Source organism: Mycetocola reblochoni REB411 (assembly GCF_900163835.1).
In the GTDB taxonomy this organism is placed as follows: Bacteria; Actinomycetota; Actinomycetes; order Actinomycetales; family Microbacteriaceae; genus Mycetocola_B; species Mycetocola_B reblochoni.
Genome location: NZ_FUKR01000006.1, coordinates 57,126 through 149,798 on the forward strand (window position 1 = coordinate 57,126; position 92,673 = coordinate 149,798).

Genomic DNA, 92,673 nt, shown 5'->3' on the forward strand with positions numbered 1-92,673 from the left:
GTCCCGATGATCGGCTGCACGTCGTCGGAGCGTGAGCGGTGGAACGAGTCGAGCAGCAGGTCGACGGCGACGTCCCTCGAGGGGTAGCCGAGCGCGGTCTTCACCAGGAAGCGGTCGAGCTGGGCCTCGGGCAGCGGGTACGTCCCCGACTGCTCGATGGGGTTCTGCGTGGCGATCACCATGAACGGCTGCGGGACCGCGTGGGTCGTGCCGTCCACCGTCACCCTGCCCTCCTCCATGACCTCGAGCAGGGCCGACTGGGTCTTCGGGCTGGCCCTGTTGATCTCGTCGGCGAGCACGATCCCGGCGAACACCGGCCCGGGGTGGAACTCGAACCCCCCGGACGCCTGTGCGTACACCGTCACGCCCGTCACGTCGCTCGGCAGCAGGTCGGGGGTGAACTGGATCCGTGCGTGCCGCGAGTCGACGGTCCGCGCGAGCGCCTTCGCCAGCACCGTCTTGCCGGTTCCGGGGCTGTCCTCGAGCAGCACGTGGCCGCCGGCGACCATCGCCGCGACGACGAGCCCGATGACGTCCCTCTTGCCGAGCACCGCGGTGCCGACGTTGTCGACGAGTCGCTCGAAGGAGTCGTGGAACCACTCGCACTGCTCGGGGGTGATGGCGCCGGGGTGCGCCCGTTCTGCATCGGTCATTCGATCCTCTCTCCCGTCCTCGCATCGAAGGCGGGACTCGTGCTGCCGTCGTCGAAGCGCAGCCGGATGCCGCACGACGCCCGCAGCCAGCCGTCGACGTCGGCGCTGATGCGGAACCCCGTCGCGCCGGAGACCGGGACGTCGGTGACGGGCCCGGGGTCGGTGATCGCGACCCACCTGTCGAAGCGGCAGCCCTCCACCCCGGCGACGAGTCGCCGTTCCTGCCAGTGCCTGACGGTGCCGACGAACTCCCAGCGCCCGCTGAAGTCGATGTTCTGGCCGCGGTAGGCGGCCCGGAGCGACTCGACGGTCGGTGTGCCGTCGTCGGCGTCGCGGGTCGTCACCGTGTTCGTCGCCGACCAGGGCCCGCAGGAGCCCGCGGCGCCGCAGGCCCTGACCTCCGCCTTCGCCGTCCCCGGCGTCGACGCCGTCAGGGTGAGGGACCGCGCATCGCCGGCGGCGCGCTCGGTGCGGCCGTCGTATCTGACCTCGTAGCGGTCGATCCGCCCGCCCGTGTCGTGCGGTTGGGACCACGAGGCCCTCAGCTCGGTGGGGACGACCCACCGGTCGCCGGTGACGGTGAGCTCGGCCCCGGAGACGGCGCCCGGCCGCCCGTATGCGGTGGCCGTGGCGGCCTCGGACTCGGCCGACGCCCCGACCGCGTTGACGGCGACGACCGTCACCGAGACGCGGTGGCCGTTCGTCACGTCGAAGCGGTGGCTCTGCCCCGCCCTCGCCAGGGTCGCGGTCTTCCCGTCGTCGGTGCGGAGACGATACTCGGTGATCGGGGAGCCGTTCGTGGCCGGGGCCGTCGCGATCGTCGCGGTGACCTCGCCGTCCGCGGCGGAGAGCTCCGGAGCGGCGGGGCGCGAGGGGACGTCGGTGACGACGAGCTCGACCCGTCCCGTGGCCTCGCGTTCGCGGTCGCCCGTGGCGTCGCCGATCCGGTAGAGGACGCTCACCGTCTGCGTGCGTGTCGCCCCCGCCGTGACCCTGACCTCCGAGCCGCGGACGCTCGCCGTGGCCTCGCCGGCCTCGACCCTGGCCTCCAGCAGCCGGAGGGGGCGGTCGGGGAAGGGGTTCTGATCGTTCGCCGTGACCGGGACGTCGACGACCTGTCCCGGCCGGACGTCGTCCACCCGGTCGGCGACGGCGACCGGCGGCTCCCTGGTCGAGGACACCACGCGCACCCTCGCCTCACCCTCCACGACGAAGTCGCCGTACCGCACGGAGAAGGTCACCGTCGTCGCCGTCCCCGCCGGGGTTCCGAACGGTGCGGAGGCGGTCAGTCGGGAGCCGGACAGCGACACCTCCACGCCCTCGCCGCCCCCGGAGAGCTCGCCGTAGCTGACGCGTGACAGCTCGTCAGGGTTCGGGTGGGTCGTGCTGTCCCTGAGGTCGACGGATACCGGCTCCTCACCGGCCTCGACGGTCAGCGTCGGCGGCGTGAAGCCGGGGGGCATGTCGGTCATGTCGGGGTCGCCGACGGTGATGGGCAGGATGAGCACCGACGTGCCACCCCTGCTGCCGTCGCTCACCGTCATCGTGATGGAGGCGGGTCCCCGGTAGCCCTGCGCGGGGGTGAACCGGAGCGTGCCCTCGTCGACGTAGCTGGACTCGCCGTCGGAGTGCACGCTGCTGACGCCGTCGGCGCCGGTCAGCCGCACGGCTTTTCCGGTCGGCGAGCGGACCAGGTCGTCGAGCCGCCACTGACGGGTCTGGCCCTGCTCGACGACCTGCTCGGGCAGCCCGGGGATCAGCTCGGGCGGGACCCCGTCGCTGTACGGTGGCACGATGACGAAGGCCGCGGCGCTGCGTTCGTCGTCCGCGCCGGGCTCGCCCGAGCTCAGCCGATAGGTGATCACCGTGCGACGGTCCCCCCTGCGCACGGACAGGGTGCCGTCCTCCGCGACCGTAGCGGCGTCGGCGTTCGCCCCCTCGACGCTGACCCTGAGCCCGTCGACCGGGCCGTTCGGGTTGGCCGCGCCCGCGCGGGGGTCGACGGTGACGACCCGTTCGCCGACGACGTCGCCGGCCTCGACGACCTGGTCCACCGCCGTCGGCGAGGAGATCGTCGCCGTCGGCGTCACCGCCACCCTGAGCACGGCCGTGTCACGCCCGCCGTGCCCGTTGTCGATCGTGTATCGGACGGAGACGGTCGTGTCCTCCTCCGGCGCGGTCACCACGATGCGCCGGCCCTCGACCACCGCGGCCGCGCCCGCGGTGACCTCGCCCAGCTCCTCGGCGAGGGAGACGGGGTAGCCGTTTGGGTCGGAGTCGTTGTCGAGCACGGGGACCGAGACCGTGGTCCCCGGGCGCGCCTCGACGGCGTCGTCGACGGCGACGGGGGGAAGAGTCCGCTCCGGACGGGGGACCACGCCGATGCGGATCGTCCCCGTGCCGATCTCGCCGTCGGGGTCGCGCAGCTTGTAGCTGAACTCGTCGGTGCCCGCGGCGTCGGGCGAGGCGCGGTAGACCAGCTCCGCGCTGCTCTGGCCGGTGACGGCGCCCAGCTCGGGGGAGCCAGCCACGCCGTCCAGGACCGTGGAGTCGCCGTCCGGGTCGACGCCGTACAGCGGAAGGGCGAGGGACACGCTCGCTCCGGCGAACACCCGTGCGGTGACGGTCCGCGGCGCCGGCGCCCTGTTCACCTCGCCGCCCAGCGGGAGCACGGTCACCCGCACCCTGGCGGTCGCCGTCTGGCCGTAGTCGTCGCCGACCGTGTAGACGAGCGAGTACTCGCCCTCCTCCTCCGGCGCCTGGATGCGAACCTCGTCCCCCGAGACGAACGCGACACCGCGGTTCGGCTCCTCCGCCAGCTCCTCGTCCAGGTGGAGGACCGCGTTGTCCGGGTGCACGTCGTTGTCGAGCACGGCGACGCTGCTGACGTCCCCCGCCCTGACCGTCACGGCGTCGTCCCTGGCCACCGGCGGCTGGTGGCTGCTCAGCGCGGGGACAGGGATGACGGTGACGGCCGCGGTGGCGCTGGCGTGACCGTCCGAGACGGTGTACTCGAACTGCACGCTGCGTTCGAGCGCCGCCGTCGAGCTCACCCGGATGATGGAGCCCTCGACGACCTCGATGGACAGTCCCAGCGCCTCGTCGGGCACCGCGAGGTCCTGGACCACGAGGACGGAGCCGTCGGGCGACTGGTCGTTCGCCAGCACGGGGATGCGCGTCGGCTCGCCCTGACGGAGGAAGCCGACGTCCCGCACGGCCACGGGCGCGCTCCGGTCCCCGGGCCGGTCGCCGACGTCGACCCTGATCATCCCGACGCTCGTCTCCGAGCCGGCGCCGAGCGTGTACTTGACGTAGTAGCTGCCGGTCGTCCCCGCGGTCGCCTGGACGGTCCCCGCATCCCTGTCGACGGTGATGGTGATGCCGCCGGTCGTGGCCGTCGCGTCCCTGAGCTCGAGCGGCTCGCCGGAGGGCGACACGTCGTTCTCCAGCGGGTCGACGACGATCGGCTGCCCGACGAAGCCCTCGCCGAAGTCGGGCGCGCCGACGGGTCCGAGCGTGCCCCGTTCCTCGACCGCGACGGTGAAGGAGCCCGTCGACTGCGCGGAGCCGTCCGACACCGTGACCTCGACGGAGCGCTCACCGGTCTGGGCGCCGTCGTGGGCGAGGGTGACCAGCCCGTCCGGGCTCGTGCGCACGTCGTCGCCGGCGGAGGAGCGCGCGCCGACCAGGACGAGGTCGTCGCCGTCGGGGTCGTCCCAGTCGGTGAGCGCGTTGTAGCTGATCGACTGGCCGGCTTCGACGCTCGTGCCCCCCGTCCTGCTCTGCACCGGTGCGGAGTTCTCCTCGTCGGGGACGACGCGCAGCGTGATCTCGGCCGTGGCCGAGCCGCCGGGTCTGCCGTCGTCCACGCGATAGCCGAGCACGACCTCCCCCGACCGCCGCGACGCGTCCGGCTCGAACTGCAGCGCCCTCCCGCCGTCGATGGGGGTGAGCCGCCCCCAGCCCGCGGGGAGCTCGTCGACCCGGCTGATCGTCAGCACGTCGCCGTCCGGGTCGGTGTCGTTCGCCAGCGGGTCGATGACGGTGCTCCGGCCCGGCCGCACCCCTGCGTCGTCGTCGCGCGCGGTGGGCGGCCTGTTCTGATCGGTCCGCTCGGCGATGGTGTCCTCGAACGACTGCGTGGCGGAGCTCTTGTCGCCGTCCGGTGCGGCGTCGTCCTCGGGAGGGGTGACCGTCTCCCAGTCCGAGACGAGGCGCATGTCGCTCTGGCCCCGCCAGACCTCGCCGGAGACGGCGTCGTTGAGCACGACCGTCGACCCGTTGACGCGGAACACCGGGGCGGTGTCGCGCTGGTCGCCGCCGAGCTCGGCTCGGTGCGGTGCAGACCCCGCACAGGAGTGCAGTACCCGCGCGGCCGCGCCCCAGGCCGCGTAGTCGCAATCGCCGACCGCCACGGGTCTGGCGATTCCCGCAGCACCGGCGTCGGGCGCGGTGATCTCCGCGGGGACGGTGGTGATCTCCCCACCGCCGAGGGGAACCCTCAGCAGCGCCTCGTCCGTCGCCAGCAGCAGGCGGTCTCCCGCCGTGCCCGGCTGCTGGACGGCCACGACGCCCCCGGGGAGCTCGCGCTCGGCGCCCCCGGGCACGATCATGCGGTGCGCATCCCTGTCGACGACGACGACGGTGTCGCCCGCTGCTGTCAGGACGGGGTCCCCGAGGGGGCCCAGCTCGCTCGTCTCCGGCTCCCCTCCCCCCGCGTCGAAGCGGAGGAGCTGCCCCGACTCCGGTGCGAGGGCGACGACCTCACCGTCCGGAAGTACGAGCGCCTGTGCGTCGTGCCCGAGCTCGGCGACGGGCTCCTCGTCCGCGGCGCTGAAGCTCAGCCCGCCGTCGAGGTCGGTGATCCAGAGCCGCCCATCGGCGGGGTCGACGATGCTCAGCCTGTCCCCGCGCAGCGCGATCTGGGCGTCGGGCGGCACGTCGGCCCGCGCCCCGAGGCTCGCGTAGGAGGTGTCGACCTGCTCGAGCGAGGAGAACCCACCGTCGTGCACGAGGACGTTCTCGCCGTCCTGGAGCACGTCGAGCGTCGCCGACCGGGTCGAGACGGCCGACTCCAGCTCGCCGATCTGCGCGTTCATCCTGCCGATGCGCAGCTCATCGCCGTTGGTGACCCAGACGTCCCGCGGTTCCAGTTCCGGTTCGGTCACCGGAACCCCCTGGTTCGCGATCGCCAGCGCGACCGGGACGCCGATCAGGAGGACGCTGAGCGCGGCAGAGACCGCCCGCGGACGTGCCGGCCGTGCCGACGACTGCGCTGATCCCACCGGTGCGCGTCCCCCTCATGCATGAGTCGGGGCCGTCCCCCGACGGCTCCCGACGCCACGGTAACACGAGAAAACCTCAGCATGGCTCGCGGTCGGGCCCGTCGCCGCCTCCCCGCGTCTCAGCCGCGTCGCCGACGGCGACGCCGTCGGCCGCCGACGGCAGCAGCGCGAGGTCCTCGACGCCCACGAGCCTCGTCGACACGGCGTACTCGACCAGACGGGCCCTCCGCCCGGTCGCGATCCGGCCCGCCCCTCCCCTCAGCCCTCGCACACCGAGCCGGTCGAGCTTCTCGCACACGTTGTCGAGCTTCCGGTTGAACGCCGTCTGGGTCCATCCGAGACGCGCGGCCGCGACCGCCGACGGCGGGATCTCGCCCCGGCCAGGGCTGGGCTGCGTGAGAACGCTCTCGGCGAGGGCCACGACGAGCAACCGCTGGCTCGAGGTCAGGTGCACGGGGCCGACCGTCGTCGTCCCGACCGCCTGCGGCGCGTGCGCGTTGGCGCTGAAGTAGTCGCTACCGCCGTGGACGCTGAACTCGTACGTCGTCGACCCGGCGCTGAACAGCACGTGCAGGACGGGGAAGACGAGGGGCAGCCGGGCACCCGGCGCGAGCCAGGCCTGCACCTGCCCCGAGGCGTCGGTCACCGTCGCCGAGAGCAGCGTGCCGATGTTGCTCAGCCACCACAGTCCGCCCTCCTCCCCGATGGCGAGGAACCGCCGGTGCAGGAACGGGTTCTCGTCGATGACGAGGTCGGCCTCCCTGCCGATGTAGAAGGTCTCCCCCTCGCGCGCCTCGTACCACTCGTCGAGGAACTCGATGCGCGGCCGCGTCGCCGCACGGGTGGTCCGCGCCTGGCTCACAGGCACATGGTCAACGGTTCCGCCGACAGGCGCCCGCTTCGATTGATCTGAATCTGTAGACACAGTTCTCCTTCCGGGTTCACATCGGTCAGCGTCAGCGAGGTCTCGTCGAGGAGTCGAGGCTCCGCCAGGCCCCCGCCGTCGTCGGTCCTCCTGACCAGGTACTTGTCCCCGCTGCGAGGGTCGGGGTTGCGCCAGCTGAAGCGGACCTCGGTGCCGTCCTCGCTGGGCGTGACGTCGCCCGACTGGGCGTCGGGGACGACGACGACCACGGTCGGCGCCTGCCGGGCCTCGACCTCCGGCAGCGCGGGCGGTGCGACGGCACCCCAGATCAGGGCGACGGCGCATCCGATGATGACGACGACGACCGCCGCGGACGTCAGCACGACGCGCCGCACGGGGTGGCTTTCGGGGCGGACACCCGCAGCACCCGGCGACGCCGCCGTCGTGTTGGCCCCGCGCCCCGCGGCGCTCCCCCCACCCCTGGCCCTCCGCGTCGTCGCCCCGTCGTCACCGTCGGGGCCGGCGGCACCGGACTCGTCGCCCACGCGCGGCGGCGAGGCACGGAAGACGGTCCGCTCCGGGCCGCGAGTACGCTGCGTCACGGGCGCGCCGTCCGCGTCGGGCGCCTCGTCCGGCCGGACCTCGTGCGGAGACCTCACCCGCGTGGGAGCCGCGTCCGCGCCCACGCGGTCGTCCGCCGCTGGCACGCGGTCGAGGAGGGCCTGCGGCACGTCGATGGGCGTCGGCGCATGGTCGAGCTCCAGCTCGATCCGTTGCAGGGCACGGGCGAACTCGACGGCACCGGCGAATCGGTCCTCCGGCCGACGGGCGAGCCCCCTGCTGAGGACGGCCACGAGCGTCAGGGGGATGTCGTCCCTCCCGATCGGCTCGACCATCCCCCGCTCGATGCGGGAGATCAGGTCGACGCTGCCGTTGGGCCCTCCCAGCCGCTCGAAGGGCGTGCGCGCGGCGAGCACGGTGTACATGGTCGCGGCGAGGGAGAACACGTCGCTGCGGACATCGGGGGCACTCGAGTCGTCGAACACCTCGGCCGGGGACCAGGGGATCGACATGCCGACCGCGTCGGCACCGCGCTCGCGCTCCTCGCCGAACGCCGAGGAGATGCCGAAGTCCGTCAGTGCCGGCCAGCCGTAGTCGGTGCTGAGCACGTTGGCCGGCTTGATGTCCCTGTGCAGGATGCCGGCCGCGTGTGCGGTGGCGACCGCGGAGGACAGTCGGACCCCGGTGCGCAGCGTCTCGGCCACGCCGAGCCCGCCGCGACGGTAGCGCTGCGCGAGTGTGGGGCCCGCGACGTACTCCATGACGATGTACGGCCGCCCGTCCGGTGCCACGTCGGCCGTGTAGATGGTGACGATGTACGGGTGGGCCGAGAGCTGCGCCATGACGTTCGCCTCGGCCACGAACGCCTCTCGCCCCGACTCGGACAGCTCGTCGGCGTTCAGCACCTTGACCGCCACCTCGCGGCGGGGCAGCTCCTGCCGGTAGAGGTACACGTCGCTGAAGCCGCCCGAACCGAGCAGCCGGATGAAGCTGAGCCCGGGGATCTCCGGCGGCGTGGGAACAGACCTCCGCGACATCACTCCGCCTCGACGCGCAGCTCGACGCCGCCGCCGAGGTCGATCCTGCACGGCGAGATGATGGGCGTCGCCTCGCCCGCACGGAGGCTCAGAGGGGGCTTGCCGTCGGCGAGGACCCGCGTGCCGTTGCTCGAGTGCAGGTCGGTGACGACGACCGTGCCCCCCTCGGCCGCGATCCGGACATGGCTGCGCGAGATGTCGTCACCGCCGACGACGACGAGCTGCGCCGGCGTTCCACCGGCATCCGCCGGGATGCTCGGCGCACGGCCGAGGATGATCGCGGAGTCGACGACCCGCCGCGCGCCGCCGGGCAGGACGAGCGCATACCGCGGCCGTTCGCGGACCAGTCGCCGCCGCGCCTCGCCCCTGGCCGCTCGCAGATGGGTGGCGAGCTGGGTCCGACCGTCGTGTTCGCCGATCCGGATGCGGTCGAGGGCGGCGGGCAACGCGGGCCGCAGCGATGCACGGACGGGCGGGTCCACGACGGGCGAGCCCGCGCCGGGATCCGCCGCGCCGGGATCCGCCGGGACGGGATCCGCTGGGACGGGGTCCGCCGGGACGGGGCCGATCGCGGAGGCGCGGGAGTCCTCTGCCGTGCCCTCCGCCGCCGGGGGGCTCACCGGTGCACCCGCGTGCGCCGTCGCCACGGCCTCCGCCGCGAGGGCGTCGATGGCGGAAACACGGGCGACACCGTCCGCAGGGGTGAGCGGTTCGACGCGCGTGCGAGCGAGATCCTCATCGATCCCCTCCGAGCTGCCGCCGGGCCCGCCATCGCGCGCCGGGCCGCGGCGCCTCCCGCCGTCGTCCGCCTGTCCCGCCGCGCCGGAACGGGCTCCCTGACCTCCGCCAGGACTCCCCCCGCCCGAGCCGCCGTCGCCGTCCCGGCCGACGCCATTGGCCCCTCCGCCGTCGTCATCGGTCCCGTCGCCGTTTCGACCGGTTCCCCCGCCGTCGCCATCGGTCTCTCCACCGACGGGAACGGCGAACGCCGAGGCCCAGGCGACACCATCGCCCAACGGCAGCAGCTCACCCGCACGCTCCGCCCCCACGGCGTCCTCCGCCGACGCCGCACCACCGATCACGTGGGTCCGCGGCTCGAGGCGCCGTTCCGCCCACCCGATGAGTGGACCCGCCTCGTCGAGTTCGGGCTCCCGCGCCTCTCGCAGGATCCAGATCGGCCCCGCCCCACGATGCAGCAGTCGGGCGCCGCGTTCGTCGCGGAGAACGATGACGAAGTCGAGCAGGGTGGCGATTCCGCCCGGCGCGAGTGCGTCGATCACCGAGGCGGGGTCTGTCGCCGCCGCGATACCCGCGGCCGTCGCCGCCGCCGTGGCCGGCCCGGCGCCGCGAACCGCGACGAGCCGCTCGGCGCCGACGACAAGCAACCACTCGCCGGGCGCAGCCGGCCGATACTCGCACACGGTCATAGATCCCTCGTTCTCGCCCGCTCCGCCCCCACGGGGCGTGAGTCTGCTGCCATAGTAGCCAGAAAGATGAGCAGTCATCACCTTCCCTGTCAGTAGGCGCCACCAGGCCAACGGTCATGCCGTCGCGCGAGGGCGAGGCACACGATGACGAGCAGCACGACGACGAACAAAAGAGGACGGCGAGCACGACCACCGACTCGGCGGCTGGCAGAAAGCGCGGCGGGCCCGCCGACGGATGGCGTGCCGCCCGGACGCACGATGACGGGGAGCCGCATGGGCTCCCCGTCATCCTCCGCCGCGCCGAGCCCCCACTCGTCCGCGACGTTGGGAACCGCCCCGAGCCCACCCCCATGGACACCGGGGCGGTCGTCTATCGATCGCCAGAGTCGAACCGCGGCCGCAGCGATTCAGCCGCCGCCGGGCACAACACGTCGCGGCCCGCCGTCGAACACCGCGGCTCGCTTTGTTCCCCGGGGAACGCATCGCCGATCATCGGCAGCTCGCGCAGTCTGATGCGCGAGCGGATTCCGATGGACTCGATCGGTGCGGACACGATGACTCTCCCGAGGGCTTGTTCTTGACGATGGCCCCACGCTAACGAGCGCGTCGCGTCCTGAGAATGGGCAGCGCTACCCATTCCTGACCGGCGCGATCCGGTCAGCTGCCGAACAGCGTCGCGACGATGTCTCCCGTGTAGTTGGTCGGCCCGAAGTTGACCCAGTCCGTTGCCAGCCACACGCCGTCCCTGACCACGTGGTTCTCGCCGCCCGCGCCCTGCTCCCAGCTCTCCGAGTGGGAGCACCGCGAACCGTCCCCGTCGTCCGAGCACTCGAAGCCGAGCGCGCCCAGCCGCGCCAGCACGGCGTCCTGTGTCTCGGGGCTCACGACGGTGACGTTCGTGTTCAGGCCGTACTCCCCCGCGCCTCCCCACGCGCAGTGCAGCGTCGGGTTGTCCTGGATGAGCTGCTGGAGCTCGGGGTCATCGGTGCCGAGCGAGCCGGACACGGAGGGGTCGTTGAGCGGCAGACCCGTCGAGGTCAAGAACTCGAGCATCGCCGGGGAGTAGAGCTGAGTGCAGTCCTCGGGGATCACCACGACCGGCCGGGCCGACCCGGCGTCGGCGGGCGCGGCCCTCGAGGCGGTCGCCGTCGGAGCCGCCGTCGCCGGAGCCGCCGAGGTCTGGCCCTGCTGCGCGAGCACGGTGCCGACGACCGCACCCGCGGCGAGGGCGACGACGGCGAGCAGCGCACCGACACCGATCAGTGCGCGTCGTGAACGCCGGGTCGGCGCGGAGCCGGAGGAACGGGGTGAGCTCATACCCATACGGTACCGGGACGGCCCGCGACATGCGGGACGCGACAGGGCCCCGCACCGTCGAAACGGTGCGGGGCCCTGTCGTGGACGGACGGACTAGCTGTAGTTGCCGGTGCCGAAGTCGTCGCTGGCGAAGGTGTCGAAGTCGACGAACGAGAGGTCGTTCTCATCGAAGGCACCGTCGGACGCGAAGATGCGGTTCGGGTACCGCTCCGCCTTCGCCTCCTCCGTCGCCTCGACACTCACGTTCCGGTACTGGGACAGGCCCGTACCGGCGGGGATGAGCTTTCCGATGATGACGTTCTCCTTCAGCCCGACCAGCGGATCGCGCTTGCCCTCCATGGCGGCCTGCGTCAGCACGCGGGTCGTCTCCTGGAAGGACGCGGCCGACAGCCACGACTCGGTCGCGAGCGAGGCCTTCGTGATGCCCATGACCTCCTGGCGGGCGCTCGCGGTGCGCTTGCCGTCGGTGAGCGCCTCGCGGTTGAGCAGGTTGTACCGCGAACGGTCGACCAGCTCGCCGGGCAGAAGATCGGTGTCTCCGTGGTCGACCACGGTCACCTTGCGGAGCATCTGACGGACGATGACCTCGATGTGCTTGTCGTGGATCGGCACACCCTGCGAGCGGTAGACGCCCTGCACACCACCGACGAGGTGCTTCTGGACCGCACGGACGCCCTGCACGCGCAGGACCTCCTTCGGGTCCACGGCACCGACGTGCAGCGGCTGGCCGAGCTCGACGTGCTGCCCGTCCTCGATGAGGAGGGTCGCACGCTTGAGCACGGGGTAGACGATCGCCTCGTCGCCGTTGTCGGGGGTCAGGATGACCTTGCGGCTCTTGTCCGTGTCCTCGATCGTGACGCGGCCGGCGGCCTCGACGATCGGGGTCGCGCCCTTGGGGGTGCGCGCCTCGAACAGCTCCTGGACGCGGGGAAGACCCTGCGTGATGTCATCCGCCGACGCCGATCCACCGGTGTGGAAGGTACGCATCGTCAGCTGCGTTCCGGGCTCACCGATCGACTGGGCCGCGATGATTCCCACGGCCTCACCGATGTCGACGAGCTGACCGGTCGCGAGCGAACGGCCGTAGCAGGCGGCGCAGACGCCGACGGCGGACTCGCAGGTCAGCACGGAGCGGACCTTGATCTCCTCGACGCCCGCGGCGACGAGCTCGTCGATGAGGACGTCTCCGACGTCCGCACCGGCCTCGGCGATGACCGTTCCGTTCGCGTCGACGGCCGGGGCCGCGAGCGAGCGGGCGAACACCGAGTTCTCGACGTTCGCGTCGCGGACCAGGACACCCTGGTCGTTGACGGCGGCGATCGGCATGGCCAGGCCCTTGGTCGTGCCGCAGTCGTCTTCACGGATGATGACATCCTGGGAGACGTCGACGAGTCGACGCGTCAGGTAGCCCGAGTCCGCCGTTCGCAGAGCCGTGTCGGCGAGACCCTTGCGCGCACCGTGGGTGGCGATGAAGTACTCGGCGACGGACAGTCCCTCACGGTACGAGGAGATGATCGGACGAGGGATGATGTCACCCTTCGTGTCGTTCACCAGACCGCGGATACCGGCGATGTTCCGGATCTGCAGCCAGTTACCACGTGCACCAGAGGACACCATGCGGTTGATGGTGTTGTCCGCGGGGAAGTTCGCCCGCATCGCCTCGGCCACCTTCTCGGTCGCCTCGGTCCAGATCTTGATCAGGTCCTGACGGCGCTCGCTGTCGGTGGTGAGACCGCGCTCGAACTGCGAGGTGATGTCCGCGGCGCGGGCCTCGTAGGTCGCGAGGATCTCGCGCTTGTTCGGCGGGGTGAGGACGTCGCTCAGTGCGACGGTCACACCGCTTCGGGTCGCCCAGTAGAACCCGGCGTCCTTGATGCGGTCGAGCGTCGCCGCGACCTCGACCTTGGGGTAGCGCTCCGCGAGGTCGTTGACGATCGCGGACAGCTGGCCCTTGTCGGCCACGGACTCGACGTAGGGGTAGCCCTCCGGCAGTGCCTCGTTGAACAGCGCACGACCGAGGGTGGTCTCGACGGTGACGACACCGCCCTCGTAGCCCTCGGGCTCCGAGCCCTTGGCGAAGGTGACGTCGCTCATGCGGATCTTGACGACCGCGTTGAGGTCGAGCGTTCCCTGGTCCTTCGCCAGGATCGCCTCGGCGACCGAGCTGAAGGCGCGCCCCTCACCCGTGGCACCGGCGGTGACCGTGGTGAGGTGGTGCAGGCCGATGATCATGTCCTGGCTGGGCAGGGTGACCGGACGGCCGTCCGAGGGCTTGAGGATGTTGTTCGACGCGAGCATCAGCACGCGGGCCTCGGCCTGCGCCTCGACCGACAGCGGAAGGTGCACGGCCATCTGGTCGCCGTCGAAGTCCGCGTTGAAGGCGGTGCAGACGAGCGGGTGCAGCTGGATGGCCTTGCCCTCGACGAGCTGGGGCTCGAACGCCTGGATGCCCAGACGGTGCAGGGTGGGCGCACGGTTCAGCAGAACGGGGCGCTCACGGATGATCTCCTCCAGCACGTCCCAGACCTCGGGACGGCTGCGCTCGACCATGCGCTTGGCCGCCTTGATGTTCTGCGCGTGGCTCAGGTCGATCAGGCGCTTGATCACGAACGGCTTGAAGAGCTCCAGCGCCATCTGCTTGGGCAGACCGCACTGGTGCAGCTTGAGCTGCGGGCCGACGATGATGACCGAACGGCCGGAGTAGTCGACGCGCTTGCCGAGCAGGTTCTGGCGGAAACGACCCTGCTTTCCCTTCAGCATGTCGCTGAGGGACTTCAGGGCACGGTTGCCGGTACCGGTGACGGGGCGACCGCGGCGGCCGTTGTCGAACAGGGCGTCGACGGCCTCCTGCAGCATCCGCTTCTCGTTGTTGACGATGATCTCGGGGGCACCGAGGTCGAGCAGACGACGCAGACGGTTGTTGCGGTTGATCACACGACGGTAGAGGTCGTTGAGGTCGCTGGTGGCGAAGCGGCCACCGTCGAGCTGGACCATCGGCCGCAGCTCCGGCGGGATCACCGGGACGACGTCGAGGACCATGGCGGCGGGGCTCGCACCGGTCGTCAGGAACGACTGGACGACCTTGAGGCGCTTGATGGCGCGGATCTTCTTCTGGCCCTTGCCCTCGGCGATCTGCAGGTGCAGCGCCTCGGCCTCGGCGTTCAGGTCGAAGTCGGCCAGGCGCTTCTGGATCGCCTCGGCACCCATGTAGGCGTCGAAGTAGCTGCCGTAGCGGTCCTGCAGCTCGTGGAAGACGGTGTCCTCCGGCTTGAGGTCGCCGACCTTGAGGTTGCGGAAGTCCTCCCAGACGCGCTCGAGCTGCGTGATCTGCTCGTCGTAGCCCTTGCGGAGCTGGGTCATCTCCTTCTCGGCCGCGTCCTTGGTGCGGCGCTTCTGGTCGCTCTTGGCGCCCTCGGCCTCGAGTGCGGCGAGGTCGTCCTCGAGCTTCTTCAGCCGGTCGGCGATGCGGGAGTCACGCTGGTCGCCGAGGGTCTTGAGCTCGAGCCGCAGCTCGTTCTCCAGACCGGGCAGGTCCTCGTGACGGCCCTCCTCGTCGACGTCGATGACCATGTACGCGGCGAAGTAGATGACCTTCTCGAGGTCCTTCGGCGCCATGTCCAGCAGGTAGCCGAGACGGCTGGGGACACCCTTGAAGTACCAGATGTGGGTGACGGGGGCGGCGAGCTCGATGTGGCCCATCCGCTCGCGACGGACGGAGGACTTGGTGACCTCCACGCCGCAGCGCTCGCAGACGATGCCCTTGAACCGGACCCGCTTGTACTTGCCGCAGGCACACTCCCAGTCGCGGGACGGGCCGAAGATCTGCTCACCGAAGAGGCCGTCCTTCTCCGGCTTCAGGGTGCGGTAGTTGATGGTCTCGGGCTTCTTAACCTCGCCGTACGACCAACGACGGATGTCGTCAGCGGTGGCGAGCCCGATCCGGATCTCGTCAAACGTAGTTGCGTCGATCAATGCTTCTCCTCAGGAAGAAAGTTCTGAATTCTTAGTCGTGGCCAGGATCAGATCTCGTCGACACTCGACGATTCGAACCTGGAGGAGATGTTGATTCCGAGTTCCTCCGCCGCGCGGAAGGCCTCGTCGTCGTTGTCGCGCAGGCTGACGGTCTGGCCGTCGGCCGCGAGGACCTCGACGTTCAGGCAGAGGGACTGCATCTCCTTCATCAGAACCTTGAAGGACTCGGGGATGCCCGGCTCCTGGATGTTCTCGCCCTTGACGATCGACTCGTACGCCTTGACGCGGCCGATGATGTCGTCGGACTTGATGGTGAGCATCTCCTGCAGCGTGTAGGCGGCACCGTAGGCGTAGAGGGCCCACACCTCCATCTCGCCGAAGCGCTGTCCACCGAACTGCGCCTTACCACCGAGCGGCTGCTGGGTGATCATCGAGTACGGACCGGTCGACCGCGCGTGGATCTTGTCGTCGACCAGGTGGTGCAGCTTCAGGATGTACATGTAGCCCACGGAGATCGGCGCGGGGAACGGCTCGCCGGAGCGGCCGTCGAACAGCGCGGTCTTGCCGCTGGCACCGATCAGTCGGTCGCCGTCGCGCGTCGGGGTCGTCGAGTCGAGCAGACCGGCGATCTCGTCCTCGCGGGCACCGTCGAACACCGGGGTCGCGACCTTGGTGTTGGGGGCGACGTCGCGAGCGTGCTCGGGGATGTCGACCGCCCACTCCGGGTTGCCCTCGATCTTCCAGCCCTGCTTGGCGATCCAGCCGAGGTGCAGCTCCAGAACCTGTCCGAAGTTCATGCGGCCGGGGATGCCGAGCGGGTTGAGGATGATGTCGACCGGCGTGCCGTCGGCGAGGAACGGCATGTCCTCGACCGGCAGGATGCGCGAGATGACGCCCTTGTTGCCGTGACGGCCGGCGAGCTTGTCGCCCTCGGTGATCTTGCGCTTCTGGGCGATGTAGACCACGACGCGACGGTTCACGCCGGAGCCGAGCTCGTCGTCGCCGTCCTCGGAGTTGAACTCCTTGACCGCGATGACGGTGCCCTGCTCGCCGTGGGGGACCTTCAGCGAGGTGTCGCGGACCTCGCGGCTCTTCTCGTTGAAGATCGCGCGGAGCAGGCGCTCCTCGGCGCTGAGCTCGGTCTCGCCCTTCGGCGTGACCTTGCCGACGAGGACGTCGCCGGGGCGGACCTCGGCGCCGATGCGGATGATGCCGCGCTCGTCCAGGTCCTTCAGCAGGTCGGGGCTGACGTTGGGGAGATCGCGGGTGATCTCCTCCTTGCCGAGCTTGGTGTCGCGGGCGTCGACCTCGTACTCCTCGATGTGGATCGAGGAGAGGGTGTCGTCCTTCACCAGGTTCTGGCTGAGGATCATGGCGTCCTCGTAGTTGTAGCCCTCCCAGGTCATGAACGCCACGAGGAGGTTCTTGCCGAGCGCGAGCTCGCCGTTCTCCGTCGCGGGGCCGTCGGCGATGACCTCGCCGGCCTCGATGCGCTCGCCCTCGTTGACGATGACGCGGCTGTTGTAGGAGTTGCCCTGGTTGGAGCGCTCGAACTTGCGCAGGTAGTAGTAGTCGAGACCGCCCTCGTCCGTCTGGACGGTGACGACGTCGGCGGAGACCTCCTCGACGACGCCCGACCGGGTCGCCGTGACCACGTCACCCGCGTCGAGGGCCGCGTAGCCCTCCATGCCGGTGCCGACAAGCGGCGAGTCGCTGCGGAGCAGCGGCACGGCCTGACGCTGCATGTTCGCGCCCATAAGCGCGCGGTTCGCGTCGTCGTGCTCGAGGAACGGGATGAGCGAGGTCGCCACCGACACCATCTGGCGCGGCGAGACGTCCATGTAGCCGATCTCCTCGGCGGGGACGAGGTCGACCTCGCCGTCCTCCTTGCGGGCGAGGACGCGCTCCTCGGCGAAGTGGCTGTCCGCGGTGAGCGGGGCGTTCGCCTGGGCGACGATGAAGTCTTCCTCCTCCATCGCGGTGAGGTAGTCGATCGTGTCGGTGACCTTGCCGTCGACGACGCGACGGTACGGGGTCTCGATGAAACCGAAGGCGTTGATGCGGGCGAAGGTCGCGAGCGAGCCGATGAGGCCGATGTTCGGGCCTTCAGGGGTCTCGATCGGGCACATGCGGCCGTAGTGGGACGGGTGCACGTCGCGCACCTCGACGCCCGCGCGCTCACGGCTCAGACCACCGGGGCCGAGGGCCGAGAGGCGACGCTTGTGCGTCAGGCCCGACAGCGGGTTGTTCTGGTCCATGAACTGCGACAGCTGGCTCGTCCCGAAGAACTCCTTGATCGCGGCGACGACGGGTCGCACGTTGATCAGGGTCTGCGGCGTGATCGCCTCGATGTCCTGCGTGGTCATGCGCTCGCGGACGACGCGCTCCATGCGCGACAGACCGGTGCGGACCTGGTTCTGGATGAGCTCGCCGACCGCGCGGATGCGGCGGTTGCCGAAGTTGTCGATGTCGTCGACGTCGAGGCGGATCTTCGCCGGCTCGCCGTTGCGGACGCCGCTGAAGCTCGTCTCGCCGGCGTGGAGGCGGACCAGGTACTTGATCGTCGCGACGACGTCCTCGACGGTCAGCACCGAGTCGGTCAGCGCGGCGTCGAGGCCGAGCTTCTTGTTGATCTTGTAGCGGCCGACCTTCGCCAGGTCGTAGCGCTTGGGGTTGAAGTAGAAGTTGTCCAGCAGCGCGCGGGCGGCCTCGGCGGCGACCTGCTCGCCCGGACGGAGCTTGCGGTAGATGTCGCGGAGCGCGTCTTCCTTGGTGAGGACGGTGTCCTTCTCCAGGGTCAGCTCGATCGACTCGTAGCCCTTGAACTCGGCGAGGATGTCCTCGGTGGTCAGGCCGAGGGCCTTGAGGAACACCGTGACGGACTGCTTGCGCTTGCGGTCGATGCGGACACCGACCTGGTCGCGCTTGTCGATCTCGAACTCGAGCCAGGCACCGCGGCTGGGGATGACGCGCGCCGAGTAGATGTCCTTGTCGCTGGTCTTCTCCGGCGTGCGGTCGAAGTACACACCGGGGCTGCGGACCAGCTGGGACACGACGACACGCTCGGTGCCGTTGATGATGAAGGTGCCCTTCTCGGTCATCAGCGGGAAGTCGCCCATGAAGACCGTCTGGGTCTTGATCTCACCGGTGAGGTGGTTCATGAACTCCGCCTCGACGTACAGCGGGGCGGCGTAGGTCTTGCCGCGCTCCTTGCACTCGTCGATGGAGTACTTCTCCGGCTCCAGGAAGGGGCTCGTGAACGACAGCTGCATCGTCTCGCCGAGGTCCTCGATCGGCGAGATCTCCTCGAAGATCTCGTCGAGGCCGCTCTGGGTGGCCATGTCGTCACGGCCCTGGGCCGTGCCCTCCTCGACGCGCGCCTTCCACGCGTCGTTGCCGACCAGCCAGTCGAAGGACTCGGTCTGCAGTGCGAGCAGGTCCGGGACCGTCAGCGTGTCGGTGATCTTCGCGAACGACAGTCGGGATGCCCCGCGGCCGTTCTTGGGTGAGTTGGTGGATGCGTTGCGCGCAGCAGCCAAGGAAATAACCTCCGTGGGGCCCCGTCGGGCCTCGATACTATGAGTAATGGAGAACTCACCAGACCCCGCAGTGACCTGCGGGCCCCGCGATGCCGGGGAACACGGGAACCACAACGCTCGGCGCGACAAACATCGCCTGTTGTTCTGGTCCCTCGCTCACCGGGCCGACCGCAATATGAAGGCATGGGGGATGTCTAGGAGCGCAAACATCAACTATATGCGCGGCGAGTCGCGATGTCCACCCCTTCCTTGACCTGCCCCGCGATGTCCGGTATATGTCGCGCGGATCAGTCGGCGCCCGACGCGGGTAGAGTGCTCGCGTGACACAGAATCCCCAGGTCCGGCTGTCCGTCAGCGGCCTCATCGCCAGCGTCGAGCCCGACCGCTTCGTCGACGGGGGGATGCAGCTCGTCGTCGACGGCACCCCCCAGTCGCACGTGAACACCGCCGAGCCGCGCGAGCTGTTCTTCGAGTACATCCAGCGCATGGGCCACGTCATCGACGAGATCGGCCGCGAGGGCGAGCCGATCACCGCGGTGCACCTGGGCGCGGGCGCGCTCACCCTCCCCCGCTACATCGAGGCGACCAGGCCGGGCAGCAGGCAGCAGGTGGTCGAGCTCGAGCGCGAGCTCGTCGACCTGGTGAGGGAGACGATCCCGTGGGACCGGCGCGCGAACATCCGCGTGAGGTACGGCGACGCCCGCGAGGTGCTCGACCGGCTGCCCGCGGGCCTGCACGGCAGTGCCGACCTCGTCGTCGTCGACATCTTCTCCGGGGCGCGCACCCCCGCGCACGTGACCAGCACCGAGTTCTACGCGCTCGCGGCGCGGCTGCTCGCCCCCGAGGGCATCATCGTCGTCAACGTGGCCGACGGGGCCGGCCTCCGCTTCGCCAGGGGCCAGGCCGCGACGCTGCGGGGCGTCGTGTCCGAGGTCGCCGCCCTCGCCGAGACGCAGGTGCTGAAGGGCAGGCGCTTCGGCAACGTCGTGCTCATCGGCTCGAACGCCCCCCTTCCGCTCGACTACATCCCGCGGCTCCTCGCGAGCGGGCCGCACCCGGCCAAGGCCGTGTCCGGCGAGGAGATGGACGACTTCATCGGCAGAGCCCTCCCCGTCAGTGACGAGACGGCGATCCCCTCCCCTCCGCCGGGGCGGAACGTGTTCCAGGTCCGCGGCTAGCACCGCCGGGCGCCCGCGATCCCGACGAGACGACGACGCCCCGCCCGGTCGACCGGGCGGGGCGTCGTCACGGCGGCGCGGGCTCAGCGTCCGGAGACGAGCTCCGCGCAGCGCTCACCGATCATCATCGTGGTGATGTTCGGGTTGACGGTGGTCAGCTCGGGCATGACCGAGGCGTCGGCGACGCGCAGGCCCGACACGCCCTTCACGCGCAGCTCGGGGTCGAGCGGAGAGCCCTCGTCGTCGACCGCGCCCATCCGCACCGTCCCTGCCGGGTGGTACACCGTGTTGTGCGTGCGCGTGATGTAGTCGGCGATCTGCTCGTCCGTCTGCACCTCGGCGCCGGGGAACAGCTCCTCGCCCGCCCACTCCGCCATGGCCGGCTCGGCGACGATCTCCCTCGCCTTGCGGATCCCGAAGATCATGACGCGCATGTCGTGCGGGTCGGTGAAGTAGTTCGGGTCGACCCGCGGCTTGTCCCTCCAATCGCGGCTGCGCAGCCGGACGGTGCCGCGGGAGCGCGCGTGCGTGACGTTCGGGGTCAGGCAGAAGGCGTTGTCCGAGGTCGGGTATCCCTGCCTGATCGTGTGCATGTCGAAGGGGACCGAGCCGTAGTGGAACATGAGGTCAGGCCGGTCGAGGCCCTCCTCCGTCGTGGTGAAGATGCCCGCCTCCCACCACTGGGTGGAGGTCTGGACCATCGGCTTCTTCGCCTCCCACTGGATGACGCCCTCGGGGTGGTCCTGCAGGTTGGCGCCGACGCCGGGGCTGTCGACGAGGACGTCGACCCCGACCTCAGCCAGGTGCTCCGCCGGTCCGATGCCCGAGAGCATCAGCAGCTTCGGCGAGCCGATCGCGCCCGCGGACAGGATCACCTCGCGCCTGGCGTCGATGCGGCCACCCGCACCGAAGCTGGAGCCGGCCGTCGCCACCCCCGTCGCCCTGCGATCGTCGTCGAAGAGGATGCGGGTGACCTGCTGGCCCGTGACGACGTGCAGGTTCGGCCGCTGCCGGATCGGGTGGATGTAGGAGACGGAGGACGAGGCGCGCGTGCCGTCGGCCTGCCGGTTGATCTGGAAGAAGCTCGCGCCGTTGACGACGGTCTCGCCGGTGTTGAAGTGCACGCGGGGGATGCCCGCCTGCTCGCACGCCTCGAGCAGCGCCACGCCGCAGGGGTCCTTCGCCGGGACGTTCATCAGGTGGACCGGCCCGGAGTCACCGTGGTGCGGGGCGTCGGGGCCGGCGTCCTCGTTCGTCTCGAGCTTCTTGTACAGCCGGTAGGCCATGTCCGAGTTCCAGCCGGTCGCGCCGAAGCGCTGCTCCCACTCGTCGATGTCCTCCCGCGGCGCCCAGAAGGCAATGCAGGAGTTGTGGCTGGAACAGCCGCCCATCACCTTCGCCCTGGCGTGGCGCATGAAGGAGTTGCCGTGCGCCTGCGGCTCGATCGGGTAGTCCCAGTCGTAGCCGGACTCCAGCAGGTCCATCCACCGGTCCAGCTTGAGGATCGCGTCGTCGCCGACGTCGTCGGGCCCCGCCTCGATGAGCGCGACCGTGACCTCGGGGTCCTCGCTCAGCCGCGCCGCCACCGCCGCGCCGGCCGATCCCGCTCCGACGACGACGTAGTCGTACTCCTGCACGTTCTTCTCGCTCATGCCCGCGCCTCCCCGCGCTCCGCGAACCACCCGGTGACCTGGGGGTCCGTGTTCTGGTAGATGTGCTTGGTCTCCTGGTACTCCGCCAGACCCGTCGGCCCGAGCTCCCGCCCGACGCCCGACCGACCGAAGCCGCCCCACTCCGCCTGCGGCAGGTAGGGGTGGTAGTCGTTGATCCAGATGGTGCCGTGCCGCAGCGCCCTGGCGACGCGCTGGGCGCGCCCGGCGTCCTGGGTCCACACGGCCCCGGCCAGGCCGTAGCGGGTGTCGTTGGCGATGCGGATCGCGTCGGCCTCGTCGGTGAAGGTCTCGACCGTGACGACGGGGCCGAAGCCCTCGTCGACGACGACGGACATGCCCTGCGTGACGCGGTCGAGCACGGTCGGCAGGTAGTAGAACCCCGACTCCAGCTCGCCCTCGCCCCAGGCGCCGCCGCAGCGGAGCCGGGCGCCCTCGTCGATGCCGGCCTGGACGTAGGCGGTGACCTTGTCCCTGTGCGCCGCGGAGATGAGCGGGCCCGTCTCGGCGTCCTCGTCGTACGGCCCGCCGAGCCGGATCTGCTCCGCGCGCCTGACCAGCTCGTCGACGAAGCGCTCGGCGATGTCCTCCTGGACGATGAGCCGCGCACCGGCGGAGCACACCTGCCCCGAGTGGACGAAGGCGGCGTTGAGCGCGTTGTCGACCGCGGCGTCGAACTCGGCGTCGGCGAACACGACGTTCGGGTTCTTGCCGCCCAGCTCGAGCGCGACCTTCTTCACGGTCGCGGCCGCGGAGGCGGCGATCCGCGTTCCGGTCGCCAGTCCTCCGGTGAACGAGACGATGTCGACGTCGGGGTGCTCGGACAGTGGCGCTCCGGCGACCGCGCCGGCACCGAGCACGAGGTTGGCGACGCCGCCGGGCAGCCCGAGCTCGGTCAGCAGCCTGACCGTCAGGATCGCCGTGCTCGGCGTCAGCTCGCTCGGCTTGAGCACGAAGGAGCACCCGGCCGCCAGAGCGGGGGCGATCTTCCACGCCGCCTGGAGCAGCGGGTAGTTCCACGGCGTGATGAGGCCGGCGACGCCGACGGGCTCCGTCTCGATGCGGCTGAGGACGCTCGCGTCGCCCGCGTCCACGATGCGACCCGCCTGCTCCGCGGCGAGCTTGCCGAAGTAGGCGAAGCAGTCGGCGATGTCCGACATGTCGATACGGGACTCGACGATGCGCTTGCCGGTGTCCTCCGACTCCGCGACGGCGAACTCCTCCGAGCGCTCCCGCAGAGCGGCGGCGAAGGCGAGCAGCAGGTCGCCCCTCGCGGCCGCGGGGGTGGTGCGCCAGTCGCCACGGTCGAAGGACGCGCGGGCGGCGGCGATCGCCCTGACGGTGTCCTCCGCCGTCGCCTCCGACACGGTCGCGACGTGGTGGCCGTCGGCCGGGCAGTGGATCTCGCGGGTGCCGCCGTCAGAGGCGGGCACCCACTGGCCGTCGATGAACAGGGTTGACGTCATTATTTCTCCTCGTCGTTGGCGAAGTCGGCTTCCCAGTCGGCGTGCGCCGGCGGGTCCTCGACGATCACGGACTGGCCCGGCGCCTTGCGGTTCAGGTGCAGGAAGGTGAGGTGGCGCTCGTACTGGTCGAGCACGTCGGCGATGAGCTGCTCCTTGGTGAAGCCGGCCACGTCGTAGCCGTGGGAGCCCTCGACCGAGAACACCTCGAGCGTGAAGTAGTCGTCGGCCACGTCGGAGTCGCGCATCGTGTACGACGGCGCCGGGTAGCTGACCGGGTAGACCTGGTACTGGAAGTCCCGCTCCGGCGCCAGGTGGACGGTGAGCTCGACCTGCGGGATGCCGCACGACTCCACCGGCGAGCTTCTCAGCTCCGCGTCGGCGCCCCGCTCGGCGAGCTCCTGCGCCACCTCGCGCAGCGCCGGCTCGACGACGGTGGTCACGTAGCGCGCGGTCTGCTTCTGCCCGGGGAAGCTCATCATCCGGGCCAGGCGCTGACGCCACGAGCGGCCGCGCTCGGCCCCCGCGCCGCCGCGTCCGCCCATCATCAGGGGGATGCTCGCGGTGAAGCTCTCGGCGCGCGTGCGCTCCAGGCGCAGCGCCTTGAACACGCCGAGCATGATGAACACGAGAAGCACCGACAACGGCAGCCCCATGACGATGGTGGCGTTCTGCAGGGTCGTGATGCCGCCGACGGAGAGCATCGCGAGCGTCAGCACACCGGTCGCGACCGCCCAGAAGATGCGCAGCCACTTGGCGCCGTCGTGGTCGTGCGGGCCGGGACGCGAGGTGAACTTGGCCATGACCAGCGCCCCCGAGTCGGCCGACGTCACGTAGAACAGCAGGCCGGTGAAGGTGGCGATCGCCGCGCTCACCGGGGCGAGCGGGTACTGGTCGAGCATCGAGTAGAACGCCCGCTCCGGCAGGTTCATGGCCGTCTCGCCGAAGGCGGCGTTCCCGCCCATGACGATGTCGAGCGCGCCGTTTCCGAAGATCGAGATCCACAGCAGGATGAAGGCGAACGGCACGACCATGACGCCGACGACGAACTGCCTGATGGTGCGGCCGCGCGAGATGCGCGCGAGGAACAGCCCGACGAACGGCGCCCAGGCCACCCACCACGCCCAGAAGAACAGCGTCCACGCGTTCATCCAGTCGTCGGGCCGGTCATAGGCCATGGTGTCCAGCGTCAGAGCGGGGAACCGCGAGACGAAGTCGCCGACGTTCTGCACGATCCCGTCGAAGAGGAAGTTCGTCGGGCCGGTGACCAGGACGAACAGCATCAGGGCGATCGCGAGGATCACGTTCAGCTCCGACAGCCGCCGGATGCCCTTCTTCACGCCGGAGACGACGGAGATCGTGGCCATCGCGACGGCCGCCACGATGAGCCCGATCTGCACGGGGAGCCCCTCGGCCCAGCCGAACATGTAGGTGAAGCCGTAGTTCAGCTGCACCACGCCGATGCCGAGCGAGGTGGCGATGCCGAAGACGGTGCCGAGCATGGCGGCGATGTCGACGACGTCGCCCAGCTTGCCGTTGATGCGCTTGCCGAAGATCGGGTAGAGCGCCGAGCGGATCGACAGCGGCAGATTGTGGCGGTAGGCGAAGTAGCCCAGCGCCAGGCCCATGAGCGCGTACAGCGCCCAGCCGGTGATGCCGTAGTGGAACAGCGTCCACACCAGCGCCTGTCTGGCTGCCTCGACCGTCCCCCCGTCGCCCTGCGGCGGCGCGAGGTACTGCGAGATCGGCTCGGACACCGAGAAGAACATCAGGTCGATGCCGATGCCCGCGGCGAACAGCATCGACGCCCAGGTGAACATGCTGAACTCGGGCTTGGAGTGGTCGGGGCCGAGCTTGGTCGCGCCGATCTTGGTCACCGAGACGTAGAGGACGAAGACCACGACGGCCGTGACGATGAGGAAGTAATACCATCCGAGGTTGGTCGACACCCAGCCGACGACGGCCCCGATCACCCCCTCGGCGTTCTCCGTGTCGACGGATGCCCAGATGGAGATGGCGACGATGAAGATCGCCGTCCCGAAGAAGACGGTCGGGTTGATGTCCTTCAGCCAGGAGCGGCGTTCGGACGCGGGTGGTGCAGCAGACATGGCACTCCTTGCGAATCGGGTCTCAAGAGTCGTGCGTTCGCGGGGCTGCTCGGTCTGGCCCCGAACGGGTCAACGCTAGCAGCACCGCGTTGCCCGGTCCGTCTGCCGAATCGCCGCGGGTGCTCGGCGACGCCGGTCACGGGCGGGTTACGCTCGCTCTGTCCGTCCCGTACGCCGTTCGCACCCCTGGGGGCCATCCTGAGCATTCTCCTCGGCTATGACGCCGTCACCCTGAGAGAGACCGTCGACGAGCGGCTCGCGCGCGAACGCCTCGACGATCTGGGCGCGCAGCGCAGCCTCGCGGCGATCTGCGAGAAGACCTGGCTGCTGAAGGTCCTCGACCGTCTCGACGACGCGATCGAGCTGGCCAATCAGGCGGTCAGGCTGGCCCGTTTCACCGGCGTGAGGCGCGATCAGCTGCAGCCCCGCATCCTCCGAGCCTCGGTCATGCAGGCCAGGGGCGAGCACCCGACGGCAGCGCACGAGCTCACCCTCTGCGCCGACGATGCGCGGACGAACCGCTGGCGGCAGCTCGAGGCCGTCGCACTCCAGCACCGCGGCAGGGGCAGCTTCGAGGTGAGGGAGTACCCCGCGGCGGTCGACGACTTCCTCGCCGCGCTGAGGCTGCGCGAGGATGCGGGCGTCGACGAGGAGCAGATCGAGGCGAGCCGCTTCGCCCTGGAGGTGGCGCGGTCCTTCGCCACGACCGGCGGACCCATCACGCTGATGCGCCGCCCGTCCGGGCCGTCGCTCGCGCTCGCCGACGACGCGGCGGCGAACGCGGACATCGCAGTCGACGCGGTGCAGGCCCGATCGGAGCGGCAGGACGACGGCGCCGGCGAGCGCCCGCCCGCCCGGACCAGGGCCGAAGCGGCCGCGCGGCGGGCGGAGGACGGCGACCCGGCGACCGGCTCGGTCCCGCTGATCGCCCTCGATGAGGTCGACTCCGAGCGGCACCCCGCACCCGAGCCGATCTTCGCGCGCTTCCGACGCCGCTCAGCGCCGCCCCCGGCTGAGGCCGATACCGTTGCCGAGCGCCAGGACGACGACCGGGTCTCGGAGCCCTCCGGTCCCGCCGCCGACGCCGGCCTGCCTGCCGCCACTGGCACCCCGGCGGCAGACGGCCATCTCGCGGACGCCGCCCCCACCGCACAGCCGACCCCCGACGGCGAGGGCCCCGCCACGGCCTCCCCCTCCGTCGGGAGCCCGGCAGCCCGCACCGCTCACAGGGACGACGAGAAGGGCGACGCGAGGGAGGGGAGGGACGACCCGCGCGACCCGAGCAGCATCAGCGGCGCCGAGGCATCAGCGACCCTGTGGGCCTCGGCCGCGCGAACCGCGGGAGCCCCCGTCACCCCTGCCGGAGCCCCCGAGCGGCCGGCAGCGGAGGAGGCATCCTCGCCCCCGCAGGACGGCGACATCGCCCCGCGCCCGGTCACCGCAAGCCAGGTGTCTCAGACCCTGCACGCCGACAACGGCGTCCCGCGCGGGCGCAAGCAGCGCAGGGACCTGCTGTGGGGCAGGTTCAACGCCGCGAGCACCCGCCGCGACGACGACTGACCGAGTCGGGGTCCACCGCAGCGGGTATCCTGGACCCCATGGCTGAACTCGCCCGTGTGCGTGTCTGGGCTGACGCGCTCATCCGACTCCACCTCGATCACACGCTGTGGACATTCGACTTCGACAACGCCAAACGCCGCGCAGGGCTGTGCAACTACACCGAGCACCGCATCTCCGTCTCGCGGTACCTGGCCGCCCGGTACGAGGACGACGACATCCACCAGATCCTGCTGCACGAGGTGGCGCACGCGCTCGCAGGGTCCGAGGCCGGTCACGGCCGCCAGTGGCAGCGCATCGCCGCGGACATCGGCTACGTCGGTTCGCGGCTGCACCACGGCGAGACCGCGGACGAGCTCGCTCCCTGGGTGGGGACCTGCCCGAACGGACACACCGTCTACCGGCACCGGAAGCCGGTGCGGCGGTCCTCCTGCGCCCAGTGCTCGCGCCGCTTCACCCCCGAACACGAGATCGCGTGGGTCCGCAGGGAGATCCCCCGGCAGGAGCGGCTGGTCGGCTGACCCGTCAGCGGTAGCGGCGTTCGTCCGGCGGGTCGGGGCGCATCTGGCGCCAGAGCACCTCGAAATCCCCCCTGCTCATCTCGACGAGGCCCTCGCGCAGGCGGCGGCCCCACGCGTACATGTCCTCCGCGCCGTCGAGCGAGCGGGCGACGGGTCGCAGTCCGACCGGCACGGCGGCGTGATCCCAGTCGATGCGGCGTTGCCAGGCGTTCGCCGACCGTAGCGGCACCGCGTCGGCGAACCGACCGATCGCCGTGAACTCCTGGATCCGCTCCGGATCGCCCGCGCGTGCCCTCGCCGAGTAGCAGACGACGCCGTCCGACTCCCCCGCCGCGGCCATCACGTCGCGGAACTCCAGCGGCAGGGCGAGCACGCCGCGCGCGACGGAGGTCAGCACCCTGTCGCGGGGGAGGGCGCAAAGCCAGTACCGAATCGCCACACTGACTGTTTACCGCACAGCCGTGCCGCCCGTTCCCCGACGCACCAGGATGGTCGGTATGCGCGTCCTCCTGAAAACCGTGCTCGACGTCCACCCCGACCAGGCCTGGCGGGCGCTGCGCTCCCCCGCCGTGTTCGGCGAGCTGTACGGCCCCCTGCTGCGGATGCGCCCGCATACGGCGCTGCCGACCGTGTGGGCGGATGGGTCGCGGGCCACGGTGTCGATGTCGGCGTTCGGGATCGTTCCGCTCGGACGCCAGCGGATCGACATCCGCCTGCAGTCGGACAGGCCCGACGGCGTCCGGATCGTCGCCGACGTCGGCGGCCCGGAGACGGGGCCCCTGTCCGCACTGAGCGGGTGGAGGCACCGCATGGCGGTCGCCCCCGCACCGGGGGACGCCGAGCGGACGCTCTACCGGGACGAGCTGCGGATCGGCGGGCCGCTGGCGCCGCTCCTCTGGCCGGCGCTCTGGCTGGGCTGGCAGCTGAGGGCGAGCCGGCTGCGCTCGCTCGCCTCCGGGTGGGACGAGGACTCCGGCCCCGACGGCGTGGACACCGCGGAGGCGTGAGCCGTCGGATCAGACGGTCCCGGTGCCCGTCCCGAGCGGCTCGACTGCGGCGGGTGCGCTCCGCGGCAGCACGACGACCCGGCGCGCGAAGAGCTGCACCACGGGCCCGATGGCGATGGCGTACAGGACGGTGCCGACGCCGACCGTCCCGCCGAGGAGCCAGCCGGTCACGAGCACGGTGAGCTCGAGCACCGTCCGGATCAGTCGCGTGCTCAGGCCGGTGCGGCGGGCGAGCCCGACCCACAGGCCGTCGCGCGGCCCCGTGCCCAGGCGCGCGCCGATGTAGAGGGCCCCGGCGAGTCCGTTGCCGACGATCCCTCCCACCAGCAGGGCGATCTGGGCGACCAGCCCGTTCGGCTCGGGGATGAGGGCCAGCCCGGCGTCGGCGGCGAGCCCGATGACGACGACGTTGGCGATGGTGCCGACCCCCGGCGACTGCCGCAGCGGGATCCAGGCGAGCAGGACGAGGACGCCCGTCGCGATGACCACCTGGCCGAAGCTCAGCGGCAGCCGGATGGCGAGCCCCTCGTGGAGGACGTCCCAGGGATCAAGGCCAAGCCCGGAGCGGATGAGCATCGCCATGGTCACCCCGTAGAGGACGAGGCCGACGAGGAGTTGCGTCAGCCGGCGCGGCAGGCGCCCCTCACGGAGCTGGCCGAGCGGGCCGGGGAGGGGTGGCTCAGGGGTGCGCTGCGAACTCATGCCCCCATCCTGGGACAGCATTGGACTGCTTTTGAATAGCCAATCGACCTAAGGTGGACTGCATGACCGTCACCGTCGCCCCCACCCGGCTCGCCGACATGATCGGCGACACCCCCTGGGCATCACCCGTCTACGCCGACCTGGCCGCACGCGTTCGACGGCTCATCGTCGACGGCCGGCTCAGCCACGGCGACCGCCTGCCGGGCGAGCGCGCCCTCGCCGAACGCCTGGGGCTGAGCAGGACCACGGTGACGACCGCCTACGAGCGCCTCCGCGAGACCGGGCTGCTGACCTCGCTCCGCGGCTCGGGGAGCACCGTCAACCTGCCGTTCGGCCACGCCGTCGGCAGCGCTCTGGTGGAGGCGCCGGACGGGATGATCTCGATGACGCACGCCGCCCCTCCCGCCCCCGCGGGCCTCGGCGCGGCGTACGAGCGCGCGCTGTCCGCGATGCCGAGCGTGCTGACGACGGCGGGCTACCTCCCCGACGGCCTGCCCGCGCTCACTGAGCGGCTGGCTGCCCGGCTGACCGCCCAGGGGCTGCCGACCGACCCCGACCAGGTCCTGGTGACCTCCGGCGCGCAGAGCGCCCTCGCGGTCGCCGCCCGCTGGGCGCTCGGCCGAGGCGACCGGGTCCTCGTCGAGGCGTTCGTCTACCCGCATCTGCTCGACGTGCTCCGCGGCGCGGGCGCCCGCGTCTCCGCGATCCCCCACGGCGACAGCCCCTGGGACGCCGACGCCGTCGAGGCCCGGCTGGCCGGAGCGGAGCACCGCGCGGCGTTCCTCACCCCCGACTTCCACAACCCGACGGGCGAGCTGCTCGACGCCCCCGGCCGCGAGCGGCTCGCCGAGCTGCTGCGCCGCCACGCGGTCCAGCCGGTCATCGACGAGACCCTCCGCGACGTCGTCCTCGACGACGGGCCGGTTCCACCGTCGTACGCGCGCTACGACGAGCGCACCGTGCTCGTCGGCTCGGCGGCGAAGTCCGTCTGGGGCGGACTTCGCGTCGGCTGGATCCGGGCCCCGAGAGGCGTCAGGTCGGAGCTCGTGCACGCCAGGATGGCCCACGACCTCGGCGCGGCCCCGTTCGAGCAGCTCGTCCTCGCCGAGGTCATCGACGCCGGCGACGAGGTGTTCGCGGCCAGCCGGAGCGTGCTCGGGCGCAACAGGGACGCCCTGCGCCTGGCACTGGACGAGCTGATGCCCGCGCTCGAGGTCCCGCGCCCGCGCGGCGGCCTCAACCTGTGGTCGCGACTGCCGTCGCCCGACTCGACCCGGTTCTGCGCCGCCGCGGCCGCACACGGGGTGGGACTCGTCCCCGGGCCGCGTTTCGCGGCCGCAGGTGGTCAGCGCAGCGAACGGTACGTCCGGCTCCCCTACGGTCAGTCGCCCGAGGTCCTGCGCGATGCGGTAAGCCGCCTCGCCGCGGCGTGGGACGACCTCGCGGCTTCGGGCGCCGGCCGGGCCGACCGGACGGCGGAGCTCCTGGTCTGATCCGGCATCCGCCGCCACATCGGGGCGACGGTGCGCTAGACTCGGCCGAGACAGGGGTTCGCCCCTGCGCGTCGTAGAACGCATCACACCGGTCACGCACCGGCCCACCCGACAGCCCGGGGCTCCCCCGGCAGGTTCACCCCACTCGGGCGATGACTTTTCATACGGCGAACGGATGCGTCACCCGACGCCTTCGCCATCCTCCCGCACTCACCCGCGCACCGCGCGGTCGCTGCTCGTGCGGTCCTGCCAGAAAGGCACCATGACAACCGCAACCTTCTCCTCCCTCGGCGTCCCCGCCCCCATCGAGCGCGTGCTCGTGGCAGCGGGCAAGACCGAGCCGTTCCCCATCCAGGCCGACACCCTCCCCGACACCCTCGCCGGACGCGACGTCCTCGGCCGCGGAAAGACGGGCTCGGGCAAGACCCTGGCCTTCTCCATCCCGCTGGCCGCGCGCCTGGGCACGGAGCTCGCCGGCGGCGCCCGCCGCCCCGGGCGCCCCGTCGGTCTCATCCTCGCCCCGACCCGCGAGCTGGCCACCCAGATCGACGCGGTCCTCGCGCCGCTGGCCGCGGCCTACGACCTGACCACGACGACGATCTTCGGCGGCGTCAGCCAGAACCGCCAGGTCGAGGCGCTGCGCCGCGGCGTCGACATCGTCGTGGCGTGCCCCGGCCGCCTCGAGGACCTCATGAAGCAGGGCCACGTGCGCCTGGACGCGGTCGAGATGACCGTGCTCGATGAGGCCGACCACATGGCCGACCTCGGCTTCCTCCCCGTCGTCACGCGGATCCTGTCGGCCACGCCGGAGAACGGGCAGCGCCTGCTGTTCTCCGCCACGCTGGACAACGGTGTGGACAAGCTCGTCAAGCGCTTCCTCCACAACGAGGTGCTCCACTCGGTCGACGAGGCCAACTCCCCCGTCGCCGCGATGACCCACCACGTGTTCGAGACGCCGAGCGTCGAGGCCAAGAAGGACCTCGTCACCGCGCTGGCCCGCGGCACCGGCCGCCGGATCCTGTTCATGAGGACCAAGCACCACGCGAAGAAGCTCGCCAAGCAGTTGACCGCTCAGGGCATCCCCGCGGTCGACCTGCACGGCAACCTGTCGCAGGCGGCGCGCGACCGCAACCTCGCCGCGTTCGGCGACGGCTCGGTCAAGGTCCTCGTCGCCACCGACGTCGCCGCGCGCGGCGTGCACGTCGACGACGTCGAGCTGGTCATCCACGTCGACCCGCCCATGGAGCACAAGGCGTACCTGCACCGCTCCGGCCGCACGGCGCGCGCGGGAAGCGACGGCGACGTCGTCACCCTGTGCCTGCCGACGCAGCGGGACGACCTGAACAAGCTGCTGCGCAAGGCCAAGATCACCGTCACCCCCGTGGCCGTGACCGCCGACTCGCCCGCCGTGGCCGAGCTCGTCGGCGAGGTCGCCGCGTACGTCAAGCCCGCGCCCATCGAGCACGCCCAGCAGCAGAGGCAGAGCGCCGCCGGGTCCCAGGGGCGCAACGCCCAGCGCAAGCGCCAGGCGCGCGGCGAGGCCGGCGACGGGCAGCGCCAGTCCTCCGGCGGACGTCGGGGCGGCCGGAGCGCCCAGGGCGGCTCGGGCGCAACCACGCAGTCGTCCGGCGGCGGGCGCGGCAGGGGCGGCTCCGGCCGTTCCGACGTCGCCCCCTCCTCGCGACGCGGCGGTGCGCAGGGCGGCCGGTCCACCTCGGGGGGATCCGCCGTCAGGCACAGCACCAGCTCGGCGGCCCCCGCCGGCGGCGAGCGCCGTCACCGCAGGGCGTCGAGCGCGCGCTGACCGTCTGAACACGCCACGAGGGGGCGGGGGGCGTTCCGCTCCCCGCCCCCTCGTCGTGTCCTGCCGTCGTGTCCTGGCCACGGCGGACGCCGACTCGGCGTCCTCGAGGCTAGAGCCGGCCGAGCGAGGACACCAGCGCCTTCAGCAGCGCGCCGCGGCCGCCCTCCATGTCGTCGACGATGTCGGATGAGGCGGCCTCCTCCGGGGGCATCCAGGTGATCTCGAGAGCGTCCTGGCGTGGCTCGCACGTCCCCGTCACCGGCACGACGAATACGAGCGAGACGGCGTGCTGCCGCTCGTCCGTGTACGGGCCCATCCCGGGGATGGGGAAGTACTCGGCGACCTGGAACGGCACCGGCGACGCAGGGAGCAGGGGGAAGGCCATGGGGCCGAGGTCCTTCTCGAGGTGGCGGAACAGCGCCTCACGAACCGTCTCGCCGTACAGCACTCGGCCGGACACGATCGTCCTGGTCATCTCGCCGAGGGCCGTCGCCCGCAGGAGAACGCCGATCTCTGTGACCACACCGAGGCCGTCGACGCGGACGGGGATGGCCTCGACGTAGAGCAGGGGCAGGCGCTCACGCACCCGTGCGAGCTCGATGTCGCTCAGCCACGCCGGGTTGGGCGTCTCGCCGGGCTCGGGGATCGGCTCGGGGTCCGGGGTGCGCACGCTCATGCTCCATTCATACCGTCTGCCGGGCGCCCCGTCACCTCTCGGTGGTGTCGGGGGCTGCGTCTACGCTGGAGTTGTCCGCCATCCGAGGAGTGCCATGAGTGTTGCCATCGACGACAGCGTCACCGTGTGGTCGGCCGCGCCGTCCGACCGGGCGGGCGCCGACCTCCTGGTGCTCCTGCACGGCTACGGCTCGAACGAGGGTGACCTCATCGGTCTCGCCCCCTCGCTTCCCGCCGGGCTCGTCCTCGCGTCGCTCCGGGCGCCGGTGACGGCGCAGTGGCCGGTCGACGGCCATGCCTGGTTCCCCCTCGACGACCCCGGCAGCCCGCGCGCCGATGCCGTCGACGACGCCGCCCGCGCCGTGCTCGCCTGGCTCGACGCGGTCGAGGCGGAGGGCCGGTTCCGCAGCGTCGGGCTGCTCGGTTTCTCCCAGGGCGGCGCCACCGCCCTCCAACTGCTGAGACACGCCCCCTCCCGGTTCCGCTACGCCGTCAACCTCGCCGGATTCGTCGCGCAGGGCGCGCACGACGGCGACGACGAGCTCGCGGAGCTGCGCCCCGCCGTCTTCTGGGGCCGCGGCAGCGCGGACGAGGTGATCTCGCCCGCCGCCATCCTGCGGACGACCGACTGGCTGCCGGGCCACAGCACGCTGAGCGGACGCATCTACGAGGGCCTCGCCCACGCCGTGTCGGCGCAGGAGCTCGCCGACGTCTCGGCGTTCGTCGACAAGCAGCTCGGCGCCTGACCGGTGGCCCGCACCGAGCACGACGACCACGAGGACGAGACCGGCGTCGAGCATGACGACGAGAGCGATCCCGTCGACGCGATCGCGCGGGGCGCCACCCCCACGGGGCCGGACGATGAGCCGTCCGCGGCGGGGGCACTGAGCACGCGCTTCAGCGCAGCGACGCGACGCTGGTTCACGGGGGTGTTCGCCGCCCCGACCGCGGTCCAGACCGCAGCCTGGGCCGCCATCGCCCGAGCCGAGCACGCCCTCATCATCGCCCCGACCGGGTCGGGGAAGACGCTCTCGGCGTTCCTCTGGTCGATCGACCGGCTCATCTCCGAGCCGAGGGGCGGGGCACGGGGCACCCGGGTGCTCTACATCTCCCCGCTGAAGGCCCTCGGCGTCGACGTCGAACGCAACCTGCACGCACCGTTGGCGGGGATCACGGCCGCCGCCGCTGTCGCCGGCGAGCACGCGGAACAGGTCACCATCGGCGTGCGCTCCGGCGACACGACCGCCGCGCAGAGGCGCGCCCTGCTGTCGAGCCCGCCGGACATCCTCATCACCACCCCCGAGTCGCTGTACCTGATGCTGACGAGTGCGGCGAGGGACACCCTCCGCTCCGTCGACACCGTCATCATCGACGAGATCCACGCCATCGCCGCCAGCAAGCGCGGCGCCCACCTGGCCGTCTCCCTCGAGCGTCTCGACGCCCTGCTCGCGGCGCCCGCCCAGCGCATCGGGCTCTCGGCGACGGTGCGCCCGGCCGAGGAGGTCGCCCGTTTCCTCGGCGGCGCCGCCCCCGTGACGATCGTCAACCCCGCCGCGAGCAAACGCTTCCAGCTGAGCGTCACCGTCCCCGTGGCCGACATGACCAGCCCCGGCCCGGCCCCCGGCGCCCCGCGCGACGAGGACGGCGGAGCCCCCGACGCGCTCTGGCCGCACATCGAGGAGTCCATCGTCGACCGTGTTCTCGCGCACCGGTCGACCATCGTGTTCGCCAACTCGCGTCGGCTGGCGGAGCGGCTGACCGCCCGGATGAACGAGATCTACGAGCGCCGCGTGCTCGGCCCCGCCGACCCCGTCAGGGGCGGCCGGCCTCCGGCCGAGGTGCTCGGAAGCGGTCAGACGGGGCCGCAGAGGGACGACGCTCCCGTCCTCGCGCTCGCCCACCACGGCTCGGTGTCCAAGGAGCGCCGCGCGGCGATCGAGGAGGCGCTCAAGTCGGGCCAGCTGCGCTGCGTCGTGGCGACGTCGAGCCTCGAGCTCGGCATCGACATGGGCGATGTGGACCTCGTCGTCCAGGTCGAGTCTCCGCCCTCCGTCGCCAGCGGCCTGCAACGGGTCGGACGCGCGGGTCACCAGGTCGGCGAGGTGTCGCGCGGTGCGCTGTACCCCAAGCACCGCGGCGACGTCCTGCAGAGCGCCGTCGTGACTGAGCGGATGAGGGCCGGCCTGATCGAGGCGATCGCCGTGCCCCGCAACCCGCTCGACATCCTCGCGCAGCAGACGATCGCTCACGCCGCGCTCGAGCCGGTCCCCGTCGACGCCTGGTTCGAGGCCGTCCGACGGAGCGCCCCGTTCCGGACCCTTCCGCGGAGCGCCTTCGACGCGACGCTCGAGCTGGTCAGCGGGCGCTACCCCTCTGAACGCTTCGGCGAGCTGCGTCCGCGACTGGTCTGGGACAGGGACGCGGGGACGCTCTCCCCGCGTCCGGGCGCCCAACGGCTCGCCGTGACCAGCGGGGGGACCATCCCCGACAGGGGGCAGTACGGCGTGTTCATGGTCGGTGACACGCAGCCGGCGGCGGACGGGCGCCCCTCGGCGGCGAGCGGGTCGGTCGAGCCGGCGGCGACGCACCGGGCCGAGCGGACGCGCACGGCCGGCGCCCGCGTCGGCGAGCTGGACGAGGAGATGGTCTACGAGTCCAGGGTCGGCGACGTCATCGCCCTCGGTGCGACCAGCTGGCGGATCCAGGAGATCACCTTCGACCGGGTGCTCGTCACGCCCGCGTTCGGCCAGCCCGGCCGCCTGCCGTTCTGGAAGGGCGACGCGATCGGCAGGCCGGCCGAGCTCGGCCGGGCGCTCGGCGCGTTCACCCGCGAGCTGGACGCCGCCGACGGCGAGACGGCCGCGGCCCGGCTCGACGCGATCGGGCTCGACGGCTTCGCCGCGCAGAACCTGCTCGGCTACATCGCGGAGCAGCGCGAGGCCACCGGCCGCGTCCCGAGCGACCGGATGCTCGTCCTCGAGCGCAGCCGCGACGAGCTCGGCGACTGGCGGCTGCTGCTGCACTCGCCGTACGGCCTCCGCGTGCACGCCCCGTGGGCCCTGGCCGTGGGGGCGCGGATCGAGGAGCGCTTCGGGGTCGAGGCCTCGGCCGTGGCCGGGGACGACGGCATCATCGTCCGCCTGCCCGACACCGACGCCGAGCTGCCCGGCGCGGAGCTGTTCGTGTTCGACGAGGACGAGCTCGAGCGGCTGGTCACCGAGCGGGTCGGCGGGTCAGCGCTGTTCGCGTCCCGGTTCAGGGAGTGCGCGGCCAGGGCGCTCCTGCTGCCGACCCTCGCTCCGGGCAAGCGGTCCCCGCTGTGGCAGCAGCGGCAGCGTTCGGCCCAGCTCCTCGATGTGGCGCGCGACCACCCGCAGTTCCCGATCACGCTCGAGGCGGTCAGGGAGTGCCTGCAGGACGTCTACGAGCTTCCGGCCCTGCTCGATCTGGCCAGGCGCATCAACGCACGCTCCGTGCAGATCGTCACGACGACCACGCAGACCCCGTCCCCGTTCGCCCGGAGCATGCTGTTCGGCTACGTCGGGGAGTTCATGTACGAGGGCGACAGCCCGCTGGCGGAGCGCAAGGCCGCGGCTCTGGCGCTGGACAACTCGCTCCTCGCGGAGCTGCTCGGCACCGTCGAGCTCAGCGACCTGCTCGACGCAGACGTGATCCTCCGGACCGAGGCGGAGCTGCAGCGAACGGCGCCGGATCGTCGCCTGCGCGGCGTCGAGGGGGCGGCCGACCTGCTCCGGCTGCTCGGCCCGCTCAGCGCAGGCGAGCTCGCCCTCCGACTGCGGGCGGACGAAGCGGCCGACAGCGCGCCCGGCGCGAGCCCCGACGGGGACCGGACCACAGACCAGGCCGGAGGGGCGCTGCGACCGGAGCAGGCGGAGGCGCTGGCCGAACAGCTCGCCACCGCGCGCAGGGCGATCCGTCTCCCCGTCGCCGGCGAGGCACGCTGGGCCGCGATCGAGGACGCGGGCAGACTCCGCGACGCACTCGGTGTGCCGCTGCCGATCGGGATCCCCCGTGCCTTCACGGAGGTCACCGACTCGGCGCTCGCCGAGCTCCTCACCCGCTTCGCGAGGAGCCACGGACCGTTCACCACGGCGGCCGCCTCGGCCGCGTTCGGGCTCGGCACGGCCGCGGTGCATGCGGCGCTGTCCTCCCTGGCCGCCGACGGGGTGGTCACGACGGCACGGTTCCTGCCCGACGTCCCCGCTCCGCGCACGCCGGACGAGTCGCAGTGGTGCGACGTCAGGGTGCTCCGTCGCCTCCGGATGCGGTCGCTCGCTGCGCTCCGCCAGCAGGTCGAGGCGGTGTCCCCCGCAGCGTTCGCCCGGTTCCTCCCACGCTGGCAGGGCGTCGGGGGGCAGCTGCGCGGTGTCGACGGCGTGCTGAGGGCGATCGAGCAGCTGAGCGGCGCGAGCGCGCCCGCGAGCGCCTGGGAGTCGCTGATCCTGCCGCAGCGGGTCGCGGACTACTCGCCGGCGATGCTCGACGAGCTCACGGCCGCGGGCGAGGTGGTCTGGTCGGGGACCGGGACCCTGTCCGGGCGCGACGGGCTCGTCGCCCTGCACCTGGCGGAGACCGCCCCGTTGACCCTGGCGGCACCGGACGGCCCCGACCCGAGCGCGCTCGGTGCCGAGGTCCTCGGTGTGCTCGCTCGAGGAGGCGGCTTCTTCCTCTCCCAGATCGCTCAGGCCCTCGACCGCCCGATCACGACCGCGCTGATCGACGCGGTCTGGGACCTCTGCTGGTCCGGGCGCATCACCAACGACACGTTCGCGCCCGTCCGCACGCTGCTCAGCGGCAGGGGCGCACACCGGACGGCCTCGGCACCCGCGCGGGCCTCCGTGTACCGCGCGAGGGGGCTGAGGTCGGCCGCCGCGAGCGCGTCCACGCCGAGCCTCGCCGGACGCTGGTCCGTGCTGCCCGGGCTCGGCACGACGACGGAGCGGGCAGCAGCGACCGCTGAGGTCCTGCTCGACCGTTACGGCGTCGTCACCCGCGGCTCCGTCGTCGCCGAGGGGAAGCCGGGCGGTTTCGCCCTCAGCTACCGCGTTCTGAGCGAGTTCGAGGACACCGGACGCGTCCGCCGCGGGTACTTCATCGACGGTCTCGGCGCGGCCCAGTTCGCCAGCTCGGCTGCCGTCGACGAGCTCAGGTCGAGGGAGCGCCTCGACGAGGCAGACGACCGTGACGACAGCACTCTGCTGCTCGCGGCGACGGATCCGGCCAACCCCTACGGCGCGGCGCTCCCCTGGCCGAGCCGCGAGGATGAGGCCTCCCCCCACCGCCCGGCGCGCAAGGCGGGGGCGATGGTCGTACTGCGCGATGGGCGCCTGGTGGCCTACCTCGAGCGTGGTGGCCGGACGCTGCTTCTGCTTAGCGATGACGAAGACGATGCGGAGCAGACGGCTCGCGTGATCTCCGGGGTCGTGACCGCGGGCAGCGTCGACCAGTTGACGATCGAGGTCGTCAACGGTGCGTTCGTCATCGGTCAGCCGTTCGCCTTCGCCCTTCGCCGGGCGGGGTTCTCGGAGACGCCGAAGGGCTTCCGGATCCGCCGCGGCTACGGTCGCGCCGCGTCACGCTAGCCGCAGCGCCACGCTAGCCGCAGCGCCACGCTAGCCGCAGCGCCACGCCAGCCGCAGCGCCACGGGCGGGCCGAGGCGTCCGCGACGTGAAGCGCCGGCGGCGGCGTCAGGACAGCTCGCTGGCCCGTTCGCGAAGGAACTGCGCTCCCGCGTCGTCGTGGATGCTGTCGCCGTACGTCAGCACGGGGTAGGCCGTCTTCGGCACGCCGTCGGCCGGCCGCACATCGACGTGGCTGACCTCTTCGCCGCGCTCGTGCAGCCACTGGGCCATGGCGTAGTCCGTGCGCGAGTCGCCGACGGTGTACCAGCGGGACGGCATCGGACGACCGTCTTCGGCGAGCAGCTGGAGGAAGCGGTCCGCCCCGGTGTCCTTGCCGACCGCGCTCGACTCGATGTCGGTGGAGATGATCGTCGGGTCGACGCGGTACCTGACGCTGCCGTCCGCGGCCGGCCGGACGTCGTCCTCGCGGCTCACCCCGAAGCCGAGCTTTACGAGCTTCTCCATCGCGATCATGTCGAAGTCGTACTGCGCCGTGCGGTAGGCCTCGTCGTCTGTGCCGATGTGCTGCTCCGCCGACACCATCGAACGCTTCGTGTGATCGAAGAACATGATCTCGTCGAAGCGCTCAGCGACGAGACGCTCGATGTCGGCCGAGTACTCCGCCGGGAGCGCGAGTTCCTCGTCGACGAAGATCTCCGGCTCGGAGCCCCCCGCGGCGGTGATGCGGAACCAGACTCCGCCCTTCTCGCATATCCCGTAGAGGGTCACGTCCTGCCCGAGCCCCGCAGACGCGAGCGGTGCGACGACGACGTCGCGGAGGAACGCGTCCGATCGGCCCGTGTTGAACGCTATCGGGATGCCGGCGTTGGCCAGGGCGGTCAGGTCGGTCACGATGCTCGAGATCGCCACGGTCCGGGTCACGGGGCTGGCGATCGGTCCGTCGACGTCGAGGAGGAGGCCGAACGGCGGGACGCTGTCATTCACCACTGCAGTCTACCCAAGCCAGGAGCACGGTCTCAGCGCGCACGGTCTCAGCCCTGCCCTCGTCCGCCTGTCGTACCGACGCGGCTCGCACCCTGCCTCAACCCGCACGGCATCCATCGGCACCAGGTGAGCCCAGGTCACGTGCGCCCGCACCGCCTCGGCCTGCACCGGCTCGACATGCACCGGCTCGACCTGCACCGGCTCGACCTGCACCGGCTCGACCTGCACCGGCTCGACCTGTCAGCCGAGCACCGTCGCCGAAGCGACTCGCTTCCCACGACCTCGCCGGTCGGTTATTGCAACTCCGGTGAAGTGGGGGCAGACGCCCGAGCCATCATGGGTTAGCCTATGAAGACGTCGCTGTGTTGCACGTTGGTATTTCAAGTGCTTCGACCAAAGTGTCGGTGCGCTTTTCTGAGGAGCGGGTTACACACACCGCGGCAACGACGTTCGAAGGTCGGATGTCGATCCTCACGAAAGAGAAAAGCATGGCAACAGGTACGGTCAAGTGGTTCAACGCTGAAAAGGGCTTCGGATTCATCGCCCCCGACGACGGAACCCCCGACGTTTTCGCTCACTACAGCGCGATCGCAAGCAGCGGCTACCGCAGCCTCGACGAGAACCAGAAGGTCGAGTTCGAGATCACGCAGGGCCCGAAGGGCCTTCAGGCGGAGAACATCCGTCCGCTCTAAGTCGCATCCTGCCGGTTTCGACCGGCGTGCGAACACATGGGGCCCGTTCCGTAAGGAACGGGCCCCATGTGTATGTCTACAGGCCACGGCCGGAGCTCCGCCAGGTCGAGTTGAGCAGGCCCCTGAACCGCACATGCCCCTCGGGGATGAGCACCCAGCGACCCGCCTCCCCCTCGAACCCGGCCACCGGGGAGGCAACCGACGTGTCGCCTCCTCCACCGGGTGCACACGCCCGCTCAATATCAGATCTTGCGCTCCGCACAGATCCCCCACGCGCCCGCCAGTAAAGCCCGCTCGCCGAGCACACCGGTCGACGGTGCACACCGCACGCCGGCAGGTGATGGCCAAGCCAGGTTCCCCACGTGCTCTTCACTCCGCGTTGCCCGGGGCGTGGCCACCGTCCATGCGGTGGAGTAGACGACGCTGACACGACACGCATTCTCACCCGTGGCTGCGACGCCGTCGGTCCAGCGCAACGACAATGCCTCGACGCACCGTTCGTCGCAGCTCACGGTCACATCATCTGGCCGATCGCGGGGCCTTAGCAGCAGGCCTTTCGCAGCAGCGGTCGCCGATCCGCTGCAGCAGTCGCCGATCCGCTGCAGCAGTCGCCGATCCGCAGCAGGCACACGACTCGAAGCAATAGTGGGCGCATCCGTAACGAGAGCTGGACGATCAGCAACGAGAGCGGAATGAGCCACAGCAGGAGATCATTTCCCTCCGCCACAGCGTCGCGCCTCAACGACGTGAGCACAGTCACGGCGAGGTGGCCAGCCGTGCGCAGCCAGGGTCGCACTCACATCTGCAACCGCACACATGCGGCCGACTCGCCACTACTGCCGCCGGCCAAGACGAGTCCGCAACAAAAGTTCGTTAAATGCGTAGAGGCCACCCCGAAGGGTGGCCTCTACTAAATTAAGTCCGGCGGTGTCCTACTCTCCCACACGGTCCCCCGTGCAGTACCATCGGCGCAAAGAGTCTTAGCTTCCGGGTTCGGAATGTAACCGGGCGTTTCCCTCTCGCTATGGCCGCCGAAACACTATTGATGTTATCAACACAAACCAAAGTTCATTAGGTTCGTGATCCTTGACCGTACATCAAGAACCACTCAGTGGACGCGAAACGAAAATTCAAAAACATGCACACACTCAAAGGTGTGAAAGATAATCAAGTCATCGGCTTATTAGTACCGGTCAGCTCCGAGAGTCGTTAGTCCTCTCTTCCACATCCGGCCTATCAACCCAGTAGTCTGGCTGGGAGCCTCTCACCCGAAGGTATGGAAATCTCATCTTGAGGCCGGCTTCCCGCTTAGATGCTTTCAGCGGTTATCCATCCCGAACGTAGCTAATCAGCGGTGCTCCTGGCGGAACAACTGACACACCAGAGGTTCGTCCAACCCGGTCCTCTCGTACTAGGGTCAGATCCTCTCAAATTTCCAACGCGCGCAGAGGATAGGGACCGAACTGTCTCACGACGTTCTAAACCCAGCTCGCGTACCGCTTTAATGGGCGAACAGCCCAACCCTTGGGACCTACTCCAGCCCCAGGATGCGACGAGCCGACATCGAGGTGCCAAACCATGCCGTCGATATGGACTCTTGGGCAAGATCAGCCTGTTATCCCCGAGGTACCTTTTATCCGTTGAGCGACAGCGCTTCCACAAGCCACTGCCGGATCACTAGTCCCGACTTTCGTCCCTGCTCGACCTGTCAGTCTCACAGTCAAGCTCCCTTGTGCACTTACACTCGCCACCTGATTGCCAACCAGGTTGAGGGAACCTTTGGGCGCCTCCGTTACTTTTTGGGAGGCAACCGCCCCAGTTAAACTACCCACCAGGCACTGTCCCTGAACCGGATCACGGTTCGAAGTTAGATATCCAATATGACCAGAGTGGTATTTCAACAACGACTCCATGAACACTAGCGTGCCCACTTCACAGTCTCCCACCTATCCTACACAAGCCACACCGAACACCAATACCAAGCTGTAGTAAAGGTCACGGGGTCTTTCCGTCCTTCTGCGCGTAACGAGCATCTTTACTCGTAGTGCAATTTCGCCGAGTTCGCGGTTGAGACAGCTGGGAAGTCGTTACGCCATTCGTGCAGGTCGGAACTTACCCGACAAGGAATTTCGCTACCTTAGGATGGTTATAGTTACCACCGCCGTTTACTGGGGCTTAAATTCAGAGCTTCGCCGAAGCTAACCCCTCCTCTTAACCTTCCAGCACCGGGCAGGCGTCAGTCCGTATACATCGTTTTGCAACTTCGCACGGACCTGTGTTTTTAGTAAACAGTCGCTTCCCACTGGTCTCTGCGGCCCTGCAGCGCTTCCTGGAGCAAGTCCATTCACGCTTTAGGCCCCCCTTCTCCCTAAGTTACGGGGGCATTTTGCCGAGTTCCTTAACCACGATTCTCTCGATCTCCTTAGTATTCTCTACCTGACCACCTGAGTCGGTTTGGGGTACGGGCAGCTAGAACCTCGCGTCGATGCTTTTCTCGGCAGCATAGGATCATCAGATCATGCCCTTACGGGCTCCCCTTCAGTTCTCAGCCTCAATGAGAGACGGATTTGCCTATCTCTCGGCCTACAACCTTGGCCTAGGACAACCATCGCCTAGGACTGACTACCTTCCTGCGTCACACCTGTTAATACGCTAACCGCACCAGCATAGGGTCGAGCGCTAGCCCTGAAACATCACCCCGAAGGGATCCATAACAGGATTCGGACTCTTAGCATCACTGGATTAGCTTGGGCGGTTCTTCGCCGGTACGGGAATATCAACCCGTTGTCCATCGACTACGCCTGTCGGCCTCGCCTTAGGTCCCGACTTACCCAGGGCGGATTAGCCTGGCCCTGGAACCCTTGGTCTTTCGGAGGACGGGTTTCTCACCCGTCTTTCGCTACTCATGCCTGCATTCTCACTCGTGTGGCGTCCACGGCTGGTTCACACCGCCGCTTCACTCGCCACACGACGCTCTCCTACCCATCAATACGGCTGGACCACGAAGGCCTACCAAAAATATCAATGCCACAACTTCGGTGGCGTGCTTGAGCCCCGTTACATTGTCGGCGCGGAATCACTTGACCAGTGAGCTATTACGCACTCTTTCAAGGGTGGCTGCTTCTAAGCCAACCTCCTGGTTGTCTATGCAACTCCACATCCTTTTCCACTTAGCACGCGCTTTGGGACCTTAGTTGGTGATCTGGGTTGTTTCCCTCTCGACTATGAAGCTTATCCCCCACAGTCTCACTGCTGCGCTCTCACTTACCGGCATTCGGAGTTTGGCTGACGTCAGTAAGCTTTTGGGCCCCATCGGCCATCCAGTAGCTCTACCTCCGGCAAGAAACACGCAACGCTGCACCTAAATGCATTTCGGAGAGAACCAGCTATCACGAAGTTTGATTGGCCTTTCACCCCTATCCACAGCTCATCCCCTCAGTTTTCAACCTAAGTGGGTTCGGTCCTCCACGCGCTCTTACACGCGCTTCAACCTGGCCATGGATAGATCACTTCGCTTCGGGTCTAGGACATGCGACTGAATCGCCCTATTCAGACTCGCTTTCGCTACGGCTACCCCTCACGGGTTAACCTCGCCACATATCGCTAACTCGCAGGCTCATTCTTCAAAAGGCACGCTGTCACCCCTACAAGGAGGCTCCAACGGTTTGTAAGCAAACGGTTTCAGGTACTATTTCACTCCCCTCCCGGGGTACTTTTCACCTTTCCCTCACGGTACTTGTCCGCTATCGGTCATCTGGGAGTATTTAGGCTTATCAGGTGGTCCTGACAGATTCACACGGGATTTCTCGGGCCCCGTGCTACTTGGGATACTCTTCACGCGATCACGACATTTCGACTACGGGGTTGGCACCCTCTATGACCAGCCTTTCAATGCTGTTCGTCTATATCGCTCACTAACGTTCGTCGTCCGGCAGAACGACACGAAAAGTCCCACAACCCCGACCATGCAACGCCCGCCGGCTATCACACATGATCGGTTTAGCCTCATCCGGTTTCGCTCGCCACTACTACCGGAATCACTTTTGTTTTCTCTTCCTGTGGGTACTGAGATGTTTCACTTCCCCACGTTCCCTCTACCCGCCCTATATATTCAGACGGGAGTCACTAGGTCGCACAAGTACGCCCAGCGGGGTTTCCCCATTCGGAAATCCTCGGATCAAAGCTCGTTTATCAGCTCCCCGAGGCTTATCGCAGATTACTACGTCCTTCTTCGGCTCCAGATGCCAAGGCATCCACCGTTTGCTCTTAGAAACTTGAAATCACATGAGTTTGAATCGATTCTTCGTTTAGAAAAATTGACCAATGATCTATATAAATCTAGATCTTTGTGATCCGAGACTCGAAAGCCTCGAATCTAAGATGCTCGCGTCCACTGTGTAGTTCTCAAAGTACGGTCGGCGCCTTCCGCGTCACCCAGTAATGGCAACAACAAAAGGCCCAGAGGTTCAGTCCGACCCGAAAGCCGGCCCGGTCCCTCAGGACCCAACAGCGTGCATATGCTCTCAATCCAACCCAGCTCTTTCCAACCCGAAGGCGTACTCAAACCAGACCATCAATCCAGCATCACATCAAACGTTCCACCCATGAGCTAACCAGCAGAACACATTCGGTCCTGATCTGGCGCCTGGACACCCCGAAGAGTGCCAGATGCTCCTTAGAAAGGAGGTGATCCAGCCGCACCTTCCGGTACGGCTACCTTGTTACGACTTAGTCCTAATTACCGATCCCACCTTAGACGGCTCCCTCCCTTGCGGGTTAGGCCACCGGCGTCGGGTGTTACCGACTTTCATGACTTGACGGGCGGTGTGTACAAGGCCCGGGAACGTATTCACCGCAGCGTTGCTGATCTGCGATTACTAGCGACTCCGACTTCATGAGGTCGAGTTGCAGACCTCAATCCGAACTGGGACCAGCTTTTTGGGATTCGCTCCACCTTACGGTATTGCAGCCCTTTGTACTGGCCATTGTAGCATGCGTGAAGCCCAAGACATAAGGGGCATGATGATTTGACGTCATCCCCACCTTCCTCCGAGTTGACCCCGGCAGTATCCCATGAGTTCCCACCATTACGTGCTGGCAACATAGAACGAGGGTTGCGCTCGTTGCGGGACTTAACCCAACATCTCACGACACGAGCTGACGACAACCATGCACCACCTGTATACCGACCTTGCGGGGCGACCATCTCTGGCCGTTTCCGGTATATGTCAAGCCTTGGTAAGGTTCTTCGCGTTGCATCGAATTAATCCGCATGCTCCGCCGCTTGTGCGGGCCCCCGTCAATTCCTTTGAGTTTTAGCCTTGCGGCCGTACTCCCCAGGCGGGGAACTTAATGCGTTAGCTGCGACACGGAGACCGTGGAAAGGCCCCCACATCTAGTTCCCAACGTTTACGGGGTGGACTACCAGGGTATCTAAGCCTGTTTGCTCCCCACCCTTTCGCTCCTCAGCGTCAGTAGCGGCCCAGAGATCTGCCTTCGCCATCGGTGTTCCTCCTGATATCTGCGCATTCCACCGCTACACCAGGAATTCCAATCTCCCCTACCGCACTCTAGTCTGCCCGTACCCACTGCAGGCCCGAGGTTGAGCCTCGGGATTTCACAGCAGACGCGACAAACCGCCTACGAGCTCTTTACGCCCAATAATTCCGGACAACGCTTGCACCCTACGTATTACCGCGGCTGCTGGCACGTAGTTAGCCGGTGCTTTTTCTGCAGGTACCGTCACTTTCGCTTCTTCCCTGCTAAAAGAGGTTTACAACCCGAAGGCCGTCGTCCCTCACGCGGCGTTGCTGCATCAGGCTTTCGCCCATTGTGCAATATTCCCCACTGCTGCCTCCCGTAGGAGTCTGGACCGTGTCTCAGTTCCAGTGTGGCCGGTCACCCTCTCAGGCCGGCTACCCGTCGTCGCCTTGGTGAGCCATTACCTCACCAACAAGCTGATAGGCCGCGAGTCCATCCTTGACCGAAATTCTTTCCACCAACACCCGATGCCGGGGAAGGTCGTATCCAGTATTAGACGCCGTTTCCAGCGCTTATCCCAGAGTCAAGGGCAGGTTACTCACGTGTTACTCACCCGTTCGCCACTAATCCACCAGAGCAAGCTCCGGCTTCATCGTTCGACTTGCATGTGTTAAGCACGCCGCCAGCGTTCGTCCTGAGCCAGGATCAAACTCTCCATAAATGTTTATCTGCACAACCCGAAGGCCGGCACATTAAGATGCGACCACCCACCGGAAAAAGATGGACAGCCGCGAGTTTGAAACTGACAGAACAAGTCAACTGACTTGCTTTGTTGTTTAATATTCTCAAAGAAATCTCGATCCGACCAGAAATGATCAGACACGAGGTTTATTTGGCATTTGACATGTGCACGCTGTTGAGTTCTCAAGGACCAGACGCACCCGGATTCAGACCCTAAGGCCCTCGCTCCGAGGCAACTTGTCTAGACTAGCACACCAGCCCTCCAGCGCAACTCCGGCGTGTCGCTCTCGCGGCCGTGAATCACACCCAGACCAGGTGGCATCCAGCTCACCAAACACCCCGCAAAAAACGAGGCAAAGAAAGATGAGATCGTCCCCACTTGAGGCCGGCGAGCTCTTCCGCTCCGCCGCACCTTTGGGGTGACGAGTAGTTACTCTATGCCGCACCCAACCCCACCACCAAACCCCACCACCACCCGGGCGTGTCACACACCGTCCGGGCCCAGGAGACGGGCGGGAATACGCACGGAGACGCCACCGGTTCGACGATGCACGCCACTGAAACGAGCGACGCATTCGAGGCCGGCGATGTCGGCAGGCCGAGGCAGCCCTCAGGTCTGCGCCGCGAGTCGGTATCGCGGCGACAGCCCCCTGCTCCAACTGAAGCGGAGGATGCCACGACCCCGAGGGTCGCGGCATCCTCCGCTTCATGGCTTCGCCGTCGGGCGCCCCATTGACATCAGCCGTCGATGAACACCCCTGCGAGCGTCTTCTTCCCACGGCGGATGACGTCGATCGAACCCGGAAGCACTCCGGCGAGCACCGCATCGGCATCGGTGACCTTGGCGTTGTTCACCGACACCCCGCCCTGGGCAATCGCGCGCCGCGCCTCCCCCAGGCTCGTGCACAGCCCGGTCTCGATCAGCGCCTGAACGACCGGAAGCCCGGGAGCAGCGGTCGCGTTCGGCAGTTCCCTCACGGCCGACGCCAGAACGTCGGGGTCAAGATCGTCGAGACGCCCCTGCCCGAAGAGCGCAGCAGCGGCAGCAACGGCCGCGTCCGTCGCCGCCCGACCGTGGACGAGCGTCGTGACCTCTTGGGCAAGGCGCTTCTGGCCCTCCCTGCGGAACGGCTCTGTCTCGATCCGCTCGGCGTACTCCGCGATCTCGGCTCGGCTCAGGAAGGTGAAGACCTTGAGCCGGTCGACGACATCGGCGTCATCCGTGTTGAGCCAGAACTGGTAGAAGGCGTAGGGGCTCGTCATGTCCGGGTTGAGCCAGATCGCGTTGCCCTCGCTCTTGCCGAACTTGGTCCCATCGGTGTTCGTGATCAGCGGGGTGCCGATCGCGTGGACGGTCGCGCGCTCCACCCTGTGCACGAGGTCCGTCCCGCTGGTGAGGTTGCCCCACTGATCGCTCCCCCCCGTCTGCAGAACACAGCCCGTGCTGCGGTACAGCTCGAGGAAGTCGATGCCCTGCAGGATCTGGTAGCTGAACTCGGTGTAGCTGATCCCCTGATCGGAGTTGAGTCTGGCAGCGACGGCGTCCTTCTTCAGCATCGTGCCGACGCGGTAGTGCTTGCCGATCTCGCGCAGGAAGTCGATGGCGCTCAACGGGGCGGTCCAGTCGAGGTTGTTGACCAGGCGCGCGGCGCTGTCGCCCTCGAAGCTGAGATAGGTGGACACCTGCGCCTGAAGCTTGCTGACCCAGTCGGCGACGACCTCAGGCGTGTTGAGCGTGCGCTCGGCGGTCGGCCTCGGGTCTCCGATGAGCCCGGTAGAGCCGCCGACCAGCCCGAGCGGTCGGTGACCGGCCAGTTGAAGGCGTCGCATGAGCAGCAGCTGCACGAGGTGGCCGAGGTGCAGACTCTCGGCGGTCGGGTCGAACCCGCAGTAGAAGGTGATCGGCTCGCCGGCGAGAAGCTCGCTCAGCTGCTGCTGATCAGTCGACACATGGACCAGTCCCCGCCAGACGATCTCATCCCAGACGTTGTCGAACTCGGGGTCGTTGTTCTGCTGAACGAGGTGGGATTCTGTCACCGCACAAGACTACCAGCGGCGCGGGAGGGCTTGACCTGCCGGCAGCCGGTGATTTAGCTTGTGGACTTAAGAAGCTAGGATTTAGCTTGTGGGCTTAAGGAGTCTGGTGTTCATCCTCACCGTCGACCAACGCGACAGCAGGCACGGCGCCGACCGTGTCGAACCGACCATGCGCGCGATCACCAGGACACACACCGGCGACCTCATCCGCCGTCCCGAGAGAACGGCTGGCGACGAGTTCCAACTCGCCGTCGCCGACCCCACGGTCACCGTCGCCATCGCTCTGTCGCTGAGCGCCGAGGGCGCATGGAGCATCGGAATCGGAATCGGAGACGTCGACGAGCCGCTTCCCCCCTCCGTCCGCGCGGGCAGCGGGGAAGCCTTCCTCCTGGCCCGCGACGCCGTCACCGCCGCGAAGCGCTCCGCCTGGCGAGTGGCAATCCGCGGCGGCTCCTCCACCGAACTGAGCGACCGCAACGCCGAGGCCGTCGCCGAGCTCCTCATCGCACTCCGCGATCGCCGCGGCGCCCCCGGATGGGAGGTCGCCGGCCTGCTCGAGTCCGGCCTCAGCCAGACGCACATCGCCGAGCGGCTCGCCATCAGTCCGAGCGCCGTGAGCCAGCGGATCAAGACCGCGGCCATCGGCACGGAGAGGGCCGGACGGGATACGCTCGCCACCCTGCTCCGCATTCTCGACGACAGCGAAGGCACACCCGCATGACCGACTCCCTCGCTCCCCTCGGCGCACTCGACATCGCCGCCCAGCTGACGGTCCTCGGCGCCCTCGTCGCCGCGCTGGTCCTCGCGCTGATCGCCCGCCGGTCGACGAGCGACGGACCGGGGATCGCCGCCGGGGCCGTCACAGCAGCGGCGCTCGTCACGGCGCTCGCCACAGGCCAGAACAGCTCAGGCATCGCCGTCGTCGTCGGGATCCTCGGCATCGTCCTCGCCACCCTCGGCGGATCCCCCCTCACGGAGATCGTGCTCAGGAGCGCCGACCGGGGCGGCCGGAACCACCGGGGCTCCCCCGCCACCGCAGCGACGACCGACACGGGCGGTCCCCGCATTGCAGACGGGGAGCTCCTCAAAGGCGGCACGACGATCGGATACCTCGAACGGTTCCTGACCGCGGGCGCACTGCTGGCCGGCGCCCTCACCGCCGTCGCGATCGTGGTCGCAGTGAAGGGGCTCGGACGATTCACCGAGCTCGACTCCCCCGCCGCCAGGGAACGCTTCATCATCGGGACGCTCGCCAGCCTCGGCTGGGCGGCGCTCAGCGTCTCGCCCGCGCTCGTCCTGCGCTGAGCGCATCGCGGTTCTCGCCGCCGTGCGGGCCAGCGCCGGTCCAGCCGTGCGCGTCGGCACCGGCAGGCCCGTGCGGGCCATCACCGGCACACGCGCCCGCACGTCGGCGCCGCGGCGCTCCCGACCACAGTGCGGCGCCGCGGTCGGTCACCGCACGAACGGGACCGACGCAGCGGCTCCACAGCTCGCGCCCCGGCATGCCACGACCCCGCACCGACGAATCGGTCCGGGGTCGCGTGGTGCTCGGTCGGTCTTCAGCGCAACGGGACGCCGAGCGCCACGAGCACGTCGTCGAGACGACGCTGCAACTGCCGACGCTGATCCGACACACGCTCGGGAGCCGTCCCGCCCACGCCCAGACGCGAGCCGATCGACCCCTCAACCGTGAGAACCTCACGGACGGCGGGGGTCAGACGCGGCGACACCTGGGCGAGCTCGGCGTCGGACGGCTCATCGAGAGCCAGCCCGCGCTCCTCGCAGAAGCGGACGAGCTCGCCGGAGATCTCATGCGCGTCCCTGAACACCACCCCCTGCTTGACCAGCCACTCGGCGACATCCGTCGCCAGGGAGAACCCCTGCGGCGCGAGCTCTGCCATCCGCTCGGTGTGGAACGTGAGTGTGGCCACCATCCCGGCGAAAGCCGGCAGCAGGACCTCGAGCGTCTCAACCGAGTCGAAGACCGGCTCCTTGTCCTCCTGCAGGTCGCGGTTGTACGCGAGCGGGAGCCCCTTGAGCGTCGCCAGCAGTCCACTGAGATTCCCGATGAGCCGCCCCGACTTGCCCCGGGCAAGCTCGGCGATGTCCGGGTTCTTCTTCTGCGGCATGATGCTTGACCCGGTGGAGTAGCCGTCGTGCAGCGTGACGAAGCCGAACTCCTTGGTGTTCCAGAGGATGATCTCCTCGCTCAACCGCGAGAGGTTGATGCCGATCATGCTCGTGATGAAGGCGAACTCCGCGACGACGTCACGGGCGGCCGTCGCATCGATGGAGTTCTCCGTCGGCTCCGACAGCCCCAACTCGTTCGCGACCAGACGCGGGTCGAGCCCAAGCGAGCTCCCCGCGAGCGCCCCCGCGCCGTACGGCGACTGGGAGGCACGGCCCCACCAGTCGCGCAGACGCTCGAGATCCCTGACCAGCGGCCACGCGTGAGCGAGCAGCTGATGGGCGAGCAGGACCGGCTGGGCGTGCTGGAGGTGGGTGCGTCCCGGCATCGCCGCATCCGGGTGCGCCGCCGCCTGAGCGACCAGCGCGTCGACCACGTCACCGAGCTGGCCCGCGATGACGCGCGCATGGTCCCTCAGATACAGCCGGACGAGCGTCGCGATCTGATCGTTGCGGCTCCGCCCCGCCCTGAGCTTGCCGCCGAGCTCGGCTCCCGCCACCTCGATCAGGCCGCGCTCGAGCGCGGAGTGGACGTCCTCATCGGACTCGGCCGCCACGAACTCGCCGCGGGCGACCCTGTCCTCGAGCACGTCGAGGGCGTCCCGCATGGCGGTGAGCTCCTCGGCGGTCAGGTAGCCCGCGTCCGCGAGGGCCGCGGCGTGCGCACGGGACCCCGCGATGTCGTAGGCGGCCAGCACCCAGTCGAACTGCGTCGACTTGCTCAGCCGGGCCAGCGCGGGCGACGGGCCCGACGCGAAACGACCGCCCCACAGGGCTCCCGGCTCCTCGGCGCGGTTCCCCGCCGACGACGCCGGCTGCTCCGTCCCCGCCACCGCTACTGCGCCGCGTCCCGACGGGCCGAGATCTTGCTCGGCAGCGACCACAGCTCGATGAAGCCCTTCGCGAGCGACTGGTCGAAGGTGTCGCCGGTGTCGTAGGTGGCCAGGTCGAAGTCGTAGAGGCTCTGGCCCGAACGCCGGCCGGTAACCGTCGGGGTGCCCGCGTGCAGCGTCAGCCGGACGTCGCCGCTGACGTAGCGCTGGGTCTCGTCGATGAACGCGTCGAGCGAGCGCTTCAGACCGGAGAACCAGAGGCCGTCGTAGACGAGGTTCGCCCACTCCGCCTCGACGCCGCGCTTGTAGCGGGCCACGTCGCGCTCGACGGTGAGGTTCTCGAGCTCCTCGTGGGCCGTGATCAGGGTCAGACCCGCGGGCGACTCGTAGACCTCGCGCGACTTGATGCCGACCAGGCGGTCCTCGACGATGTCGATGCGGCCGATGCCCTGGTCGCCGGCGAGCGTGTTCAGCAGCTGAACGGCCTGCAGCGGAGTCACGGGGGTGCCGTCGATCGCGGTCGGCACGCCCTCGGTGAAGGTGATCGTCACCTCGGTGGCCTCGCGGGGCGTCGCCGGGTCCTTCGAGTAGGTGTAGAGGTCCTCGATGGGCGCGTTCCACGGGTCCTCGAGGAAGCCGGTCTCGACGGCGCGGCCCCACACGTTCTGATCGATCGAGTAGGGGCTCTTCTTCGACTGCTCGATGGGCAGGTTGTGCTCCTGCGCGTAGACGATCGCCTTGTCGCGGGTGAGCGCGAAGTCGCGCACAGGGGCGACCGACGAGAGCTCGGGGGCCAGAGCGGCGACCGCGGCCTCGAAGCGGACCTGGTCGTTGCCCTTGCCGGTGCAGCCGTGCGCGACCGTGTCGGCGCCGAGCTCACGTGCCGTCGCGACGAGGTGCTTGGCGATGAGGGGCCGGCTCAGTGCGGAGACGAGCGGGTAGCGCTTCTGGTACAGGGCGTTCGCCTTGATCGCCGGGACGAGGTAGTCGTTCGCGTACTCCTCCTTGGCGTCGACGACCACGGACTCGACGGCGCCGCAGTCGAGCGCACGCTGACGGATCGCGTCCATGTCCTCACCGCCCTGGCCCACGTCGATCGCCAGAGCGACGACGTCCTTCCCCGTGGCGTCCTTCAGCCAACCGATCCCGACCGAGGTGTCGAGACCACCCGAGTATGCGAGTACAACGCGTTCCGCCATGCTTTTTGCTCCTTGTCTTGTGACGATTTCAGTTTAGGGGGCGGCGGGCGAGGCCGCCCGCCGTGCGGCCGATCCGACGAGCCGCTCCAGCGGCCCACGGCCGAGCAGGACACGCCACGTCCAGGCGCCGACGAGAGCGAGGACGAGAGTGGTCCAGAAAACGCCGGCACCGCGGGTGGGGAGCCCGGCCGCGGCCAGAATCCCAAGCGAGACGACGTGAGCCGAGTACACCGTCAGCGCGAGAGCGCCGACAGCACGGAGCGGCGCGAGAACGAGCTGCACCGCAGCCGGCAGCAGCAGGCACCCGCCGATGACCGCGAGCGCGAGACCGCCCGAGCCGAGCACCTCGGCGACGCCCCCGCTGTGCGGGGCCGCCGACAGCACGGAGTCCCAGCCGGTCGCGCCCAGGCCCGCGGTCGACGACGCCACACTCTCGGGCAGAACGGCGCCGAGCCCGTAGCCGACGACGGCGAGCGCTGTCCCGCCGAACAGCGCGCTTCGCTGAACGGCCCGCCTGTCGGCGCCGGCCCGGCCGAGCGCCAGCCCCGCCGCGAAGAAGGCGAACCAGACGACGACCGGGTAATATCCCTGCACAAGCAGCTCGGTGAGGGTCCCGATCCCCGGCGCCGCGTCGACCGGCACGATCAGCACCCGGAGTAGCACCGGTCCGGCGACGGCCGCGACCGCGGCGACGATCGCGAGCCGTTGCCAGTCCAGACGCAGAAGCGGGATGCACAGCATCATGCAGACGGCGTAGTACTCCAGGATCACGGCGACCGGTGCACCCGCCAGGTTGAGCAGGGATCCGACGGCGAACACGATCACGGCGCGCGTGAGCAGCCTCACCCTGGCCGCGACCAGATCCTGGCCGGCCGGGGGCGACTCCCGCCCCGACATGAGAGCCAGGCTCACCCCGGCGACGGTCGCGAAGAGGATCGAGGAACGTCCGTCGACCACGCCGATCCAGGTGGAGGGGTCGCCCCACACCAGCTCACCCGCCGACAGCGTGTGCGCGGCGAGCATGCCGACCAGCGCCAGTCCCCTGGCCAGGTCGAGCCCGTCGAGCCGTGCACGCGCCGCCACGACCGCTACTCCGCGTCCGAGTGCTCGAGAAGCCAGCTGATCAGTGCCTTCTGGGCGTGCAGCCGGTTCTCCGCCTCGTCCCACACGACGCTACGAGGGCCGTCGATGACGGCGGAGTCCACCTCGTACTCGCGGTACGCCGGCAGGCAGTGCAGGAAGATCGCGTCGGCAGCCGCATGGGACAGCAGCTGCTCGTCGACGCGGTAGGAGCCGAAGAGCGCGACGCGCTCGGCCTTCTCCGCCTCCTGGCCCATCGAGACCCAGGTATCGGTGACGACCACGTCGGCACCGGCGACCGCGGCGACCGGATCGGTGACCGCGAGGACCGATCCCTGCGTCGTGGCCGCGATGCGCTCGGCGTCGGCCAGGACGTCGGCGTCGGGCTGGGCGGTGCCGGGCGCGCCGATGCGGACGTGCATGCCGGCGGTCGCCCCGGCGAGCAGGTACGAGTGCGCCATGTTGCTCGCGCCGTCGCCGACGAAGGACAGCGTCTGCCCCGCGAGCGTGCCCCTGTGCTCACGCACGGTGAGCAGGTCGGCGAGCAGCTGGCAGGGGTGGAAGCGGTCGGAGAGCGCGTTGATGACGGGCACCCTGGTCCCCCTGGCCATCTCCTCGAGCCCCTCCTGCGCGAAGGTGCGCCACACGATCGCCGCGACCTGGCGCTCCAGCACCCTCGCCGTGTCCGCGATCGACTCCTTGGCGCCGAGCTGGCTCCCGCCGTCGACGATCAGCGGCGAGCCGCCGAGGTCGGCGATGCCGGTGGCGAAGGAGACGCGGGTCCGCGTGGAGGTCTTGTCGAAGAACACCGCGACCGTCTGCGGTCCGGCGAGGCTGCGGTCGGAGAAGCGGTCGGCCTTGAGCGCGAGCGCCCGGTCGATCACCTGCGCCTGCTCGGCGGGGCTGAGGTCGTCGTCCCTAAGGAAGTGGCGGATCATGCGGTGGCCTTTCGATCGGTCTCATCGGCGAAGCGGGAGAGCACACCGGCGAGGACGGAGGAGAACTCCTCGACCTCGGCGGCGCTCACGATGAGCGGAGGGGCGAGGCGGATGGTGTCGGGCGCGGGGGCGTTGACGATGAGCCCTGCGGCGAAGGCCGCCCGCTGGACCTCGGCGGCGATGGGTGCGGTGAGCTGGATGCCCAGCAGGAGTCCCCTGCCCCTGACGTGGTCGACGAGCGGGCTGTCCCACGAGGCGACGGCGCTGCGGATCTGGGCCGACCGCTCGCGGACGTTGTCGAGCAGGCCGTCGTCCTCGATGGTGCGCAGCACGGCGGAGCCGACCGCCGTGGCGAGCGCGTTGCCACCGAATGTCGTTCCATGCTGACCGGGCTCGAACAGCTCGGAGGCCGCCCCGAACGTCACCAGCGCCCCGATCGGGAAGCCGCCGCCGAGCCCCTTGGCGAGGGTGATCGCGTCCGGCACGATGCCCTCCTGCTCGAAGGCGAACCAGGTCCCGGTCCGGCCGATCCCCGTCTGCACCTCGTCGAGGATGAGCAGTGCGCCGTGGGCGCGGGTGAGTTCCCTCGCCTCGGCCAAGAAGCCGTCGGGGAACATGCGCACGCCGGCCTCGCCGCGGATCGGCTCGAGGACGACAGCCTGGACGGTGTCGTCGATCGCGTCCCTCAGCGCCTGAAGCGTCGGCTCGAACTGCTCGACACCGGCCAGCATCGGCAGGAACGGCTCCTGAAGCGACGGCTTGCCCGTGAGCGCGAGCGCGCCCATCGTCCGCCCGTGGAACGAGCCGTTCACGGACAGCACACGCGTCCGCGTCGGCGAGCCGTTGCGCCTGGCCAGCTTGAGCGCCGCCTCGTTCGCCTCCGCACCCGAGTTGGCGAAGAACACCCTCCCCTGCTCGCCCGTACCCGCCAGCCGCTTGAGCCGCGCCGCGAGCTCCAGCTGCGGGGGCGTGTTGAACAGGTTCGAGGCGTGGGCCAGCGTCGCGGCCTGCTCGGTCACGGCCGCCACGAAGGCGGGGTGGGCGTGGCCGAGGGAGTTGACGGCGATGCCGGCGAGGAAGTCGAGGTAGCGGTTGCCGTCCTCATCCCAGACCTGGGTCCCCTCGCCCCGAACGAGCAGCGCCTGCCCGGTCGGGAACGTCCTCATCATGTCCGCGTCGACGCGGCCCTTCCAGTCGCTCATTCGTTGTCCTCCGGGGTGACCTCGGTGCCGATGCCCTCGGGGGTGAAGATCTCCAGGAGCACGGAATGGGGGAGCCGGCCGTCGATGATGGCGGCCTTCGACACGCCGCCGTCGACCGCGTCGAGGCAGGCGGACATCTTCGGGATCATGCCCGACTCCAGGGTCGGCAGGAGCTCGCGCAGCTCCTCGCTGCCGATACTGGACACGAGCGAGTCGCGCCGGGGCCAGTCGCGGTACAGCCCCTGGACGTCGGTGAGCACCATGAGCTTCGCGGCGCGAAGCGCGACGGCGAGCACGGACGCGGCGGTGTCCGCGTTGACGTTCAGCAGCGAGCTCTCGACCCCCCGCTCGGGGGAGATGGAGGAGACGACCGGGATCAGCCCGTCACGGACCGCGGCCCTCACGGCGTCGGGGCGGACCTGCACGATGTCGCCGACGTGGCCGAGGTCGACCTCCTCGCCGTCGACGAGGGCCGTCCTCCTCACCCCGCTGAACAGGCGGTCGTCCTGGCCGGAGAGGCCGAGCGCGTGGCCGCCGACCTCGGCGATCCGCTCGACGATGCCCCGGTTGACCTGGGTCCTCAGCACCTCGTCGACGACCGCCATCGCCTGGGGCGAGGTGTAACGGTATCCGCCGCGGAACTCGCTGGCGATGCCGCGCTCCGTCAGTGCCCGGGTGATCTGCGGCCCACCGCCGTGCACGACGACGGGGTGAACGCCGACCGAGCGGAGGAAGACCATGTCCTCGGCGAAGCTCTCCTGAAGCTCGGGGCTCACCATCGCGTTGCCACCGAACTTGATGACCACGATCTCGCCGCGGAAACGGCGGATCCACGGCAGCGCCTCGATGAGGATCGCGGCCTTCTCGAGGGCGCCCTGCACCGGCTGCCCGTCCGTGTTCTCTGTCATGATCCCTCAGCTCGAGTAGGCGCTGTTCTCGTGCACGTAGTCGTGCGTGAGATCGTTGGTCCAGATGGTCGCGGCCGCATCGGCCTCGTGCAGGTCGATGAGGACCTGCACCGCACGCTCCTCGAGCGAGACGCGGTCCCTCGGCTCGTCCGGCTCGCCCGCGCGACACACCCGGACTCCATTGATGGTGACGTCGATGCCGTAGGGGTCGAAGGCCGCGTCGGTGGTCCCGACCGCGGCGAGCACGCGCCCCCAGTTCGGGTCCTTGCCGAAGATCGCCGCCTTGAACAGGTTGCTGCGGGACACCGCCCTGGCCACGTCGACCGCGTCCTGCTCCGTCGCGGCGCCGACGACCTCGATCGCGACGTCGTGGTCGGCGCCCTCCGCGTCGGCCTGCAGCTGCAGGGTGAGGTCACGGCACAGCGCCGTCAGCTCGGCGATGAACTCACCGGTCTCGGGGACCACGCCGCTCGCGCCCGACGCCAGCAGCGACACGGTGTCGTTCGTCGACATGCAGCCGTCGGAGTCGAGCCGGTCGAAGGTCACCCGGGTGGCCTCGCGCAGTGCGTGGTCGAGGGACGCGGAGTCCAGCTCGACATCCGTGGTGATGACCACGAGCATCGTGGCCAGCCCGGGCGCGAGCATGCCGGCGCCCTTCGCCATCCCGCCGATCGTCCAGCCGGAGGCGCTCCGGCGCTCGGCGAGCTTGGGCACGCTGTCGGTCGTCATGATCGCCCTGGCGGCGTCCTGGCCTGCAGCCTCGCCGTCGGCCAGTGCCGCGGCGATGGTGGCGACGCCGCCGACCAGCCGCGACCGGTCGAGCTGGTCCCCGATGAGTCCCGTCGAGCAGACCAGGACCGTGCCCGCCTCGACGCCGATCACCTCGGCCACGGCCTCGGCCGTCGCCGTCGTCGTGCGGTAGCCCTCGTCGCCGGTGTAGCAGTTGGCGCCACCGGAGTTGAGCACGATCGCGGACACCTCTCCCCCTGCGGCGACCCGCTCCGACCAGAGGACGGGGTTGGCCTTGCACCGGTTGCTGGTGAACACGCTGGCCGAGGCGGTGGAGGGACCGGTGTTCCGCACCAGGGCCAGGTCCGGCGCGCCGGTCGACTTCAGTCCGATCGGGATGCCCGCTGCGGTGAATCCCTGTGCTGCTGTCACACTCACGGCGCGACTCCATTCGTGCTCAGGCCGGTGGTCTCCGGCAGTCCCAGTGCGATGTTCGCGGATTGGATGGCCGCCCCGGCCGTCCCCTTGACGAGGTTGTCGACCGCGGCGACGACCGTCACCCGGCCGGCCGCCTCGTCCACGGCGAGGCCGAGGAGGCAGGTGTTCGCGCCGAGCACGTCCGCGGTGCGGGGGAACTGCCCCTCGGGGAGCAGCTGGACGAAGGGCTCGTCCGCGTACGCCCGCTCCCACGCGGCCCTGACCTCCGCTGCGCCCACCCCGGGGGCGATACGTGCGGTGCTCGTGGCGAGGATGCCGCGCGACATGGGCACGAGCACCGGGGTGAAGGAGATCGTCGCATCCGGCCCGGCACCCGCCGCCCGCAGCGACTGCAGGATCTCGGGGATGTGCCGGTGCGTGCCGCCCACAGCGTAGGCGCTGGCCGAGCCGAGCATCTCCGAGGCGAGCAGGTGCACCTTCGCGGACTTGCCCGCACCGCTCGGCCCGACGGCGAGGACAGAGACGACGTCCTCGGCCTCGACGACGCCGGCCAGGACGCCGGGGGCGACCGACAGGGCGACCGTGCTTGCGTTACAGCCGGGGGCGGCGATGCGGCGCGCACCCTCCAGCAGCTGCCGCGAGCTCGTCCCCGTGCGCGGCAGCTCGGGCACCCCGTAGCTCCACGCGCCGAAGTACTCGCCGCCGTAGTACCTGTCCCACTCGCCGGGGTCGACGAGCCGGTGGTCGGCGCCGCAGTCGACGACGAGGACGTCGTCACCGAGGCCCGCGGTCACGGCGCCCGACGCGCCGTGCGGGAGCGCGACGAAGACGACGTCATGCCCGGCGAGGTTCTCTGCCGTGGTGTCGACCAACCGCATGCCCGCGTAGGAACGCAGATGGGGCTGGACCTCGACGATGTCGGCTCCCGCGCTGGAATGACCGGTGATGGTGGTGACGGTCAGCTCGGGGTGGGCGGCCAGCAGCCGCAGGATCTCTCCTCCGGCGTAGCCCGACGCCCCGGCGACGGCAACGGTATAGCTCATGTTCTACCTCGTGTGTGTGAACGGCGACGGATCTGGTTTCGGCGACGTCCACCCACCTGACGGCAGTGGGGTTGACGGACGGCGCCTATCCTCGGCGGACACGGCGTCGGTCGGAGACACGGGCAGCAGATGCGCGCATGTCGGAGATCCAACCGGGGTGAGCCATGATCCGACCTTAGTGCTCCGAACGGGACGCCGACAACTCCGGACGAGAAAGGGGCGGCCGCGGCCGCCCCTCCCCTAGTCCCTGACGACCGCGTTCCAGTCGGACGCGGCACGCCGCGCACCTGCCAGCTTGGCCTCGCTGGCCTCCGCCGCGGTGAGCGTGCGGTCCGGCGCGCGGAAGCGCAGAGCGAAGGTGAGGCTGGTGAGCCCCTCGTCCACCCCGTCTCCGCGGTAGTCGTCGACGAGCCGGACGCTCTCGAGCAGCTCCCCCGCGCCCGCGACGATGCTGCGCCGGACGTCGCCCGCGGCGACGTCGACGGAGACCACGAGGCTGAGGTCCTGCGTCGCGACGGGGAACGTCGACAGCCGGTCCGCCTGCGGGACGACGGGGACGGCATCGATGAGCGCGTCCAGGTCGATCTCGACGGCGGCGACCACGCGCGGAAGGTGATGCGCAGCGGTGACCTCCGGGTGCAGCTCGCCGAGAACACCGATCCGACGCCCCCCGACGAACACCTCCGCCGTCCGCCCCGGGTGGAAGGCGTGGTGCGCGCCCTGAACGAGCTCGGCACGCCCGCCGAGCGCGGAGACGAGCCGGTCGACGAGCGTCCAGGCGTCGGCGATGCCTGCCCGTTCCGCATCGAGGCCGAACTGCGACGGACGGCGCTGGCCGAGCACCAGCGCACCCAGGTGCCTGGGCTGATCGGGGATCCCCGCCGAGAGGGCGTCGAGCTCCGCGTCGCTCGGGCGGCGCGCCGCCGCGGGCAGGGCGGCGGTTCCGAGCTCCGCCGAGGGGAGGAACACGGCACCGATCTCGAAGATCGACTGGTCGGTCGCCCCACGGGAGAGGTTGCGCGCGGCGACCTCCACGAGTCCGGGAAGAACGCTGGTGCGCAGCTGTGCCGCGGACTGGTCAAGTGCGTTCACGACGGTGACGGCCGCGGGCGCGACGTCATCGGCCGAACCGAACAGCGCGTTGTCCGCCGGGGAGACGAAGGGGTACGCGAGCACCTCGACCGAGCCGGCCGCGGCGAGCACGTCGGCACTCAGCCGTCGAAGTCGCTGCGAGCGGGTCAGGCCGCGTCCGGGCGGCGCCACCGGCAACCGGAACGGGATCTTCTCGTAGCCGTCAATCCGCACGATCTCCTCGACGAGCTCGGCAGCGCCGATCAGGTCGGGACGCCAGCTCGGCGGCGTGACGTCCCAGCCGCCCGGCACGCGCTCGACCGTCGCTCCGATCTCCGTGAGGATCTGTTCCGAGCGCTCGGGCGCATAGTCGACGCCGACCAGTCGCGACGGGAGCTCTGACGGCAGGTGGACGGAGACGGGGCTGGCCCCGTTTCGGAAGGAGGACCCGCGCCCACTCAGCGTGCCTCCGGCGAGCTCGACGAGGAGCTCGCCGACCCGGTTGGCGGCGCGCACGGCGACCTCGGGGTCGACGCCGCGCTCGAACCGCCTGCTCGCCTCACTCGGGAGCTTGTGCCGCCGGACGGTGCGGGCGATGGAGACCGGGTCGAAGCCGGCAGCCTCGATCAGCACGTCCGTCGTCGCGTCGGTCATCTCGGTCCGTGCGCCGCCCATGACCCCGGCGAGGCCGATCGGGCCTGAGGCGTCGACGATCACGAGGTCCTCACCGTCGAGCTCGCGCTCCACACCGTCGAGGGTCACAAGTGTCTCCCCCTCGGCCGCCCGTCGCACACCGAACCCCGCGCCCACCGTGGCCAGGTCGTAGCCGTGGATCGGCTGACCGAGCTCGACCATGACGTAATTGGTGATGTCCACAGGGAGCGACACGCTACGGATGCCGGCGAGCGCGAGCCGCGACCCCATCCACCGGGGGGTCGGCCGCGTCGCATCGATGCCCGTCACCACGCGTGTCGCAAAACTGTGCACCGGCTCGCGCCCGCGGAGGGGGACCGAGTTGTCGACCTCGACGTCGAAGCCCTCCCCCGGGGTCGCGTCGATCCGCTCCGCGGGGTCGTCGAAGGGAACAGCGACCGAGTGGGCGTACTCCCTGGCCACGCCCCTGATCGAGAGCGCGTACCCGCGGTCGGGCGTCACGTTGATCTCGACGGCGCTGTCGTCGAGCCCGAGGAGCGCGACGGCGTCCGCGCCCACCTCGGGGTCGAGCCCCAGCTCGACGAGGCGAAGGATGCCGTCGTGCTCATCGCCGAGGCCGAGCTCGCGCGAGGAGGCGATCATGCCCTCCGACACATGGCCGTAGGTCTTGCGGGCGGCGATCGGGAAGGGGCCGGGCAGCGTGGCGCCCGGCAGCGTCACGACGACCTTGTCGCCGACGTGGAAGTTGCCCGCGCCGCAGACGATGCCGTGGACGGCGTCACCGCCGTCGGCGGCCCGCTCCCCCTCCGGGGCGACCAGCACCTGACACCAGCGGATCGTCTTGCCGTTCTTCTGCGGCTCCTCGACGAAGTCCAGCACCTGACCGACCACGATCGGGCCGGAAAGCTCGGCGCGGTGGATGGCCTCCTCCTCGAGCCCGACCCGCACGAGGACCGCGTGCACGTCCTCCGGCGTCGTCCCCGGTGCGAGCTCGACGAACTCGCCGAGCCAACTCAGCGGTACCCGCATCTCAGACCACCATCCCGAACTCCTGGGAGAAGCGGACGTCGCCCTCCACCATCTCTCGCATGTCCTCCACGCCGTTGCGGAACATCAGCGCCCGCTCGATGCCCATGCCGAAGGCGAATCCGCTGTACTCCTCCGGGTCGATGCCGGCCGAGCGCAGCACGTTCGGGTGCACCATCCCGCAGCCGCCCCACTCGATCCACCTGGCTCCGCCGACGAAGGTCGGGTGCCAGAGGTCGAGCTCGGCGCTGGGCTCGGTGAACGGGAAGTAGTTGGGCCGCAACCGGATCGTCGCCTCGTCCCCGAACAACGTGCGAGCGAAATGCTCGAGCGTGCCGCGCAGGTCGGCCATCGTCAGCCCCCTGTCGACGGCGATGCCCTCGAACTGGTGGAAGACGGGGGTGTGCGTCGCGTCGAGCTCGTCGGTGCGGTAGACGCGACCGGGCGCGAGCACGTACAGCGGCGCCGTGCGCTCGAGCATCGCCCTGATCTGGACGGGCGAGGTGTGCGTGCGCAGGACCAGCTCACGGTCGACCGGGTCGACGAAGAAGGTGTCCTGCATGGCCCGAGCAGGGTGGTCGGGAGGGAAGTTCAGGGCGTCGAAGTTGAACCACGAGCTCTCCACCTCTGGCCCCTCCGCGATCTCCCAGCCCATCCCGACGAAGACGTCGGTGACCCGGTCCTGCAACAGGGTCAAGGGGTGACGTGCACCGCTCGCCCCCGTCGACGGCACGGCGGTCACGTCGATGCGCTCGGCCTCGAGCTGCGCCGCGGCCTCGGCGGAGACGATCTCCTCCTGCCGGGCCTGGAACGCCTGAGCGACCCGCCCTCGCGCCTGGCCGACCAGCTTGCCCAGCGTCGCCCTGTGCTCCGGAGCGACCGACCGCAGCTCGGCGTTGAGCCGGGCGAGCGGCGAATGCTCCCCCGTGTGCTCGGCGCGGACCGTCTTCAGGCCGTCGGAGTCCGTGCACGCCGCGATCGCGGCAAGGGCGGCGTCGACGGCGGAGCCGACATTCTCTGGGGTGATGGGAGAGCTCTCTGACACAGTCCCCCATTCTATGCCCGGGGCGGAACACGAACGTGCCCCGGATCGCTCCGGGGCACGTTCGTTGCGAGGGGCGGGTCAGCGACGGACGGTCGCCATCGCCTCGGTCTGCGTCGGCGGCTCCTCGTCGGCGGGAACCGCGCGACGTGAGCCCCGCCTGATCCGCAGCTCGACGAGCTTGGCCACGGCGGAGAGGATGAGGCAGAGACCGATGTAGATGATGCTCACCACGATCGTCACCGGGATGACGGGGAAGTCGAAGCTCTGTTGGGAGCTGAGGAACTTCGCGGTGAACAGCAGCTCCTGATAGGTGATCAGGAAGCCGAGCGCCGTGTCCTTCAGAATCACCACGAGCTGCGCGATGATCACCGGCAGCATCGCCCGCACCGCCTGCGGGATGAGGATGATCGACATGACCCCCGACTTGCGCATCCCGATCGCGTATCCGGCCTCGGCCTGCCCCGGCGGCAGCGAGAGGATTCCGGCACGGAACACCTCCGCGAGCACCGAGCCGTTGTACAGCGTCAGTCCGGCCACCACCGCCGCGTAGGGCGTGATGCCCTGGACGCCGAGCGGCGGAAGGCCGTAGTAGATGATCATCATGAGGATCAGCAGCGGGACCGCGCGGAACAGCTCGGTGAAGACGGCGCACGGCACACGCACCCACGCGTGCTCCGAGAGCCGTCCGATCGCGAGCGCGAAGCCGAGCGCAAGACTCAGCACTGCTCCGAGCGCGAAGGCACTGAGCGTCGACACGATCGCCGAGCCGATGCGCTCCCACACCTGCGGGTAGGTGAAGAGCTCCCACTTACGCGCGTCGAACTGCCCCGTGATCGCGAAACGGTACACCACGAAGCCGATCACGGCGGCGGCGAGGAGGACAGTAGCCACGGCGATGACGCGGTTGCGCGCGATCGCCTTCGGTCCGGGGACGTCATACAGCACAGTGGTCATCGGCTCACCGCCCACTTCTTCTCGAGTCGGTTCTGGACCAGTGACAGGATCATCACCAGGGCGACGAAGATGGCCGCGACCCAGAGGAGCACGACGAGCTGAGGCTCACCGCGCTCAGACAGGGTCGCCCGAATGGCGCCCGCCTCGGCGACGGAGAAGCCCGCCGCGATCGTGGTGTTCTTCAGGAGAGCGACAAAGACGCTGACCATCGGCGGAACGACCGCGCGGAAGGCCTGCGGCAGGACGATCAGCCCCAGGGTCTGCGTGAACGGCAGGCCGATGGCTCGGGCCGCCTCCGCCTGGCCGACGGGCACGGTGTTGATTCCGGACCTGATCGTCTCGGCGACGTAGCTGGCCGTGTACATCGACAACGCGACGGCAGCGAGCGTGAAGTACGACAGGTCGATGAGGCCGAGCTTGTCGTAGCCGAACGCGAAGAAGAACATCAGGAGCGTCAGCGGGGTGTTCCGCACCGTGTTCACGTAGACGGTGCCGAACACGTTCGCCGCCTTCACCGGTGCCACACGCATCGCGCCGATCACAACGCCCAGCACGAGCGCGCCGACGGCCGAGATCAGGAACAGGTAGATCGTCGTGCGGAACCCGGCGATGAACACATCGCTGTTGTCGATGAGGGTGTCCACGAATCCTCCTTAGGGGATGGACGGGGCCAACGGGTCGACACGGGCCCGGTGCCTGCGCACCGGGCCCGTGGGAGCTCCTAGTAGTTGTCGACCGCGGGCTGCTCGACGGTCGTCCCCGACTGACCGAGCGTCTGGTCGTACAGCGCCTTCCAGATGTCGCCGCCGTCGGTCAGGGTCGTGTTGAAGTGCTCACGCAGCACGTCGTCGCCCTTGGGCAGACCGATGCCGTACTTCTCGACCGTGAACGGCTCGCCCACGACCTTCAGCTCCTCCGGGTTGTCGGCCGCGTAGCCGATCAGGATCGCCTCGTCGGTGGTCACCGCGTCGGCCTGGCCGTCCAGCAACTTGTTCACGCACTCGGAGTAGGTCCCGAACTCGGTGGTCTTCGTGTCGGGGTAGTTGTCCTTGATGTTCTGGATCGGGGTCGAGCCCGTCACCGAGCAGACCGTCTTGCCTGCGAGGTCCTTGTCGCTATTGATCTCGTCGTTGTCGGCCTTGACCAGAAGGCCCTGCCCGGTCTCGAAGTAGGGACCGGCGAAGTCGATCTGCTTCTTGCGCTCGTCCGTGATCGAGTAGGTGCCGACGTAGTAGTCGATGTCGCCGTTCACAAGAGCCGACTCGCGGTTCTGGCTCGGGATCGCGATGAAGTCGATCTGGTCCTCTCCGAAGCCGAGCGACGCGGCCATCCAGCGGGCGATGTCGATGTCGAAGCCGGTGCGCTCCTCCGTGATGGCGTCCAGGTAGCCGAGACCGGGCTGGTCCTCCTTGACGCCGATGGTGACCTTGCCGGCCTTCGTCATTGCGTCGAAGGTGGGGCTGCCCTCGAGGGTGACGTCCGTCGCCACCTCGTAGGGGGTCTCAGCCGCCGCCTCGGTGGAGCCGGAGCCCCCGTCGGCGCCGCCCGAACAGCCGGCGAGGACGAGCGCGATGGCGGCACTCCCCGCGATCGCCGTGAACAGTTTCCGTGTACGCATGTTTCCCTTTCCCCCCGTCGAGACGGGTGATGACACGTGGTGCGGTTCGCCGTCGAGCCGCACCGATGGACAGCAGGTCAGTTGACCAGCAGCTTGGACAGGAAGTCCTTGGCCCGGTCGCTCTTCGGCGCGGTGAAGAACTCCTCTGGCCCGTTCTCCTCGACGACCTCGCCGTCGGCCATGAACAGGACGCGATCCGCGGCACGGCGTGCGAAGCCCATCTCGTGGGTCACGACCACCATGGTCATGCCCTCCTTGGCCAGGCCGACCATGACGTCGAGGACCTCGGTGATCATCTCCGGGTCGAGGGCGCTCGTCGGCTCGTCGAACAGCATCACCTTCGGCTTCATCGCCAGAGCCCTGGCGATGGCCACACGCTGCTGCTGCCCTCCGGAAAGCTGTGCCGGGTACTTCGCCGCCTGATGCTTGATGCCGACGCGGTCGAGCAGCGCGAGCGCCGTCTTCTCCGCCTCAGCCTTCGACAGGCCACGCACCTTGATCGGGCCGAGCGTGACGTTCTCGAGGATCGTCTTGTGGGCGAACAGGTTGAAGGACTGGAAGACCATGCCCACCTCGGCACGAAGCTGCGCGAGGGGCTTGCCCTCGCTCGGAAGCTCGGTCCCGTCGATGCGGATGGTCCCGGACGTGATCGTCTCCAACCGGTTGATCGTCCGACAGAGCGTCGACTTCCCGGAGCCTGACGGCCCGATGATGACGACCACCTCACCCTTGTTGACCGTGAGCGACACGTTCTTCAGGGCGTGAAAGTCACCGTAGTACTTCTCTATGTTCTCGACGACGACGAGGGGCTCCCCCGTCGACGCGATGATCGGGTTGCTTGTTGTCTCGAACGGATTGGCCGAGGCGTCCGTCCCCGAGGGCTCGTTCGGCTGCATGGGACAAAGCTAGGACAGAACGCTTCGCGGACGGCAATCGCCGTGGCCTCCGTTACCCAGATGTAACGGGGAGACCGCCCGTGTTGCAGACAGGAGACGGTCGGGTTAATTCCCGAGACGCGTGGCGAAGGCGCTCTGGTAGAGGCAGACCGACGCGGCCGTCGCGAGGTTCATCGACTCGGCCTTGCCGAAGATCGGGACGCGCACGACATCGTCGACCAGTGCGAGCGCGTCGTCGTTCAGGCCCCTGGCCTCGTTGCCGAAGACCCACGCGGTCGAACCGCGGAGCACGTCGCCCGCCTCGACAAGGCTGCGACCCTTCACGTCGGCCGCGACCGCGCGCATGCCCGCCTGCCGCGCCCGGTCGAGGGTGGGCGCCAGCTCTTGCCCCACTGCGACGGGGATGTGGAAGAGCGACCCGGTCGTCGCTCGGACGACCTTGGGGTTGTAGAGGTCCACAGATCGTCCCGTCAGGATCACCGCATCCGCTCCCGCCGCGTCGGCGACGCGGATGATGGTGCCGAGATTTCCGGGATCCCTCACCTCCTCGAGGATGGCCACGAGGGCCGGCTCCGCCTGGAAGACGTCGCGGACAGAGACGGGGAACTGCCGGGCCACGGCGACGAAGCCCTGGGGGGTCACGGTGTCCGCGAGCTGGTCGAGGACCTCCTCCGTCACGAACTCCACATCAAGCCCGGCGTCAACGGCCGTCTGCCCGACGTCGGCGTAGCGCTCGAGCGCCGTGGGAGTCGCGTACAGCTCCAGAAGCAGCTCCGGACGATAGTTCAGGGCTTCGGCGACCGCCTGGGGGCCCTCGAGGAGGAACAGCCCCGTCTCCTCCCTCGCCGCTTTCTTGGACAGCTTCGCCACGGCACGGACTCGGGGGCTACGGGGATTCTCCAGCACGCGTCCATCGTATCGTCGCCACCGTGGAGCGCCGGTGACGCGCCACGGAAACAGCAGGGAAACGACGATGCCCCCGTCCGAAAACGGACGGGGGCATCGCGGGGTGCGACGAGGATCAGGCGCCGGCCTTCGGCGCGGAGGTGTCGGCCGGGAGGGCCGCCTTCGCGCTCTCGACGAGGGCGGCGAACGTCGCCGGCTCGTTGACGGCGAGCTCCGCGAGGATACGACGGTCGACCTCGATACCGGCCAGGCCGAGGCCCTGGATGAAGCGGTTGTAGGTCAGGCCGTTCGCACGCGACGCGGCGTTGATGCGCTGGATCCAGAGGCGGCGGAAGTCGCCCTTCTTCTGGCGGCGGTCACGGTACGCGTAGGTCAGGGAGTGGGTGACCTGCTCCTTGGCCTTGCGGTAGAGGCGCGACCGCTGGCCGCGGTATCCCTCGGCCCGCTCGAGGATGACCCGACGCTTCTTGTGGGCGTTTACTGCCCGCTTTACTCTTGCCATTTCTGATTCTTCCTAACGAGTCGTCGGGCTTAGCGACCGAGCAGCTTCTTGATGTTCTTCACGTCGGCCGGCGAGGAGACCTCGTCGGAGTTCAGACGCCGCTTGCGCTTGCTGGACTTGACCTCCAGGTTGTGGCGCATCCCGGCCTGCTGCTTGCGCACCTTGCCGGTTCCGGTGAGCTTGAAGCGCTTCTTCGCACCGGAGTGCGTCTTCTGCTTAGGCATTGTTCTCCTCATGCTTCGCCGCCTTGTTGGCGGCACGTTGTGCGTTGGCCTCAGCCTTTGCTTCGGCCTTGTTCTTCACCGGTCCGATAACCATCACCATGTTGCGACCGTCGATCGTCGGGTTCGATTCGATCGTGCCGAGCTCGGAGACATCCTCAGCGAACCGCTGCAGCAGCCGGACGCCCTGGTCAGGACGGGACTGCTCGCGACCGCGGAACAGGATCATCGCCTTGACCTTGTCGCCGGCACGGAGGAAGCCCTCCGCGCGCTTGCGCTTGGTCTCGTAGTCGTGCGCGTCGATCTTCAGGCGGAAGCGAACCTCTTTGAGGATCGTGTTCGCCTGATTGCGACGCGCCTCCTTGGCCTTCTGCGCGGCTTCGTACTTGAACTTGCCGTAATCCATGATCTTGGCCACGGGCGGCTTCGAGTTCGGCGCCACCTCGACGAGGTCGAGATCCGCCTCCTGTGCGAGGCGGAGGGCGACCTCGATCTTCACGACACCGACCTGCTCACCGGCCGGGCCGACAAGGCGGACTTCCGGAACTCGGATGCGGTCGTTAGTGCGGGGATCGCTGATGCGGGACTCCTCTGATTCGGTGATAACACGGTGGGCGTGCGCCCGATCGGTCGGCAGAATCATCCGGAGCGCACGTGCTGGCACACGATGATGCGATCCGCACCCTGACTACCGAACCCGTGAGTTCGGCGGAGTGCAACGACCCGGTAACCTAGTGAAGCGGTGAGCGCGGGTGGGAGATGAATCCACTTTCCATCTGAGGGCATGCCTCAGAGCCGGATACAGCATAGCAGAGGAACACAGTGAGCGACAGCAGCACCGATCATCGGGACGACGACCAGACAAGCCAGGCCACACGCGACATCGCCGATGTGGCAGCCGTCGAGGTGATCACCACCACGGCGGTCCACCTCATGAGCGCGGCGGCGGTCAAGTGTGGGCTCGCCGACGACCCGGACAGCGAGGTCGACCTCGACGAGGCCCGCAAACTCATCAACGCGCTCGCCGGGCTCATCACCGCGGCCGCCCCCGAAGTCAGCGACATGCACGCCCGCAGTCTGCGCGACGGCCTGCGCACCCTGCAGCTCGCCTTCAGAGAGGCATCCCCCATCCCCGACCCGATCGGCAAGGGGCCAGGAGAGAAGTGGACGGGCCCGGTCACCTGACCCGGGCGAGCCGCGTTATGAGCCCACAGGCGGTGCCTGACGCAGGCTCACGGCGAGCGAGTCCACCGCCGAGGCGATGACCTCGTTCTCCGCCCACCGCGCCGAGAGACGGGCGACCAGGCCGTCGACCGCGTCACGGCCAAGCCCGTCGCGGAGCCAGAGCCTCACCTCGACCTCCGCTCCCACGAGCCGCGCATCGGGGTCTCCTGCGTGGAGCGCGACACGGACCACGGCCGGCTCGTCCCCAACGGACGCCTGCACCGCGTCGGCCACCCGCCGGTCGCCCCACGGCGCCGTCCATGCATGACCCTGGGCGATCGCCCACACCATGGGGCGTCGGAGCCCGAACTCCGACTCGCTCGTCGGGTCAAGGACGACGAGGTCGGTCCCGTCTCCGGCGGCCGCCAGCGCGACACGGACGCCGTCGGCCGGAACGGGCCGCGCATCCGGGCGCCACGCGGCCATCGCGGCGACTGACGAGAACACGGGAAGGACCCTGCGGCCGTCCGGCGCGGTCACCGTCACGATCGACAACTCCTGCGTCTTGTCGACCGTCAGCCCCTCCTCAGTGCGCCCCAGGTCACCCGCCGCAGCGAGAAGAGGAATGAGCAGACGTGCGTCCCTGAACGCCTCCACCACGGGCTCCGGCCCCGCCGAACCATCGCGGAACGCCGCGATGGCCGTCGCCAGGGCCACCGGCGCGGTCCCGTCGTCGGACGCGAACGCGCTCGGCTCGAAACGGCGCCCAGCCCAGGGCTGGCCGGCCGAGTCCGCGGCGCCGCTGGACTCAGACGGACGCGACATCCAGCGCCTCGGTGAGGGTGAACGCGCCGGCGTAGAGCGCCTTGCCGACGATCGCGCCCTCGAGCCCGAGCGGGACCAGCTCCCTCAGCGCGGCGATGTCATCGAGGCTGGAAATACCGCCGGACGCGATGACCGGCCGATCCGTGCGGTCGATGACGGCCCTGAGCAGCTCAATGTTGGGGCCGTTGAGCATGCCGTCCTTGGTGACGTCGGTGACGACGTACCGAGCACAGCCCGCCTTCTCGAGGCGATCGAAGACCGTCCACAGGTCCCCGCCCTCCTTCGTCCAGCCCCTGGCGGCAAGGGTGGTCCCCCTGACGTCCAGGCCGACGGCGATCGCCTCCCCGTAGCGTCCGATCACGCTGGCGGCCCACTCGGGGTTCTCAAGCGCGGCCGTTCCGAGGTTGACCCGCTTCGCACCGCTGTCGAGCGCGGCCTCGAGACTCGCGTCGTCGCGGATTCCACCGGAGAGCTCGATGTTGACGCCGCGCACCTGCTTGATGACGCGACGGATCACCGCGGCGTTCGAGCCGCGACCGAAGGCGGCATCGAGATCCACGAGGTGGATCCACTCACCGCCCTGGGAGGCCCAGTCCTGCGCCGCGTCGACGGGGTCACCGTAGGAGGTCTCCGTCCCTGCCTCGCCCTGGGTCAGTCGGACCGCTTGCCCCCCGGCGATGTCGACGGCCGGCAGGAGGACAAGGTCGGGAATGTTGTTGAACTCGCTCATGGGCTTCCTCGGTCAGGGCTTCGGCGCAAGCGCGCCAGGGTCAAATCTAGTTGCTGCGGAGGCTGCCGAGCCAATTGGACAGCAACCGGATCCCCGCCTCGCCTGACTTCTCCGGGTGGAACTGCGTCGCAGACAGCGGGCCGTTCTCCACGGCCGCGAGGAACGGCTCGCCGTGCTCCGACCAGCTGAGCACCGGTCGCGGGAACGGCGGGATCACGTCCAGTTCCCACGAGCGCGCGGCGTTCGAGTGCACGAAGTAGAACCTCTCGTCCTCGAGCCCGAAGAACAACCGAGATCCCTCCCCTGCCGACACCGTGTTCCATCCCATGTGCGGCAGCACCGGCGCGGACAGCTGGTCAACGGTTCCTGGCCACTGCCCCAGTCCCGCCGCATCAACGCCCCGCTCGACTCCCCGGGAGAACAGCACTTGCATCCCGACGCAGATGCCCAGCACGGGACGCTGTCCGGCCAGCCGCGCATCGATGATGTCGCCACCGCCCGAGCCACTGAGCGCTCCCATCACGGCGTCGAACGCCCCCACTCCCGGTACGAGAAGGCCATCGGCCTCGACCGCCGCCTTCCGGTCGGCGGTCAGCGTCACGTCGGCGCCGGCGCGGACGAGCGCCTTGGCGGCGGAATGCACGTTGCCCGAGCCGTAGTCGAGGACGACCACGCGCGGAGCGTGCGTCACAGCGCGCCCTTGGTCGACGGGATCCCGTCGACGAGGGGGTCCAGGGCCTTCGCCTGGCGGAACGCGCGGGCGAAGGCCTTGAACTCCGCCTCCGCGATGTGGTGCGGGTCGCGGCCTCCCCTCACGGTCAGGTGAACCGTCATGGCCGCGTTGTATGCGATGGCCTCGAAGACGTGCCTGACCATGGAGCCGGTGAAGTGACCGCCGATGAGGTGGAACTCGAAGCCGCCCGGCTCGCCCGAGTGAACGAGGTAGGGCCGGCCAGAGAGGTCGACGACGGCCTCGGCCAGAGCCTCGTCCAGCGGAACGAGTGCGTCGCCGTACCTGGCGATGCCGCTCTTGTCACCGAGCGCCTGCGCGATCGCGCGTCCGAGCGCGATACCGATGTCCTCGACGGTGTGGTGGACGTCGATCTCCGTGTCGCCCTCCGCCGTCACGGTCAGGTCGGTGAGCGAGTGCTTCGCGAAAGCGGTGAGCAGGTGGTCGAAGAACGGAACGCTCGTGGAGATCTGGCTACGGCCCGTCCCGTCGAGGTCGAGGCTCAACTCGATGCGGGACTCGCTGGTCGCTCGCGACACGGTGGCGGTACGGGGGGTCATGCGTCGTTTCCAATCTCGGCGAGGGCAGTGAGGAATGCGGTGGTCTCGGGCTCGGTGCCGGCCGTCACACGCAGGTGCCCCGGAAGACCGACGTCCCTGATGAGGATGTCGCGTTCGAGCAGGCGCGAGAAGGTGCCGGCGGGGTCGGCCACGCCCCCGAAGAGGACGAAGTTGGCCGCGGAACGGTACGGCGCGTAGCCGAGCTCGACGAGGCGGGACGAGATGCGATCGCGCTGCGCGGCGATCGCCGCCACATTCGCCAGCATGACCTCGCTGTGCCTGAGCGCTGCCTCCGCAGCCGCCTGGGTGAGGGCCGACAGGTGGTACGGCAGCCGGACCAAGCGAAGGGCGTCGATCGCGACCGGATCCGCTGCGAGGTAGCCGACGCGCACCCCGGCGAAGGCGAAGGCCTTGCTCATGGTGCGCGAGACGAACAGACGCTCCCTCCCCGGGAGAAGCGTCAATGCGCTCTCGCGATCGGAGAACTCCTGATACGCCTCATCGACGATGACGATCCCGTTCGCCGCCTCGTAGACCGCCTCGACCACGTCGAGGCCGATGTCGGTTCCCGTCGGGTTGTTCGGCGTGCAGAGGATGACCACGTCCGGCTGGTACTGCTCGACCTGTCGACGGGCGGTCTCGGCGCCGAGTTCGAACGCTTCGTCACGCTCGCCCGCGATCCACGTCGAGCCGACCCCGGACGACAGCAGCGGATACATGGAATAGGTCGGTGAGAACCCCAACACGGTACGCCCCGGGCCGCCGAAGGCCTGAAGAACCTGCTGAAGCACCTCGTTCGACCCGTTTGCAGCCCACAACTGATCCGCCCGCAGACCGTGACCGAGATAGGAAGCGAGTGCATGACGGAGCGAGGTGAACTCCCGATCCGGGTACCGGTTCACCCCCGACACGACTCGAGCCAAGGATGCAGCGATGTCATCGCGGACGACATCGGGAATCCCGAAGCTGTTCTCATTGACGTTGAGAGGGACACCAACGGCGGCCTGTGGCGCCCCGTACGGCGTTCGGCCGCGGAGGTCGTCCCTGAGAGGAAGATCGGCGAGTGTGGTCACGTCACCATCCTAGAACCGGCCGACAGCGCCGCGAAAAGGCAGACGCAGTGGCCCGCGAACCACATGCCAGCCGCGCCGCGCGCGACCACGCGAGCTCCACGCCCCAACGCCACTGCGCGGAACCGATACGGACCGGCTACCCCTGGGCGGCCGACAGCGACGCAGGGACGGCGAGGCGCTGGCCCGGCTGCAGCTCAGCCGTCGCCAGGTTGTTGAGGTTGATGAACTCGGCCACCGAGTCCCTCGGGTCCTGGGCGCGAGGGAAGTCGGACACGATCCCCCACAGGGTGTCGCCCTGCTGGACAGTCACGTAGTCGAATGCCACCCCGCTCGCCGTCGACGATGCCAGAGCCGTGCTGGCCCCCCAGAGCAGACCGAGTGCGAGCAGCGGCACCACCACGAGGATCGCGATGACCGCACGGCCCCTGGCGGTAATCCGCAGACGGGTACGCGCATCGAACGCCGAGGGGGACGGCGCCGCGAAGGAAATCACGGGACGCCCCTGCGTGCCGCGGTTCTCCGAACCGATGAGCTGTGCAGTCATGATCACTCCAAGTAGTCGATAGCTCCCGACGGGCGGGAACAACTGTTCCGAATCTATCTTCGAAAATCGAAACACGCAAGGGGCCACTTGTGACCACAATCCGCGGAGACGCGCCGTACAGTTGTTTGAACGGAGCCTCGCCTGTGGATACAGTTTCGATTGTCGGACGGGATTCAGTACACCAGTGACCACCGACATTCCGACACGAAGGAGCATGATGGCCAGCCCCGACAACAGCCAGCGCGGAGGAACCCGCCGCCGCAAAAGCCTCTCCGACAAGCAACTCGCCATCCTCGAGGCCATCCAGCGTTCCGTGACGACGCGGGGCTACCCGCCGAGCATGCGTGAGATCGGCGACGCCGTCGGTCTCTCGTCCCTGTCGAGCGTGACCCATCAGCTCAATCAGCTCGAGCTGAGCGGCTACCTCCGACGGGATCCTAATCGTCCGCGGGCACTGGAGATCCTCATCGAACTGCCCAGCTCAGACGAGGAGTCGACGGCGAGCATCAGTGACGCGGCGATGGTGCCGCTCGTCGGTCGGATCGCCGCCGGGGTTCCCATCACGGCGGAACAGCACATCGAAGAGGTGTTTCCCCTCCCCCGTCAGATCGTCGGCAAGGGTGAGCTTTTCATGCTCAAGGTCCAGGGCGAGTCCATGATCGACGCCGCGATCTGCGACGGCGACTGGGTCGTGGTTCGCAGCCAGAACACAGCCGAGAACGGAGACATCGTTGCGGCGATGCTCGATGGAGAGGCCACGGTCAAGGTGTTCAGACAGCGGGACGGCCACACCTGGCTTCTGCCACGCAACTCCAGCTTCGAACCGATCCTCGGCGACTCAGCCGAGGTCGTCGGGCGTGTCGTGGCGGTCCTGCGCTCTGTCTGAGCGGCACCCGCACGCGCACGGCGTCGAGTATCCGGCGCCGGGAGCAGCGCCAGCGCGCGACTCACGGCGTGCCAGGTGGCGACGGCCACAGCAGCACTCGTCTACCGCGCCGATCGACGACGTTTCCCTGGGCGACGGGATAGCGCTCTCCTGCCAGAGAAACCCAACCCCGCCCTCGCGAGCAGCGAGTCAGGCGACGGGAACCTGGAACTCGGCCACCGACCCGGCGAGGTCGGCCGAGACCTTCGCGGACACGCGTGTTCCGCCCTCCTCGTAGCTCACGTTCGTCACGGTGGCCCGCTCGTGCAGCGCGGAAACGACCTCACCGTGCTCGTACGGCACGAGGAGCTCAACCTCGATATCGGGGTGGGGAATCGTGTCCGCGATCCGCTCGAGCAGTTCGGTAACACCCTCACCGGTTCGAGCAGAGACGAAGCTGGCCGACGGCTCGAGGCCGCGAAGCACGAGACGGGTGTCATCGTCTACGACATCGCTCTTGTTGAAGACGACCAGTTCAGGAATGTCCCTCGCGCCGACCTCGCCGATCACGTCGCGCACGGTGCGCAGCTGACTCGCCGGGTCGGGGTGCGACGCGTCGACGACGTGGACGATAACGTCGGCCTCCGCGAGCTCCTCCAGCGTCGAGCGGAACGCCTCGACCAGCTGATGCGGCAGATTGCGCACGAAGCCGACGGTGTCGGCGAGCGTGTACTCCAGGCCGTCGGCCGTTCGCCACCGACGGACGGTCGAGTCCAGCGTCGCGAACAACGCGTTCTCGACGAGCACGCCCGCACGGGTGATTCGATTGAGCAGGCTCGACTTTCCCGCGTTCGTGTAGCCGACGATCGCGACCGACGGAACCTCGTTGCGACGGCGGTTGGCCCGCTTCGCCTCCCGGGCCGGGGTCATCTCCTTGATCTGACGACGCAGCTTCGCCATCCGGGTGTGAATGCGGCGGCGATCGAGCTCGATCTTCGTCTCGCCCGGACCGCGCGAGCCCATTCCCGCCCCCGCGCCACCGACCTGACCACCGGCCTGGCGGCTCATCGAGTCGCCCCAGCCGCGCAGACGCGGGAGGAGGTATTCCAGCTGCGCCAGTTCGACCTGCGCCTTGCCCTCACGGCTCTTCGCATGCTGGCTGAAGATGTCGAGGATCACCGCAGTACGATCGATCACCTTGACCTTGACCACGTCCTCGAGAGCGCGCCTCTGGCTGGGTGCGAGCTCGGTGTCGGCGATCACCGTGTCGGCGCCGAGCGCACGGACGAGCCCTGCGAGCTCATCGGCTTTGCCCTTGCCCAGGTACGTGCTCGGGTCGGGGTTCGGACGCCGCTGAAGGAGGCCGTCCAGCACGGCTGCCCCGGCCGTCTCGGCGAGGGCGGCGAGCTCGCGGAGCGAATTCTCCGCATCGTGGAGCGAACCGGAGTACACCCCAATCAGGATGACGTTCTCGAGACGGAGCTGGCGGTACTCGACCTCGGTGACGTCCTCGAGTTCGGTCGAGAGGCCGTTGACCCGTCGAAGCGCCTGTCGCTCCGCACGCTCGAACTGCTCACCGTCGCCCGTGTACGCCTCTCCCCCGGACTCGGTGTCGAGCGCCGTCGCACGGCTGTCAAACACCGAAAGGCCCGCGCCCCGCGCGCTCGCGGTGCGGAGGACGCGAGCGACGACGTCGTCGTCGTTGCTCGGGCTGTGGTCATCTGTCATTCGGTTACCTTCGTTTCTTCTCTACCGGTATCTTTCCAGGTATGCCCAGCGCGCACTACTTCAGCCCCGAGCCGGGCAGCGATCCCACCCCCCGGCAGATCACCGTGTCGATCGCGGGCGAGCCCCTCACGATCACGACCGCCGGGGGCGTGTTCAGCCCCGGCCGCCTCGACACCGGGACCGCCGTGCTCCTGGACAGCGTCCCGCCGCCACCGCAAAGCGGAGACGTGCTCGACCTCGGCGCCGGCTGGGGACCCATCAGCTATGCACTCGCGCGGAGCGCGCCGGACGCGACCATCTGGTCGGTCGACGTGAACGAGCGCGCGCTCGAGCTGATCACACTGAACGCCGCACAGCACGGCTTCTCCGGTATCAACGCCACGACGCCGAGCGGTGTTCCCGAGGCGGTGCGCTTCGACGCCATCTGGTCCAACCCGCCCATCCGTGTCGGCAAGCAAGAACTGCACGGCATGCTGCGCCACTGGCTGCCGCGGCTGAAGCCCGGTTGCGACGCCTGGTTGGTCGTCCAGAAGAACCTGGGGTCGGACAGTCTGCTCTCCTGGCTCAGCACGGAGTTCGACGGCACGCACGTCAGCTCACGGGCGACCACGAAGAAGGGCTACCGCGTCCTTCGCGTCCACCGCACGACCACCGGCTGAACAACGGGCGGGACAGTCCACCGATCCCGCCTCGGCACACGGCGGCAGTCCCACCCGCCTACTCGAAGACGAACTCGCCGCGTGCGACGATCACGGCAGGACCCGAGAGTGCGACGTGCTCGCCGTCCTGCGTCGGGAACATACGCACTCCGAGCACTCCGCCCGGTACCTCGACCCGCCACTGATGTGGCGCACCCGGTCCGGCCCAATGCCTCGTCGCCAGCGCGGCCGCCGCGACGCCCGTCCCACAGGAGAGGGTCTCACCGCTGCCCCGCTCGTGGACCCGCATGCGTATCCGGGCCACCCCATCCCTTACCAGCGGGTCCTCCGGCACGACGAACTCCACGTTGGCGCCGTCGGCGATGGGCGGATCGAGAGCGGGCGGTGCGCTCAGTGCGATGCGATCGAGTTCGTCCTCACCCGCCAGCGCAGCCACGACGTGCGGGTTGCCGACATCGATGCCGAGCGAGGGGCGCGCGACGTCGAGACCCGGTGCGGACACGAGCGGCTCGTCCCCGCTCAGACGCCATGAGCCGAGGTCGACACGGTAGCCCCCGGTGCTGCGCTGCACGTCTTTTACACCGGCGCGCGTCCCGACCGCGAGCGTCCCGCCGTCCGGCAAGTCAGCGAGACCACGTTCGACGAGGTAGTGCACAAAGACACGGATCCCGTTGCCGCACATCTCGGCGACAGAACCGTCCGAGTTGAGGTAGTCCATGAACCATTCGGCATCCGGGTCCTCGTCCAGAACGGCGGCCCCGTTGGGAAGCGACTCGGTACGGACCGCCCGGATCACACCGTCGGCGCCGATGCCCCTGTGCCTGTCGGCGATGAGCTGGACCTGCTCGAGCGTCAGTGGGTCGGAACCGTCGGGGTCGGAATAAAGGATGAAGTCGTTGCCTGTGCCATGCCCCTTGGCGAACTCGAGATTGCGTGCCATGCTGCGAGCCTACAACCGCTGGTCGGAGGCCGAGGCGCGAAGCAGGGCGTCCGGGATGCGCGTGCGCGCCGCACCGTCCGCGCCGGAGAGCCAGAGGATCCGCTGATCCCGTCTGAACCAGCTGCGCTGCCGACGCGCGTAGCGCCGAGTGAGCGCCTGGGTCTGCGCGATTGCTTCATCAGCGCTGACGTCACCGTCGAGCTGGGCCGTCGCCTGCGCATAGCCGATCGCCCTGGACGCCGTTCGCCCCTCGCGCAGCCCAGCGGAAAGAAGCCCCCGCACCTCGTCGAGGAGTCCGGTGCGCCACATCCGCACCACCCTCGCGTCGAGCCGAGCAGCGAGCACGGCGGGGTCGTCTGCGAAACCGATGCGGGTCGCGCGCCACCAGGGTCGAGGGACCTCGGGAAGCATCGCGGAGAAAGTCTCGCCCGTGATCGCCATGACTTCGAGGGCACGAACGATTCTCCTGCCGTTGAACGGCCCGATCCGGTCGGCCGCCCGCGAGTCCAGCTCGGCCAACCGGCGCCAGAGCACCCCCGCTCCGTCTTCCTCGAGTTCAGCCTCGAGCGCACCCCGAACATCCGGGTCGGTGCCGGGGAAGCGGAAGTCGTCGAGAACAGCCTGAAGGTAAAGGCCCGAACCCCCGACCATGATCGGCACACGGCCGCTGTCGAGTGCGTCCTGGATGATCCGTCGTGCACGGTCCTGATACCACGCCACCGAGGCCTCGTCCGTGACCGAGAGCACGTCGAGCAGTTCATGACGTACGCCCTGCCGCTCCTCCTCCGTGAGCTTGGCCGTGCCGATATCCATGCCACGGTAGAGCTGCATCGCATCGGCGTTCAGAATCACCGGTACCCGACCGGAGTCGATGAGGCGCTGTGCCAGCAGGATCGCGTAGTCGGACTTGCCGGTTCCGGTCGGCCCCACCACCGCGTACACGTGCCCTTGCCGGGAGGGCGCCACCTGATCGACGGCGGCCGGTCGGAATCCGTTCAGCGTTCGCCGTCCGTCGGGTCGTAGATGGGCATAGTCCCGATGCCCGGCGACGTGAGGGGGCGGGCACCCACACGCAACGACGGCAAGCCGATCGATACCGGGCCTCCGCTCGCCGCGGAGGACATACCGGTGGGAGGGACGTCGCAGCTGTCCGCCTGCGCACGATCCCAGGCGTCACCGGCCGCCGTGCGTCGGATCGGCAGCCTCCCGTCGGGGCCGAGGTCGGCGAGCAGGAAGTGCGGCGCCGCCTCGGTCACCGTGACCGAGACGACATCACCGGGGCGAGGCAGGTCCGCCGACGCGGGTAGCTCGAAATGGACGAGCCGCGAGTCCTCAGCCCGTCCGGACAGCCGGCGGGTCCTGTCGTTCTTCCGGCCCTCACCTGTCGACACGAGGAGGTCGACTCTGCGCCCGATGAGTGCACGGTTCTCCTCGAGACTGATCCGCTCTTGCAGGGCGATCAGGCGCTCATATCGTTCTTGAACGACGTGTTTCGGGACCTGGTTCTCCATCGTCGCGGCAGGTGTCCCCGGGCGAATCGAGTACTGGAAGGTGAATGCGGAGGCGAAACGCGACTGCTCGACGACGCGGAGAGTGTCCTCGAAGTCCGCATCGGACTCCCCAGGAAACCCCACGATGATGTCGGTCGAGATCGCCGCGTGCGGGATTCGCTCCCGCACGCGATCCAGGATTCCGAGGAACTTGGACGAGCGGTAGGAGCGGCGCATCGCCCGCAGGATCCGGTCCGAGCCGGATTGAAGCGGCATGTGCAGCTGCGGCATCACGGCGGGCGTCTCGGCCATCGCGGCGATGACGTCGTCGGTGAATGCCGCCGGGTGGGGACTGGTGAAGCGGATCCGCTCAATACCGGGGATCGCCCCCGCGGCGCGCAAGAGCTTTCCGAAGGCCTGGCGGTCGCCGAACTCGACGCCGTAGGAGTTGACGTTCTGGCCGAGCAGCGTCACCTCGATCGCACCGTCGGCGACGAGAGCTTCGATCTCCGCCAGGATGTCGCCGGGACGGCGATCCTTCTCCTTGCCGCGGAGGGAGGGCACGATGCAGAAGGTACAGGTGTTGTTGCAGCCCACCGAGATGGACACCCATCCGCTGTAGCTGGAGTCACGCTTGGTCGGGAGAGTAGACGGGAAGGTCTCGAGTGCGTCGAGGATCTCGAGCTGCGCCTCGTCGTTGTGGCGTGCACGCTCGAGCAGACTCGGCAGCGCCCCCATGTTGTGCGTGCCGAAGACGACGTCAACCCACGGAGCCTTCTCGAGGATGGCGTTCTTGTCCTTCTGCGCCAGGCACCCGCCGACCGCGATCTGCATGCCCTCGTGGCGCTTCTTCACACCCGCGAGATGACCGAGGTTGCCGTAGAGCTTGTTGTCGGCGTTCTCTCGCACCGCGCAGGTGTTGATCACGACCACGTCCGGTTCACGACCGTCCGCCTTGACGTACCCCGCGGCCTCGAGGGATCCGCTCAGTCGCTCCGAGTCGTGCACGTTCATCTGGCAGCCGAAGGTGCGGACCTCGTAACTACGCGCGCGCGATCCCTCAGTCGCCGCGGAGGAGACCGGGATGACCGTGGGGGTCTCTGAGGTGCTGCTCATAGACACGATTCTACGTCGTGGTGAATCGGACACCGGACCCGCCGGACTCGGCAAGGGCGCGGTCGACGGCTTGACGCACGATTACACCGCTGTAGCCTCGCCGGGCGAGGAATCCGCTGAGCCGGCGATGGGCGACCTCGGTACCGAGGCTCGCCACCTGCGGTGCCCGCCGACGCGCGAGTTGCACCGCTCTCTCGAGCTCATCCGCGTCGTCGATGTCGGCCAGGAGCTGGTCGACGATGTCCGCCCGGATCAGACGCTCGCCCAGGGTGCGCCGCGCTGCCTCACGCCCCTGACCCTTCCGCGATTGGGCCTTGACCAGCAGCTGCTCGGCAAGAGACGCGTCGTCGACGTAGCCCCAGGAGCGCAACTGCTCAAGAACATCGTTCGCCTGGTGAGCGTCGAGCCCCTCGTCCAGGGCCGCGCGCAACACTTCTGCCTCGCTGAGCCCCCGACGCCGAAGACGAGCGACGATGCGATCCCTCACGGTGGCAAGGACATCGTCCGCCACGAGTGTCACGACAGCCTCTGAGCGCTCCGCTGGGCCGGCGGTGCCGGCACCCTCGATCGTCGCCACCTGCTCGCCCGCGGTACCCCGAGGAGTCGCCGAGCGAGGCGGTCGAACATCAATCCCTCGCGCCGCGAGCGCGGATTCCATCGCGGCGACGGCTTCCCCGTCGCCGGTGAGTGACGTCGATCCCGACGCACCACCGCCGACCGGCACGCTGCTCTCCCGCGACGGCGTCGCGCTCCGGCCCCGAGCTCGTTTCGCTTTGGCCTCCGCGAAGAGGCTCACGGGAGCCAAACCCGAAACATTGTCGCGCTCAAGCGGCGAGCCGTCCCCACCCGACGACTCGAAACGAACGACCACGACGCTCAGGCGCCCTTCTGAACCGCGGGGGCGTCTGCGACCTGATCAGACTCGACGAGGCCCATCTTGACCTTGATCTTCTGCTCGATCTCGGCCGCCACCTCGGGCGTGCGCTTGAGGAAGTTACGCGCGTTCTCCTTGCCCTGGCCGAGCTGGTCGCCCTCGTAGGTGTACCAGGCACCGGACTTCTTGACGATGCCGTGCTCGACACCGAAGTCGATGAGGCTGCCCTCTCGCGAAATCCCGACGCCGTAGAGGATGTCGAACTCCGCCTGCTTGAAAGGAGGCGCCATCTTGTTCTTGACGACCTTCACCCTCGTGCGGTTGCCGACGGCGTCGCCGCTGTCCTTCAGGGTCTCGATGCGGCGGATGTCCATACGGACCGAGGCGTAGAACTTCAGAGCCTTTCCACCGGCAGTGGTCTCCGGGCTGCCGAAGAAGACACCGATCTTCTCACGGAGCTGGTTGATGAAGATCATCGTGGTGTTGGTCTGGCTGAGACCACCCGTGAGCTTGCGGAGGGCCTGAGACATCAGCCTGGCCTGCAGACCGACGTGGGAGTCACCCATCTCTCCTTCGATCTCGGCTCGCGGCACAAGAGCTGCCACGGAGTCGATGACCACGAGATCGATGGAGCCGGAACGGACGAGCATGTCGGCGATCTCGAGTGCCTGCTCACCGGTGTCGGGCTGGGAGACGAGAAGCGAGTCGATATCGACACCGAGCTTCTTCGCGTACTCGGGATCGAGCGCGTGCTCCGCATCGATGAAGGCGGCGATGCCTCCTCCGCGCTGCACGTTCGCGATGGCGTGCAGCGTGAGCGTCGTCTTACCCGAGGACTCGGGGCCATAGATCTCGACGATGCGGCCGCGTGGGATTCCCCCGACGCCGAGCGCGACGTCAAGAGCGATCGACCCGGTGGAGATCACCTCGACGGGTGCGCGCTCGTCGCTGCCGAGACGCATGACCGAGCCTTTGCCGAACTGACGGTCGATCTGGGCGAGTGCGGTCTCGAGGGCCTTCTCGCGGTCGGTTGCTGAGGGCATGACATCTCCTGAGTCGTTGAGGTTGGGCCGCCTACAGGCTGTTCCAGCACGGGGACCGGAGACAAGGCGTCAGCGTGAACCGCTGTGTCTGCGACGTTATTGCCAGCCACCGACATACGGTGACTCGGCCTCGACGATGCGGAACGGTGGAACGGATCGCGCCTTGTGAAGAGACTACGACTGAACGAAGGAATGTTCGAGTAGTGGCAGCTGGCGTGTCGAAAATGAGTGCGAGGTCACGGGCGCGGTTCGGGCCTGCCGGCTCCATGGCGCCTCTCCGGCGGAACGTCGACCGCCTCGCAGAGCGCGAGCCAGACGCGTCGGGGGTCGACCCCCGCCTCGATCGCCTCGTCCGCTGTCACGGAGCCGAGAGCGCCGAGGACCAGGTCCGCGCAGAGGACCCTGGCCCTCGACCGGCCGAACTCCGCGTCGACGGCCCGGGTGAACTCGCTCAGCGTCATGCCGACAACCGTACCGGCGCGACCATGGCGAACGCGAAAGGACCCCGGCCGAGTGACCGGGGTCCTTCCGATGACGCGAAGCGCCGGCGCGACGTCAGTGTGCCATCACCTCGGCGTCGAGCTCGGCCGCCACGATGTCTGCCGGAATGGTGTCCGGCACGATCGCGAGGCCCTCGATGACCGCGATGCGGTCGCCGACCTCGCGCATGATGGACGAGATCGGGGTGTCGAGCGCCTCGGCCACCGAGGCCAGGATCTCGCTCGAGGCCTCCTTCTGGCCGCGCTCGACCTCACTGAGGTAGCCCAACGCGACGCTGGCCTTGCTGGCGACCTGTCGAAGGGTGTGCCCCTTCTGCAGTCGGAAGTCACGGAGAACGTCGCCGATTTCCTGACGAAGTAGTACCACAGGTTCCTCCCTAGAGCTGTCTGACGTTGCAGTGGAGTGGTCCGTCACGAGTAGAGAACCGGTGACGCGATCAACATTAGCGACGCCGACTGGGCTTTGCTTGTCAATCACTGATCAAAACACCCAGCCGGACCGCGCTATTCCCTGGGTTGGACGGAGGTGTCGACGAGGACGGTCTGACCCCGCTGACTCAGCACCTCGACCGCCCAGTTGAGCGCCAGGTCGACCGTCGCCGCGCGCACCGCCGGCCTGTCGCCGTCCAGTTGGAGCGGCAGCGCTCTCGACCACGACCCGGCTGACAGGCCGACGAAAACCGTGCCCTGCCGGTGCCCGTCGCTCGGACCGGGGCCGGCGACACCCGTCGTCGCCAGGCCGACGCCTGCGGGGCCACCCGGGGTGCGGAACACCCGCCTGACCCCCTCGGCCATCTGCACGGCGACGCGCAGATCGACGGGGCCCGCCTCGGCCAGGACCGCGGCGTCAACCCCTAGAACCGTGGCCTTCGCATCCGTCGCGTAGGAGACCACTCCGCCGCGGAACACCATTGATGCCCCCGGAACAGAGACGATCGCGTCGGAGAGCGCTCCGCCGGTCAGAGACTCGGCGACAGCGAGCGACAGCCCTGCCTCCCGGAGTAGGTCGATCAGCTCCGACGCCCGGCTCACCGCTGCGTCCTGGACCTGAGCGCCGTGACGACGTAGTCGATCCCGCTCGCGACGGTGAGGACGACCGCGATCGTCATCGTCACGACGTTCACCCCCAGGAACCACTCGCCCACCAACTCCGGGAGGGGAACAAGCGCCAAGGAGATCGCCACCCCCTGCATCACGGTCTTCAGCTTGCCCATCCACGCCGCGGCGACCACGTGGTCGCTGAGGACGACCATGCGGTGGACGGTGATCCCCACCTCCCTGACCAGGACGAGGATCGTGACCCACCACGGCAGCTCGCCCGCCACCGACAGGATCACGAGTGCCGCACCGGTGAGGACCTTGTCGGCGATCGGGTCGAGCAGCTTGCCGAGCTCCGTGACCAGGCCGCGGCGTCGCGCGATCGCGCCGTCGATTCCGTCCGAGCCGATCGCGACGACGAACAGCACGGCGGCCCACCAGCGCAGGGGGCCCATCTGCCCGTCGTCGGCGAAGAACAGCCAGACGAAGACCGGCGTGAGCGCGATCCGGGCGATCGTGATCGCATTCGGCAGGTTGAGGTTGGACGGCGTCGCCCGCTGTTCTCCCGTGGTCATCGTTGTCCCCTCGCTGCGTGTCTCCGTCGCGTCGTCGGTGTGCCGTCCCGGCCCGTCACGACCGCGCCGCGGCCCATCAGCCGCGTCCCGTGAGGTGCCAGGCGTCCTCGTCGCCGTCCTCGCCGTCGACCTCTTCCAGGCCGGCACTCATCGCCGCCACCGGGTCGGAGCCGTAGCGGTCCTCGGTCGGGGGCAGCGCGGCGTCCGTGTGGGCGTCGCCGTGGCTCTCGACCGGTGCCGCTCCGTGGTGGTCGGGCTGGCCCGAGGCATCGAACGCGGTTGCGGCTGTGGCCGGCGCGGGCTGCTGTGGCGACGGGGCAGACTGCTGGGCCGACGGCGCGGGCTCGTCGCCGCGGATACGCGCGATCGTCGCGGCCAGCTGATCGGGCACGACCAGCACGTCCCTGGCCTTCGACCCCTCGGAGGGGCCGACGATCTCGCGCGACTCCATGAGATCCATGAGCCGGCCAGCCTTCGCGAAGCCGACGCGGAGCTTGCGCTGCAACATCGACGTCGAACCGAACTGGGACTGCACCACGAGCGTCACCGCCTCCAGCAGCAGCTCCAAGTCGTCGCCGATGTCGGCGTCGACGTCCTTCTTTTGGGCGACAGCGTCGACATCCGCCCGGTAGTCGGGACGTGCCTGTGCGGTCACATGCGTCACCACGTGCTCGATCTCGTCCTCGGACACCCAGGCGCCCTGCACACGGACCGCCTTCGACGCGCCCATCGGCAGGAAGAGACCGTCGCCCTGGCCGATCAGCTTGTCCGCCCCCGGCTGGTCCAGGATGACGCGGGAGTCGGTCACGCTGGTGACGGCGAACGCCAGACGGCTGGGAACGTTGGCCTTGATGAGCCCGGTCACGACGTCGACGGAGGGGCGCTGGGTCGCCAGAACCAGGTGAATCCCCGACGCACGCGCCAGCTGCGTGATGCGGACGATGGAGTCCTCGACGTCCCGCGGCGCCACCATCATGAGGTCGGCGAGCTCGTCGACGACGACGAGCAGATACGGGTACGGCTTGAGCACCCGCTCACTGCCAGCGGGCAGCGTGATCTCGTCGTTGCGCACGGCCTTATTGAAGTCGTCGATGTGGCGGAAGCCGAAGCTCGCCAGATCGTCGTAGCGCATGTCCATCTCTTTCACGACCCACTGCAGCGCCTCCGCGGCCTTTTTCGGGCTCGTGATGATGGGCGTGATCAGGTGCGGCACTCCGGCGTAGGGCGCGAGCTCGACGCGCTTGGGGTCGATGAGGACCATGCGCACGTCCGCCGGGCGGGCCCGCATCAGCAGGCTCGTGATCATGGAGTTGACGAAGCTGGACTTTCCCGAGCCCGTCGAGCCGGCGACGAGCAGGTGGGGCATCTTCGCCAGGTTCGCGACGACGTACCCGCCCCCGACGTCCTTGCCGACGCCGATCGTCATCGGGTGGGTGCTGCCGACCGCCGCCTGCGAGCGCAGGACGTCCCCGAGGGTGACGATCTCCCTGTCGCTGTTGGGGATCTCGACGCCGATCGCGCTCTTGCCGGGGATCGGAGCCAGGATCCGCACCTCGTTGGAGGCCACCGCGTAGGCGATGTTGTTCTGCAGAGCGGTGATGCGCTCCACCTTGACGCCGGGCCCCAGCTCGATCTCGTACTGGGTGACCGTCGGTCCGCGGGAGAAGCCCGTGACCGAGGCGTCGACCTTGAACTGGGTGAACACCTCGGTGATCGCGGCGACGACGGCGTCGTTCGCCGCCGAACGCGACTTCGGCGGACTGCCCTGGGCGAGCGCGGCGGTCGAGGGAAGGACGTAGGGCCCCGCCGGCTGCTCCTGCGCGCGCGGCTGCGGCTCGCCGAGGCCGACGCTGCTGAAGTCCGGAAGCGCCTCGGTGTGCTGCTCGGCGCTGTCGTCGTACAGTCCGGCCCGTGATCCGCTCGTCGCCCCGAGAGCTCCGACCGCGGCCTCCGCCCGGTCGAGGTCGCCGAGGACCTCGGTCATCCCCGAGGCCGCCGGCACGACCGCGGTCGGCGCCTCCGGCTCGATCGCCGTCTCGAAGGAGCCGCGTGTGGATGCGGACGTGCCGAGCAGCTCGGTGACGGCGCTCGTGTCCGGGGCCTCGGTGTCTTCCTCGCGCTGCGTCTTGTTCCGACGCCACCACGGCAGGTGCTCGGCGTCCGTCGCGGAGTCGTCCTCGTCGGCGGCCGCGGTGGCGGGGGCGGTCTCCCGCATCGCCTCAGCGCCGAACGCCCAGACCCAGAACTCCCGCAGTCGGGCCCCCACGCGGTGCGGCGGTGTCTTGGTGATGATGAACAGGCTCAGCAGGAGAAGGAGCGACAGGACGATCCCACTGCCGATCGGCGTGATCACGATGCTCAGCGGTTCGCCGACTACCCACCCGAGCAGGCCGCCGGCCGTCGCCAGGGCAGGCATGCCCTCGGCGGGGTTCGGCCGTGACCCGAAGGTGTGGCACAGCCCTGACACGGTCGTCAGGGCGAGGGCGAAGCCGATCCCGATGCGGCCGTTGTCCTCCACGGAGCTGGGGTGCCGGAACAGCCAGAAGGCCAGCACGATCAGGATCACCGGAAGCGCGTAGGCGACGACACCGAACAGGCCGCCAAAGGTGAACGCGTGCAAGGCCCCCGCGACGGAGTTGTTGACCCCGAACCACTCGACGACCACACCGGCGATCGCCAGCACGATGAGCAGGAACGGCAGCCCGTCCCTGCGGTCCTCCTTCGAGATCTTCTCCGAGCCGAACGCCCTGGCGCCCGCACCGGTCGCGTGCGCGAGGGCCATCCACCCGGACACGAGCGGATTCGTCCGCTCCTCGACGGGGTAGGCAACGGTCTTCGTCGCGGCGGCCTTCTTGGCCGGGGACGGCGACCCGCCGCGGGCGGAACCGGTCTTCGTCGCCCCGGGGGTCGAGCCCGCCCCCGCACGCGAGCGCGTGCCCGACGGGGACGTCCCGCGCCCGCGCGCTCCCGAACCTGAACTGCTCTTGGTGGCCATGCTCCCACGGTAACGCCCAGCGCCCCGGAACTCTCGCCCCCACGCGGTCGGGGCCGCGAGTCACCGGTGCGCGTTGACCTCGTGCTCCTCGTGCGCAGCCGCCTCGATCTGGAACGTCGGATGCACGACGTCGAAGTGCTCCCTCAGGCACGAATCCAGCCGGTCGAGGAGCACGTGCGAGTCACCGGCCATGGTGCAGGCGTCGTCGACGACGACGTGTGCGGAGAACAGCGTCTCGCCCGGAGTGATCTGCCAGGCGTGCACGTCGTGGACGCCCCTGACGCCCGGCAGCTGGAGGATGTGCTCCCTGACGGCGGCGAGGTCCGTTCCCCTCGGCACCGACTCGGACAGCACCCGGACGACGTCGGCGAGAAGAGCGTAGGCACGCGGGACGATCAGCGCGGCGATCAGCAGCGACGCGATCGAGTCCGCCGACGCGAAGCCCGTCGTCATGAGGACGACCGCGGCCGCCACCACCGCGACGGATCCGAGGAGGTCGCCCATGACCTCGAGGTACGCGCCGCGGAGGTTGATGGAGCCTCGTCTGCCACCGCTGAGAACGAGCAGGGCGACGAGGTTGCAGAGGCCGCCGACGATGCCGGTGACGAGCATCACCGTTGCCCCGAGTTCGGCTTCCTCTCCCCTGACCAGTCGCCCGATCGCCTCGATGGCGACCACGATCGCGACGGTGCCGAGCATGAGTGCGTTCGCCATCGCCGCCAGCACCTCGACCCGGCGCCGCCCGAAGGTCTGCGTCGGCGTCGGAGGCTTCGCCGCGATCACGACGGCGACGAGTGCGATGACCAGACCGGCCAGGTCGGAGAGCATGTGCGCGGAGTCCGCGAGCAGGGCGAGGGATCCCGACAGCAGCGCCCCCGTGAACTGGAGCACGACGCCCGACCCGATGACGACGATCGCGATGACGAGCCGCCGCCGGTCGTCAGCCGAGCGCACCTCGGGCGCGTGCGAGTGGTCATGCCCCATGCCGCTCACCTCCGGCGGGGTGGCGGCCGCAGTGACCGCGAGTGGCCGACGCGCCGCTGCCGCGCGGGGGCGAGGCGTCACGGATGGCCGCTCCCGTGCCAGGGAGCTGATGATGACCATTATCGATCCGTCGCCGGTCGCGCCCTCGGACGCGGGAACCGGCGGTCGTGATCATTCACTCCGCACACTACCGTCCCCGTCCCTGCGCGGCCAGCGCAGGCGTCGAACACCCGCCGGGCCAGCACCCCGCCGGGATGCGTCACGCCCCCGACGCGTGGGCATCGGGGGCGTGACGAGGGCTCGCGGGCGGCTACGCCTCGACGACGAGCGGCACGATCATCGGGCGACGGCGGTACGAGGCGTTCACCCAGCGGCCGACCGTCCGGCGAACGACCTGGGTCAGCGCATGCTGATCGCTGACGCCGTTGGCGACCGCGTCCTGGAGCGCCTTGACGATCTTCGGCTTGACGGCGTCGAACACCGCGTCGTCCTCGGCGAAACCGCGCGCACGGATCTCCGGCTCGACGACCATCCGCCCCGTCTGGGCCTCGATCACGACGATGATCGAGATGAAGCCCTCCTCGCTGAGGATGCGGCGGTCCTTGAGGTCGGCGTCCGTGATCTCGCCGACCGTCGAACCGTCGACGTACACGAAGCCGAGCTCGAGCTGGCCGACGAACTCGACGTCACCGTCGCGCATGTCGAGCACGGAGCCGTCCTCGACAACGAAGGTGTTGGCAGCCGGCACGCCCGACTCGATCGCGAGCTTCTGGTTGGCGGCCAGGTGCCGGTACTCGCCGTGCACCGGCATGACGTTGCGGGGCTTGATGATGTTGTAGCAGTACAGCAGCTCCCCCGCCGCCGCGTGACCGGAGACGTGGACGCGCGCGTTCGCCTTGTGGACGACGTTCGCCCCCAGCTTGGTCAGGCCATCGATGATGCGGTAGACCGCGTTCTCGTTGCCGGGGATCAGGCTCGACGCGAGGATGACGGTGTCGCCCTCGCCCGGCTCGATCTGGTGCTCCAGGTTGACCATGCGACTGAGCACGGCCATCGGCTCGCCTTGGGAGCCCGTGGACATGTAGACGATCTTGTCGTCGGGGATGTCCTTGGCCTTGCGGTAGTCGATGAGCACGTTGTCCGGCACCTTGAGGTAGCCCAGCTCCGCCGCGATGCCCATGTTGCGCACCATGGAACGTCCGAGCAGCGCCACCCGTCGGCCGTGCGCGGCGGCCGCGTCCAGGACCTGCTGGACACGGTGGACGTGGCTGGAGAAGCTCGCCACGATGACGCGTCGCCGTGCCTTGCCGATCACCTGGTCGAGCACGGGCCCGATGGTGTTCTCGTGCGGGGTGAAGCCGGGAACGTCGGCGTTCGTCGAGTCGGGGAGGAACAGGTCCACGCCTTCCTCACCCAGCCGGGCGAAGGCACGGAGGTCGGTGAGACGTCCGTCGAGCGGGAGCTGGTCCATCTTGAAGTCGCCCGTGACCAGCACGCTGCCGGCGTCGGTGACGATCGACACCGCGAGGGCATCGGGGATGGAGTGGTTGACGGCGACGAACTCCAGATCGAAGGGGCCGAGCTGCTCGAACTCACCCTCCTTGACGGTCAGCGTCGTCGGCTTGATCTTGTGCTCCTTGAGCTTCGCCTCGACCAGCGCGAGCGTCAGCCCCGAGCCGATCAGGGGGATGTCGCGGCGCAGCCGGAGCAGGTAGGGCACGCCACCGATGTGGTCCTCGTGCCCGTGAGTGAGGACGACCCCGACGATGTCGTCGATGCGGTCCTTGATCGGTGTGAAGTCGGGCAGGATCAGGTCGACTCCGGGCTGGTGCTCCTCGGGGAAGAGCACCCCGCAGTCGACGATGAGGATCTTGCCGTCGATCTCGAACGATGTCATGTTCCGGCCGACCTCGCCGAGGCCGCCGAGGGGGATGACCCTCAGCGTGCCCTTCTCGAGTGCCGGCGGATCATAGACGGGATTGGGCATACGCCCCTCCTTGAGCTGTACTAACGGGTGGTGCCATGCACCTTGGGAAGAGCTCCACCGGCCGCGGCGTTGCGATCAGGCCGGAAACGGCTCAGATCCAGGCCCTCGATCGTGCCGACCAGCGCCAGGTCGTTCTCGATCTGGGCGGCCTCGCTCTCCTCCGGGCCCACGAGGGGCAGCCGGACGCGAGGGCTCGAGATGTGGCCGAGGCCGTGGAGGATGTACTTGGTGGCGACCGTGCCGGGGACGTGCGTCATCAGGGCGCGCACGAGCGGCTCCAGCCGCTTGTGGGCCGCGGTGGCCGTCGGCAGGTCCCCGCGGTTGACCGCGTCGACCATCTCCCGGTAGGGGGCGGAGACGACGTTCGCCGTCACGCCGATCAGGCCGGAGGCGCCGATCGACATGTGCGGCAGGGCGTTGCTGTCGTCGCCGGAGAAGTAGAGCAGCTCCGTCTGGTTGAGCACGCGGCTCACCTCGCTGAAGTCGCCCTTGGCGTCCTTGACGGCGAGGATGTTGGGGTGCTTGGCCGCGCGGAGGATGGTGTCGAACGCGATTGGGATCCCCGTCCGCCCCGGGATGTCGTAGAGGATGACGGGCAGGTCGGTGGCATCGGCGATCATCCGGAAGTGGGTGAGCACGCCGGCCTGCGTCGGCTTGTTGTAGTAGGGGGTCACGATCATGACGCCATCGGCCCCGGCCTTCTCGCTGGCCTTGTACAGCTCGATGGCGTGCGCGGTCTCGTTCGAGCCGCCGCCGGTGATGATCTTCGCCCGGCCGCCAGAGACGGACTTGGCGACCTCGACCAGTCGCAGCTTCTCTGCGTCGGTGAGGGTGGACGTCTCACCGGTGGTGCCGGTGACGACGATCCCGTCCGCGCCGTCGGTGATGACGCGGTCGATGTGACGCTCGACGTCGGGCCAGGACACCTCGCCGTCAGCCGTGAACGGCGTCACGAGGGCGACAAGGACCTGACCGAAAGGATTCTCTACCTGGGGCACTCCCCTAGGCTACCGCGCCGGTGTCCGCTGGGGCGAACCCCGCCGGAGGTAGCTGACGAAGCGGTAGTCCGTTCCGGAGGTGGAGGTCCGCCACGGCCCCGCCGTCGCCGTCCACACCGCCTCGTCGATCACCGGGGCGGTCGTGTCGCCGTCCACGTCGAGACGGAGCTCGGTGACCTCCAGCTCCGACGCGCGCTCGATCGCGCCGCGGTACAGCTCGCCGCCGCCGATCACCCAGACCCGCTCGTCACCGGCGAGGGCGAGCGCCTCCTCGAGCGAGCCGGCGACGTCGGCGCCGTCCAGGATCACGCCGGCGCGCCTGCTCACGACGACGTTGCGCCGTCCCGGCAGCGGCCGGAACCGCGGCGGAAGCGATTCCCAGGTCCGACGCCCCATGACGACGACCGCGCCGGAGGTCACCTGCCGGAAGTGCGCCAGGTCCTCCGGCACGTTCCACGGCATCCCGCCGTCGCGCCCGATGACGCGGCCAGCCGCTTGCGCCCAGATCAGGCCAGGCCCGGAGCGGGCGGGCACGCTCATACCGCGACGGGCGCGGCGATGCCCGGGTGGTGACGGTAGTCGTGGACGATGATGTCCTCGAACCGGTACGCGTCGAGGCTGGGCCGCGTCGCCAGCTCGAGCCGCGGCGGGGGGTACGCCTCGCGGGACAGCTGGCGCTCGACCTGCTCGCGGTGGTTGTCGTAGATGTGGCAGTCGCCACCCGTCCAGATGAAGTCGCCCACGCCCAGGCCGAGCTGGTCGGCCACCATGTGCGTCAGCAGCGCGTAGCTGGCGATGTTGAACGGGACCCCGAGGAACATGTCCGCGCTGCGCTGGTACAGCTGGCAGGAGAGCTTCCCGTCGGCGACGTAGAACTGGAACAGCGCATGACACGGTGCGAGGGCCATCTCGGGGATGTCGGCCACATTCCAGGCGGACACGATCATCCGGCGCGAGTCCGGGTCGGTCCGCAGCGTGTCCATGACCTGCGCGATCTGGTCGATGTGCTGGCCGTTCGGCGCCGGCCACGACCGCCACTGGACGCCGTACACCGGACCGAGCTCCCCCTCGGGCGAGGCCCATTCGTCCCAGATGGTGACACCGTTCTCGCGCAGCCAGCCGACGTTCGAGTCGCCGCGGAGGAACCACAGCAGCTCGTACACGATCGACTTCAGGTGGACGCGCTTGGTGGTGACGAGGGGAAAGCCCTCGGAAAGGTCGAAGCGCATCTGCGCGCCGAAGAGACTCGTCGTGCCCGTCCCCGTTCGATCCGACTTGGCCGTCCCCGTCTCCAGCACCAGACGGAGAAGGTCCTCATAGGGGGTGCGCACGATCTGTTCCACCCGAGCGATGCTACGCGGTCCGCCCGGTGACGACCAGTCGCGGAGCTGGTCGTCACCGGGCGGACCGCGTAGCATCGCTCGGGTGGTAC

At 69.1% G+C, this 92,673-nt stretch carries 71 protein-coding genes and 3 rRNA genes (1 of these 74 cut by a window edge); 15 read left to right on the plus strand and 59 right to left on the minus strand.

Going from position 1 to position 92,673, the window contains the following annotated elements:
• The 8 genes from FM119_RS01060 to rpoB form a co-directional block, all read right to left on the minus strand.
• Positions 1-653, minus strand: the 5' portion of a protein-coding gene (locus FM119_RS01060) for an AAA family ATPase (protein ID WP_087135847.1). Its footprint begins 343 nt before the window's first position; the window shows 653 of its 996 coding nt (coding positions 1-653); its start codon is at positions 651-653; its stop codon lies off the left edge, out of view.
• Positions 650-5,938 (minus strand): Ig-like domain-containing protein, encoded by a 5,289-nt coding sequence (locus tag FM119_RS14290; RefSeq protein ID WP_087135848.1) that lies wholly within the window; start codon positions 5,936-5,938, stop codon positions 650-652. The genes FM119_RS01060 and FM119_RS14290 overlap by 4 nt, the downstream gene beginning before the upstream one ends.
• 76 nt (positions 5,939-6,014) lie before the next feature.
• Entirely contained in the window at positions 6,015-6,800 is a 786-nt protein-coding gene (locus tag FM119_RS01070) for a hypothetical protein (protein ID WP_245827165.1), read from the minus strand.
• Positions 6,797-8,401 (minus strand): serine/threonine-protein kinase, encoded by a 1,605-nt coding sequence (locus FM119_RS01075; RefSeq protein ID WP_087135849.1) that lies wholly within the window; start codon positions 8,399-8,401, stop codon positions 6,797-6,799. The genes FM119_RS01070 and FM119_RS01075 overlap by 4 nt, the downstream gene beginning before the upstream one ends.
• Positions 8,401-9,828, minus strand: a complete 1,428-nt coding sequence (locus FM119_RS01080) for an FHA domain-containing protein (protein WP_179205145.1) — start codon at positions 9,826-9,828, stop codon at positions 8,401-8,403. The genes FM119_RS01075 and FM119_RS01080 overlap by 1 nt, the downstream gene beginning before the upstream one ends.
• A gap of 657 nt (positions 9,829-10,485) precedes the next feature.
• Positions 10,486-11,145, minus strand: a complete 660-nt coding sequence (locus FM119_RS01085) for a hypothetical protein (protein ID WP_087135851.1) — start codon at positions 11,143-11,145, stop codon at positions 10,486-10,488.
• A gap of 93 nt (positions 11,146-11,238) precedes the next feature.
• On the minus strand, positions 11,239-15,117 hold the full coding sequence (rpoC, locus tag FM119_RS01090; RefSeq protein WP_087135852.1) for a DNA-directed RNA polymerase subunit beta': 3,879 nt from the start codon (positions 15,115-15,117) through the stop codon (positions 11,239-11,241).
• Positions 15,118-15,164: 47 nt separating this feature from the next.
• Complete coding sequence (gene rpoB, locus FM119_RS01095) at positions 15,165-18,656, minus strand: DNA-directed RNA polymerase subunit beta (protein WP_087135853.1); 3,492 nt, start codon at positions 18,654-18,656, stop codon at positions 15,165-15,167.
• 320 nt (positions 18,657-18,976) lie between these two features.
• On the opposite strand from rpoB, the gene FM119_RS01100 reads away from it, so the two are divergent.
• Positions 18,977-19,834, plus strand: coding sequence for a spermidine synthase (locus tag FM119_RS01100; RefSeq protein WP_087135854.1), 858 nt, complete (start codon positions 18,977-18,979; stop codon positions 19,832-19,834).
• A gap of 83 nt (positions 19,835-19,917) precedes the next feature.
• Here FM119_RS01100 and FM119_RS01105 read toward each other — a convergent pair whose 3' ends face one another.
• From FM119_RS01105 to betT, 3 genes are read right to left on the minus strand one after another with little or no spacing between them, the layout of a single operon-like run.
• The gene (locus tag FM119_RS01105; protein WP_087135908.1) at positions 19,918-21,486 is read right to left on the minus strand and encodes a GMC family oxidoreductase; all 1,569 of its coding nucleotides are present in this window, start codon (positions 21,484-21,486) and stop codon (positions 19,918-19,920) included.
• Positions 21,483-22,970, minus strand: a complete 1,488-nt coding sequence (locus FM119_RS01110) for an aldehyde dehydrogenase family protein (RefSeq protein WP_087135855.1) — start codon at positions 22,968-22,970, stop codon at positions 21,483-21,485. Before FM119_RS01110 ends, FM119_RS01105 begins: the two co-directional genes overlap by 4 nt.
• Positions 22,970-25,075: a choline BCCT transporter BetT gene (gene betT, locus FM119_RS01115; protein ID WP_087135856.1), complete on the minus strand. Its 2,106-nt coding sequence runs from the start codon at positions 25,073-25,075 to the stop codon at positions 22,970-22,972. The genes FM119_RS01110 and betT overlap by 1 nt, the downstream gene beginning before the upstream one ends.
• Before the next feature lie 402 nt (positions 25,076-25,477).
• On the opposite strand from betT, the gene FM119_RS13780 reads away from it, so the two are divergent.
• A complete protein-coding gene (locus FM119_RS13780) occupies positions 25,478-26,635 on the plus strand; it encodes a hypothetical protein (RefSeq protein WP_179205146.1) in 1,158 nt (385 codons plus the stop codon).
• Between the two features lie 38 nt (positions 26,636-26,673).
• The gene (locus tag FM119_RS01125) at positions 26,674-27,153 is read left to right on the plus strand and encodes a SprT-like domain-containing protein (RefSeq protein ID WP_087135857.1); all 480 of its coding nucleotides are present in this window, start codon (positions 26,674-26,676) and stop codon (positions 27,151-27,153) included.
• Positions 27,154-27,157: 4 nt separating this feature from the next.
• On the opposite strand, the gene FM119_RS01130 is transcribed toward FM119_RS01125, so the two are convergent.
• Positions 27,158-27,592 carry an EVE domain-containing protein gene (locus FM119_RS01130; RefSeq protein WP_143822589.1) on the minus strand — a complete coding sequence of 145 codons (435 nt, stop codon included), beginning with the start codon at positions 27,590-27,592 and terminating at the stop codon, positions 27,158-27,160.
• A 58-nt stretch (positions 27,593-27,650) separates the two neighbouring features.
• Here FM119_RS01130 and FM119_RS01135 point away from each other — a divergent pair, with 58 nt between their 5' ends.
• Positions 27,651-28,160: a hypothetical protein gene (locus tag FM119_RS01135; RefSeq protein WP_087135859.1), complete on the plus strand. Its 510-nt coding sequence runs from the start codon at positions 27,651-27,653 to the stop codon at positions 28,158-28,160.
• Positions 28,161-28,169: 9 nt separating this feature from the next.
• On the opposite strand, the gene yczE is transcribed toward FM119_RS01135, so the two are convergent.
• Positions 28,170-28,862 (minus strand): membrane protein YczE, encoded by a 693-nt coding sequence (gene yczE, locus FM119_RS01140; protein ID WP_087135860.1) that lies wholly within the window; start codon positions 28,860-28,862, stop codon positions 28,170-28,172.
• A 62-nt stretch (positions 28,863-28,924) separates the two neighbouring features.
• Here yczE and yczR point away from each other — a divergent pair, with 62 nt between their 5' ends.
• Both yczR and FM119_RS01150 read left to right on the plus strand, forming a co-directional pair.
• Positions 28,925-30,355, plus strand: a complete 1,431-nt coding sequence (gene yczR, locus FM119_RS01145; protein ID WP_087135861.1) for a MocR-like transcription factor YczR — start codon at positions 28,925-28,927, stop codon at positions 30,353-30,355.
• A gap of 262 nt (positions 30,356-30,617) precedes the next feature.
• Entirely contained in the window at positions 30,618-32,159 is a 1,542-nt protein-coding gene (locus FM119_RS01150) for a DEAD/DEAH box helicase (RefSeq protein WP_087135862.1), read from the plus strand.
• A 109-nt stretch (positions 32,160-32,268) separates the two neighbouring features.
• Here the strand turns inward: FM119_RS01150 and FM119_RS01155 are convergent, their stop codons facing one another.
• Positions 32,269-32,835, minus strand: coding sequence for an NUDIX hydrolase family protein (locus tag FM119_RS01155; protein WP_087135863.1), 567 nt, complete (start codon positions 32,833-32,835; stop codon positions 32,269-32,271).
• Positions 32,836-32,929: 94 nt separating this feature from the next.
• Here FM119_RS01155 and FM119_RS01160 point away from each other — a divergent pair, with 94 nt between their 5' ends.
• Positions 32,930-33,580 (plus strand): alpha/beta hydrolase, encoded by a 651-nt coding sequence (locus FM119_RS01160; protein WP_087135864.1) that lies wholly within the window; start codon positions 32,930-32,932, stop codon positions 33,578-33,580.
• 138 nt (positions 33,581-33,718) lie between these two features.
• Positions 33,719-38,437 carry an Lhr family ATP-dependent helicase gene (locus FM119_RS01165; RefSeq protein WP_087135909.1) on the plus strand — a complete coding sequence of 1,573 codons (4,719 nt, stop codon included), beginning with the start codon at positions 33,719-33,721 and terminating at the stop codon, positions 38,435-38,437.
• 106 nt (positions 38,438-38,543) lie between these two features.
• Here FM119_RS01165 and FM119_RS01170 read toward each other — a convergent pair whose 3' ends face one another.
• On the minus strand, positions 38,544-39,422 hold the full coding sequence (locus FM119_RS01170; protein WP_245827167.1) for a hypothetical protein: 879 nt from the start codon (positions 39,420-39,422) through the stop codon (positions 38,544-38,546).
• A gap of 141 nt (positions 39,423-39,563) precedes the next feature.
• On the opposite strand from FM119_RS01170, the gene FM119_RS01175 reads away from it, so the two are divergent.
• Together FM119_RS01175 and FM119_RS01180 are read left to right on the plus strand one after the other, a co-directional pair.
• Entirely contained in the window at positions 39,564-39,767 is a 204-nt protein-coding gene (locus FM119_RS01175; protein WP_087135866.1) for a hypothetical protein, read from the plus strand.
• Positions 39,768-39,910: 143 nt separating this feature from the next.
• Complete coding sequence (locus FM119_RS01180; protein WP_087135910.1) at positions 39,911-40,114, plus strand: cold-shock protein; 204 nt, start codon at positions 39,911-39,913, stop codon at positions 40,112-40,114.
• Positions 40,115-41,033: 919 nt separating this feature from the next.
• On the opposite strand, the gene rrf is transcribed toward FM119_RS01180, so the two are convergent.
• The 4 genes from rrf to tyrS form a co-directional block, all read right to left on the minus strand.
• Positions 41,034-41,150, minus strand: a 5S ribosomal RNA gene (gene rrf / locus FM119_RS01185).
• Between the two features lie 127 nt (positions 41,151-41,277).
• Positions 41,278-44,394 (minus strand): 23S ribosomal RNA (locus FM119_RS01190).
• Between the two features lie 399 nt (positions 44,395-44,793).
• Positions 44,794-46,316 (minus strand): 16S ribosomal RNA (locus tag FM119_RS01195).
• The 16S, 23S and 5S rRNA genes sit together here, the layout of an rRNA operon.
• A 758-nt stretch (positions 46,317-47,074) precedes the next feature.
• Positions 47,075-48,373, minus strand: coding sequence for a tyrosine--tRNA ligase (tyrS, locus tag FM119_RS01200; protein ID WP_087135867.1), 1,299 nt, complete (start codon positions 48,371-48,373; stop codon positions 47,075-47,077).
• Between the two features lie 106 nt (positions 48,374-48,479).
• Here tyrS and FM119_RS01205 point away from each other — a divergent pair, with 106 nt between their 5' ends.
• Positions 48,480-49,094, plus strand: coding sequence for a hypothetical protein (locus FM119_RS01205; RefSeq protein ID WP_087135868.1), 615 nt, complete (start codon positions 48,480-48,482; stop codon positions 49,092-49,094).
• Entirely contained in the window at positions 49,091-49,678 is a 588-nt protein-coding gene (locus FM119_RS01210; protein WP_245827168.1) for a hypothetical protein, read from the plus strand. Before FM119_RS01205 ends, FM119_RS01210 begins: the two co-directional genes overlap by 4 nt.
• A 254-nt stretch (positions 49,679-49,932) precedes the next feature.
• Here the strand turns inward: FM119_RS01210 and argH are convergent, their stop codons facing one another.
• From argH to infC, 18 genes are all read right to left on the minus strand, one after another.
• Entirely contained in the window at positions 49,933-51,393 is a 1,461-nt protein-coding gene (argH, locus tag FM119_RS01215; protein ID WP_087135869.1) for an argininosuccinate lyase, read from the minus strand.
• Positions 51,394-51,395: 2 nt separating this feature from the next.
• Positions 51,396-52,592: an argininosuccinate synthase gene (locus FM119_RS01220; RefSeq protein WP_087135870.1), complete on the minus strand. Its 1,197-nt coding sequence runs from the start codon at positions 52,590-52,592 to the stop codon at positions 51,396-51,398.
• 33 nt (positions 52,593-52,625) lie between these two features.
• Positions 52,626-53,675 carry a heparan-alpha-glucosaminide N-acetyltransferase domain-containing protein gene (locus tag FM119_RS01225; RefSeq protein WP_087135871.1) on the minus strand — a complete coding sequence of 350 codons (1,050 nt, stop codon included), beginning with the start codon at positions 53,673-53,675 and terminating at the stop codon, positions 52,626-52,628.
• Positions 53,676-53,680: 5 nt separating this feature from the next.
• Positions 53,681-54,610, minus strand: a complete 930-nt coding sequence (gene argF, locus FM119_RS01230; RefSeq protein ID WP_087135872.1) for an ornithine carbamoyltransferase — start codon at positions 54,608-54,610, stop codon at positions 53,681-53,683.
• Positions 54,607-55,812, minus strand: coding sequence for an acetylornithine transaminase (locus FM119_RS01235; protein WP_121657668.1), 1,206 nt, complete (start codon positions 55,810-55,812; stop codon positions 54,607-54,609). Before FM119_RS01235 ends, argF begins: the two co-directional genes overlap by 4 nt.
• Positions 55,809-56,720: an acetylglutamate kinase gene (argB, locus tag FM119_RS01240; RefSeq protein WP_087135873.1), complete on the minus strand. Its 912-nt coding sequence runs from the start codon at positions 56,718-56,720 to the stop codon at positions 55,809-55,811. The genes FM119_RS01235 and argB overlap by 4 nt, the downstream gene beginning before the upstream one ends.
• A gap of 6 nt (positions 56,721-56,726) precedes the next feature.
• Complete coding sequence (gene argJ / locus FM119_RS01245) at positions 56,727-57,887, minus strand: bifunctional glutamate N-acetyltransferase/amino-acid acetyltransferase ArgJ (RefSeq protein ID WP_087135874.1); 1,161 nt, start codon at positions 57,885-57,887, stop codon at positions 56,727-56,729.
• Positions 57,884-58,930, minus strand: a complete 1,047-nt coding sequence (gene argC, locus FM119_RS01250; RefSeq protein WP_087135875.1) for an N-acetyl-gamma-glutamyl-phosphate reductase — start codon at positions 58,928-58,930, stop codon at positions 57,884-57,886. Before argC ends, argJ begins: the two co-directional genes overlap by 4 nt.
• A gap of 240 nt (positions 58,931-59,170) precedes the next feature.
• On the minus strand, positions 59,171-61,684 hold the full coding sequence (pheT, locus tag FM119_RS01255) for a phenylalanine--tRNA ligase subunit beta (RefSeq protein ID WP_087135876.1): 2,514 nt from the start codon (positions 61,682-61,684) through the stop codon (positions 59,171-59,173).
• A 1-nt stretch (position 61,685) separates the two neighbouring features.
• The gene (pheS, locus tag FM119_RS01260) at positions 61,686-62,726 is read right to left on the minus strand and encodes a phenylalanine--tRNA ligase subunit alpha (RefSeq protein WP_087135877.1); all 1,041 of its coding nucleotides are present in this window, start codon (positions 62,724-62,726) and stop codon (positions 61,686-61,688) included.
• A gap of 78 nt (positions 62,727-62,804) precedes the next feature.
• Entirely contained in the window at positions 62,805-63,680 is an 876-nt protein-coding gene (locus FM119_RS01265; protein WP_087135913.1) for an amino acid ABC transporter permease, read from the minus strand.
• Positions 63,677-64,324, minus strand: coding sequence for an amino acid ABC transporter permease (locus FM119_RS01270; RefSeq protein WP_087135878.1), 648 nt, complete (start codon positions 64,322-64,324; stop codon positions 63,677-63,679). Before FM119_RS01270 ends, FM119_RS01265 begins: the two co-directional genes overlap by 4 nt.
• A gap of 77 nt (positions 64,325-64,401) precedes the next feature.
• Positions 64,402-65,298 (minus strand): glutamate ABC transporter substrate-binding protein, encoded by an 897-nt coding sequence (locus FM119_RS01275; RefSeq protein WP_087135879.1) that lies wholly within the window; start codon positions 65,296-65,298, stop codon positions 64,402-64,404.
• A gap of 77 nt (positions 65,299-65,375) precedes the next feature.
• On the minus strand, positions 65,376-66,194 hold the full coding sequence (locus FM119_RS01280) for an amino acid ABC transporter ATP-binding protein (RefSeq protein ID WP_087135880.1): 819 nt from the start codon (positions 66,192-66,194) through the stop codon (positions 65,376-65,378).
• Between the two features lie 105 nt (positions 66,195-66,299).
• The gene (locus FM119_RS01285; protein ID WP_087135881.1) at positions 66,300-67,100 is read right to left on the minus strand and encodes a TrmH family RNA methyltransferase; all 801 of its coding nucleotides are present in this window, start codon (positions 67,098-67,100) and stop codon (positions 66,300-66,302) included.
• A gap of 115 nt (positions 67,101-67,215) precedes the next feature.
• The gene (gene rplT, locus FM119_RS01290; protein ID WP_087135882.1) at positions 67,216-67,602 is read right to left on the minus strand and encodes a 50S ribosomal protein L20; all 387 of its coding nucleotides are present in this window, start codon (positions 67,600-67,602) and stop codon (positions 67,216-67,218) included.
• 29 nt (positions 67,603-67,631) lie between these two features.
• Complete coding sequence (gene rpmI / locus FM119_RS01295) at positions 67,632-67,826, minus strand: 50S ribosomal protein L35 (protein WP_087135883.1); 195 nt, start codon at positions 67,824-67,826, stop codon at positions 67,632-67,634.
• Positions 67,819-68,466 (minus strand): translation initiation factor IF-3, encoded by a 648-nt coding sequence (gene infC, locus FM119_RS01300; RefSeq protein ID WP_087135884.1) that lies wholly within the window; start codon positions 68,464-68,466, stop codon positions 67,819-67,821. Before infC ends, rpmI begins: the two co-directional genes overlap by 8 nt.
• Before the next feature lie 179 nt (positions 68,467-68,645).
• On the opposite strand from infC, the gene FM119_RS01305 reads away from it, so the two are divergent.
• A complete protein-coding gene (locus FM119_RS01305; RefSeq protein WP_087135885.1) occupies positions 68,646-69,008 on the plus strand; it encodes a DUF1844 domain-containing protein in 363 nt (120 codons plus the stop codon).
• Positions 69,009-69,023: 15 nt separating this feature from the next.
• Here FM119_RS01305 and FM119_RS01310 read toward each other — a convergent pair whose 3' ends face one another.
• The 6 genes from FM119_RS01310 to FM119_RS01335 form a co-directional block, all read right to left on the minus strand.
• Complete coding sequence (locus FM119_RS01310; protein WP_087135886.1) at positions 69,024-69,812, minus strand: SseB family protein; 789 nt, start codon at positions 69,810-69,812, stop codon at positions 69,024-69,026.
• Positions 69,796-70,542, minus strand: coding sequence for a bifunctional 1-(5-phosphoribosyl)-5-((5-phosphoribosylamino)methylideneamino)imidazole-4-carboxamide isomerase/phosphoribosylanthranilate isomerase PriA (gene priA, locus FM119_RS01315; protein WP_087135887.1), 747 nt, complete (start codon positions 70,540-70,542; stop codon positions 69,796-69,798). The genes FM119_RS01310 and priA overlap by 17 nt, the downstream gene beginning before the upstream one ends.
• 46 nt (positions 70,543-70,588) lie before the next feature.
• Positions 70,589-71,233 carry an imidazole glycerol phosphate synthase subunit HisH gene (gene hisH / locus FM119_RS01320; RefSeq protein ID WP_087135888.1) on the minus strand — a complete coding sequence of 215 codons (645 nt, stop codon included), beginning with the start codon at positions 71,231-71,233 and terminating at the stop codon, positions 70,589-70,591.
• Entirely contained in the window at positions 71,230-71,832 is a 603-nt protein-coding gene (gene hisB, locus FM119_RS01325; RefSeq protein ID WP_087135889.1) for an imidazoleglycerol-phosphate dehydratase HisB, read from the minus strand. The genes hisH and hisB overlap by 4 nt, the downstream gene beginning before the upstream one ends.
• The gene (locus tag FM119_RS01330; protein ID WP_087135890.1) at positions 71,829-72,905 is read right to left on the minus strand and encodes a histidinol-phosphate transaminase; all 1,077 of its coding nucleotides are present in this window, start codon (positions 72,903-72,905) and stop codon (positions 71,829-71,831) included. Before FM119_RS01330 ends, hisB begins: the two co-directional genes overlap by 4 nt.
• Positions 72,906-73,041: 136 nt before the next feature.
• Positions 73,042-73,449, minus strand: coding sequence for a LysM peptidoglycan-binding domain-containing protein (locus FM119_RS01335; protein WP_087135914.1), 408 nt, complete (start codon positions 73,447-73,449; stop codon positions 73,042-73,044).
• 217 nt (positions 73,450-73,666) lie between these two features.
• Between FM119_RS01335 and lexA the strand changes: the two genes are divergently transcribed.
• On the plus strand, positions 73,667-74,335 hold the full coding sequence (lexA, locus tag FM119_RS01340; RefSeq protein WP_087135891.1) for a transcriptional repressor LexA: 669 nt from the start codon (positions 73,667-73,669) through the stop codon (positions 74,333-74,335).
• Between the two features lie 189 nt (positions 74,336-74,524).
• Here the strand turns inward: lexA and hflX are convergent, their stop codons facing one another.
• A complete protein-coding gene (gene hflX, locus FM119_RS01345; protein WP_087135892.1) occupies positions 74,525-76,042 on the minus strand; it encodes a GTPase HflX in 1,518 nt (505 codons plus the stop codon).
• Between the two features lie 41 nt (positions 76,043-76,083).
• Between hflX and FM119_RS01350 the strand changes: the two genes are divergently transcribed.
• Positions 76,084-76,701, plus strand: a complete 618-nt coding sequence (locus tag FM119_RS01350; RefSeq protein ID WP_087135893.1) for a class I SAM-dependent methyltransferase — start codon at positions 76,084-76,086, stop codon at positions 76,699-76,701.
• A gap of 58 nt (positions 76,702-76,759) precedes the next feature.
• On the opposite strand, the gene dapF is transcribed toward FM119_RS01350, so the two are convergent.
• From dapF to FM119_RS01425, 15 genes are all read right to left on the minus strand, one after another.
• Positions 76,760-77,641, minus strand: coding sequence for a diaminopimelate epimerase (gene dapF, locus FM119_RS01355; protein WP_087135894.1), 882 nt, complete (start codon positions 77,639-77,641; stop codon positions 76,760-76,762).
• Between the two features lie 9 nt (positions 77,642-77,650).
• On the minus strand, positions 77,651-78,583 hold the full coding sequence (gene miaA, locus FM119_RS01360; RefSeq protein ID WP_218778703.1) for a tRNA (adenosine(37)-N6)-dimethylallyltransferase MiaA: 933 nt from the start codon (positions 78,581-78,583) through the stop codon (positions 77,651-77,653).
• A gap of 53 nt (positions 78,584-78,636) precedes the next feature.
• Complete coding sequence (miaB, locus tag FM119_RS01365; RefSeq protein WP_087135896.1) at positions 78,637-80,247, minus strand: tRNA (N6-isopentenyl adenosine(37)-C2)-methylthiotransferase MiaB; 1,611 nt, start codon at positions 80,245-80,247, stop codon at positions 78,637-78,639.
• Positions 80,248-80,257: 10 nt separating this feature from the next.
• Positions 80,258-80,767 (minus strand): regulatory protein RecX, encoded by a 510-nt coding sequence (locus FM119_RS01370; RefSeq protein ID WP_179205147.1) that lies wholly within the window; start codon positions 80,765-80,767, stop codon positions 80,258-80,260.
• 356 nt (positions 80,768-81,123) lie between these two features.
• Positions 81,124-82,164, minus strand: coding sequence for a recombinase RecA (recA, locus tag FM119_RS01375; protein WP_087135898.1), 1,041 nt, complete (start codon positions 82,162-82,164; stop codon positions 81,124-81,126).
• Between the two features lie 236 nt (positions 82,165-82,400).
• Positions 82,401-82,625 (minus strand): DUF3046 domain-containing protein, encoded by a 225-nt coding sequence (locus FM119_RS01380; protein WP_087135899.1) that lies wholly within the window; start codon positions 82,623-82,625, stop codon positions 82,401-82,403.
• 94 nt (positions 82,626-82,719) lie between these two features.
• Positions 82,720-83,031 carry a helix-turn-helix domain-containing protein gene (locus FM119_RS01385; protein WP_087135900.1) on the minus strand — a complete coding sequence of 104 codons (312 nt, stop codon included), beginning with the start codon at positions 83,029-83,031 and terminating at the stop codon, positions 82,720-82,722.
• A 137-nt stretch (positions 83,032-83,168) separates the two neighbouring features.
• The gene (locus FM119_RS01390; protein WP_087135901.1) at positions 83,169-83,696 is read right to left on the minus strand and encodes a CinA family protein; all 528 of its coding nucleotides are present in this window, start codon (positions 83,694-83,696) and stop codon (positions 83,169-83,171) included.
• Positions 83,693-84,277, minus strand: a complete 585-nt coding sequence (pgsA, locus tag FM119_RS01395; protein ID WP_087135902.1) for a CDP-diacylglycerol--glycerol-3-phosphate 3-phosphatidyltransferase — start codon at positions 84,275-84,277, stop codon at positions 83,693-83,695. Before pgsA ends, FM119_RS01390 begins: the two co-directional genes overlap by 4 nt.
• Before the next feature lie 76 nt (positions 84,278-84,353).
• Positions 84,354-87,272, minus strand: a complete 2,919-nt coding sequence (locus FM119_RS01400; protein WP_087135903.1) for an FtsK/SpoIIIE family DNA translocase — start codon at positions 87,270-87,272, stop codon at positions 84,354-84,356.
• 60 nt (positions 87,273-87,332) lie between these two features.
• A complete protein-coding gene (locus FM119_RS01405) occupies positions 87,333-88,256 on the minus strand; it encodes a cation diffusion facilitator family transporter (protein ID WP_087135915.1) in 924 nt (307 codons plus the stop codon).
• A gap of 310 nt (positions 88,257-88,566) precedes the next feature.
• Complete coding sequence (locus FM119_RS01410; protein ID WP_087135904.1) at positions 88,567-90,243, minus strand: ribonuclease J; 1,677 nt, start codon at positions 90,241-90,243, stop codon at positions 88,567-88,569.
• 20 nt (positions 90,244-90,263) lie between these two features.
• A complete protein-coding gene (gene dapA, locus FM119_RS01415) occupies positions 90,264-91,241 on the minus strand; it encodes a 4-hydroxy-tetrahydrodipicolinate synthase (protein ID WP_087135905.1) in 978 nt (325 codons plus the stop codon).
• Between the two features lie 9 nt (positions 91,242-91,250).
• Complete coding sequence (locus FM119_RS01420; protein WP_087135906.1) at positions 91,251-91,781, minus strand: dihydrofolate reductase; 531 nt, start codon at positions 91,779-91,781, stop codon at positions 91,251-91,253.
• On the minus strand, positions 91,778-92,584 hold the full coding sequence (locus FM119_RS01425) for a thymidylate synthase (RefSeq protein WP_087135907.1): 807 nt from the start codon (positions 92,582-92,584) through the stop codon (positions 91,778-91,780). Before FM119_RS01425 ends, FM119_RS01420 begins: the two co-directional genes overlap by 4 nt.
• Positions 92,585-92,673: the final 89 nt, after the last annotated feature.

Excerpts from the sequence above, each read along its gene's own strand:
- FM119_RS01350 (WP_087135893.1), top strand. The coding sequence starts at position 76,084 with ATGCCCAGCGCGCACTACTTCAGCCCCGAGCCGGGCAGCGATCCCACC.
- miaB (WP_087135896.1), bottom strand. The coding sequence starts at position 80,247 with ATGAGCAGCACCTCAGAGACCCCCACGGTCATCCCGGTCTCCTCCGCG.
- betT (WP_087135856.1), bottom strand. The coding sequence starts at position 25,075 with ATGTCTGCTGCACCACCCGCGTCCGAACGCCGCTCCTGGCTGAAGGAC.
- lexA (WP_087135891.1), top strand. The coding sequence starts at position 73,667 with ATGGCCAGCCCCGACAACAGCCAGCGCGGAGGAACCCGCCGCCGCAAA.
- infC (WP_087135884.1), bottom strand. The coding sequence starts at position 68,466 with ATGATTCTGCCGACCGATCGGGCGCACGCCCACCGTGTTATCACCGAA.
- FM119_RS01380 (WP_087135899.1), bottom strand. The coding sequence starts at position 82,625 with ATGACGCTGAGCGAGTTCACCCGGGCCGTCGACGCGGAGTTCGGCCGG.
- FM119_RS01235 (WP_121657668.1), bottom strand. The coding sequence starts at position 55,812 with ATGAGCGACTGGAAGGGCCGCGTCGACGCGGACATGATGAGGACGTTC.
- FM119_RS01210 (WP_245827168.1), top strand. The coding sequence starts at position 49,091 with ATGACCGACTCCCTCGCTCCCCTCGGCGCACTCGACATCGCCGCCCAG.
- FM119_RS01405 (WP_087135915.1), bottom strand. The coding sequence starts at position 88,256 with ATGGGGCATGACCACTCGCACGCGCCCGAGGTGCGCTCGGCTGACGAC.
- FM119_RS01180 (WP_087135910.1), top strand. The coding sequence starts at position 39,911 with ATGGCAACAGGTACGGTCAAGTGGTTCAACGCTGAAAAGGGCTTCGGA.
- yczR (WP_087135861.1), top strand. The coding sequence starts at position 28,925 with ATGACCGTCACCGTCGCCCCCACCCGGCTCGCCGACATGATCGGCGAC.
- FM119_RS01085 (WP_087135851.1), bottom strand. The coding sequence starts at position 11,145 with ATGAGCTCACCCCGTTCCTCCGGCTCCGCGCCGACCCGGCGTTCACGA.
- FM119_RS01155 (WP_087135863.1), bottom strand. The coding sequence starts at position 32,835 with ATGAGCGTGCGCACCCCGGACCCCGAGCCGATCCCCGAGCCCGGCGAG.
- FM119_RS01280 (WP_087135880.1), bottom strand. The coding sequence starts at position 66,194 with ATGCAGCCGAACGAGCCCTCGGGGACGGACGCCTCGGCCAATCCGTTC.
- FM119_RS01110 (WP_087135855.1), bottom strand. The coding sequence starts at position 22,970 with ATGACGTCAACCCTGTTCATCGACGGCCAGTGGGTGCCCGCCTCTGAC.
- FM119_RS01160 (WP_087135864.1), top strand. The coding sequence starts at position 32,930 with ATGAGTGTTGCCATCGACGACAGCGTCACCGTGTGGTCGGCCGCGCCG.
- FM119_RS01135 (WP_087135859.1), top strand. The coding sequence starts at position 27,651 with ATGCGCGTCCTCCTGAAAACCGTGCTCGACGTCCACCCCGACCAGGCC.
- FM119_RS01220 (WP_087135870.1), bottom strand. The coding sequence starts at position 52,592 with ATGGCGGAACGCGTTGTACTCGCATACTCGGGTGGTCTCGACACCTCG.
- FM119_RS01150 (WP_087135862.1), top strand. The coding sequence starts at position 30,618 with ATGACAACCGCAACCTTCTCCTCCCTCGGCGTCCCCGCCCCCATCGAG.
- pheT (WP_087135876.1), bottom strand. The coding sequence starts at position 61,684 with ATGCGGGTACCGCTGAGTTGGCTCGGCGAGTTCGTCGAGCTCGCACCG.
- argB (WP_087135873.1), bottom strand. The coding sequence starts at position 56,720 with ATGACAGAGAACACGGACGGGCAGCCGGTGCAGGGCGCCCTCGAGAAG.
- hflX (WP_087135892.1), bottom strand. The coding sequence starts at position 76,042 with ATGACAGATGACCACAGCCCGAGCAACGACGACGACGTCGTCGCTCGC.
- FM119_RS01080 (WP_179205145.1), bottom strand. The coding sequence starts at position 9,828 with ATGACCGTGTGCGAGTATCGGCCGGCTGCGCCCGGCGAGTGGTTGCTT.
- argF (WP_087135872.1), bottom strand. The coding sequence starts at position 54,610 with ATGATCCGCCACTTCCTTAGGGACGACGACCTCAGCCCCGCCGAGCAG.
- pgsA (WP_087135902.1), bottom strand. The coding sequence starts at position 84,277 with ATGACCACGGGAGAACAGCGGGCGACGCCGTCCAACCTCAACCTGCCG.
- FM119_RS01335 (WP_087135914.1), bottom strand. The coding sequence starts at position 73,449 with ATGACTGCACAGCTCATCGGTTCGGAGAACCGCGGCACGCAGGGGCGT.
- FM119_RS01310 (WP_087135886.1), bottom strand. The coding sequence starts at position 69,812 with ATGTCGCGTCCGTCTGAGTCCAGCGGCGCCGCGGACTCGGCCGGCCAG.
- dapF (WP_087135894.1), bottom strand. The coding sequence starts at position 77,641 with ATGGCACGCAATCTCGAGTTCGCCAAGGGGCATGGCACAGGCAACGAC.
- hisB (WP_087135889.1), bottom strand. The coding sequence starts at position 71,832 with ATGACCCCCCGTACCGCCACCGTGTCGCGAGCGACCAGCGAGTCCCGC.
- FM119_RS01410 (WP_087135904.1), bottom strand. The coding sequence starts at position 90,243 with ATGCCCAATCCCGTCTATGATCCGCCGGCACTCGAGAAGGGCACGCTG.
- FM119_RS01275 (WP_087135879.1), bottom strand. The coding sequence starts at position 65,298 with ATGCGTACACGGAAACTGTTCACGGCGATCGCGGGGAGTGCCGCCATC.
- FM119_RS01125 (WP_087135857.1), top strand. The coding sequence starts at position 26,674 with ATGGCTGAACTCGCCCGTGTGCGTGTCTGGGCTGACGCGCTCATCCGA.
- FM119_RS01400 (WP_087135903.1), bottom strand. The coding sequence starts at position 87,272 with ATGGCCACCAAGAGCAGTTCAGGTTCGGGAGCGCGCGGGCGCGGGACG.
- FM119_RS01075 (WP_087135849.1), bottom strand. The coding sequence starts at position 8,401 with ATGTCGCGGAGGTCTGTTCCCACGCCGCCGGAGATCCCCGGGCTCAGC.
- priA (WP_087135887.1), bottom strand. The coding sequence starts at position 70,542 with ATGAGCGAGTTCAACAACATTCCCGACCTTGTCCTCCTGCCGGCCGTC.
- argC (WP_087135875.1), bottom strand. The coding sequence starts at position 58,930 with ATGAGCTATACCGTTGCCGTCGCCGGGGCGTCGGGCTACGCCGGAGGA.
- recA (WP_087135898.1), bottom strand. The coding sequence starts at position 82,164 with ATGCCCTCAGCAACCGACCGCGAGAAGGCCCTCGAGACCGCACTCGCC.
- yczE (WP_087135860.1), bottom strand. The coding sequence starts at position 28,862 with ATGAGTTCGCAGCGCACCCCTGAGCCACCCCTCCCCGGCCCGCTCGGC.
- rplT (WP_087135882.1), bottom strand. The coding sequence starts at position 67,602 with ATGGCAAGAGTAAAGCGGGCAGTAAACGCCCACAAGAAGCGTCGGGTC.
- rpmI (WP_087135883.1), bottom strand. The coding sequence starts at position 67,826 with ATGCCTAAGCAGAAGACGCACTCCGGTGCGAAGAAGCGCTTCAAGCTC.
- FM119_RS01265 (WP_087135913.1), bottom strand. The coding sequence starts at position 63,680 with ATGACCACTGTGCTGTATGACGTCCCCGGACCGAAGGCGATCGCGCGC.
- FM119_RS01420 (WP_087135906.1), bottom strand. The coding sequence starts at position 91,781 with ATGAGCGTGCCCGCCCGCTCCGGGCCTGGCCTGATCTGGGCGCAAGCG.
- FM119_RS01105 (WP_087135908.1), bottom strand. The coding sequence starts at position 21,486 with ATGAGCGAGAAGAACGTGCAGGAGTACGACTACGTCGTCGTCGGAGCG.